The organism is Hymenobacter sp. HD11105 (genome assembly GCF_054051685.1).
Genome location: NZ_JBSWBR010000002.1, coordinates 1 through 115,343, shown reverse-complemented (window position 1 = coordinate 115,343; position 115,343 = coordinate 1). Strand labels below are relative to the sequence as shown.

97 protein-coding genes (1 of these 97 running past the window's edge) are annotated in these 115,343 nt (G+C 54.4%); 53 read left to right on the top strand and 44 right to left on the bottom strand.

Annotation, left to right across the window (positions count from 1 at the left end; genetic code table 11):
• From ACW9KT_RS06970 to ACW9KT_RS06960, 3 genes are all read left to right on the top strand, one after another.
• Positions 1-52: the 3' portion of a DUF1572 family protein gene (locus ACW9KT_RS06970; RefSeq protein ID WP_457078738.1), read on the top strand. The gene continues 530 nt to the left of window position 1, outside the view; 52 of the gene's 582 nt are visible here — the last part of the coding sequence; its start codon lies beyond the left edge, outside the window; the stop codon is at positions 50-52.
• 5 nt (positions 53-57) lie between these two features.
• The gene (locus ACW9KT_RS06965; protein WP_457078736.1) at positions 58-624 is read left to right on the top strand and encodes a 2'-5' RNA ligase family protein; all 567 of its coding nucleotides are present in this window, start codon (positions 58-60) and stop codon (positions 622-624) included.
• A gap of 112 nt (positions 625-736) precedes the next feature.
• Positions 737-1,198: a hypothetical protein gene (locus ACW9KT_RS06960; protein WP_457078734.1), complete on the top strand. Its 462-nt coding sequence runs from the start codon at positions 737-739 to the stop codon at positions 1,196-1,198.
• 78 nt (positions 1,199-1,276) lie between these two features.
• On the opposite strand, the gene ACW9KT_RS06955 is transcribed toward ACW9KT_RS06960, so the two are convergent.
• Positions 1,277-2,038, bottom strand: coding sequence for an SDR family NAD(P)-dependent oxidoreductase (locus tag ACW9KT_RS06955; RefSeq protein ID WP_457078732.1), 762 nt, complete (start codon positions 2,036-2,038; stop codon positions 1,277-1,279).
• Between the two features lie 72 nt (positions 2,039-2,110).
• Positions 2,111-2,530 (bottom strand): helix-turn-helix domain-containing protein, encoded by a 420-nt coding sequence (locus ACW9KT_RS06950; RefSeq protein WP_457078730.1) that lies wholly within the window; start codon positions 2,528-2,530, stop codon positions 2,111-2,113.
• Positions 2,531-2,663: 133 nt separating this feature from the next.
• On the opposite strand from ACW9KT_RS06950, the gene ACW9KT_RS06945 reads away from it, so the two are divergent.
• Positions 2,664-3,551 carry a DUF3667 domain-containing protein gene (locus tag ACW9KT_RS06945; protein ID WP_457078728.1) on the top strand — a complete coding sequence of 296 codons (888 nt, stop codon included), beginning with the start codon at positions 2,664-2,666 and terminating at the stop codon, positions 3,549-3,551.
• Between the two features lie 78 nt (positions 3,552-3,629).
• Here ACW9KT_RS06945 and ACW9KT_RS06940 read toward each other — a convergent pair whose 3' ends face one another.
• From ACW9KT_RS06940 to ACW9KT_RS06925, 4 genes are all read right to left on the bottom strand, one after another.
• On the bottom strand, positions 3,630-4,601 hold the full coding sequence (locus tag ACW9KT_RS06940; protein ID WP_457080173.1) for a deoxyhypusine synthase family protein: 972 nt from the start codon (positions 4,599-4,601) through the stop codon (positions 3,630-3,632).
• 136 nt (positions 4,602-4,737) lie between these two features.
• On the bottom strand, positions 4,738-5,274 hold the full coding sequence (gene hslV / locus ACW9KT_RS06935; protein WP_457078726.1) for an ATP-dependent protease subunit HslV: 537 nt from the start codon (positions 5,272-5,274) through the stop codon (positions 4,738-4,740).
• A 163-nt stretch (positions 5,275-5,437) separates the two neighbouring features.
• Positions 5,438-7,993 (bottom strand): TonB-dependent receptor, encoded by a 2,556-nt coding sequence (locus tag ACW9KT_RS06930; RefSeq protein ID WP_457078724.1) that lies wholly within the window; start codon positions 7,991-7,993, stop codon positions 5,438-5,440.
• Between the two features lie 141 nt (positions 7,994-8,134).
• On the bottom strand, positions 8,135-9,910 hold the full coding sequence (locus tag ACW9KT_RS06925; protein WP_457078722.1) for a pyruvate dehydrogenase complex dihydrolipoamide acetyltransferase: 1,776 nt from the start codon (positions 9,908-9,910) through the stop codon (positions 8,135-8,137).
• A gap of 368 nt (positions 9,911-10,278) precedes the next feature.
• Between ACW9KT_RS06925 and ACW9KT_RS06920 the strand changes: the two genes are divergently transcribed.
• The gene (locus ACW9KT_RS06920) at positions 10,279-11,262 is read left to right on the top strand and encodes a Brp/Blh family beta-carotene 15,15'-dioxygenase (protein ID WP_457078720.1); all 984 of its coding nucleotides are present in this window, start codon (positions 10,279-10,281) and stop codon (positions 11,260-11,262) included.
• A 14-nt stretch (positions 11,263-11,276) separates the two neighbouring features.
• Here ACW9KT_RS06920 and ACW9KT_RS06915 read toward each other — a convergent pair whose 3' ends face one another.
• Positions 11,277-11,891, bottom strand: coding sequence for a histidine phosphatase family protein (locus ACW9KT_RS06915; RefSeq protein WP_457078718.1), 615 nt, complete (start codon positions 11,889-11,891; stop codon positions 11,277-11,279).
• Positions 11,892-11,974: 83 nt separating this feature from the next.
• On the opposite strand from ACW9KT_RS06915, the gene ACW9KT_RS06910 reads away from it, so the two are divergent.
• The 10 genes from ACW9KT_RS06910 (at position 11,975) to ACW9KT_RS06865 (ending at position 23,396) form a co-directional block, all read left to right on the top strand.
• A complete protein-coding gene (locus tag ACW9KT_RS06910) occupies positions 11,975-12,418 on the top strand; it encodes a hotdog fold thioesterase (RefSeq protein WP_457078716.1) in 444 nt (147 codons plus the stop codon).
• Positions 12,415-13,674: a chorismate-binding protein gene (locus ACW9KT_RS06905; protein WP_457078715.1), complete on the top strand. Its 1,260-nt coding sequence runs from the start codon at positions 12,415-12,417 to the stop codon at positions 13,672-13,674. The genes ACW9KT_RS06910 and ACW9KT_RS06905 overlap by 4 nt, the downstream gene beginning before the upstream one ends.
• A gap of 101 nt (positions 13,675-13,775) precedes the next feature.
• On the top strand, positions 13,776-15,599 hold the full coding sequence (gene menD / locus ACW9KT_RS06900) for a 2-succinyl-5-enolpyruvyl-6-hydroxy-3-cyclohexene-1-carboxylic-acid synthase (RefSeq protein ID WP_457078713.1): 1,824 nt from the start codon (positions 13,776-13,778) through the stop codon (positions 15,597-15,599).
• Positions 15,600-15,611: 12 nt separating this feature from the next.
• Positions 15,612-16,430, top strand: a complete 819-nt coding sequence (gene menB, locus ACW9KT_RS06895; RefSeq protein WP_457078711.1) for a 1,4-dihydroxy-2-naphthoyl-CoA synthase — start codon at positions 15,612-15,614, stop codon at positions 16,428-16,430.
• Between the two features lie 208 nt (positions 16,431-16,638).
• Positions 16,639-17,361, top strand: a complete 723-nt coding sequence (locus ACW9KT_RS06890; RefSeq protein WP_457078709.1) for an adenylate/guanylate cyclase domain-containing protein — start codon at positions 16,639-16,641, stop codon at positions 17,359-17,361.
• A 250-nt stretch (positions 17,362-17,611) separates the two neighbouring features.
• A complete protein-coding gene (locus ACW9KT_RS06885; RefSeq protein ID WP_457078707.1) occupies positions 17,612-19,096 on the top strand; it encodes a lipase maturation factor family protein in 1,485 nt (494 codons plus the stop codon).
• 120 nt (positions 19,097-19,216) lie between these two features.
• The gene (locus ACW9KT_RS06880) at positions 19,217-19,579 is read left to right on the top strand and encodes a DUF6370 family protein (protein ID WP_457078705.1); all 363 of its coding nucleotides are present in this window, start codon (positions 19,217-19,219) and stop codon (positions 19,577-19,579) included.
• Between the two features lie 98 nt (positions 19,580-19,677).
• On the top strand, positions 19,678-20,127 hold the full coding sequence (locus ACW9KT_RS06875) for a hypothetical protein (protein ID WP_457078703.1): 450 nt from the start codon (positions 19,678-19,680) through the stop codon (positions 20,125-20,127).
• A gap of 65 nt (positions 20,128-20,192) precedes the next feature.
• Positions 20,193-21,947, top strand: coding sequence for a DUF885 domain-containing protein (locus ACW9KT_RS06870; RefSeq protein WP_457078701.1), 1,755 nt, complete (start codon positions 20,193-20,195; stop codon positions 21,945-21,947).
• Positions 21,948-22,274: 327 nt separating this feature from the next.
• Complete coding sequence (locus ACW9KT_RS06865) at positions 22,275-23,396, top strand: AMP-binding protein (protein ID WP_457078699.1); 1,122 nt, start codon at positions 22,275-22,277, stop codon at positions 23,394-23,396.
• Positions 23,397-23,401: 5 nt separating this feature from the next.
• On the opposite strand, the gene ACW9KT_RS06860 is transcribed toward ACW9KT_RS06865, so the two are convergent.
• Positions 23,402-24,097 (bottom strand): hypothetical protein, encoded by a 696-nt coding sequence (locus ACW9KT_RS06860; protein ID WP_457078697.1) that lies wholly within the window; start codon positions 24,095-24,097, stop codon positions 23,402-23,404.
• A 173-nt stretch (positions 24,098-24,270) separates the two neighbouring features.
• On the opposite strand from ACW9KT_RS06860, the gene ACW9KT_RS06855 reads away from it, so the two are divergent.
• From ACW9KT_RS06855 to ACW9KT_RS06820, 8 genes are all read left to right on the top strand, one after another.
• Positions 24,271-25,086: a PA2169 family four-helix-bundle protein gene (locus ACW9KT_RS06855; RefSeq protein ID WP_457078695.1), complete on the top strand. Its 816-nt coding sequence runs from the start codon at positions 24,271-24,273 to the stop codon at positions 25,084-25,086.
• 274 nt (positions 25,087-25,360) lie between these two features.
• Entirely contained in the window at positions 25,361-28,018 is a 2,658-nt protein-coding gene (locus ACW9KT_RS06850) for a PAS domain S-box protein (protein WP_457078693.1), read from the top strand.
• A 121-nt stretch (positions 28,019-28,139) separates the two neighbouring features.
• Positions 28,140-28,619, top strand: a complete 480-nt coding sequence (locus ACW9KT_RS06845; protein WP_457078691.1) for an ABA4-like family protein — start codon at positions 28,140-28,142, stop codon at positions 28,617-28,619.
• A 5-nt stretch (positions 28,620-28,624) separates the two neighbouring features.
• On the top strand, positions 28,625-29,491 hold the full coding sequence (locus tag ACW9KT_RS06840; protein ID WP_457078689.1) for a hypothetical protein: 867 nt from the start codon (positions 28,625-28,627) through the stop codon (positions 29,489-29,491).
• Positions 29,492-29,585: 94 nt separating this feature from the next.
• Complete coding sequence (locus ACW9KT_RS06835; protein ID WP_457078687.1) at positions 29,586-30,938, top strand: hypothetical protein; 1,353 nt, start codon at positions 29,586-29,588, stop codon at positions 30,936-30,938.
• A gap of 53 nt (positions 30,939-30,991) precedes the next feature.
• Positions 30,992-32,020: a sensor histidine kinase gene (locus ACW9KT_RS06830; protein WP_457078685.1), complete on the top strand. Its 1,029-nt coding sequence runs from the start codon at positions 30,992-30,994 to the stop codon at positions 32,018-32,020.
• A 32-nt stretch (positions 32,021-32,052) separates the two neighbouring features.
• Complete coding sequence (locus tag ACW9KT_RS06825) at positions 32,053-32,562, top strand: DoxX family protein (protein WP_457078683.1); 510 nt, start codon at positions 32,053-32,055, stop codon at positions 32,560-32,562.
• Positions 32,563-32,597: 35 nt separating this feature from the next.
• Positions 32,598-32,729, top strand: coding sequence for a hypothetical protein (locus ACW9KT_RS06820; protein ID WP_457078682.1), 132 nt, complete (start codon positions 32,598-32,600; stop codon positions 32,727-32,729).
• 19 nt (positions 32,730-32,748) lie between these two features.
• Here ACW9KT_RS06820 and ACW9KT_RS06815 read toward each other — a convergent pair whose 3' ends face one another.
• Positions 32,749-36,366 carry an ABC transporter permease/M1 family aminopeptidase gene (locus tag ACW9KT_RS06815; protein WP_457078680.1) on the bottom strand — a complete coding sequence of 1,206 codons (3,618 nt, stop codon included), beginning with the start codon at positions 36,364-36,366 and terminating at the stop codon, positions 32,749-32,751.
• Positions 36,363-37,292, bottom strand: coding sequence for an ABC transporter ATP-binding protein (locus ACW9KT_RS06810; protein ID WP_457078678.1), 930 nt, complete (start codon positions 37,290-37,292; stop codon positions 36,363-36,365). The genes ACW9KT_RS06815 and ACW9KT_RS06810 overlap by 4 nt, the downstream gene beginning before the upstream one ends.
• Positions 37,293-37,556: 264 nt before the next feature.
• On the opposite strand from ACW9KT_RS06810, the gene ACW9KT_RS06805 reads away from it, so the two are divergent.
• The 3 genes from ACW9KT_RS06805 (at position 37,557) to ACW9KT_RS06795 (ending at position 40,218) form a co-directional block, all read left to right on the top strand.
• Positions 37,557-38,591, top strand: coding sequence for a sensor histidine kinase (locus ACW9KT_RS06805; protein WP_457078676.1), 1,035 nt, complete (start codon positions 37,557-37,559; stop codon positions 38,589-38,591).
• Positions 38,560-39,285, top strand: a complete 726-nt coding sequence (locus tag ACW9KT_RS06800) for a LytR/AlgR family response regulator transcription factor (RefSeq protein WP_457078674.1) — start codon at positions 38,560-38,562, stop codon at positions 39,283-39,285. The genes ACW9KT_RS06805 and ACW9KT_RS06800 overlap by 32 nt, the downstream gene beginning before the upstream one ends.
• Positions 39,286-39,444: 159 nt before the next feature.
• Positions 39,445-40,218 (top strand): LytR/AlgR family response regulator transcription factor, encoded by a 774-nt coding sequence (locus ACW9KT_RS06795; protein WP_457078672.1) that lies wholly within the window; start codon positions 39,445-39,447, stop codon positions 40,216-40,218.
• 38 nt (positions 40,219-40,256) lie between these two features.
• Here the strand turns inward: ACW9KT_RS06795 and ACW9KT_RS06790 are convergent, their stop codons facing one another.
• The 5 genes from ACW9KT_RS06790 to ACW9KT_RS06770 all read right to left on the bottom strand — a co-directional run bounded on the left by ACW9KT_RS06790 (position 40,257) and on the right by ACW9KT_RS06770 (position 46,208).
• On the bottom strand, positions 40,257-41,057 hold the full coding sequence (locus ACW9KT_RS06790) for a LytR/AlgR family response regulator transcription factor (protein WP_457078670.1): 801 nt from the start codon (positions 41,055-41,057) through the stop codon (positions 40,257-40,259).
• Between the two features lie 151 nt (positions 41,058-41,208).
• Positions 41,209-42,252: a sensor histidine kinase gene (locus tag ACW9KT_RS06785; RefSeq protein WP_457078668.1), complete on the bottom strand. Its 1,044-nt coding sequence runs from the start codon at positions 42,250-42,252 to the stop codon at positions 41,209-41,211.
• Between the two features lie 87 nt (positions 42,253-42,339).
• Complete coding sequence (locus ACW9KT_RS06780; RefSeq protein WP_457078666.1) at positions 42,340-43,011, bottom strand: hypothetical protein; 672 nt, start codon at positions 43,009-43,011, stop codon at positions 42,340-42,342.
• Positions 43,012-43,082: 71 nt separating this feature from the next.
• Entirely contained in the window at positions 43,083-43,778 is a 696-nt protein-coding gene (locus tag ACW9KT_RS06775; RefSeq protein ID WP_457078665.1) for a hypothetical protein, read from the bottom strand.
• 186 nt (positions 43,779-43,964) lie between these two features.
• Positions 43,965-46,208 carry a TonB-dependent receptor gene (locus tag ACW9KT_RS06770; RefSeq protein WP_457078663.1) on the bottom strand — a complete coding sequence of 748 codons (2,244 nt, stop codon included), beginning with the start codon at positions 46,206-46,208 and terminating at the stop codon, positions 43,965-43,967.
• A gap of 322 nt (positions 46,209-46,530) precedes the next feature.
• On the opposite strand from ACW9KT_RS06770, the gene ACW9KT_RS06765 reads away from it, so the two are divergent.
• The 5 genes from ACW9KT_RS06765 to ACW9KT_RS06745 all read left to right on the top strand — a co-directional run bounded on the left by ACW9KT_RS06765 (position 46,531) and on the right by ACW9KT_RS06745 (position 52,327).
• Positions 46,531-47,046: a hypothetical protein gene (locus ACW9KT_RS06765; protein ID WP_457078661.1), complete on the top strand. Its 516-nt coding sequence runs from the start codon at positions 46,531-46,533 to the stop codon at positions 47,044-47,046.
• A 387-nt stretch (positions 47,047-47,433) separates the two neighbouring features.
• Positions 47,434-48,576: an SDR family oxidoreductase gene (locus tag ACW9KT_RS06760; protein WP_457078659.1), complete on the top strand. Its 1,143-nt coding sequence runs from the start codon at positions 47,434-47,436 to the stop codon at positions 48,574-48,576.
• A gap of 292 nt (positions 48,577-48,868) precedes the next feature.
• Positions 48,869-50,089 carry a Gfo/Idh/MocA family protein gene (locus ACW9KT_RS06755; protein ID WP_457078657.1) on the top strand — a complete coding sequence of 407 codons (1,221 nt, stop codon included), beginning with the start codon at positions 48,869-48,871 and terminating at the stop codon, positions 50,087-50,089.
• 274 nt (positions 50,090-50,363) lie between these two features.
• A complete protein-coding gene (locus tag ACW9KT_RS06750; RefSeq protein WP_457078655.1) occupies positions 50,364-51,806 on the top strand; it encodes an amidohydrolase family protein in 1,443 nt (480 codons plus the stop codon).
• 71 nt (positions 51,807-51,877) lie between these two features.
• The gene (locus tag ACW9KT_RS06745) at positions 51,878-52,327 is read left to right on the top strand and encodes a GNAT family N-acetyltransferase (RefSeq protein WP_457078653.1); all 450 of its coding nucleotides are present in this window, start codon (positions 51,878-51,880) and stop codon (positions 52,325-52,327) included.
• A 23-nt stretch (positions 52,328-52,350) separates the two neighbouring features.
• Here the strand turns inward: ACW9KT_RS06745 and ACW9KT_RS06740 are convergent, their stop codons facing one another.
• Together ACW9KT_RS06740 and ACW9KT_RS06735 are read right to left on the bottom strand one after the other, a co-directional pair.
• Entirely contained in the window at positions 52,351-52,782 is a 432-nt protein-coding gene (locus tag ACW9KT_RS06740; RefSeq protein ID WP_457078651.1) for an EamA family transporter, read from the bottom strand.
• A gap of 283 nt (positions 52,783-53,065) precedes the next feature.
• Positions 53,066-53,308, bottom strand: a complete 243-nt coding sequence (locus ACW9KT_RS06735; protein ID WP_457078649.1) for a hypothetical protein — start codon at positions 53,306-53,308, stop codon at positions 53,066-53,068.
• A 222-nt stretch (positions 53,309-53,530) separates the two neighbouring features.
• Here ACW9KT_RS06735 and ACW9KT_RS06730 point away from each other — a divergent pair, with 222 nt between their 5' ends.
• The 3 genes from ACW9KT_RS06730 to ACW9KT_RS06720 all read left to right on the top strand — a co-directional run bounded on the left by ACW9KT_RS06730 (position 53,531) and on the right by ACW9KT_RS06720 (position 59,670).
• Positions 53,531-54,832: a cation:proton antiporter gene (locus tag ACW9KT_RS06730; protein ID WP_457078647.1), complete on the top strand. Its 1,302-nt coding sequence runs from the start codon at positions 53,531-53,533 to the stop codon at positions 54,830-54,832.
• A 197-nt stretch (positions 54,833-55,029) separates the two neighbouring features.
• Positions 55,030-57,408 (top strand): beta-L-arabinofuranosidase domain-containing protein, encoded by a 2,379-nt coding sequence (locus ACW9KT_RS06725; protein WP_457078645.1) that lies wholly within the window; start codon positions 55,030-55,032, stop codon positions 57,406-57,408.
• A gap of 222 nt (positions 57,409-57,630) precedes the next feature.
• Entirely contained in the window at positions 57,631-59,670 is a 2,040-nt protein-coding gene (locus tag ACW9KT_RS06720; protein WP_457078643.1) for a response regulator, read from the top strand.
• On the opposite strand, the gene ACW9KT_RS06715 is transcribed toward ACW9KT_RS06720, so the two are convergent.
• Positions 59,671-60,402: a LytR/AlgR family response regulator transcription factor gene (locus ACW9KT_RS06715; RefSeq protein ID WP_457078641.1), complete on the bottom strand. Its 732-nt coding sequence runs from the start codon at positions 60,400-60,402 to the stop codon at positions 59,671-59,673.
• 453 nt (positions 60,403-60,855) lie between these two features.
• On the opposite strand from ACW9KT_RS06715, the gene ACW9KT_RS06710 reads away from it, so the two are divergent.
• From ACW9KT_RS06710 to ACW9KT_RS06700, 3 genes are all read left to right on the top strand, one after another.
• Positions 60,856-62,331, top strand: coding sequence for a L,D-transpeptidase scaffold domain-containing protein (locus ACW9KT_RS06710; RefSeq protein ID WP_457078639.1), 1,476 nt, complete (start codon positions 60,856-60,858; stop codon positions 62,329-62,331).
• A 162-nt stretch (positions 62,332-62,493) separates the two neighbouring features.
• Positions 62,494-63,834 (top strand): YfcC family protein, encoded by a 1,341-nt coding sequence (locus ACW9KT_RS06705; RefSeq protein WP_457078637.1) that lies wholly within the window; start codon positions 62,494-62,496, stop codon positions 63,832-63,834.
• 21 nt (positions 63,835-63,855) lie between these two features.
• On the top strand, positions 63,856-64,401 hold the full coding sequence (locus ACW9KT_RS06700) for an adenylate kinase (protein WP_457078635.1): 546 nt from the start codon (positions 63,856-63,858) through the stop codon (positions 64,399-64,401).
• A gap of 41 nt (positions 64,402-64,442) precedes the next feature.
• On the opposite strand, the gene ACW9KT_RS06695 is transcribed toward ACW9KT_RS06700, so the two are convergent.
• The 3 genes from ACW9KT_RS06695 to ACW9KT_RS06685 form a co-directional block, all read right to left on the bottom strand.
• Entirely contained in the window at positions 64,443-64,703 is a 261-nt protein-coding gene (locus ACW9KT_RS06695) for a hypothetical protein (RefSeq protein WP_457078633.1), read from the bottom strand.
• Between the two features lie 93 nt (positions 64,704-64,796).
• Positions 64,797-65,198 carry a DUF6960 family protein gene (locus ACW9KT_RS06690; RefSeq protein WP_457078631.1) on the bottom strand — a complete coding sequence of 134 codons (402 nt, stop codon included), beginning with the start codon at positions 65,196-65,198 and terminating at the stop codon, positions 64,797-64,799.
• A 152-nt stretch (positions 65,199-65,350) separates the two neighbouring features.
• Positions 65,351-66,013 (bottom strand): hypothetical protein, encoded by a 663-nt coding sequence (locus ACW9KT_RS06685; protein ID WP_457078630.1) that lies wholly within the window; start codon positions 66,011-66,013, stop codon positions 65,351-65,353.
• Between the two features lie 173 nt (positions 66,014-66,186).
• Between ACW9KT_RS06685 and ACW9KT_RS06680 the strand changes: the two genes are divergently transcribed.
• On the top strand, positions 66,187-67,989 hold the full coding sequence (locus ACW9KT_RS06680; RefSeq protein ID WP_457078628.1) for an alpha-amylase family glycosyl hydrolase: 1,803 nt from the start codon (positions 66,187-66,189) through the stop codon (positions 67,987-67,989).
• A gap of 136 nt (positions 67,990-68,125) precedes the next feature.
• The gene (locus ACW9KT_RS06675) at positions 68,126-69,964 is read left to right on the top strand and encodes a glycosyltransferase (protein ID WP_457078626.1); all 1,839 of its coding nucleotides are present in this window, start codon (positions 68,126-68,128) and stop codon (positions 69,962-69,964) included.
• A gap of 101 nt (positions 69,965-70,065) precedes the next feature.
• Here ACW9KT_RS06675 and ACW9KT_RS06670 read toward each other — a convergent pair whose 3' ends face one another.
• Positions 70,066-71,106, bottom strand: coding sequence for a fasciclin domain-containing protein (locus ACW9KT_RS06670; RefSeq protein WP_457078624.1), 1,041 nt, complete (start codon positions 71,104-71,106; stop codon positions 70,066-70,068).
• Between the two features lie 133 nt (positions 71,107-71,239).
• On the opposite strand from ACW9KT_RS06670, the gene ACW9KT_RS06665 reads away from it, so the two are divergent.
• From ACW9KT_RS06665 to trpS, 5 genes are all read left to right on the top strand, one after another.
• Positions 71,240-72,082, top strand: coding sequence for a DUF4198 domain-containing protein (locus ACW9KT_RS06665; protein WP_457078622.1), 843 nt, complete (start codon positions 71,240-71,242; stop codon positions 72,080-72,082).
• A 229-nt stretch (positions 72,083-72,311) separates the two neighbouring features.
• Positions 72,312-72,686: an STAS domain-containing protein gene (locus ACW9KT_RS06660; protein ID WP_084446661.1), complete on the top strand. Its 375-nt coding sequence runs from the start codon at positions 72,312-72,314 to the stop codon at positions 72,684-72,686.
• Positions 72,687-72,857: 171 nt separating this feature from the next.
• Positions 72,858-73,772: a ribonuclease Z gene (locus ACW9KT_RS06655; protein ID WP_457078620.1), complete on the top strand. Its 915-nt coding sequence runs from the start codon at positions 72,858-72,860 to the stop codon at positions 73,770-73,772.
• An 80-nt stretch (positions 73,773-73,852) separates the two neighbouring features.
• Complete coding sequence (locus tag ACW9KT_RS06650; protein WP_457078618.1) at positions 73,853-74,599, top strand: queuosine precursor transporter; 747 nt, start codon at positions 73,853-73,855, stop codon at positions 74,597-74,599.
• Between the two features lie 49 nt (positions 74,600-74,648).
• A complete protein-coding gene (gene trpS, locus ACW9KT_RS06645) occupies positions 74,649-75,632 on the top strand; it encodes a tryptophan--tRNA ligase (RefSeq protein ID WP_457078616.1) in 984 nt (327 codons plus the stop codon).
• A 128-nt stretch (positions 75,633-75,760) separates the two neighbouring features.
• On the opposite strand, the gene ACW9KT_RS06640 is transcribed toward trpS, so the two are convergent.
• Positions 75,761-76,573, bottom strand: a complete 813-nt coding sequence (locus ACW9KT_RS06640; RefSeq protein ID WP_457078614.1) for a hypothetical protein — start codon at positions 76,571-76,573, stop codon at positions 75,761-75,763.
• Between the two features lie 120 nt (positions 76,574-76,693).
• The gene (locus tag ACW9KT_RS06635) at positions 76,694-77,881 is read right to left on the bottom strand and encodes a CaiB/BaiF CoA transferase family protein (protein ID WP_457078612.1); all 1,188 of its coding nucleotides are present in this window, start codon (positions 77,879-77,881) and stop codon (positions 76,694-76,696) included.
• A gap of 312 nt (positions 77,882-78,193) precedes the next feature.
• Between ACW9KT_RS06635 and ACW9KT_RS06630 the strand changes: the two genes are divergently transcribed.
• Both ACW9KT_RS06630 and ACW9KT_RS06625 read left to right on the top strand, forming a co-directional pair.
• Positions 78,194-79,789, top strand: coding sequence for a DEAD/DEAH box helicase (locus ACW9KT_RS06630; protein ID WP_457080171.1), 1,596 nt, complete (start codon positions 78,194-78,196; stop codon positions 79,787-79,789).
• Positions 79,790-80,059: 270 nt separating this feature from the next.
• Positions 80,060-80,212 (top strand): hypothetical protein, encoded by a 153-nt coding sequence (locus ACW9KT_RS06625; RefSeq protein ID WP_457078610.1) that lies wholly within the window; start codon positions 80,060-80,062, stop codon positions 80,210-80,212.
• Positions 80,213-80,375: 163 nt separating this feature from the next.
• On the opposite strand, the gene ACW9KT_RS06620 is transcribed toward ACW9KT_RS06625, so the two are convergent.
• From ACW9KT_RS06620 to rocF, 13 genes are all read right to left on the bottom strand, one after another.
• Positions 80,376-80,768: a hypothetical protein gene (locus ACW9KT_RS06620; protein ID WP_457078608.1), complete on the bottom strand. Its 393-nt coding sequence runs from the start codon at positions 80,766-80,768 to the stop codon at positions 80,376-80,378.
• A gap of 522 nt (positions 80,769-81,290) precedes the next feature.
• Entirely contained in the window at positions 81,291-82,196 is a 906-nt protein-coding gene (locus ACW9KT_RS06615) for a glycoside hydrolase family 16 protein (RefSeq protein WP_457078607.1), read from the bottom strand.
• 34 nt (positions 82,197-82,230) lie between these two features.
• A complete protein-coding gene (locus tag ACW9KT_RS06610; RefSeq protein ID WP_457078605.1) occupies positions 82,231-83,031 on the bottom strand; it encodes a PKD domain-containing protein in 801 nt (266 codons plus the stop codon).
• A 35-nt stretch (positions 83,032-83,066) separates the two neighbouring features.
• Complete coding sequence (locus ACW9KT_RS06605; RefSeq protein ID WP_457078603.1) at positions 83,067-84,581, bottom strand: RagB/SusD family nutrient uptake outer membrane protein; 1,515 nt, start codon at positions 84,579-84,581, stop codon at positions 83,067-83,069.
• A gap of 24 nt (positions 84,582-84,605) precedes the next feature.
• Complete coding sequence (locus tag ACW9KT_RS06600; RefSeq protein WP_457078601.1) at positions 84,606-87,800, bottom strand: SusC/RagA family TonB-linked outer membrane protein; 3,195 nt, start codon at positions 87,798-87,800, stop codon at positions 84,606-84,608.
• Positions 87,801-87,885: 85 nt separating this feature from the next.
• The gene (locus ACW9KT_RS06595; protein WP_457078599.1) at positions 87,886-90,363 is read right to left on the bottom strand and encodes a beta-glucosidase; all 2,478 of its coding nucleotides are present in this window, start codon (positions 90,361-90,363) and stop codon (positions 87,886-87,888) included.
• A 477-nt stretch (positions 90,364-90,840) separates the two neighbouring features.
• Complete coding sequence (locus ACW9KT_RS06590; protein ID WP_457078597.1) at positions 90,841-92,832, bottom strand: 7TM diverse intracellular signaling domain-containing protein; 1,992 nt, start codon at positions 92,830-92,832, stop codon at positions 90,841-90,843.
• An 84-nt stretch (positions 92,833-92,916) separates the two neighbouring features.
• A complete protein-coding gene (menA, locus tag ACW9KT_RS06585) occupies positions 92,917-93,762 on the bottom strand; it encodes a 1,4-dihydroxy-2-naphthoate octaprenyltransferase (protein WP_457078595.1) in 846 nt (281 codons plus the stop codon).
• Between the two features lie 154 nt (positions 93,763-93,916).
• The gene (locus ACW9KT_RS06580; protein ID WP_457078593.1) at positions 93,917-94,423 is read right to left on the bottom strand and encodes a glutathione peroxidase; all 507 of its coding nucleotides are present in this window, start codon (positions 94,421-94,423) and stop codon (positions 93,917-93,919) included.
• Positions 94,424-94,667: 244 nt separating this feature from the next.
• Positions 94,668-95,249: an LOG family protein gene (locus ACW9KT_RS06575; protein WP_457078591.1), complete on the bottom strand. Its 582-nt coding sequence runs from the start codon at positions 95,247-95,249 to the stop codon at positions 94,668-94,670.
• A 74-nt stretch (positions 95,250-95,323) separates the two neighbouring features.
• The gene (gene argS / locus ACW9KT_RS06570; protein ID WP_457078589.1) at positions 95,324-97,114 is read right to left on the bottom strand and encodes an arginine--tRNA ligase; all 1,791 of its coding nucleotides are present in this window, start codon (positions 97,112-97,114) and stop codon (positions 95,324-95,326) included.
• An 82-nt stretch (positions 97,115-97,196) separates the two neighbouring features.
• Entirely contained in the window at positions 97,197-97,649 is a 453-nt protein-coding gene (locus ACW9KT_RS06565; protein ID WP_457078587.1) for a YbaY family lipoprotein, read from the bottom strand.
• A 184-nt stretch (positions 97,650-97,833) separates the two neighbouring features.
• Positions 97,834-98,826 carry an arginase gene (gene rocF, locus ACW9KT_RS06560; protein WP_457078585.1) on the bottom strand — a complete coding sequence of 331 codons (993 nt, stop codon included), beginning with the start codon at positions 98,824-98,826 and terminating at the stop codon, positions 97,834-97,836.
• A 250-nt stretch (positions 98,827-99,076) separates the two neighbouring features.
• Here rocF and ACW9KT_RS06555 point away from each other — a divergent pair, with 250 nt between their 5' ends.
• Both ACW9KT_RS06555 and ACW9KT_RS06550 read left to right on the top strand, forming a co-directional pair.
• Complete coding sequence (locus ACW9KT_RS06555) at positions 99,077-100,486, top strand: arginine decarboxylase (RefSeq protein WP_457078584.1); 1,410 nt, start codon at positions 99,077-99,079, stop codon at positions 100,484-100,486.
• A gap of 190 nt (positions 100,487-100,676) precedes the next feature.
• The gene (locus ACW9KT_RS06550) at positions 100,677-100,829 is read left to right on the top strand and encodes a hypothetical protein (protein WP_457078583.1); all 153 of its coding nucleotides are present in this window, start codon (positions 100,677-100,679) and stop codon (positions 100,827-100,829) included.
• Positions 100,830-100,929: 100 nt separating this feature from the next.
• Here ACW9KT_RS06550 and ACW9KT_RS06545 read toward each other — a convergent pair whose 3' ends face one another.
• Positions 100,930-101,460: a D-glycero-alpha-D-manno-heptose-1,7-bisphosphate 7-phosphatase gene (locus ACW9KT_RS06545; protein ID WP_457078582.1), complete on the bottom strand. Its 531-nt coding sequence runs from the start codon at positions 101,458-101,460 to the stop codon at positions 100,930-100,932.
• Positions 101,461-101,644: 184 nt separating this feature from the next.
• Between ACW9KT_RS06545 and hemG the strand changes: the two genes are divergently transcribed.
• Genes hemG through ACW9KT_RS06530 form a run of 3 tightly spaced genes read left to right on the top strand, consistent with a single transcriptional unit; the run spans position 101,645 to position 104,797 of the window.
• Entirely contained in the window at positions 101,645-102,979 is a 1,335-nt protein-coding gene (hemG, locus tag ACW9KT_RS06540) for a protoporphyrinogen oxidase (protein ID WP_457078581.1), read from the top strand.
• Positions 102,980-103,005: 26 nt separating this feature from the next.
• Positions 103,006-103,800, top strand: coding sequence for a polyprenol monophosphomannose synthase (locus tag ACW9KT_RS06535; protein ID WP_457078580.1), 795 nt, complete (start codon positions 103,006-103,008; stop codon positions 103,798-103,800).
• Positions 103,801-103,855: 55 nt separating this feature from the next.
• Positions 103,856-104,797 (top strand): TerC family protein, encoded by a 942-nt coding sequence (locus ACW9KT_RS06530; protein WP_457078579.1) that lies wholly within the window; start codon positions 103,856-103,858, stop codon positions 104,795-104,797.
• A 129-nt stretch (positions 104,798-104,926) separates the two neighbouring features.
• Here ACW9KT_RS06530 and ACW9KT_RS06525 read toward each other — a convergent pair whose 3' ends face one another.
• On the bottom strand, positions 104,927-107,167 hold the full coding sequence (locus ACW9KT_RS06525; protein WP_457078578.1) for a transglycosylase domain-containing protein: 2,241 nt from the start codon (positions 107,165-107,167) through the stop codon (positions 104,927-104,929).
• A 67-nt stretch (positions 107,168-107,234) separates the two neighbouring features.
• Here ACW9KT_RS06525 and purB point away from each other — a divergent pair, with 67 nt between their 5' ends.
• Both purB and ACW9KT_RS06515 read left to right on the top strand, forming a co-directional pair.
• On the top strand, positions 107,235-108,593 hold the full coding sequence (gene purB / locus ACW9KT_RS06520; RefSeq protein WP_457078577.1) for an adenylosuccinate lyase: 1,359 nt from the start codon (positions 107,235-107,237) through the stop codon (positions 108,591-108,593).
• Positions 108,594-108,689: 96 nt separating this feature from the next.
• Positions 108,690-109,805 (top strand): glycosyltransferase family 9 protein, encoded by a 1,116-nt coding sequence (locus ACW9KT_RS06515; RefSeq protein WP_457078576.1) that lies wholly within the window; start codon positions 108,690-108,692, stop codon positions 109,803-109,805.
• On the opposite strand, the gene ACW9KT_RS06510 is transcribed toward ACW9KT_RS06515, so the two are convergent.
• The 5 genes from ACW9KT_RS06510 to ACW9KT_RS06490 all read right to left on the bottom strand — a co-directional run bounded on the left by ACW9KT_RS06510 (position 109,798) and on the right by ACW9KT_RS06490 (position 115,189).
• Positions 109,798-110,922, bottom strand: a complete 1,125-nt coding sequence (locus ACW9KT_RS06510) for a glycosyltransferase (RefSeq protein WP_457078575.1) — start codon at positions 110,920-110,922, stop codon at positions 109,798-109,800. The genes ACW9KT_RS06515 and ACW9KT_RS06510 overlap by 8 nt on opposite strands.
• A 72-nt stretch (positions 110,923-110,994) precedes the next feature.
• The gene (locus ACW9KT_RS06505) at positions 110,995-111,981 is read right to left on the bottom strand and encodes a glycosyltransferase family 2 protein (protein ID WP_457078574.1); all 987 of its coding nucleotides are present in this window, start codon (positions 111,979-111,981) and stop codon (positions 110,995-110,997) included.
• The gene (locus ACW9KT_RS06500; protein ID WP_457078573.1) at positions 111,974-112,501 is read right to left on the bottom strand and encodes a DUF4199 domain-containing protein; all 528 of its coding nucleotides are present in this window, start codon (positions 112,499-112,501) and stop codon (positions 111,974-111,976) included. The genes ACW9KT_RS06505 and ACW9KT_RS06500 overlap by 8 nt, the downstream gene beginning before the upstream one ends.
• A gap of 47 nt (positions 112,502-112,548) precedes the next feature.
• Complete coding sequence (locus ACW9KT_RS06495; protein ID WP_457078572.1) at positions 112,549-113,076, bottom strand: DUF4199 domain-containing protein; 528 nt, start codon at positions 113,074-113,076, stop codon at positions 112,549-112,551.
• A gap of 61 nt (positions 113,077-113,137) precedes the next feature.
• Positions 113,138-115,189 carry a BatA domain-containing protein gene (locus ACW9KT_RS06490; RefSeq protein ID WP_457078571.1) on the bottom strand — a complete coding sequence of 684 codons (2,052 nt, stop codon included), beginning with the start codon at positions 115,187-115,189 and terminating at the stop codon, positions 113,138-113,140.
• Positions 115,190-115,343: the final 154 nt, after the last annotated feature.

The window sequence follows — 115,343 nt, the reverse complement described above, 5'->3', positions numbered from 1 at the left end:
CAACCAACAAGTGCGGCAACGGGCCAACCCTGGACCCAGTTCTGTAGTTTAGGGGCTATGCTTGCAATAACCACGCTGCTCAGCCCGCCCAATGCGGCTCGTATCAACCGCATAATCAAAGGGTTGGAACGGGAATTCGGCCTCGATGATGTTCAGGCCACGCCCGATCCGCACATTACCTACCAACTGGCGGGGGTGCGTAAGCTCTCTTCTCTGAATGCCGTATTGCGTGATGTGGCCCGCTCCACCAAGCCATTTCCGGCCTTCACTACGGGGCTAGGCGTCTTTCCGGGCCCTAATCCGGTTATCTACATTCCCGTGCTGCGCTCCGATGCGCTCAACCAGCTGCATAAGCGCATTGTAAGCGCCACGGCGCCGCTTTGCTTGCGCACCGATAAGTTCAGCGGCCCCGACTGCTGGATGCCGCATATTTCCCTAGCTCTGCACGACACGTCCCCTGACCTGCTTGGTCCCGTGCTGCAACACCTTAACGAAGAGACGTTTAACCTCCGACTCAACATCAACAACATCGCAATTTTGCGCCAAGAAGGGGAGCTGTTTGTACAGGAGAAAGTCTTTTCTTTCGAAGGCCACAAAAACGAAAAAGCTCCGCTGCTCTTTTAATTTGCGCCCTCTGGTCGGTACTGGCTACCCCGCCTAAGCGAACAATTTGCCCCCCAGCGCGGCATTTTGGTCGCCACTCCCGACCTTTGCCGCTTCACATTCACTTTTCACTATGTATCCTGCTGTACTTGCACTGCACTCCTGGTCCCGCTGGCTGGTGGTTATTTTTGGGCTGATTGCCTTGTACCGAGCCTTCGTGGGCTGGCGCAACCGTCGCCCCTACCTTGGCGCCGACAATGGCATGGCCGCCGCCTTCGTGGGTTCCTTGCACCTACAGCTCCTATTAGGTTTAATTTTATACTTCGGCCTTAGCCCCGTAGCAAAAGCGGCGACTCAGAGTATGGGAGCTGCCATGAAAAACCCTGAACTGCGGTTCTGGGGCGTAGAGCACATTACCACCATGATTCTGGCGGTTATTATCGCCCAAGTGGGCCGCTCGCTTTCCAAGAAGGCCATTAACCCGGTTTCCAAGCATAAAAAAGCGTTTATCTGGTTTGCCGTGGCGCTGGTGCTGGTGCTACTTATGATTCCGTGGGGCATTTGGAACCCCGCGCGGCCATTGTTCCGCATTTAAGTTAGTTAAGTCAAGCTGATATTTATAAAAAAGCCCCCCAGGAATACTCTGGGGGGCTTTTTTACGCGCTTTTATGACTTACAGCGAGTAGCCGCCGGAGGCTTCAATACGTTGCGCATTTACCCAGCGCGCAGCATCGGAGCACAGAAAGGCAACGACGCTGCCAATATCCTCAGGCTCGCCGATACGACCCAGGGCCGTATTAGCCGACATATACTGCTCCAGTTGCGGGTGCGCTGCGCGGGCTTTGGCCGTAAAGTCGGTTTTGATAATGCCGGGCGCCACCACATTGGCCCGGATACCGCGGCTGCCCAACTCTTTGGCCATATACTTAGTCAGGGTTTCTACGGCGCCTTTCATGGAGGCATAAGCCGCGTAGCCGGACGTGGTGAAGCGGGCCAAACCAGTCGAGAAATTCACAATACCGCCGCCATCGGCCAGGAGTGGCAGGAGCTTTTGGGTGAGGAAATACACGCCCTTGAAGTGCACATTCAGGAGGCTATCAAAGTCTTCCTCGGTCGTTTCGGCGAAGGACGATGAAGCATCGATACCGGCATTGTTGATCAGAAAATCGAAGGCGCTCCGGTTCCAGTGCTGCTGCAACTGCTGGGTCACGACCTCCACAAATGCCGGAAACGAAGCCATAATGCTGGTATCGAGTTGCAGAGCTACGGCTTTGCGGCCCAGTGCTTGTATTTGAGCTACTACTTCGTTGGCTTCCGCATCTTTACTGCGGTAAGTAATAATCAGGTCGTGGCCGGCTTGGGCGAGTTGGAGGGCGCTGTTGCGGCCGAGGCCCCGACTGCCGCCTGTTACGAGGGCTATCTTATTTGTGCTCATTGCTTTGTGTTTAAAAAATAACAACACAAAGGTTACCCGTCTTGAGGCCGCAAGTATGGTGACAGTTTCAGTTTAAATGGTGACTGTTTCCGTTTTTTCGGCGCGTTGCGCGGCCCATAATTGCTCCCGATACTGTTTGGGCGTGCAGCCCTCGAAGCGCTTAAAGAACTTGGTGAAGTTGGAGGCATCAAAAGTGAGGTCGGCGGCAATGTCGGCCACGGAACGGCTAGGGTCGCGGAGTTGCTGGCGAGCCACGTCCATGATGCGCGCCTCGAAATAGTAGCAGGGCGAGTGGCCCGTGGTCAGCTTAATGGTATTGCTCAGGTGCGTGGGGTGAATGTGCAGTTGGTCGGCAAAGTCTCGAATTTCGAGCATCTCAGTAGTTCGTCCTGCCACTACATCAGCCATATGAACATCGACTAAGCGCAGAAAGTCAGCCGTTATTTCGTGCTGACGAGCCAGGATTTTCTTAGGAATGGTTGTGGTAGCCATACAAGCAAAACAAGTAGAAGAAGTGGCGATACACTTGCGCAACAAATCAACCTAAAAAAAGTGGGGATTCTCAGGTGAACTGCATATCTTTTGTTTCAGATATTGCTTATTGCAAGCTACATACACTTCATCTATGCACTCTACCCTTACTGCTAATTCAGCTTCCGACACTCTTACTGCTACGCACCAGCACGCGGCAGCCTGTCTGAATTGTGGCCACGAGGTGCCCGACCGCTACTGTGGCCGCTGCGGGCAGGATGCGCACCATACCCATCGCCTGACGATGGCCGACATGCTCCACGATATTCCCCACTCCATATGGCATGTTGATAAGGGCATTCTATTCACGCTCAAAACAATGATCTCGCGGCCTGGTCCCACCATTAGGGCCTACTTGGCTGGCAAGCGCGTCGACCATTTTCGGCCGCTGTCGCTGCTGCTAATCGTGACCAGCTTTTATGCATTGGTATCGTCGGTGCTGCATATCCAGATGTTGCCGCCTAAAGACCCTTCCATTCCGGATGCTGTGTGGCAGATGCAGCAGGCATCCACTGGCTTTTTGATGAAGTATCTGAGTTGGTGCTATATAGCCATGGTGCCAGTGTGGGCACTGTTTGCGCGTTGGTTTTTGCGGCGTGGCGGCTACAATTACGCCGAGTGCCTCATCATTGTGGCGTTTATCACGGCTATCATTAACTTTTTTGCCGTGCTGTACCTGCCGGTTCTATACGCGTACAGCGGTACGCCTCAAATTGGCACGGTTAGCCTAGTGTTCATGCTGCCAGTCTTTGGATACGCCACCTGGGCCTACGGCAGTTTGCTGGCCCACACCGGCCTGAGCCTGGCTGGCCGCCTCTGGCGCGGCTTCATGACTTATTTGCTGGGCTATCTGACCTGCATCGTGGTTATGGTGTCTCTCACTTATGCCTTAAACTGGTCTACGTTTAAAGAGGCCATGAAACAGGAAATGCAAAAGCAAGCTAGCGCTTCTAAGCCGTCCGCTACACTACAGACCCGCTAAGGATGGGGTTATCATCAGCACACAAAAAGCCCCCCACTGAATCCAATGGGGGGCTTTTCTTTTAAAGGGTAATGCAAATTATTGCCCCAGCACCATGGCAAACACTAGCGGCGCTACAATCGTAGCATCCGACTCGATGATGAACTTAGGCGTGTCTTGGCCCAGCTTACCCCACGTGATTTTCTCGTTAGGCACAGCGCCGGAGTAGGAACCGTATGAGGTCGTAGAGTCTGAAATCTGGCAGAAGTAGCCCCACAGCGGCACGCTAGTGCGGCCTAAGTCTTGGTGCAGCATAGGCACCACACAGATTGGGAAGTCGCCGGCAATACCGCCGCCAATCTGGAAGAAGCCTACCTTGCTTTCCTCCGTAGCCTGCTTGGTGTACCACTCAGCTAGGTAAATCATGTATTCGATGCCCGTGCGCACGGTGTGTACGTTCTGGATATCACCGCTGATGACGTGGCCAGCGAAGATGTTGCCCAACGTAGAATCTTCCCAACCGGGGCAGATAATCGGGAGGTTTTTCTCAGCAGCAGCCAGCATCCAGGAGTCTTTGGGGTCAATCTGGTAATACTGCTCCAGCTCGCCCGACTTCAGGATTTGGTAGAAGAACTCGTGAGGGAAATACCGCTCACCAGCTTTATCGGCCTGCTCCCAAAACTTCAGTACTGAGTGCTCGAGGCGGCGCATGGCTTCCTCTTCCGGAATACAAGTATCGGTTACGCGATTCATGTGGCGCTCCAGCAGGGCCTGCTCGTCGGCCGCCGTTAGATCGCGATAGTTAGGTACCCGCTCGTAGAAATCGTGGGCCACCAAGTTGAAGATATCCTCTTCCAGGTTAGCACCGGTGCAGCTGATGATTTGCACCTTATCCTGGCGAATCAGCTCGGCCAGTTGGATGCCCATTTCGGCCGTGCTCATAGCGCCAGCCAGCGTAATCATCATTTTGCCACCATCCGCGAGGTGCTTGTTGTAGCCTTCAGCGGCATCAATCAGGGCAGCAGCGTTGAAGTGGCGGTAGTGGTGCTTAAGGAAGTTCGTTACGTTCATCGAATCGTGTTGTTCTGTGTAGTAGTGGGTCGTGGTGTACAATCAATTAGCAGCCCGGAATCGTTCAATAGGAGCCCTGCATTGCAAAGAATATTAGCAGCGCCCAACCCGACCTGGGTTGCTTACAAAATCAGCCTTATTTCAACTCCTCAATCATGAGGTTATGATTGGTGTAGATGCAGATATCAGCCGCAATGTGCAGAGCGTCTTCTACCATTTGGCGGGCCGTAAGGTGAGGCGCGTGCTTCTTCAGAGCTAGCGCGGCAGCTTGGGCAAACATGGCACCCGAGCCAATGGCAGCTACGTCGGAGTCAGGCTCCAGCACGTCGCCGGTGCCGGCCACGATGAGCAGTTCGTCTTTGTCGGCGACCACCATCATGGCTTCCAGCTTGCGCAGATATTGGTCTTTGCGCCATTCTTTGGCAAGCTCAATGGCGGCGCGGCGCAGCTGCCCATTGTAGCTACCTAGCTTCTCCTCAAACTTATCTAGCAGCATAAAGGCGTCGGCCGTGGAGCCGGCAAACCCAGTTACGATTTTGCCATCGTGCAGCTTACGGATTTTACGCACGTTGCTTTTAGCCACGTGCTTATCCATAGTGGCTTGCCCGTCGGCGCCCACGGCAATCTGCCCATTGTGGCGCACGCCGAGGACAGTAGTTGATCTTATTTTCATACTTAGGTGAGAATTAGTAATTGGCAGCTGTCAGAAAAACACTTGTCATCCTGACGAAGGAAGGACCTACCCACATTTGAATAAGTCATTAGTTTGACTCATGTTCAAATAGGGCAGGTCCTTCCTTCGTCAGGATGACAGCTGACTTTTAACTGGCACCTGCTTAGAAACGGGCCTGCAATTTAGCAAAGTAAAACCGGCCGTTCGAACCCATCTGTACCGGGTCCCAAGCGCCCCCGGTTTCGGTTACCTGCGGATTGAAGCGGTTGGGGTATACGTTAAACAGGTTAGAGCTGCCCACCGAGAGCTGCAAATGGTCGGTGAGGGCGTAACTCAAGGAAAGGTCGGTGGTAGTGCGCGGCTCGTACACTTGCACATTATCGTCGTAATCAATCAGCTCGATCTGGGCAAAGCGCACGAAGCGCAGCAGCGCCCCAAAGCGCCCAAGTTGATAATCGAAGGTAAGGTTGATTTTGGAAGGCGGCGCCGACGCTTTCACGAATGCCTGCTCTCGCGGTCCGAAAAATTCATCCTCACGCCCAGCCAGCCGGCCCGAAGTCGTTACCCGGTCGATGCGTAGGCGGTTGAAGTTTGCGGCCAGCGTGGAGTTCAGGCGGCTGCCGCTCAGTGTGAGTGTGTGGCTAAGTACCGCATCGAGGCCTAGCGAAGAGGTAGAGGCGGCATTGGCGAAAAACTGCGCTTGACCAACGTTCAAAGCCTGCAAATCATCTCCAATGACCGGATCATCGGCGGAAAACTGGCTGGTAAGCACCACCCGGTCATTTACTTTAATGTAGTAACCATCCAGAGTCAGGCTTAGCGATGAGCCCAGCCGGCTGGTTAAGCCTAAGCTGGCGTTGGTGGAAGTTTCCTGCTTGAGTCTCGGGATGCCTAGCTTCTGGGTGACGGGGCTGTTGTTGCGGGCCAGTAGTACTTCCACGGCTTGTCCGCCAATGAAGTTGGTGAACGTGGAGTTGAAGTTGATTTGAGCCAGCGAAGGCGCCCGGAAGCCCGTGCTGAACGTACCGCGCAAAGTCAGAAACTCCGTCAGGTTGTAGCGAGTGGCGCCTTTGTAGTTGAGGGTGCTGCCGAAGTCGCTGTAGTTCTCGTAGCGCAGAGCGGCGGCCAGCAGCCAGCGCTGGGTCACATTCAGCTCGGCATCAACATACACGCCCACGTTGTCGCGGTCGGCCTTGATGGCGTCGCTGGGCTGGTAGCCGGGAAAGCCCTGCGAGCCGCCCGCTATGTTGGAGCCGGGCGCATAGTTGCGGTAAGAAGCTTCTTCGCCGGCAAAGAGCGAATACCACTCGCGCCGGTACTCGGCGCCGGCTGCTAGGTTGAAGCCTTGCAGCACCGTTTTGTAGTTGCGCGTGGCGCTCAAGCCAACGACGTTTTGCTGAAGCTGAAAGCCCCCCGCATCAAAAGCCGTAGGTGAACTCTCGCCTAATGTAGCGTTGAGTGTGTTGCGCAAGCCGTACTCAAACCGGTTGGAGCCAAAGTTATTGCTCAAATCCAGGTCCCACTCGCCAACCAGCACCCGTGCCCCTATTACCGCCGAGCCATCTACGATGTCGCTGGTGATAATTGGGTCGAAGCCATTGGGATAGATGGCGGGCACGTTGCGGTCATCGTCGGGGAAGCGCGTCCAGGCGTAGGCGTCGCCTTTGCGCTTGTTCATGCCGCCAAACGTGTAGATATGGGCTTTGTCGCTGAGCGGGAACTTGGCGTTGAGGTAAGCGGCTGCATTTGATACTTCCGGGTCGCCGTACTCGCGGCGGGCTATGCCATCGGGCGAGGGTACATTGGCGCGTTGGGTGTGCTCGCGCTTGTTGTAGTCGAGCGTGGCGTTCACGAAACCGCCCTTGCTCCCCACTCCGATACCGTAGTTAGCGTTGACGTTGAAGTTGCCGCCATCAAACTTCTCATTATCGAAACGGTATTTCGCGTCGTAAGCGCCGTAGTTAGCACTTACCGTCAGTTCATCCACGCTGTTTTTCAATACAATATTGATCACACCGGCAATAGCATCAGAGCCATACTGCGCCGCTGCGCCATCACGCAGAATCTCGATTCGCTGAATGGAAGCGGCCGGAATGACATTAAGATCGGTGCCGGTATTGCCGCGACCGCGCGAGCCAAACAGGTTGACTAGCGCCGACTGGTGTTGACGCTTGCCGTTCACCAGCACTAGGGTCTGGTCGGGGCCGAGGCCGCGCAAAGATGCCGGATCTACGTGGTCGGCGCCATCGGAGCCCGTCTGGCGGTTGGAGTTGAAGGAAGGCGCCACAAATTGCAGCAGTTGATTAACGTCAAGCTGTCCGGTTTTGGCGGTTACTTCCCTTATGTCAATTATATCAACTGGCGAGGGCGAATCGGTGACAGAGCGGTTCTGGCTGCGCGACCCAACTACCTGCACCGCATCCAGGCTGGTAGTGGATTCCGCTAATCGCACGTTTATGGGTCCGGCGCCCGCACTTACCTCCTGGGGGGCAAAACCGATGGAACTGATGACCAGCGTGGGCGACTGGGAGCGGGCACGCAGCGAGAATCGGCCGCTGCCATCGGTACCAGTACCGTTATTGGTGCCTTTTTCCAGTACCGTAGCTCCTACTACCGGTCGGCCCGCCACGTCCAGCACTTGCCCCGTCAGGTTTTGATCTTGCCCCATTGCCATGACACTTGTTAGGCACATGATGGTAATTGGTACTAGCTGTTTCATTGCTTTAAAAGAAAAGTGAATGGATGTTCGGAGCTAGGTGGAGCGGGACAGGAACATATATTGATTTCACAATTAAGCGAATAAATAAAAAAGCCAGCCCTTGCAGGCTGGCTTTTCAAAGCTCAAGTAGTAACTCGACAGTTAAATCAGCATACGCATGGGGTCTTCGAGCAGGCCTTTCAGCGTCTGCAGGAAGGCAGCGCCAGAAGCGCCATCTACTACGCGGTGGTCGCAGCTCAGAGTTACTTTCATGATGTTGCCCACAGCTAGCTGACCGTCTTTTACTACTGCCGTCTGCTTAATGCCCCCCACAGCCAGGATGCAGGCATCGGGTGGGTTGATGATGGCCGTGAATTCATCGATGCCAAACATGCCCAGATTCGAGATGGTGAAGGTGCTACCCTCCCACTCGGCGGGCTGCAGCTTCTTGCTCTTGGCTTTGCCAGCAAGCTCTTTTACCTCAGTAGCAATGGTAGACAGGCCTTTGCCATCAGCGTTGCGCACTACGGGTACCAGCAGGCCTTCGTCTACAGCAACAGCCACGCCGATGTTCACCATGTGGTTCTGACGAATTTTGTCGCCGAGCCACGAGGAGTTGATAGTTGGGTGCTGCTTCAGTGCCACGGCCGCCGCTTTGATTACCAAGTCGTTGAACGACAGCTTCACCGGCGAAAGCGCGTTGAGCTGGGTCCGAACTTCCATAGCGCGGTCCATCGTGATTTCCATCGTCAGATAGAAATGCGGGGCCGAGAACTTGCTTTCCGCGAGGCGGCGCGCAATAACGCGGCGCATCTGCGAAACGGGCGTATCGGTGTAGGTGCCTTCGGGCTGGGCGCTGGTGGGCGCAGCCGCGGGCTTGGGAGCCGGAGCGCTGGCGGGCGCAGCGGGTGCGGCTTTGGGCGCTTCGGCGGCCGGCGCGATGTATTCGGGTAGCGGTGCAGCAGCGGGCTTAGAGGCAGGAGCAGCCGTAGCAGCGCCGGGCTGGAAGTTCTCCACGTCACGCTGTACAATGCGGCCATTGTCGCCGGAGCCTCTTACCTGGCTGATATCGATGCCTTTTTCCTGGGCTATGCGCTTGGCCAGCGGTGAGGCCAGCACGCGGCCCCCACTCGGAGCGGTAGCTTCGGCGGGTGCCGAGGTAGTTGCTGATGTAGAGGCAGCCGCAGCTGGGGCAGCCGGGGCTTCGGCAGGAGCAGCCGCTGCAGGAGCCGCAGCAGCGCCGCCAGATTTGCCCCCCAGCAGAGCTTCAATGTCGGCACCTTCTTCCCCGATGATAGCTAACACACCATCAACAGCTACGGACTCACCATCCTTCGGGCCGATATAAAGCAGGGTGCCGTCTTCGTAATTCTCTAGTTCCATAGTGGCTTTGTCAGTTTCCACTTCAGCCAGTACATCACCTGATTTTACTTTGTCGCCTACCTTCTTGAGCCAGCCAGCAATGACGCCTTCGGTCATCGTGTCGCTCATTTTGGGCATACGCACCACAGTTGCTTTTTTGCCATTACCAGCAGCGGCGGCGGGTGCGGGCGTTGGGGCCGGCGCAGCCTTAGGTTCTTCTTTAGGAGCCTCAGCGGCTTTGGGAGCTTCAGCAGCCGGAGCAGCTTCCGTTTTGGGCGCGGCCGCAGCAGCACCGTTGCCGCCTTGGATTTCAGCTAGCAGAGCCGAAATATCTTCGCCCTCTGCGCCGATAATAGCCAGTACGCCATCTACTTCTACTGCTTCCCCGTCTTTCGGGCCAATGTAGAGCAGCGTACCGTCGTCGTAGTTTTCCAGTTCCATAGTGGCTTTGTCAGTTTCCACTTCGGCCAGGATATCCCCGGACTTCACTTTATCGCCTACCTTTTTGAGCCAAGCCGCAATGACCCCTTCGGTCATCGTGTCGCTCATTTTGGGCATTTTTATGATTTCGGCCATCTGCTTCTTGGGCTTGGTTGTGAAGGGTCAAAATTAGCCTGAAATTCTGCCCTGGCAAATGTAACCGCTACTATACGTGCCAAGACTGGCTAAAATCCATTTATGCAATCGACAGGATGGCTCTATTAACAGGGCAAACTATCCTATCTTCTACAGGTTGATATCGACGAGCTAGGATACAAAGCAAGTCATCAGAAGAGCATTGATTTCAAGTCAGCTTACTATACTAGTTATTGATCTGTAATTCAATAGATTAATTCGTAGCAAAAAGGCCTTTCGATGATAAGTTAGTGGAGAGAAATAAACACGTTTTTAATCCTCTGTGCGCTCATCTCGTATTTCTGTAAATACACCAACCATTTTTCACTGTGCAGCTTCGCTCCGCCAGCTATTCTTATGCTATTGTGGCCGGCGCGGCCCTGCTGGGAATGTTGTTCCCGGCAGCCGCACCCACGGTGCTGGGAATGCCGCTGGTGCTGGGCCTCGTGCTGTTTGGCATTGCGCACGGCGCCTGCGACCATTGGGTAGTACCCGCTGCCCGGCCCCAGAGCCGGCCCACAGGCTACATGATTCGGTTTTTGGTCGGCTACCTCGGCTTGGCAGCGCTGGCCATCGTGCTTTGGAACGTGTATCCGGCTGCGATGGTGGCGTTGTTCTTTATTCTCACCGTGTGGCACTGGGGCTCAGCTGATGCCCCTGAGCCTAGCAGCAGTAAGGAGCGGGGTCAGTGGCTACTGCATAGTGTGCTGCGTGGGGGGCTAATTTTTGCCATTCCGGCCTTATGCTGGCCTCTCGAAACTCGTCAGATAGTAAATGGCTTGCTGGAGTTTGTGGGCGCTGAGCTGATTACAGAGCAGGCTTTCACCTGGGCCGCTCGTTCCCTGGGTGGGGCAGTTGCGCTTGGGCACATAGCGCTGGTGGGCATTTTTATCAAACAAAAGCAATGGAGTCTGCTGGGCACGGAGCTACTGGAACTGAGCTTGCTCGGCGCCCTATTTGCAGCCCTGCCTCCTATTTTGTCGAGTGGGGTATATTTTGTGTTCTGGCATAGCCTGCGCCACGTGTTGCGCATGAACCGGTTGATGGGTTACAACGGTGCCCCGGCCGGATGGCGGCAACTCCTGCGCGAAACCCAGTTTTTCACTTTGCGCTCCTTGCCTCTGCTGCTGGTAAGCCTTGCCGCCCTGGGCGCGCTTTGCTGGTACCTAGCCCCGCGCTTGCCCGATGGCTTAGCGCTGCTTAGCTTAGGCTTGGTGGTTGCCGCCGTCGTGACGCTGCCCCACGCACTGCTGGTAACAGTCGTAATGGACGCCGATAAGTGGCAGTTGTCGAAGTCGAAAGCGGGGGTATGATTTTAAACTACTGCTTACTCCAAATGAGCGGTATCCAGGAAATTACGCACCGAAAACATGGAGCCCGTGTAGTGCAGCTTGTAGAGGCACAGGTTGCGGTGCTCAAAGGCATCCATGTAGCTTAGTGGATACTGCAACAGCTGGCAGAGCAGCACGCGCATGGCGCGGCCGTGCATACATACCAAAATCGTTTCTTCCTCGGGACGACTAAGCATCAGCTCGATAAATTGCCGCTGGCGAGTTGCCACTTCGTCGGGGCTTTCACCGCCGCTGAGGCGGGCGTGGGTTTCGCCCCGCTCCCACTGTTGCAGTACGCCCTTATATTCGGCGTCTTCTTCGGCCGTGATGCGAGTGCCTTCGCGCAGGCCCCAGCTAATCTCGTTCAGGCCAGGGTGCGACTCGTGGGGCAGACCCAGATCAATAAAGCCTTGTACCGACTGCCGCGTGCGGTGCAGTGTAGAGGTGTAGACTTTATCGAAGCGCAGGTGTTTATAAGCAGCGAAGAAGCGGGCCGCCTGCTCGTAGCCAGTCGTGTTCAGCGACGAATCGACTCCGCTGCCTTGCACGATGCCTTGCACGTTGAAATCGGTTTGTCCGTGCCGAATGAGGTATATTTTTTTGACGCTCACTTTCCCCCTAGCTTTGTTGTAACGGTGTCAAAATTACTGGTTTTTAAGGCCGTTAACCCTGCTTTTTTTCATTTTAACTTTCTATGATACCACCCGCCCCAACCCTTGAGCAACTCAACGCCTGGTGCCGCAATACTATGGGCGAACACCTTGGCATGGAGCTACTCGAAATTGGCGATAGGCTGTTGGTAGGTCGCATGCCCGTTGACCACCGCACCCACCAGCCCATGGGCCTCCTGCACGGCGGTGCTTCGGTAGCCTTGGCCGAAACGCTAGGCAGCATTGGAGCCGCCTTACAGGTTGATAGAACCAAGAAAGCTTGCGTAGGGCTTGAAATTAACGCCAATCATTTGAAAGGCGTGCGCTCAGGTTTTGTGGTGGGCCGCGCCACTGCTGTGCACGTGGGCCGCACCACGCAAGTGTGGGAAATCCGCATCACCCACGAGGAAACGGACGCGCTGGTTTGCCTCAGCCGTATTACGATGGCCGTCATTGATTTGCCTCCCAACGCGGGCACCACAGCATGAGTCAGCGTCCCCGGCCCGCACTGGTACCTTTCCCCGGCGGTGAGGAGCTAGCACCCACGGCGCAGCTCCGACGACTGGTGGCATTTGCCCTCCAGGCGGGCCTGCCAGTGGCGCTGTGGCGGATACCGGGCGCAGCTCACGCCCAGCTGTGCCTGAGCTTTTCGTGGGAGGAAGCATTGACGGGTTTGCCCCCCAACCTAGAGCCCAGCGCTCCGGCGGGCTTCGCCTTCTTTCCCTTCCGCGACTCCGACCACAACCCGGCTTTATTCATGCCGGCCAACGTCTACTTTGACACCAAGCAACCGGGCAGCTTTTGGGTGAATAAAACCGGCACCGCCGACTTCCGGCTGTCGGAGCTGCGCGAGTTTCTGCAAGCTGCTCCCGCCACGGATGCGGAGCCTCTGCGCTGGCACCAAAGCCCGCAGCCGGCGCCAGCCACGGCCTCGCTGGACGATTATACCGCGTTGGTGCAGCGTGGTATTGAAGCCATTGAGCAGGGAGAAGTGCAAAAAGTGGTATCGTCGCGGGCCATGCGCCAGCCGCTGCCGCCCGGCTTCGATGCTTTGGTGGCTTTCGACGATTTGCAGCAGTGGTATCCGCAGGCGTTTGTGTCGCTGGTGAGTGCGCCGGGAGCGGGCACTTGGCTGGGCGCTACGCCCGAGGTGTTGGCCGAGGTCACACCGGAAGGCACATTTAGGACGATGGCGCTGGCGGGCACTCAGCCGCTCACGCCCGGCCTGACACCGCAGAAGGCTATTTGGCGGCAGAAGGAAATTGAGGAGCAGGCGTTGGTGGCCCGCTATATCGTGAACTGCTTCAAGCAATTACGGCTACGGGAGTACGATGAGATTGGCCCCCGCACCGTGGTAGCCGGCGAGCTGCTGCACCTGCGCACCGACTTTGCCGTTCATTTGCGCCAAGTGCCGTTTCCCTCCTTGGGCACCGATATGCTGCGCCTGCTTCACCCTACATCAGCCGTGGGCGGCATGCCCCGGCAGGCGGCGCTCGAGTTTATCCAGCAGCACGAGGGCTACGACCGAGCTTACTACAGTGGATTTTTAGGGCCTGTCAATCTGCCGCAGGCGGGCGTGGCGCGGTTGTTTGTTAATCTGCGCTGTTTGCAACTACGCCCCACCGAAGCCGTGCTCTACGCTGGTACTGGCCTTACTATCGACTCTGACCCCGAGCGGGAGTGGCAGGAAACCGAGCTAAAACTACAAACCGTAGGAGCAGTCCTAGCTGCATTTGACAATTAACCTTTATCATTCAACAGTCTGGTTTTCATCCCTTACCTCCTATTAAGCTGCGCTTTGCGCACAACAATTGTTAAATGTTAATTGATAACTGTTAAATGAAAATGCAGGCAGTTTATAACATCGCGGAAATTTGCGCCCGCCACGGCATTACGGACGTGGTGTTGTCACCGGGCTCGCGGTGTGCGCCCCTCACGATTGCCTTTGCCCGCCACCCTGAAATTCGAGTGCGCACGGTGCCCGATGAGCGAGCTGCTGCTTTTATTGGTCTGGGCTTGGCGCAAAGTCAGCGGCGGGCAGTGGCGCTGGTGTGCACTTCCGGCACGGCTGGCCTGAACTACGCGCCGGCCGTGGCCGAGGCTTATTTCCAACAGATTCCGCTCGTCATTTTCACCGCCGACCGCTCCCCAGAGTGGATTGATCAGCTCGACGGCCAAACCATTCGGCAAACCGATCTTTATGGCGCGCACGCCAAAGGCTCCTTCACCTTCCCCGCCGATACCAGCCACCCCGATGCCAAGTGGCACTCGGAACGGCTGGTGAATGAGGCTATAAATCTGGCTCAGCAGTTTCCGGCCGGCCCGGTGCAGGTAAATATTCCGCTGCGCGAGCCGTTTTACCCAAAAGCCGGTGAAACGCTTCAGTTTGAAGAAGTCAAAATCATCCGGGAGCAGGTGGGAGCGCCACATTTGCCCCCCAGCGAGCTGGCAGCGCTGGCCCAGGAGCTTCGCCAGACGCCGCGGGTACTGGTAGTAGCTGGTCAGCATCACGCCGACGCCGAGCTGCAACACAGCTTGCTGGAGTTTACTACCAGATATGCGGCCTCCGTAGTCGGCGACACGATTGCTAATCTGCCGGCCCTGCCTGCACCCATCAGTCATCACGACGTGTTTCTGGCCGTGCCTAATCCGGACCTGAAGGAATCGTTGCGCCCAGAGCTACTGGTGACGTTTGGGCAGTCCCTTATTTCGAAAGCCCTGAAGCTGTATCTGCGCGAATTTGCCCCCCAGCAGCATTGGCACATCCAGGCGAGTGGCCCCGTAGCCGACACATTCAAGACGCTGACGCGTGTGATTCGGATGGAGCCGGCGGCGTTTTTTTCCGCGTTGCGCCCCGCCGCCACCGAAAAGCAGTTCGTCACGATTGCGCAGGCAGCCGTGGGCAGTCCGCGCCGGGAGGGCGAGAAAATTCCCGCCGTGCGCCTGCCTTGGCCGCCCAGCCGAACCGTGGAGCCGGAAGCGCCACAACAGGCGCCATACCAAGCTGCGTGGCAACAGGGCGAGAAATGGGCCAGCGCATTTTTACACGATTTCTTCGCTGCTCCCGGCCAGTCTTTCACTGAGTTTGAGGCCTTTCACCGCACGCTTCAGCATATTCCTGAGCATACGGCTTTGCACCTGGCTAATAGCATGGCCGTGCGCTACGCCAACATTCTGGGCCTGCCCGCAAATCATAATATCGAAGTATTTGCCAACCGCGGCACCAGCGGCATCGATGGCTGCACCAGTACGGCCGTGGGTACGGCGCTGGCTCAGCCAAATCGGCCCGTGGTGCTGCTCACCGGTGACGTGGCGTTCTTCTACGACCGCAACGCGCTCTGGCACAACTACCCGCTGCCCAATCTGCGCATTGTGTTGTTCAATAACCACGCGGGGGGCATTTTTCGGCTGATTGATGGGCCACGCCAGCAGCCGGAGTTGGAGGAGTTTTTCGAAACCCACCAAGCCCTTACAGCCGAGAACACAGCGCGGGATTTTGGGTTACGCTATTTTCCGGTTTCCACCTTCGCCGAACTAGAATCGGCTTTACCGGTTTTCTTTGCACCGGAAGGCGGCGCGGCCCTGCTGGAAATCACCACCGACAGTGCCACCAACGCTGCCTTCTTCGAACACTACCGCACAGCAGTGCGCACATCCTTTATTTCATAACTCAGCGTTCATATGGCCATTACTTGGACTCCCATCAAGGAATTCCGCGAGATTCTCTTCTCTTTTCACGAGGGCATCGCCAAAATCAGCATCAACCGCCCGCAGGTGCACAATGCCTTCACGCCGCTCACGGTGCAGGAGATGATTGAGGCCATGGATATCTGCCGCAACCGCACAGATATTGGCGTAGTTATCCTCACCGGCGAGGGTGGCAAGGCCTTTTGCTCAGGTGGCGACCAGAGCGTGCGTGGCCACGGCGGCTATGTGGGCGAAGACACCGTGCCCCGCCTCAACGTGCTCGATTTGCAGAAGCAAATTCGCTCTATTCCCAAGCCTGTTATCGCCATGGTAGCCGGCTGGGCTATTGGTGGTGGCCACGTGCTCCACGTTGTCTGCGACCTAACTATTGCCGCCGAAAACGCCCGCTTCGGCCAGACTGGCCCCAAAGTAGGCTCCTTCGATGGTGGCTTTGGCGCGAGCTACTTAGCTCGCGTAGTAGGCCAGAAAAAAGCTCGCGAAATCTGGTTTCTCTGCGACCAATACGATGCCCAAGAAGCTCTTGATATGGGCCTCGTAAACAAAGTGGTTCCGCTGGAGCAACTCGAAGAAACAACCGTTGCTTGGTGCCGCAAAATTCTCGAAAAAAGCCCCCTAGCCCTACGTATGCTCAAATCCAGCTTCAACGCTGAACTCGATGGGCAGGCTGGCATTCAGGAGCTGGCCGGCAACGCCACGCTGCTTTATTATTTGAGCGAAGAAGCCAAAGAAGGCCGCAACGCCTTCGTCGAGAAGCGCAAGCCCGACTTCGACAAGTTTCCCAAGTTTCCATAACGGCTCACCAGTTTAATAATAAAGGCCTGTACCGCGTGGTGCAGGCCTTTTTTGTGAGAACTGATTATCTAATTTAAGCATGGAAAGCGGGTGCGGGCTATTGGCTTACGTTATTAACGAGCAAGCAAAATATTATTAGAAACGTGTAAATATTAGCTGATATAATTCTATATTAATCTTGAAGCTTACAAGGGACTACAAGGGTGACATGAAAGAGACACAAATTTGCCAGGGCTGCTGGGAACATATGCATATGCCGACTGCCATACGCGGCCCTTTCTCGGCTTTCTTCAGAACTTTTGGTATCAAAAGGAGCAAGATGCACCCCAATATGTGCACCTTCTGCGAGAGCAATTTTGCCAAAATAATGAAGCACAAACAGGTACCTGTTTCCACCACCATTCTCTTCGCGGATATTCGAGGGTACACGGACTTGTCGCAGCAGATAGAAGCTGAAAAACTAAATGAGCTGCTACACCATTTTTACGACCGGTGCTCGGCAGCAGTCTGGGAGAAGGATGGGATTGTCAACAAGTTCATCGGCGACGCGGTGCTTGCCATTTTCAATTTCCCACTAATTAGGAAAGACCATGTGCAAAATGCAGTCAGCGCCGCGGTTCAACTGCAAAAAGATTGTCAGCACATGAAAGAGGAAATTGGCTTAAGTGACATCCAAACCCTAGGTGTAGGCATAGGAATTCATACAGGGGAGGCTTATGTGGGGGAAGTGGGAACCACTTACAAAGATTTTACCGCCATAGGTCCGGTGGTTAATCTGACCTCGAGGCTTCAGGGCGCTGCCGGCATAGGTGAAATCATGGTCACGGAAGAAGTTTTCACGGAAGTGAAAGGCCAGTTTCCCGATGCACAAAAGAAACTCCTTACTCTGAAGGGCATCAGCAATCCCGTAAATGGCTATGTGCTTGCCTAGGAGGCAAAATGCAGATAGCTAGGTTTCTGAGGAATAAGCTTAACAGAGGATGATAAACAGACCTGTTACCAACCTAGGGGGCAAATATTTGTAAGCATTTATAACCCGTCGCTAGCCACCAAACGCCAAACAGCAGCCGTATTAAGCTTCCATCAGCAACAAACGAACGGAAGTGAACAACATGGCTGGCGAATCTCAACGTGCTACGCGTGCTCTAGACAGACCTCCCTCTTATTGGCTTACCCGCTTTGTGCTGCTGCGTTTGCTAGGGGCGCTTTATGCCGTGGCCTTTCTCGTAGCGATTAACCAAATTATTCCACTGATTGGCTCTAACGGACTACTACCTGTCGGTCTGTATTTGGAGCGGGTGAGTGAGGCGCTTGGGTCAGATGTAGCGGGCTTCCTGCGGCTGCCGTCGTTGTTTTGGCTCTGGCATTCGGATGCAGCCCTGCTGACGGTGGCCTGGATTGGGTTTGTGCTTTCCTGCGTCGTGGTGGCTGGTTACGCCAATGCCCTGCTGCTAACGGTGCTCTGGTTTCTCTATATGTCCATCGTGCACGTTGGGCAGGAGTGGTATGGGTACGGTTGGGAAATTCAGCTTACCGAAACTGGTTTTCTGGCTATCTTCCTCTGCCCCTTGCTCGACCTGCGCCCTTTCCCTCGGTACGCGCCGCCTACGCCCATTATCGTTTTGTTCCGGTGGCTGGCCTTCCGCATCATGCTCGGGGCCGGCTTGATTAAGCTGCGTGGAGACGAAATATGGCGTGACAGCACTGCCCTTTACTATCATTTCGAAACCCAGCCTATTCCGGGGCCGCTGAGTCGGTGGTTTCATTTTATGCCGCGCATTGCACTGCACGTTGGGGTGTGGTTTAATTGGCTGGCCGAGATTGTTGCGCCCTTCTTCGTGTTCGGTCCCAGGCTTGCCCGCCACATTGCCGGAGTTGTGATTATTGTATTCCAGCTCAGCATCATTGTTAGCGGCAACCTTTCGTTTTTGAACTGGCTGACAATCGTGCCGGCACTGGCTTGTTTGGATGATGGCTTCTGGGCTAAGGTTCTTCCCCGCGTGCTCGTGCAGAAAGCGGAAGCCGCTGCCGCCCGCGCCGAAGTATCCAAATCTATGCTCACCACGGCTTGGGTTGTGACGGCTGTTGTTGCTGTTTTAAGCATTCAGCCTGCTCTGAACATCGTGTCGCCGGGGCAAATCATGAACACTTCCTTCGATCCGCTGGGGCTCGTGAATACCTATGGAGCATTTGGGACGGTGGGGCGAGAACGGTTTAATGTGGTGTTTGAAGGAACCATGGACGAGGACTCCAGCGACCAAGCCAACTGGAAACCCTATATCTACAAAGGCCTGCCGGTGGCTCTGGACCAGCGTCCGCCACAAATTGCCCCCTACCAGCTGCGGCTGGACTGGCAGATGTGGTTTGCCGCTATGTCCTCTCCCGCTGAGTATCCGTGGACGGTAAATTTAATCTGGAAACTCCTGCACAACGACCCTAATGCAGTGAGTCTGTTTGCCAGAAACCCTTTTCCTGACCAGCCGCCGCGCTATATTCGGGCCGTGCTGTACCGGTACAGGTTTGCCGAGCCCGGCAATGAGCAGGGACTTTATTGGAATCGTGACCGGGTTGGTATCTGGCTTCGGGCTATGTCTGCCGACGATCCGGAGCTGATTCAGGTTCTGCAAAGTGCTGGCTGGGTTCCTTTAGATTCATACCCGAAATAACCGGGCTCAGTAGCAGATTTTATCTGTTACAAACTGCCTTGTTGATGCCAGAGCAGGCAGTTTTTTCGTTATTTACACCTGACAACTTTATTGTCGGCTCATCAACTAACCAGCAGCTCCGTGAAATTTTTGTTAATGCTACTTGCCTGCGGCTTTTTTGCAGCCTCCTCGGCTACTGCCCAAACTACCAAAGTGGCGGCCACGGTAGCTACCCCCGACAAAACCAAAGAAGTGAAACTAGTAGAAGCTTCGTGCGGGCAGTGCAAACTGGGGCTGCCTGGCAAGGAGTGCGACCTGGCCATTCGCATGGATGGCAAGGCATATTTCGTGGATGGAACAACTATCGACTCGCACGGTGATGCGCATGCTAAAGATGGCTTCTGTAGCGCCATCCGTCGGGCAGAAGTGCAAGGCGAAGTAGTAGACAACCGTTTCGTGGCAACCTATTTTAAGCTGTTGCCGGAACCTGACAAAATGAAATAACCAAAGCCGACTGACAACAGTTAGCTACCATTCGGGCTTGCGCAGCATTGCTAAGCCAACGCTATATCCCGGTAGAGGCTTGCTACGTAGCCGAAGGCATGGCAGATCCCACGTACGAAGAATCTATCCGACGCATTCGGCGCTTGCACTGGCTGCACTATCCGGCACAGGCCGCCGTGATGGCCACGCTAGTGCTGGTCGCAGGCCGCCGCACTGCGGGGTTGGGCGCCACCAACCCTGCCTTAGCTACCTGGCCGGCTCTGCTGCTGCTGGGGGGCTTATTGGTGCTAGTGGGCGTACTTGTCTACCTGGTTTCTTCCCAAATTAAGCCAAACCTGCGGCGGCCGGAAGCAGAAAATTTGCGACTGTACAAGAGCCGTATTTTCTTGCGCAACAGCTTGCTGGGTCTGCTGGGCCTGCCACCTTTGGGCACTTACACCATTACCAAAAGCCCCGTCGATTTGCTTTTTTTCGGGTGCCTGATGCTCACGCTCTGCGTGGTGTTGGCGCCCTCAGCCAAGACGTATCAGCGGTGGCTAATTGGGTAGCTCTCCTCTACATTCACGACTATCACCTGCAGTGGGCATCAAGGCTCACCCCTAACACTTTATTTATGCGAGTTTCGGTACTCTTCACTTTCTCCCTGCTGCTTGTCGCGGGCGGGCTTCAAGCCCAACAAAAGCCTGTTCAGAAGGATATCGCTGCTGCCTTGACGGCAATCAAGGAGTATGAGAAGCAAGCGTGGAAGCGCGACAGCAGCAGCAATCATGTATTGCGCTCCCGAACCGAAAGCAGCTTTGTAGCCAAAGGGCTTTTCTACAAAAAAATCGATGCGCAACTAAAGGCGATTAACAAGAAATCATTGTCTTTCGATGACCAGATAAACCTGGAATTGTTAGACCACGATGTGCAGGATGAATTAGCCGAATACCAATTCAAATCTTATCTAAACCCTATCCAAACGGATGCTGGTTTTCACGCCTCCTTGGCCTCTAGAGGAAACAGAACTATCACCTCTAAAAAAGACGCTGAGCAGTACATTATTTTACTAAAAGACATTCCGCGCTTTGTTGATGAGAACTTGCAATTGATGCGACAGGGCATTGCTCAGGGCATTACGCAGCCACGAGAAGTGCTCAATGGTTATGAAATCAGCTATACCCAGCACATAGTGCAAACGGCTGAGCAATCGGTATTTTGGAAGCCCTTCACTAAAAAACCAGCCAACATTTCCGAGGCCGATTGGGCCGCGTTACAAACCTCTGCCAAGGGCGTTATTACCAAGGATGTAGTTGGCAGTTACCAAAAAATAAAGACGTTTTTTGATCAGGAATATTTACCTAAAGCCCGCCCTACGCTGGGCGCCTCAGGGTTTCCTAATGGCCGCGCCTATTACGAAGATCGGGTACGGCATTTCACTACCACCAATCTTACCTCGGAAGAGGTGTATCAGCTTGGCTTAAAGGAGGTAGCGCGAATCAGAAGTGAAATGGATAATGTTATTCGCGACGTAAAATTTAAAGGCAACTTTAAAGAGTTCGTTTCCTTTCTACGCACTGATCCGCAGTTTCAGCCGAAAACAGCGGATGCCTTATTGAAGGATGCTGCCTTTATTGCGAAAACCGTGGAGGGCAAATTGCCTTCGCTTTTCGGCAAGCTACCCCGGCAGCCATTTACGGTAGTGCCCGTACCGGAACATTTGGCCCCTAATTATACCGCAGGACGGTATTCGGGTGCACCTATCAGCAGCACCCGGGCCGGAGAGTATTGGGTAAACACGTCTAATCTGCCGAACCGCACGCTGTATACCCTGGAGTCGTTGACCTTGCACGAAGCAGTACCAGGCCACCATTTACAGAATGCTTTAACGCAGGAGTTAACCACTTTGCCTGAGTTTCGGCGGAATAACTACATCAACGCTTTTGGCGAAGGATGGGGATTATACAGCGAGTATCTGGGCCATGAAATGGGTTTCTACAAAGATCCTTACAGCCTATTTGGCCGGCTGACCTATGAAATGTGGCGGGCATGCCGCCTGGTGATTGATGTAGGTATTCACTCAAAAGGCTGGACGCGGGATCAGGCCGTGGCATATTTAGCGGATAACACGGCGCTTTCCCTGCACGAAGTAAACACGGAAGTCAACCGCTACATTTTATGGCCTGGGCAAGCGCTAGCCTACAAAATGGGCGAGTTAAAAATCAAGGAAATGCGCCAAAAGGCCGAAGTGGCTTTGAAAGAAGATTTTGACGTTCGCGCTTTTCACGACATGGTGCTTTCCAACGGCACGGTTACGCTATCCATTCTTGAAAAGATGACGGACCGATTTATTCAACAGCAGCAGGAGAAAACTAAAAAGAAGGGTTAAGAACGAGTTGCGCTATAGTCGCGGCTGTGCCGAGTGATGCTTGTACCTAAGCAGTTGTGCAGTGAATCCGTCTGCCAATTTTTATAATCCCCCAATTACCCAGCTGGCCCTTACTAACGCGAGCTTGTAGCTCGTGTCTACCACGATGACTGCCTTGCAGCCAGTCTGCTGCAACGAGGCAAGCGGTGCTGCGCCCGTTGTAGTGGTTACAAAGTATGAGCTAGGAAGCCCACCAGCTAGTATGCATGAGCTTCAAGCTCGCGCCAGTAAGAAATCTGCGTATATGCGTATACAGGTTACATATTTTTATCGCCCTCTGCTCTATCCATGCCTGCCTCCTCCCTCCTCCCTGATTCTCTCCTGCTCAACGGCCGCGAATTTCGCTACGCCGATATCAAGCAATACCCCGCCGATAGCACTGTTGACTTAAATGGCTACGAAGCCAAAGTGCTGGACTTCTGTCGGCAGTGGCTGAATGGCGCGTTGGAATTTGGCCTCCAAACTTCTGGCTCTACGGGTGAGCCTCAGCGGATACAACTGCGGCGGCAGCAGCTCGCAGCCAGCGCCCGACGCACCGGCGACTATTTTGACCTGGGCCCCGGCGACCGGATGCTGGTATGCTTGAACTGCGAATATGTGGGCGGGCTGATGATGCTGGTGCGCGGCTTGGAGCTGAATCTGCACCTGACTATCGTGGAGCCTCACGCCGACCCGCTGGCGTTGGTGCAGGATGAGGCAGCGTTTGACTTTGCTTCTTTTGTGCCTTTGCAGCTGCGTACAGTGCTGGAGAATGGGCACGCGGCGCGGCTTAACAAGATGAAAGCCATTTTGGTAGGTGGCGCAGTCGTGGAAAGTGGCTTGGAGCGAGCCGTAGAATCGTTGACGGTGCCGATATATCATACGTATGGCATGACCGAAACGGCCTCTCATATTGCTCTGCGCCGCCTCAATGGCCCCGAAGTAAAGCCTTATTACAAAGTGCTGCCCGGCATTCATGTAGATCAAGACGAGCGCGGCTGCCTCACTGTCCGGGCCGACGTAACCAACGACCAGCTTATCGTCACGAACGATCAGGTGCGACTGCTGCCCGAAGAGCACGCATTCGAATGGCTGGGCCGCGCTGATTTTGTGATCAACTCTGGCGGCGTGAAAGTCCAGGCTGAAAAGGTGGAGCTGGTGCTGGAAGTAGCCTTGGCTGAGTTGGGCTTGCCTTCCAGGCGCGCCTTTGTAGCGGCCCGGCCCGATGAGCGTCTGGGCGAGCAGGTAACGGCTTTTCTGGAAGGAGAAGCGTTGTCTGGGGGGCAAAGTGAACAGTTAATGACGTTGCTGGCCGAGCGCTTGAGTCGCTACGAACGACCGCGGGAGTTAATCTATGTGCCGCAGTTCAAGACTACGGCTTCCGGCAAGCTGGACCGGCGCGGCACAGTGAAGACGCTTAACGAGGGTTGAGGCAGCTACTTCTGCCAGTCTGCTGAGCGCAGGCCCTCCTGCGAAAACAACTTTTGCCGGCCCCGCGCTATCTTGTACAAATCGCCCAAAAACAGCTTTACGCGACCGTAAAAGATGGCGCCGCTGAGCTCATCCTCCAGCTTGTCGTTGATAAACATCATCTGCCGGTAGCCGGCGCCCGCCCCCAGGCCCAACCAGTGAAATACCCGGTAGTGGCTGGCTATGGATGGCTCCAGGATATAAATCTGGTCTTTGGCGGAGCGGCGCACCCCGCCGCCATTAGGGAGCTGGTAGCGGGAGTAAAACTTGCCGACGCCTATCTGGACGGGCGCGCTTACTTCCCAGCGCGGATTGCCGATAAGCACATACTCTCCGTAGCCTACTAGGTAGCGGAACCGCAGCTCGTCGCGGGTATTGGGGGGCAAATCGGGGGGCAAAGGCGCGTCGGTGGGCACGCCGCCGCTGAGCAGGTACACGCCCAGGCCGGCCCGCAGGCGGCCATTCCACTCGATACCGCCTTTGAGGCCATTGATGCCTACTACTTTCCCATTCAATAAGGAAAACCGCTGGTCAACCTGAAATACTGGCCGCCGGTGTTGCTGCCGCACGAAGGCGCTGTCGGGAACGGCTCCCGGTTCAGCGCCGTGCGTTAGGGCTGGGCAGCCCAGCAGCACTCCAAGCAGTGGTATACATTTATTCACAGGCTTAAAATACGTGACTGCCAGGTAAAAATCCCCAACAAAGCGTACGAACGGCGCGCGCCTTCGGTAGCGCCACCGGGCAACTCTATTGTAACCTTCCCGCAGGCTTTCGCGAATGTGATACCTACCAGTTGCTGTATTAGCCTGGCATTCATCCTATTCGCACTTCCCCTATGAGTCATCCCAATAGCCCTCGCGTTAGCCCCGATTCAGCGGCTGCCATGGCCCTTTCCAACGCTGGTAGAGAAAGAGAGCATCCATCTGGCTCTGATGCCTCAAGCGCCGCCAACGACTCTGCCGACAGCTCCACTTCTTCCTCGGCTGGCGACACAAACACCTTACTCTCCCAAGCCCAGGGCTGGCTCCGGGATAGCGGCCTGCAGAATACCGTAACGGAGCTACCTGAGCCGCTACAGCGCCTAGCTAGCCGAGCAGCCAAGGGTTGGCGCCAGCTGTCTACTCCGCAAAAAATATTGAGTGGCGCCGTGCTTGCCACAGGTTGGTTCCTGCTCAGCCGGGGCAACAAAGCTGGAGTTAGCCGCGACCGTACTCGGAGCGCTCAAGCGGCCACCCTGCACGAGCTGCTGCTTTTCGTAAACGACCGGATTGAAGGCTACCAGCGGGCCGCCAGCGAAAGCAAGGACACGGCGCTTCGTGGCTATTATCATCAGCTGGCGGGTCAGAGCCAGCAATTTGCCAACAAGCTCAATACCTACCTGCGCGACAAAGACAGCACCACTGAATCGGGTACCACTCTGAAAGGCAAGCTCTACCGCGCCTGGATGGAAACGAAAGCAGCTCTTACCGGCTACGACGAAAAAGCCATTTTGGGCTCCAATGTCTACGGCGAGGAGTGGGCTATTAAAGCCTACGAAGATGCTCTGAACGATAAAAACATAATTGGCGCGCTTCGCAAGGAGATACAGCGTCAGTATGCGCAGTCAAAGCACACTTACTACCGCCTCCTCCGCCTGCAGCACGAGCACTAACCATCTGCGTACCTTTTGCGAAGCCCCACAGAGTCTGGCGCCTAGGGCGGCGGTTCTCGGTGGGGCTTATTGCGTAGAGCCATTTCGCAGCTATAGAGGAAAACCATCACATGAAGTAAGCCGAGCTGCGGAAAATGCCCCCCGCATTCAGTTCAACTGCTTCATTGTGGCAGTAGCGCCCCAAATCCGCAGATTTTTCCCCAAAGCAGCTTAGCCGACTAGGTTAAATAGTGCTACCTTCCGGTTTCTTGCCTTCTTCAAACTGGCGCATTCCGTGATAAATACTGTGGATTTCAGAACGGCTTTTGAGGCCATGCCTGGCAGCTTTATGCTTATAGAGCCAAATGCCCCCCAGTTCACGATTTTGGGTGTCAGTAATGACCTGCTGAACATTACCGCCAAAGAAAGACATGAGGTTGTGGGCAACCCAGTTTTTGAGGTATTTCCGGAAAATCCAGCGGCCCTAGCCGCCACTGGTCCCGCCAATCTGCGCGCTTCGCTGCGAGCTGTTTTACTCACTAAGCAGCCGGATCAGATGCCCGTGGGGCGGTACGATGTGCTTAATACGGCCGGAGAATTTGAAGCGCGCTACTGGTCGTTTCACAACAAGCCCGTCCTGAATCCCGCTGGGGAGGTGCTGTATATTATTCACACCACCCAGGATGTAACGGAGCGAGTGCAGGCGGAAACAAGTCGGCAGGCAAAGGGAGAAATCGAGAAAAAGTTTGGGCTGTTCATGCAGGCACCCGTTGCGGTTAGCCTAGTTACTGGCCCGGAGAACGTGGTAGCGCTAGCCAACGACGAGATGCTCCAGCTATTAGGAGCCACGTCCGACATCGTGGGCAAATCAATAGTTGAGGCGCTGCCGTTCAACCAAGAATTGGGGCTGGTTGACGTGCTGGAACAGGTATGCAAAACGGCCCAGCCGTACTATCGCACCGAGTATCCGGCTACTCTGCTTGTTAACGGCCAGTTTGAGACCCGCTACTATGATTATATTTATCAACCTTGGCACGATGACCCAGCTAACGAGGGTGTAACCGGCATTTTCACGGTGGCCTACGACGTCACGCAGCACGTAGCTACCCGGCGGCAACTAGTTGAGAGTGAACTTCGCTATCGTACTCTTATCGAAGAGGCTCCCGTTGCTACCGCGCTGTATGTAGGCCCCGAGCTGCGTATACAATACGCAAATGCTATTATGCTGTCGCATTGGGGTAAGGGTAAAGCAGTGCTTGGCCTACCCTTCCGCGAGGCGGTGCCCGAGTTGCAAGAACAGGGTTTTGCTGATTTGCTGGATCAAGTATACACTACTGGAGAGGCCTATATCGGGGTAAAAGAGCAAGCAGAGCTGGTGATTGATGGGAAGCCGCAGTCCTTTTACTTCAATTTTACCTTTAAGCCCCTGCGCAACAAGGAGGGTGAGGTATACGCCATTCATAATACGGCCATTGATGTAACGGAGGAAGTGCTGGCACAGCGCATCATCGAGCAGAACGAGGAGGACCTGCGGCGGTTTCAATTCATGGCTGATCAGGCCCGCGACCCGTTTATTCTGATGCGAGAAGATGGCTCGTTTGCCTATCTCAACAAAATAGCACTGGAAAACTGGGGCTACACAGAAGAAGAAGCCCGGCACATTCGCGTGCCCGATGTTGATCCAATCTATCAGGATGAGGGCTTTGCGAAGCTGTTTGTCAGTGCCCAGAATAAGCCTATTCCGCACCTTGAAACGCTTCATATGCGGAAAGACGGCTCTGTTTATCCCGTCGAAGTTAGCTTGTCTGGGTTCGAACTGGGGGGCAAACCACACCTGTTTACGGTAGCCCGAGACATCACGAAGCGCAAACAAGCAGAGGCTGCGCTAAAGGAAAGCGAAGAGCGCTTTCGCATAATGGCTGACGCGGCCCCCAACCAAGTGTGGGCCGTAAACGCCGACTCCTCCATTCGCTACATCAACCGAGCCTTTCTGGAGTTTGTGGGCGTCAGCATGGACGAGTACCTCGCCACTGGCTGGTGGCCTTACTTGCACCCCGAGGAAGCGGATCTTGCCCAAAAGACGCTCACCGATGCTATCAGCGGCGGCACGCTTTATTCGATGGAGCACCGCATGTTGCGCCACGATGGCGAGTTTCGCTGGCTGCTAGCGCAGGGGGCGCCCAGCTTTTACCCCAATGGCGACTTGTATGGCTACGTAGGTGTGGCCATTGATATCACCGAGCTAAAGCAAGCCAACGAGCAATTGGTGCGCATCAACAACGACCTGGATAACTTCGTGTACACAGCCTCTCACGATTTGAAAGCGCCAATTTCCAACATTGAAGGCCTGCTGCACGCCCTGCTCGATACGCCTCCAACCGAGAGTATGCAGTCTGAGCAGGTGCAGTACATCCTGCGGCTTATGCAGAACTCGGTAGAGCGGTTTACCAAGACCATTGCCAACCTCACCGACATTGTGAAGCTGCAAAAGGTAAACAATGAAGAGGCGATACTGGTGAACTTGGCAGAGGTTATTCATGACGTATGCTTAGACCTGGAACCGCTGCGCCAATCATTAGGCGCCCACATTACAATCGACGTAGCGGCTTGCCCGGCCATTCACTTTTCGGCCAAGAACCTGCGCTCGGCTATTTATAATCTACTTAGCAACGCGCTGAAGTATAGCTCACCGGATCGACAGGCACAGGTAACAATTCGGTGCGCAACCGCAGCCGAATACTACGTGCTTACCGTGCAGGATAATGGCCTGGGCATAGAGGCCGGGCGTATGGATCAGCTATTTACCATGTTTAGGCGCTTCCACGACCATGTGGAGGGCTCGGGCATTGGCCTGTATATGATCAAGAAGATGGTGGAGAACGTGGGGGGCAAAATAGAAGCCGAAAGCCAGGTGGGTCAAGGCTCTACATTCCGCATCTATTTTCGGCGGTAGCGCGCCTACGGTTCACACCACCCTAGCGCCGGTTCAACCAGAATAGGGGCGGCTTCAACCATTTTCTAATTTCCAAATGAGCGTTTGGCGGGTAGCTTAGTTTAAAAAAAGCCCCCCAGCCATGCTCACGCCCGCTAGTTTATTCTCAGTTGCCAACACCGTAGCTATGCTGGGGTGGCTAATGCTGCTCGTGGCTCCCCGTTGGGTGGGCACGCGCCGCCTGGTGCTCAGCGGAGCGCTGCCGTTGGGTTTTGGGGTGGTATACGCCTCAGTGCTTTTAGTGCACTATATGGGCCCACAGGGTAGTGCGGGGGGATTTTCTTCTCTAGCTGATGTGGCCCTACTGTTCCAAGACCCGTGGGCGCTGCTGGCAGGCTGGGTGCACTATCTATGCTTTGATCTGGCCGTGGGCACTTGGGAAGTGCGCGACGCCCACCGCCGGGGCGTGCCCCACGGCCTGCTGATTCCCTGCCTGTTGTTTACTTTTTTGTTTGGGCCGGTTGGGCTGCTGCTTTATGCGCTGGTGCGGCGCTTTTATCCTAAAGATTTGCCCCCCAGCCCCGCTGAAACTTCGCATGCTGTTCGTTCATCTTATTATTAGTAGCTATGAAAACGCTCGCCTTCGCCTCCGGCCGCTCTACTAGTTTTGTTCCTCGCCGTCCCTTGCTCTTTTCTTCGGGGCTGCACCTGCGTGAGAAGTTGCTTATTCTGCACCGTTGCAATCCGGTTTTGTCGTGGGTCGGTTGGCTGAGTGCGGGGCTGACCCTGGTAGCGTTGGCGTTGGCTCCGTTTGATGAGCGCATAGTGACGGGCCTCAACATCTGGTTTAAGCCTCTCAAGTTTGCGCTTTCCAACCTTATCTATTTGTGGACTTTGGGCTGGCTGCTGGCCGATTTGCCGGCTCCCGCTCAGCGGTCCGTGCGCTTTATCAGCTGGGGCATAGCCATCAGCATGACCGTCGAAATTGCAGCTATTTTTCTGCAGGCAGCCCGTGGCACCACTTCACACTTCAACCAAAGCTCTCTGTTCGACGGGATGGTATTTGCCGCTATGGGCGTGTTCATTGCCATCAACACCGTGCTGCTAGTGTGGGCCTTGTATCTGATGGTGCGTCACCGGCCATTTGGGCCGGCCGCATACGTGTGGGGCATGCGCTTGGGCCTGCTGTTGTTCTTAGTGGGCAGCGCCGTAGGTGGCATCATGATTCGGCAGATGGGCCACACGGTGGGCGCCGCTGACGGCGGCCCCGGCCTACCCGTGCTGGGCTGGAGCACTTGCGCCGGCGATCTGCGGGCGGCGCACTTTCTGGGTTTGCACGCTTTGCAGGTATTGCCGCTGTTAGGTTGGGTGGTAGGCAAGTATGTACCGCGACGCAGCCTGCTCCTGCTAGGACTGGGGACTCTGGGCTACGTTGCCTTGATTATAGCTTTGTATATGCAGGCGCTGGGGGGCATTCCGCTGTGGCCTGCTTAATTAAGCGAGGCTTTTTGTAGACCGAGCTCGTCGGCATGAATTACATTACAGCTACCCACCTCACCATTTACTGCCCCAGGCTTCCGCCTTTCTGATGAAAAAACTTCTACTCCGCGTGTTGCTGGCCATTGTGGTGATGCCTGTCCTGTTGCTCGTGCTGGGCGGCGTGGGCTACGCGGCCTACGCCTGGGTTGCGCTGGGGCAGCCCGATACGGCAACAGTGGCGTATCTGCGAGCACATCAGCGGGTAGCTCCTACAGAAACGACCGCCGATTTCCCCGACTTCGAGGCTGATTTTTATGAGAATCAATTGTTTTTGCTGGGCGAGTCGCACGGCAGCGCCCAGCCCCAGACACTGGATTTTGCTTTGTTGCGCCACTTAAATCAAAAAACCGGGCTGCGCAATTATGTGGCAGAGATTGACCCTAGTCAGGCCTACTTTTTCAATCGGTATCTGACGACTGGTAATGAGGCTGATTTACAAACCGTGTTCGGCGTTTGGGACGGCACGGCACAGTGGGGCAACCAGGATTTCTACGACAAGGTGCGCCGTATCCGGGCCCTGAACCAGACGCTACCCGCTGCGGCCCACATCCGCTTTATCGGCATCGACCGCCTCCAGGATGTGAGTTTGGTCTGCAAGCATTTGCGCGCTGTATTGGCTCAAGAAGCTTACGTAGCCGGCACCAATACCGTGCTGGACACCTTACAACGCCTAAGCACCGTGCCCCCCACGGAGCAAGCATTCGCCCAGCTAGCCCACCGGTTACTGCCCACCTTCGCCACCGATTCGGCGGCCTCAGGCTTGTCGGCGGCGGGTCGCACGCAGGTAGCGCAGGTGCTGCGCAACGCGGCTTATCTACACGCCCCACACATTCGCCGCGACAGTGTTATGCTGCTCAACTTGCAGACGGAATACGCCCGCTTGCAGCTCGGGGAAGAGAAAATGTACGGTCTGTGGGGCTTTCACCATATTCTCCAATCGGCAGTGAACAAAAGTCGGCCACTTGCGGCGCTGGTTCGCTCCTCGTCCCTACCTTTTCGCAACCGGGTAGTGTCGCTCGCCATTTTCTCGACGGACAGCGAAACGATGATTCCTGCTGGCAGCATTCCACCCGCCATGCGCCCCGCTGAGCGTACTGTATCCGTCGGCTGGCTGAACTCCGCGGGCCCGGTGGTGCTTGTGCCCGGTGTGTCGGATCTGCTGGAAGCGGCGCCTGCCAGCGCCCCGGCTACCCTATTCCGGCTCGATGCACCCGGTGCGCCCTATCGGCAGTCATTAAAGCTAACCAATGTGCGAGCGCCCCTGATGGGCCAAACCATGGAAGCTACCCGCGCTGGTTCCGCCACCACTGACTACTTTCAGTACGCTATCCTCCTCCGCCACTCGGCAGCCGTAAAGCCCTTAGCCACAACGTTACCCGTGGTTACGAGCACCGCGCAGTAACACAAGTGGATCAGTTAGCTAGGCACCTGCAGGCCGCATTATTTGTGACTACTATGAACGACCGTCGGTTGCTGCTGTTTGGAATTCCGATGGTAAGCGTGCTCATGTTGCTACCCAACTCTCCGCACGCTTTTCGCTCCATCCCCTATTTTCTAGTTAGCTGGGCCATCTCGCTTAGCTATACGCTTACCATCTGGCTGGGCACCCGCGCCATCTGGCAGCGGCTTTGCCACCAATTTCCCCTCGTAGATCAAACCGCCAAGCGCCTGTGGTGGCTAACGGCGACCTGCCTGGTTTACACTAGCTTAGCCACGATTAGCATTACGGTGTTGCTCACGCTTCTGCTGCCTGTACAGACGTTTGGAGTGCTAAGCGTAGAGCGGCTTTTTTTTCAGGTTGTGGTCGATCTGGTGCCTACCAGCGTGGTGATGCTGGTGTACGAAAGCCAGCATTTTTTTCAGCAGTGGGCAGCAAATGTGCGGCGGGCCGAACAGCTCACGCGAGCTGGCGTGCAAAGTCAGCTCGAGGCACTCCAGAGTCAGCTCGATCCACATTTTCTGTTTAACTCCCTCAACACGCTTGCCGCTCTCATCGAGCCCAGCAATAAACCCGCCCAAGAGTTTGTTGAGCAGCTGGCCGATGTGTATCGTTATGTGCTGCTCAGCCGCGACAAAACCACCGTGCCCCTGGCCGAGGAGCTGGCCTTCGTTGACACCTATGTAGCTCTCCAAAAAGCTCGTTTTCGGGAGAATATCAGGGTAGAGCAGCGTATTCCGCCCGAAGCCCTCGAGTGGCACGTGGCCCCGCTCAGCGTGCAGCTATTGGTAGAAAATGCGCTCAAGCACAATGTAGCCTCACGCGAAAATCCTTTGGAGCTGCGCCTCACCGCCGACCCAGCTACCGGCTATTTCACCGTAGAAAACGTGCTACAGCCGCGCCTGGCAGGCCTTGCTCCGGGCACGGGCACCGGCTTGCGCAATGTGCAGCACCGCTACGAGCTCCTAAATGCCCCCCAGCCGGTAGAAATCAGCACTACAGATCAGTGGTTTCGGGTGCAGCTTCCGCTGCTTGGGCCCCGCTAAGAACTGCTTTTTCCTCTGTCTTACTTATTGCCATGAAACCCTTACTTGTATTGCTTGGCGTATTTGGGCTGCTGGCGGCGGCCACGTATATCTGGCAGGGCCACGTTAACTATGTGCTTGCCGGCAACGGTGCCATGGCTGCCATGCTGTTGTTTACGGGCATGGCGCACTTCGTTTTTACCAAGGGCATGATGGGTATGTTGCCCGAATTTTTGCCAGCTAAAAAGGCCTGGATACTCGCCACTGGTGTGCTAGAAATAGTAGCGGCCGTAGGGCTGCTCATTCCTGCCTTGCGCTGGCATACAGGCAGGCTGCTGATAGCCTTTTTCGTCCTGATTTTGCCTGGCAATATTATCGCAGCTCGCCGGCACCTGAACTATCAGACCGGCACCTTCGATGGACCGGGGCCGCGTTACCTCTGGTTTCGAATTCCGCTCCAGCTGTTGTTCATTGCCTGGACGTGGTATTTCGCCCTTATCTTGCCCTTCTATCTCGCTTTATTTCCTCAGGAGACATACTTCATCCCCTATCCATTCGATTAACTAATCCGCTGATTGCCACTAGCTCCGATTTCTCTATGACCGTTTTAGCACTAGAAGATGAGCACCCAACTGCTGAGCAGTTGGGTGCCGCTGCTGGGGGCCCGATAGCATTTCCTAACTACTTTGCCCACCTTCCAAGCCGGTCATATGCTGCCCAAATGCCCTAGAGGTTTTGGACAAGCTCGCTTACTGAGGCTTCACCTTTTGGGCGTTGTCTTCTAATTTTAACTCTATCAGCAGGTGTCGTGGGTCGATGCCGGCCCGAGCGGGCTGGCTAGGCACCGTTACCTGAATTGTTTGCTTGCCGGCGCCGATGCGGTGCTTTGCTAAGTAGAGCGGCTTGCCTACCTCCTTTCCCTCCTTAGCAGGTCCGAAAACTCCGATTTCCACCCAATCCTTCATCGGTAGGTTCGTTTCGATGCCGGCGCTATCCACCACCTGCTTACTGGCCTGCAAGGTGAGCGTCACCTGCCAAGCACCTCCTTTGATCTGTTTGGCGGTGGCTGTTTCTGTCGCCAGCTCCCAAAAGGTGTTGGCTTTGAATAAGTCGTGCAGGAGCGGTTGGAGCGAGTCCGGCGTTACCGTCTGCAGCTCCTGGTAAAGGTCCAGCGAAGTTGGATGGGGAAGCTTCCCGGGGCGGTGGTTCGCCAGCAACTGCCGCAGCGCTCCATTTAACTGGTCCCGACCTATGTATTGGCTTAGCGCGTACAGGGCGAAGGGACCTTTGCGGTAGTTATGGTAAAAGTCGTTGGCTTGCAGCAGCGGCAAGGCGGCCCGGGTGCGCGGCGCTTCGTTCTCTTCCCGTAGGAAACTCAGCAGCCGCTGAAGGTGCTCAGCCCCGTATTCATCCTCCATCACACCCATAGCTGAGTACCACGCCAGGCTCTCAGTAATCAGGCCGGCTCCCTCTACATAGGCCTGCTTGAGTTGGTTGCCCCACCACTGGTGCGCTACCTCGTGCGCCACCACGGCCGTCACTAAATCAAAGCCTCGCTTGTCCGCCTTCGGGTTTAGGAGGAAAAATCCCTCCTCCGCCGTGATGTTGATCGGCGCTGCGTGGTTGCCGAAGGCGTAGCTGGCATGAGTCACAAAGCGGAGTTGTCGGTGCGGGTAAGGTCCGAACTGCTGGGTGTAATGATCCAGCGATGCCTGGGCACTCCGGACCATCCGCGCCGGGTTCTCTGTCATCCCCGGGGGATAGTAAATCTCAATGGCAACTGCCTGCTCTGGGCCGGCTGATGGGTTTTGCCATTTTCCTTCCTGCACCGCGTAGTTGGCCGAGAAAAAGGAATATTCATTGCGGATAGGCGCATCTGTGGCATAATGGAAGTAACGTCGGCCAGCTTTGGTCCATGTCCGGCGCAGGGTACCTGGCGCCACCACCATCTGGTTGGCATCTGTACCCACAATGGCCTCCAAGTGGATTTGCTCGGGAAACGGGGCGTACCGGCGGGCTGCTACGTCATAAAGCGAGTAGGTGGCGGGCCGGGGAACCAGGCCATAGGCTTTGCGGTCGCCAGCCTCATCCAGCTCCCGGTAGGGCTGGTATCCTAGCACCGGCAGCCACTCCATATTCTGAAAGCTGGTGCCGTTGGCAAGTACCTGCGCATCGGCCCCGTTGTTGGAAAAGCCCTGCGCTTTATGCTTCACCTGGAAGCGCAGGCGCAGCGAGTCGCCGGGTTGCAGGGGGCGGGCTAGGGCGTACATATGGTAGCCATGCTCCTCGTCCCGGTGAACCTGTTTGAAGGGCTGGTCGAAGTTTACAGCAGCGGTTTCAACGCCGGCCCCGGTTGCCAGATGAATGGAGTCGATGGGTGCCGGGCTGTTGTTCACCAGCAGGTACGTACCCTGTATTGCCACCGTCCGCTGTTGCGGATAGATTTCCACTTGCAGGTTTACGCCGGTCAGCAGAGGTTGGGGGGCATTATGGTACCGGCGGTAGCGGTGCTCGTAGGCGGCGCGCTGCGCCGTGGCTGCTGAGGAGTTCAGGTAGCCATTTAACACATTGGTGTTGTAAAAGATGAACCCGCCTAAAGTAAAAATGCCCCCCACGGCCACCGCCGAAACAAGTAAGCAGGAACGCGTGAGGCGCCGGCTGGCCAACTGGACCCGGGCGGCAACACTTATGTCTCGGTCCCGCACTAAGAACAGCACCGCCAGTACCGCCAGCAACAGCGCCCACGCTGCCCAGTAGCCTTTGAACCACAGCCAGGGCGCCAGCGTCGGCCCAAAGCCGGCCATATCGGTATAGGTCCAGAGCGGACTGGCGCCAAAGATGAGCAGCTTGTGCTCGATGCCCAGCGTAGGCGCAAAGGACATGAACCCGTAGACCAGCAGCGCCACCAGATGCCCCACAAACTTCTGATTCACCAGCACATGCACGGTGAGGGCCAGTAGGGCAAAAAGCAGACAGTCGATTAGCTGCAGCCCGAATAGTGCCCGCACGTACAGTCCAATTTCGGGTGAAGCACCACCTATGGCCGCCTGTGCCACCAGGCTAGCCGTCATTAAGAAAGCCAGCCACACCACTAACACCAAGGCCAGCGCCAGAAATCGGCTTAGGAAAAGTACCCACTCGCGTACTGGCGCCGCGTTAGCAACCTCACTCAGCCCGGTTTCCCGTTCCCGCCACACCAGCTCGCCGGCATAGAAAATAATGAGCAACGCAATGAGGACCCAGAAAGCTGCCGGCCCCGCTAAGGGAGCGGTCAGGTACTCCAGAACAAAGTCGGTGCGGGGCAGCAAGGGCACACCTCGGCCCTTCAGGTTGCCGGATATGGTGGCCCCCACTAGCAGGGCGAAGACGGCCAGCAGAGGTAGCCCGGCCTTGCTTTTGGCCAGTTGCAGAAAAGATTCCCAGGTGATGAGGCGCAACTGGCGCAGTTGGGTGGCCCAGTCATACGTTCCCCTGGCCTGCGGCAACGCTTCCCCGGTTCCCCAGTTCAGCTTCTCCCAGGCTGCCACCGCTGCGGGTAGCGGTTTACCCAACGGCTGCTTTTGGCCGGTTCCGGGCAACACAAACTGAAACCGGAAGTAGGTAAACGCGAGCAGGCCCAGCGAAATGCCGAACCACAGGAGGCGGTTGGCGAGAAATGAGCCCTCCAGCAGCAGAAAGCGCGTGTTTTTCTCCTGTGGGCTCCAGTCAATGGACAGATGGCTCAGCACCGGGCCAAAACTCATCGGATCAGCCAGATTTCCCCAATCTCCCCCTTTTTCCAGCAGCGGCCATATCGTGTAGGACGCCGCGAACAAGGTCGCTCCGACCAGATAACTGGCCAAGGCCCGGCGGCTGAGCGCCGCCGCAGAAAATTGCATGGCCGTTGCGAAAAAGGCGTTTGGCAACGCGATAAAGCAAAAGGTAGTCAGGTAGGGTGCCACCCGGAATGGACCTAGAATCTCGGCTTCTACCCCGGCAAAGTGCATGGCCAGCAGCATACCCGCCGGGATGGCGAGCAACTGGAGCGCACTCAGGGCAAAGGCGGCCAGGTAACGCCCGCCTAGGTAGGCAGCTTTGCTGGCGGGGGCCGCGTAGGTAAGCAAATGCATGCGGGTCTGCACATCGCGTGCCGCCGCCTCGCCCGCCACGGAGGCGCCTATCACCAGCCAAAACACGCAGCAGATAACCGTGACGGCTGCCATGACGATGGGCGCATTCAGTAAAATGTACCCGTCCCGCGCATCAGAGGCATAGTTGGCAATGACAACCAGAAAAGTGATGAGTAATATGACCCCGAAGTAGAGCCAGGTAGCGGCCCGACGAAGCTGGTAGCTGAATTCCAGCGCAAAAATCCGTTGGAATTTCATAGCGTTATCCCCTCCGCTTTCGGTTGCTGACTAACCATGCCAAAGCAGCCCGTCATAGCACTGAAATAGACATCTTCCAGGTCCGGCTCCACCGGCTCAAACCCATTGCCGGGCCTTTCCGGGCTGTACACATGCACCATGGTACGCCCGCTCAAGAGCTTGGCCGAAATGACCTGGTGCTCCTGCTCCAGCGCCGGCAAAGTGTGTTTGTCGGTCAGTTTGCGCCAGATCTGGCCATTCAGGGCGGCCACGGCCTGTAGGGGCTGCACCTCTAGCAAAATATGGCCCTGGTTGATGATGGCCATGTGCGTGCAGAGTTCCGAGACGTCCTCCACGATGTGGGTGGAGAGGATGACCACGCTGTTCTCGCCTAATTCGCTCAGCAGGTTGAGGAAGCGCACGCGCTCGGTCGGGTCAAGGCCCGCCGTGGGCTCGTCGACAATGAGCAGCCGGGGGTTGCCCAGCAGGGCCACCGCCACGCCAAAGCGCTGCTTCATGCCCCCGGAAAAGCCCCCCAGCTTCTGCTTGCGCTTGTCCCAAAGGTTGGTTTGTTTGAGTAGGGCCTCGGTGGTTTCCCGGCGCACTGCCCGGTTGGTAATTCCTTTCAGCACCGCGAAGTAGTCGAGCAGTTCCTCGGCACTGGCTTTGGGGTACACGCCGAACTCTTGGGGCAGGTAGCCCAGCGTCTCACGCACCGCTTCTTTCTGGTTTACTACATCGAGGTCGCCTAAAAATATTTGCCCCCCATCGGGCTCTTGCAGCGTGGCGAGCGTGCGCATAAGAGTGGATTTACCCGCGCCGTTCGGGCCGAGCAGCCCATACATGCCCGGCGGAATATCTAGCGACACATTGTGCAATGCCTGCACGCCATTCGCATATTTTTTGGAGACATTGCGGATGGTCAGGCCGAACGGGTGATTTTTCATGTTATCGGGTTTGCTTCGGTTCATCTTTCAATCGGAGGCAAGGGAAGCCCTTTGATTGGTGCTTTCCGTCTCTATTTCAGTTCAAAGCAATTCTTGCCGAATCGGATAGCGAAATGCGATATGCTGATGCGCTGAAGTACTCGACCAAGTTGGGCTTTGCGTCCGCCAACGCACTGGCAGGCTCCTTTGCCTCTTCTATAGATTAGGCTTCGCAACTGGTCGAGCAGTGACTCGGGCAACCGCAGGAAAACCCACCTTTGTGCTATGGAGCGTGTCAAAAGAATCTTCTGGCTGATTCACCTAGTCGTCTGGGTCTTGTTCACCTTGCTGGCCGTCTTGCAGCTGAGCAGTGACACCGATGTGCATTGGCGTAGCACCACGGCGGGATTCATTGCTACCTGTCTGTATGTTTTTTACCTCAATTTCTACCTGCTGACTCAGTATAGCGGTCAGCGGAAAGGCAGAAGCTATTGGCTGCGGCTAGCGGCAATCGTGCTGACCGGGCCGGTTCCGTTTTTGGTTTTTCACCAAAAGCCGTTCGATTTCATGCATTACTTCGGGTATTACATGATGCACCAGCTTACGGTGGGCATCTTTCTCTTCCTGAGTTGGTTGGCCCGAGTTACCGAAAATCTGGTACTGAACACGATCCGGAAAGAGCAACTGGAGAAGCAAGCCGTGGAGGCCGAATTGGTTAATCTGAAATCACAGATTAACCCGCACTTCCTGTTTAATACCCTCAACAACATCCACACGCTGGTGTATAAGCAAGCACCGGCCGCACCGGAGGCGGTCATGCACCTGGCCTCGTTGATGCGCTACATGATTTATGAGTCCAACGCGGCCACGGTTCCGCTGACCAGGGAAATGGACTATTTGCGGGACTACGTGAGCTTGCAGCAACTCCGCTACAAGAACAGCCCAGTGGTAGACCTACAGATAGAGGGAGAAACTGAATCCTGTTACATTGCCCCGTTGCTGTTTATTCACTTGCTAGAAAACGCATACAAACACAGCCCTGCCCGATTGGAGCCCGGCGACTTGAAGGTGAGGGTTGAGGTAAAGGAGGGCGCCCTAGCCTTCAGCGTGCAAAACCCAATAGCAAAAAAAATGACTACTGCGCTCGAAGAACCGGGCGGCATCGGCTTACCTAATGTTCGAAAAAGGCTGGCTTTGTTGTATCCTAATCAGCATACGCTGACCATTCAGAACACCGGCGAAACCTTCACAGTCGCGCTTACCATCCACGGTCTTCACATACAGGCACATGAAAGACAAGCTCACCTGCTACATCATTGAGGACGAGCATCTGGCCCAAGAAATACTGGAAGAATACATCCGGAAAGTCTCTTTTCTAGAGTTGAAAGGGACCTTCATGAGCCCCTTGGAGGCCGCCTCTCATTTGGCGGAAGATAAACCCGACTTGCTGTTTCTGGACATCAACATGCCGGACCTGGATGGGCTCAGCTTCATCCCGATGCTGAACCCTAAGCCCATGATTATCCTCACCACCGCCTACGACCAGTATGCGCTGAAGGCCTATGACTTGGAGGTGAAGGACTACCTGTTAAAACCCTTCACGTTTGAACGGTTTTATAAAGGCGTTCTACGTCTGTACCAGGAAAAAAGCCCCCCACACTCCTTAGAGAAGAAGGGAGAAAAAGCGGAAGCGAAGTCGGAGCAGGAGTATATTTTTCTTAAAGTCGGGCACCGCATTCAGAAAGTAGCGACCCACGATATACTCTTTGTGGAGGGCATGAAGGACTATTTACGGATTCATACCACCGAGGAGAGAATTATGACCCTCTTGAACTTTGCTAAACTCGAAGAACTACTACCCGCCCAGGATTTTGCCCGCGTACACCGGTCTTTTCTGGTCGCACTAGACAAAATTGACCACATCGAGAAAAACCGGATTCGCATTGCCGACCAATTAATCCCCATTAGCGATACTTACGCTGAGGCTTTTTTCAAAAGGCTGAAAGGAATTTAATAGTGGTCTTTTCGAGCCTACCTTCAGGGCAAGACAAGCAACGATAGCAACCGCTAGAGAAGCTCTGCTTACCTGATTTGGGCATGCAAAGCACTCGCTTTTTGTTGCTGGAGACCAACTTACGTTTACCGATACCTGCTGACACTAGTTAAATCTCGCATGACCGTTCTGATACTGGAAGATGAGTATCCGGCCGCCGAGCGGGTGCAGCGCCTCTTGCTCCAGGCAGCGCCCGATGCCCAAGTGGTGGCCGTGCTGGATAGTGTGACGGCCGGGTTGGCTTGGCTTCAGTCAAATTTGCCCCCCGACCTTATTCTGGCCGATATTCACCTAGCCGATGGCTTGAGTCTGGAGCTGTTTGAGCGCACCGTGGTGCATAGTCCGGTCATCTTCACTACGGCCTATGACGCCTACGCCATTCGGGCCTTCAAAGCCAACAGTGTTGACTATTTGCTCAAGCCCATTAAGCTGGTGGAGCTATCGGCGGCCATTACCAAGCTCCAGCAGTGGCGTGCCCCGGCTACCCGGGCACCCACCGATTCCAGCCAGCGCCTAGAGCGCCTCCTCGACAGCCTGCCCCGCCCCGATCAGCACTACAAATCGCGCTTTCTGGTGCGCAGCGGCGAGCAGTTGTTGCCCTTGCCAACTGAGCAAATCGCCTGGTTTCAAAGCCGCCACGAAGTCACCACGCTGGCCGCTCTCGACGGTCGCCGCTTCGTGGTAGACTACACGCTGGAGCAGCTGGAAAGCCTGCTCGACCCGCGGCAGTTCTTTCGGCTTAATCGACAGTATGTGGCACATTTGCAGGCCGTGCAGCGCCTGCATCCTTATTTTAATGGCAAGCTGAAGCTGGATTTGGCCCCCAGCCCTGCCGATGAAGTGGTGGTGAGCCGGGAGAAAGCCAGCGCGTTTAAACAGTGGCTGGAAGGCTAAACAACACGCACATATTTAAAGATTCGCGCCGCCTTATTCTATCTATCTAGCCAGGCCTTGAAGGCCGGCACCCGTTCCCGACTTACCAGCACGGGACCTTCGGGGCAATGCTGGAGCACGGTTTGGAGGCGGGAGTTGGTATAGTGAATAATGTCCTGAATGGCGCTGGCCTGGGCTAAGTACGTGCGGTTGAGGCGGAAGAATTGGCGCGGATCGAGCAAGCTTTCCAGCTGTTCCAGCGTGTAGTCTACTACGAAGCGGCGGTTCTCGCGGGTCTGGAGCAGGGTAGCTTTTTCGAGGCTAAAAAAGTAAGCAATTTGGTCGGTGGCAATGGCCTTCAAGTGCTCGCCCACGCGCACCACAAACTGCTCTTTGTAGGTGGGGCGGGCCTGCATCTGCTGCAATATCTGGGCAAGCAACGTAGCGTCGAAGGCCGCAGCGGGAGTCGCGAGCTGGGTGGAACTGCGCCGCTCGCGCAGCTTCTGCACGGCGCTCTGCAGCTCAGCAGCATCTATAGGTTTCAGCAAATAATCGACGCTATTTACCTTGAAGGCCCGGATAGCATATTGATCGTAGGCCGTGGTAAAAATAACCGGGCAGGGCACTACGGTGCGCTCAAACAGCTCAAAGCTCAGCCCATCGGCCAGGTGAATATCCAGAAACAGCACGTCGGGCGCCGACTGCAGGGTATTGAGCAGCACCACGGCCGCAGCCACTGACTCGGCGGTGGCTACTACTTCCACGGCGGGCTGCTGGCGCCGCAGCAGGTCGGTCAGGCGCCGGGCCGCTAGTGGTTCATCTTCGATGAGAAGGGCACGGAGCGGAGCGGGAGTTGACATGAGTATTAGTTGTAGTTCTTCTTGCCTAGGGGGCTTTTTTCGCCAAATGTAGAGACGTGTATTTACCTTTCAATCACCCAGGTCGTGGGGTAGTAAGTGTGGCTTCCTATCGTCCAATGATTAGATGCGTATTAGCGTCTCTACGCTCCGATTATCCCAGCTCCAGCAGTGGTAGCGTCACGACAAACTCAGTGTCAGTTGGCTGAATAAGGAGGGGCTGAGAAGTCAGAAAAGCGTAGCGGGCTTTCAGGTTGCGCAGGCCCAAACCGCTGGCCTCCTCGGGGCTGAGGCGCCGTGGGCGCAGGGTATTGCGCACGGTAAGTTGGCGGGCGGCCACATTCAGCCCGACGCTGATGTGCAGGGGCTGCTGCTGCAAGGCGATGTTGTGCTTGAGCGCATTTTCGAGCAGCAGCTGCAAGCTCAAAGGCGGCACCATAAGGTGGGAGGGCACGCTGTTAGGGTCGGGCAAATTAGCCTGTAGCGCCTCACCGTAGCGGATGCGCTGCAAGAACAGGTAGGCCTGAGCAAACTCCAGCTCATCGGCCAACGGCACCACTTCCCGGCCCTGGGCATCGAGCACGTAGCGGTACACCTGGGAAAGCTGCCGGATAAAGCGTACGGCCAGCTGAGGCTCCTCCTCTACCAGGGAGGTCAAGGCGTTCAGGGCATTGAACATGAAGTGCGGATCGAGCTGCTGGCGCAGGGTTTGTGCTTCGGCCTGAGCCATTTCTTTCTGGAGCCGCTCGGTTTGCACCACGGCTTCGCGCCAACCCAGCAGGAAAGACCGGCTGTGCATGAACATGGAAATTAGCGCCGTGATAACCAACGGAAACAGGTAGCCATCAATGTACTGGGGCGAAAACAACAAGGCCGGATTTTGCCCCCGATAAAGAATATAACCTAGGCGCACGATCAGAATCACCACCAAAGACCCCCCCAGCGACACCAGCAGGGTAAGGGCGAAGCGCTTAGCTGGGGCCTGCTTCCATCTTACGTATCGATCAAGCCAATCAACGGAGTATCCATTGGCTAGCCACAGCCCTGTGGTGTAGATGCTGGTCAGCACGAAATTCACTACCATCTCCCGCGGATTATCCAGGCACTTCAGGCAGGTGAGCAAGCTGATGACGCTGGAAAGCAGCAGTAGCGTCAGAATCACACGTAGCCAGGCCCGGGTGGCTTGTCTGGGGGGCATTGTGGGGGCGTGAGTAGACATAGAGCCAGCCTGGACAACAGGCACAAGCGTGGGAGTGCTGGCAAGATACGGGCGAGAAGTCATGGGTCAGGCGGAACTGCTATTCGTTAATAAATCGGGCTGACCGGCAGCCCCACGCAGCGCATAATACAGCCCAAAGCCCAGCACCAGCAGCACACCTACCACCGACGGCCCAAACTGACTATAAGGCTTATACTGCGGCAGCACCGTACCCGTAAAAGCCGATACCAACGCGAAATAAGCACTAATCATCTTCCAAAGATGGTCGTAGCGCCACAGCGTGCGGCGCCACGCGGCCACGAAGCGAAAGCGCGCCAAATCGTAGAGCGTCATCACAACCAAAGCACCCAGCGTGGAATAAATAATGCCCGGCGTCCAGACCAGCTCAATGGCTTTGAGACACAATACGAGCACTACGCTACTTACCAGCGCCCCAATCGCCACCCAGCCATCTAGCCGCGCTGGGCCCGTGGCGCGAGTGCGCACCGCCCTATAGCCCGACCACGCCTGGTACACACTCAGCAGAACAATTCCCACCAGATACCCGCGAAAATTGAACACCGCCAGCCCCAGCACTGCCGTAATCAGTACGCCCGCCGTGGCAACCAGAAACCAGCGCCCGAAACGGCGGTGCCCGGTGCCACCTTTCGGGCCGAGCATCGGCACCAAGCCCAGCAGCATGGCGAGCGTGCCGCACAGGATATGCAAGCCGATATTGAGGTGATGCAGCAGGTCCATGATGGCAAAAGTTACGGAGAGAAAACAAAGGCATCGGGCACTGCTGAGAGCCGCGCCCGATGCCTACTAGGCTACTTGGCTGCTTGAGCTGCCGCCGTTTGCTCGTATGATTTTAATCGGCCTAACACCTGCCGCTCGCCCCAGCTGGGCGCCAAGGGGCTGTTGGGCTGCGAGGCGGCAAATCGAGCTTTGGCTTCCTCGAATAGTGGCTTAGCAGCCTCGGGGCCGCCACCCAGCATCTTCGGCGTAAAGTAAATGTTGTTGCCCAACACCAGATAAACGCGCGGGTTGGCGGGGTTTATTCCCTTGGCTTGGCTTACAACTTCGCTCACCATGCGCGAGTATTTAGCCGAGCGCACCATGGGCGAAATTCCCAACCGGGCCTGATAAATATAGCCTTGCAGCACCAGTAGCTCTGATTCGTCGCCGCGCAGCTTGCGGGCCTGGGTTAGCGCAACCTCCGCCTGATCGAGGTATTTATCCTTGGTGTCGCCATCTTCTTTGCTTTGGAAGGAAGTAATCAAGTAGCTGTAGGCCTGATAGTAGGCGGGCAGCCAATCGGTGGGTACAGCAGTAGCGGCGCGCTCAAACTTACTGGCGATTTGCTTGAGCTGCGCAGGGTCGCCAGTGCTGTTTAACTCCTTGATGGTGGCGGCCATCATTTCGGTGTAGCCAGCCGGCGCGGCGCTTGCTGGCGTGGCCGTTTGCTGAGCGAAGGTTGAGAAGGAAGCGGCAACGAGGGCCAGTAGAAGGATGAGCTTTTTCATGATTTTCAGGATATTGAGAAGTGAGGAAAAACGCGCTGCGGAACAACTGCGTCAAAGGTGGACTTACTCTGAGGCTGAGAAAATTTTCTGTTACTGAAGTGTCGGATGAGGCGGATGAAGCGGCGGATGCAGTGGATGAGAAGCTTCACTCTCGGCCCATTCAACGAGGGCCTCACCCCACGGCCCTTACTCCGGAGCCGTATTGATATCAGCTGGCTGCTTTTTATTGATGGATATAAGCAAAGCCACGAACACCATACGTGGGGCCGAAGGCCGCACGGCCATGCGCGAATACTGCCCACTGGCGTCGGGTGTAGGGGCGTAGCGGTAACCAAACACGTTCTCGCGGCCCAGCACATTGGTGCACGACACATGCACGATGGTCAGGTTTTTCCAGAGCGTGGTGAGGTAGCTGGCATTCACGCTGAAATCCTGGAAGCTGGGCAAGCGGCCCTGGTTGTAGCCAGCGGCTTCGTTGGGGTTGTGGTAAGCGCGGGGGCTGTTGTAAGTGTAAGTAGCGCCTACCTGCGTGTGCAGCTTGGAAATCCAGTATTTGCCTACCACCGACAGGTTGTGGCGCGCCGCGAAGGTGGGCACGGCTAGCACCGGGTCGAGGCGCTGCTGGCGGCGCGTGTCTACTAGCCCGTAGCTCACCCAGTAATCCGCATTCTTGATGGATTTGCGGTCGCGCCAGAGTACATCCACGCCGCGGGCGTAGCCCTGACCGGTACTGCGGTACGTTGCGGGGTCGAAGGGCGTTAGCGGGTTCTGGGGGGCAGTTTCATCGTAGCGCACTAGTTGGCCGTAGGTTTTGGAGTAGGCTTCCACCCGCAGGGTGCGGTCGTGGTAGCTGCGCAGGTAGGTGAGCTGGAAGTGCTGAGCCCGCTCGAAGCGAAGGGCCTGCACCTGCGCGGCTCGCAGCAGCAGATCGGAAGCTGGGGTTTGGTAGAAGTAGCCCCAAGCACCCGAGAGCTGCGTTTTCTCATCTACTTGATACGCCAGCGCCAGGCGGGGAGCCGCGTTCCAGCGGTTCAGTATCCCCGAGTATTCGGCCCGGCCACCTACACGGCCCACGAGCTTATTGCTGAAGGCAATGTCAGACTCTACAAATCCAGCCAGCCGACGCTCCGAAAAGCGGAAGGAAGTGTCCTGGGGGGCAAATTCGTAGCGTTGCTCGTTGCCTTGCACCAAGCCTTCAACTCCAAGTTTCAAATTGAAGCTGGCACTAACCGAATCATTTGTGAGCATCACTCGGCTCACCAGCGACTGCTCCATCTCGTGCCGGGCCTGGTCGCGCACTGCTTGGGTTTGAGTGTCGCGAACGGCAATGCTAGCCGTCTGCACATCCCGCGTGCCGGCAGCACCCGCCTGCACCGACCAGCCTTTGCTTAGTGGACTCCGAAACGTGGTATTCAGGTACACGTTGTTGGCCTCCAACTCCACGGGGCGGCCTCCCTCCCATTCCGCGTCGGGCTGGCGTACGCCGATGCGCTGCTGGTTGAACGCGCCGTACGCCTTTATCATGCCCGCCTCGCCGGTCCGCTGACGCAAGGCCACCGAGCCCCCTGACGATTGAAAAGCCGTGAGCAACTGCTGGGGCACCAGCCCGAAATAAGGGCGCATGTTCATATAATCGCCCGTCACGGCCACCGACGACCGCTCGTAGCGCTGCTGGTGCGATAGGCTCAGGGCGCCTAGTGACAAGAGCGAAATGCCCGTCTGGGTTTCGGGGGCCAAATCTTCGGATTGCAAGGCCACGATAGCCGACAGCGCCTGCCCGTACTCGGCCGAGTAGCCGCCCGTGCTAAAGGCCATACCCTTGAACAGCATCGGCGAAAAACGCCCCCTGGCCGGCACCCCTGATACGCTCGCGTTATAAGGGCTTTGCAAAGGCACGCCATCCAGGTACTGCCGGGTTTCGCCAGCAGCCCCGCCGCGCACAAACAGACGGCCTTCTTCCCCGTTGCGGGTGGTGCCGGGCATGGTGTTGAGTGCGCCGGCCACGTCGGCGGAGGCCCCGGCGGTAGTCACTACATCGCGTGAGGAAAAAACGGTGTTACGCTTGTCGCCGCCGGCCTCAAACGTGCCGGAGGTAATGGTTACGGTTCCCAGTTGGTTGCGCGCTTCTTTCAAGGAGAAAGCAAAGCGCTGGGTGGTACCGTCGAGCACAACCGCTTGCTCCTGGGCCTGATAGCCAAGCAGCGTTACTACCAGCGGCAGTGTGCCCGTCTGCCGGGTGCTGAAGCGAAAGCGGCCCAGCGAATCGGTGGTGGCGCCATCAAAGGTGGTTTTCAAGAAAACGTTAACGCCGGGCAGCGCGTGGCCGCTTTGGTCGCGGACGGTGCCGCTGAGCGTGGTAGTAGCGGTTTGGGCAAGCAGTGAGCCGGCCATAGTCAGGAGCAGAAGCAGCGGAAGTAGCAGTCGTTTCATTGGAGTAGTGGCGAAGTGATGACCAAAAGTGGCCGACTGCCTGCCCCGATGAAAAGAAAGGTTACTGAAGTGTATGATAAGGCGGATGAAGCGTTTGAAAAGCCCGCGCGAACCCGCTGCACTTAATTGGAGGCTTGCGCTTTAGCGCAATTTTGACTAACTCAATCAGAATATCGCGGCGGGAAATCCTCTTGTTTGTGTTTCGCAGCCGCTTCGCTTTCGCCCTAACCTAGACCAGGCAATCGTCGTTGAAAAAAGCCCCCAAGGTTTCATTCTGGCTTCGCTCCTTTCCATTCATCTTTCCCTAACGCCCACAACTGCTATGACACACACTGTAATCGGTGTCTTCGAAAACGCCAACACCGCCAATAATGCCGTGCACGAGCTCAACAGTCTCGGTATCAGCCGCAAACAGATCGACGTAACCACGGCCGACGTCACGCAGGATAATCCTACGGGCGAGTTTCCCGAAAACGACGCCTTCCACAACTTCTTCCGGGCTGTATTTACCGGTCACGAGCACGATGTGCGCGACCACGCCGCCGCTGCCCGCTGTGGCACAACGCTCACCGTGCATGTGCCCTCGCGTGAGGATGCCGTGCGGGTACAACAGGTCCTCGACCACCACGGCGCTGTAAACGCCAACGAATATGCTCGCCGCTACGTGAAGCAGCACGGCGGGGTACCGCTTTCTGCCCACGGCCCCGCGCCGGGTCATGAGCCTGATACTACCGTTCAACCCGCCGCTGAGACCCAGCCGGTAGCCACCAATACCGTTATGCACGGCCGCAGCCGCATCATCGACCGGCCCATCGCCGACGATCAGCGTTTGCGCTAGAAGGTCTGTCAAGAATTAGGAGCGGCAACTGATGCGTCAGTTGCCGCTTTTTTATTGCCTTGTTTCGTGGCTTTGCACTATACTCTAGCATAGGTCATGACCTTGGCCTTGTGGGGGGCTTTTTGCGCCAATACAGCGAAGCTTATAATGCTCAGTTTAGGGACTTTTTATAAAACTCAGCTATAACACCCCGGCCTTCGTGCCGTAACTCCTAGTAGTGCAATAGTTACCATTAGCAATACGCAAGACTATATTGTTCAGCTTGTTAAGTTAAGAACCACTCACCCCCCACTTTCTATTTCTGGCGTCAGCTGCTCTGGTCGGCGGTTTGTAAAGGGTAACTGTGCACGCTCGTTTCCCGCAACCTCATTTCACTTTATTTTCATTATGAATCTTACGTTAAAACCTCTCAATCAACAAGTGATTGTCATCACCGGCGCTTCCAGCGGTATTGGCCTAGCTACGGCGCGTATGGCGGCCAAAAAGGGCGCAAAAGTGGTGCTGGCCTCACGCAATGCAGCCGCCATTCGGGAATTAGCCGAAGAAATCAACAGCCAGGGCGGACAAGCGCTGGCTGTCCCGACCGATGTAGGTAGCGAGGAAGATATGTTTCGGCTGGCCGCAGCGGCCGTGGCCGAGTTCGGTGGCTTTGATACCTGGGTGAACAACGCGGGCGTATCCATCTTTGGCCACTGCGATGAGGTATCAATACCGGATATGAAGCGCATGTTTGACACCAACTTTTGGGGCACTGTGTACGGCTCACGCCTGGCTGTGCAGCACTATAAGCAGCGGGGTCAGCCAGGTGCTGTTATCAATGTGGGCAGCCTGTTCGGCGACTACCCCACGCCAGTACAGACGACGTATGCGGCCTCGAAACACGCACTGCATGGCTGGTCGAATGCGCTGCGTATGGAGTTGGAAGCGGAAAAGGCGCCCGTGTCGGTGACGGTAATAAAGCCCGGCCGCATCGATACGCCTTACAACGAACACGCGCAGAGCTACTTCCCCCAACAGCCCGCCCACCGGGGCATGGTGTACCCGCCCGAGGCCGTAGCCGATGCCATTCTGTTTGCCGCCGCTCATCCCAAGCGGGAGATGTACGTGGGTTTTCAGGCAAAGCTTTTCACGATGATAGCGCGCCTCGCTCCCAGCCTGCTGGACAAAGTATTGGAGAAGTATATGTACCCCACTCAGCTTGACCCCAAGCGGCCGGCTATCAACCCCAAAACCAGCGCTTTGCACAAAGCCGGCTATGGTTTGCAGGAGAATGGGTCGCACGAAGGCTGGTTCCGCTCAGGCAGCGTGTACGTGCAGCTCGAGAAGCGCCCACTGCTTGCCACGGCTGCTATAGCCGGCCTCGGCGCGGCCGCTTGGATGCTGCTCAACTCCCGCAATGGCAAAGCCCAGAATAGCCAACCAGATACGCCGGCTCCCGCTGAGAATGATGTACCGGCGGTCAGTGCAGCTAGGGTGATTGAAATTGACAACCCTCGGGGCGAAGTCAAGCTCACTGAGATTATTTCTTAGCAGTTACTTAGCCTCTGGCTTTTGGTAAATACTGCGACTTATCATTACACTGAAACCGAAAAGACCGGACGGGCTTCTGCCAGCAAAATGCCGGCAGAAGCCCGTCCGGTCTTTGGGCTTTTCTAAGGCCAATTTTGACACAGATGCGTGCTTACGTTGATGGGTGCTTCTCCAGCTAACGAGACCGACAAGTAGCCCTGATTCTTGCTGCTTCAGTTACCTGCCCGCTACCCAACGCAACCTCCAGCTACTTAGCACGGTATTGCTACCATACTCTTTCGCCGCTTGCTCTATGAAAACCTCCGACGATAATTCTTTCGCTATTGTAAACGCCCACACATCGCGCCGCGACTTTATTCGTCATGCTTCGCTCGGTCTGGGGGGCATTTTTCTGGGCACTTCGGGCTTGGCCGGCTCGCTGAGCGGATTGGGAAACCCCAGCTTTGGGCCGGCTAGTCTGGAAGCGTGGCAGGCGGGCAAGCAGTTGAATGTGGCTTTGGTAGGCTTGGGCAAATACAGCACGGGCCAGTTGGCGCCTGCCTTGCAGGAAACCAAGCTGTGCCGCTTGGCCGGCATCGTGACGGGCTCGCCGGAGAAGGTGCCACAGTGGAAATCCAAGTATAATATCCCCGACAAAAACGTCTACGACTACAAGTCTTTCGACCGTATTGCCGACAATCCCGACATTGATATTGTGTATATCGTGCTGCCCATTGCTATGCACGCCGAGTATACTATTCGGGCACTGCAGGCGGGCAAGCACGTCATCTGCGAGAAGCCCATGGCCATGACGCCCGACGAGTGTCGTCGCATGATTGAGGCCGCTAAAAAGGCCAACAAGAAATTCAGCATTGGCTACCGTTTGCACTTCGAGCCCCACCACCACGAGATGATGCGCCTTGGCCAAAAGCAAGTGCACGGCCCCATCAAACGCCTTGTGGCCGATAATGGCTACGTGTTCAGCAACGACACGCCCTGGCGCGTAGATAAAGAACTGGCCGGCGGCGGTCCGCTTGTGGACTTAGGTATTTATTGCGTGCAAGGCGTGGTGTATACCAAAGGCCAGATTCCGGCTTCCGTGACAGCCAAGTTTGCGCCCAAACCCACTAACAACAACTACTTCAAAGAGGTCGAAGCCGGCGTAGACTGGCAGTTCCAATTTGCCGACGGCTCGGTGGCTGACTGCCGCACTAGTTACGCGCAAAGTCTGCCCAATCGCCTGCAAGTGGAAGCGGCCAACGGTAAGTTTGGGCTAGAGCCGGCGTTCGGCTATGGCGGCATCAAAGGCAGCACTAGCAAAGGCCCGATGAACATCCAAAACGTAAATCAGCAGGCCCTACAAATGGATGATTTTGCCGACTGTATTCTAAACAACAAACCCACCCGCGTACCCGGCGAAATGGGTCTGCGCGACGTGCAACTCATGGCCGCCATTTACCGCGCCGCCGAAACCGGCCAGAAGGTATCCACTAAAGACGTGCAGAATATTATCGACCGCACAAATAGCCGGTAGAGGTTGGGTAAGCAGTTAGGTTAACAAACGCATACTTTGTTATGCCATCATGCAGCGCAGAGCCTCATTCATGCTGATGTTGGATTACTAATTAATCAAAGAGAACGTCATGCAGAGCACAGCGAAGCATCTCGCGTGTTTAGCTGGATTGGTAACCCAACATCAGCACGCGAGATGCTTCGCTGTGCTCTGCATGACGTTCTTTAAAGACCCTGGGGGGCAAATTCTGCTACCTTCGTGCTCGAACCCTCGCCTTCTCCTCGCTTCCATTTGTATGCAAATACACCGCCTCGCTACGCTGTTTTTCCTTGCTGTATTACTGACAGATTGCGCCTCGACAACGACCGACACAAAGGATAAAGCAGACCTAGTAATTACTCATGTCAATGTGATTGATGTGGTAGCGGGCACGGTGCAAACGGACCAAGATGTAGTCATCAGCAACGGCCTAATTCAGCGAATTGAGCGGACCAAAAATGCCCCCCAGAATGCTACTACACGCATTGATGGCAAGGGTAAGTATTTGCTGCCGGGCTTGTGGGATATGCACGTACATTTTCGCGGCGGCGACACGCTAACCGAAGAAAATAAAAACCTTTTACCGCTCTTTTTGGCGCACGGAATTACCACCGTCCGCGACGCGGGCGGCGACCTCACTCCGGCTGTATATACCTGGCGCGAACAAATAAATTCCGGCCAACTAGCTGGCCCCCGGATCTTTACTTCAGGGCCAAAAATCGACGGGCCTAAAGGTACGTGGCCTGGTTCGCTGCCCGTAGAAACGCCCGCCCAGGTTTCAGCCGCGCTCGACTCCCTGCAAAAGCTGCGGGTTGACTATGTCAAGATTTACGAAAGCACTATCTCCGGCGACGCGTTTCTGAACACCATTTCGGAAGCCGAAAAACGCGGCCTCAAAACCACGGGCCACATGCCCTACAGTGTCACGCTACGTGAAGCTTCGGAGCGCGGCCTCGATGCTACCGAGCATCTGTACTACGTTTTCAAAGCCTGCTCCTCCCGCGAAGACAGCATCACGACAGCTGTGCGCAACAGCTTGCTTACCAATAAGCCGCTCGGCTTATTTGCGGTGTTGCCGAGAGTATATAACACTTATGATCCGGCGGCCGCCGCAGCCATATTTAAGACGATGGCCACGCGCAAAACGGCCGTGGTGCCCACGCTATTTATTCAGAAAACGCTGGCCGAAATAACTGAGAACGACCACGCCCGCGACAGCATGCTGGCTTATATCAGTCCGAAGATTCAGGCCACCTATATGCGCCGCTATAACAGCGCCAAGCAGCAGTCCAAATCGGGTGTTGAATTCGGCAAAAAGCTCTCGGCTAAATTCATGACGATGATGCCGCAAATGCAGGCCGCCGGCGTCACTATTCTGGCGGGTTCTGATAGCGGGCCATTCAACTCGTTTGTGTATCCAGGCTCATCGTTGCAGGGCGAGTTGGCGCTGCTTGTGAAGGCCGGACTTACGCCCGCCCAAGCTTTGCGCACGGCTACCATCAACGGCGCCACATTTATGGGCGTGGCTGACCAATCCGGCAGCATCGCGACGGGCAAACACGCCGACTTGGTCTTGCTCACGCAGAACCCATTGGCCGACATCAGCAACATCAAAAAAATTGATGCGGTAATCACGCGGGGCAAGGTGCACTCGGCGCAGGAATTGGCCCAGATGCTACAGAAAATAAAGCGCCAGTAAGTACCAGAATTAAGTGGTGCCAGGACCAACTAAAAAGTCATGGCGCCCCACGAACCAAAACTCCGCTCCCCATGACTTTAACTTGGACCAGCAAGAAGTTCAACAACCTAGCCCTAACAGAATTGTACGATTTGCTACAGCTGCGCAGCGAGGTGTTTGTGGTGGAGCAAACCTGTGCCTTCCAGGATATTGATGGGCAGGATGAGGCGGCGTATCACTTGCTGGGCTATGCACCGGGCGGCCGATTGGCGGCATATGCGCGGCTTTTTGAACCAGGAGTGGCCTATGCGGAAGTAAGCATCGGGCGTGTGGTAGTGTCGCCAGACTTTCGGCGCTACGGCCTGGGTAAGGAACTGATGCGCCAGGCCATCGGGCACTGCGAAACGTATTTTGCCCCCCAGCCCATCAAGATTGGGGCCCAGCAGTACTTAGAGAAATTTTACCAGGAATTTGGCTTTGTGCAGTGCGGCGAAATGTACTTGGAAGACGGCATTCCGCACATTCCTATGCGGCGCGCTTAAGCGGCCGCCAGCTGCGCCAATTACTAGTTGGTCGAGGGCTTGGAAAAGGCAATAAACAGCGCACCCGCCAGCATAAGCACAGCCCCCACGATTACCTGCCAGTTGATTTTTTCCTTTAGAAATACAACGGCCAGAATAATGGAAAACACCAGCGACACTTTGTCGAGAGGCGAGGCGCGCGAGGCGTCGCCGAGCTTCAGCGCTTGAAACGAGAGCAGCGACGAGACACAGGTGATAATGCCGGCAATCACCAGAAAGATCAGGCTACGCCGGTCGATGCGCGACACATCGGGTAAGTTGCCCTGATACGCTACCACGCTCCAGGCCACCAATACAATCAGCACTGACTGCACGGCGAAGGCCAGGCTGGAATCAACGTTTTTGATGCCCGCTTTGGAAAGGGTAACGACCACGGCAGCCGACACGGCCGCTAACAACGAAAAGACAATCCACATACACTTTGGCGGCTACATCAACGACCCTGGCCCTCTCACCGACTACCTAGCCGCGGCTGCCCTAATGGGTGCTCATCAGTACGGCAGGTGGGGGGCAAAGTTATTGGCTTAAAGGCTTTTGTTGCGGTCTCTAGGCCAGCTGGCAGTTAAAAAATGATCACCAGTATCACACTCAACGCTGACTTCGCATTTCTATTACGAAAGCCTCAGTAAATGAACGCTGGGGCTCTTAGCTGACCTATGTCAAGCCATGGTTCGCACGTTTCTTTAAGTGAAGAATTGCTTATACCTCCGGCAGCCGAATTTTGTCGAGGTAAGCGGCTAGGCCCGCCGGGTGCTGAAATAAGTGAATAAACAGAATGCGCTCCTCGCCTTGTACGCGCCAAATTTCGGCGTAAAAATCACCGAGAGCGTAGAGCTGCAAGCAAAAGCTATCCTGCTTACGTTCGGCCAAAAAATGCCCCCCCTGCCGCAGCAGCGTGGCCTGACGGCCCATCGGTAGTTGTTTGAAATCGGTAAGATGCATAAAGGTGTAGGCCCTCAAACGGCAGAGGCCATCGTGTCGGTTCCGCGCCAAGCACTCAGCTCGGCAGTTACAAAGTACTAGTGAGAGTTTTACCCCTAGGTTAAAAATAGCCCGACCTGGGCCACAACTATACCTACCGTACGGCACGTACAGCCCGCACCGGGTGTTCTGCCCGGACCGCGGAAAGGCTTCTGAGCCAGTTTCGGGCCATTAACTGTTCGCATGGTAACTCCTGTACTCATTATTTTTATTGGGTTCCTGATTTTTTTCGGCCATTATCTAGCTGAGTTTTTTGACCGAACCCGTATTCCCGACGTGGTGGGCCTCTTGCTGGTGGGCATACTACTAGGGCCTGTTTTCCACCTCATCGACCCAACTTCATTTGGGCAGGCGGGCAGCGTATTTACCAATGTCGTGCTGGTGTTTATTCTGTTTGAGAGCGGCCTGGAGGTACGCTTCGAGCAGCTCAAATCCTCGCTACGCGGCACCTTTACGCTTACCACGCTCAACTTTATCGTCACAACGCTGCTGGTAGCCGCCATGGCCCAGCTCTTTGCCGACCTCGACTTTCTGAGCTCCATTATTCTGGGCAGCATTCTGGGGGGCACTTCGTCGGCCGTGGTTACTACCCTGGCCCGCAAAGTGGATATTCAGGAGCAAACCTCCACGACCTTGGTTATGGAGTCGGCCTTCAGCGACGTGTATACGCTGGCCATTCCTATCTCGCTCATCAGCTTTTATACCGGCTCCTCATTTAGTCTGGGGGGAATGTTTGGGCAGATTTTTCTTTCCTTGTTCCTGGCTGTGCTGGCCGGTATCGGAGGAGGATACCTGTGGTCGATATTGCTCAACAAGGTTCCAACGCTGCTCAAAACACGGTTTTCTACCCCAGCCTTCGTCTTTATCGTGTATGGTCTGGTTGAGCTGCTAAACTTCAGCGGGCCCATTGCGGTGCTGTTTTTCAGCATTACGCTGGGCAACGTTACCCTGCTGCGTCCACGGCCGCTCAACCGCTATTTGCCCACTCGTCACGTGGAGCTGACGGCGGTTGAGAAAGACTTTTTCTCCGAAATAGTCTTTTTGCTTCGCACCTTCTTTTTTGTGTACGTAGGCATGTCAATCGTGCTCGATAATGCCTATCTCATTGGGCTAGGAGTCTGCATCACGTTTCTGCTATTTCTGGTGCGCATTCCGGTGGTAATGGCTTCTACCGAGTCCAAGACGCCCCTGTTCGACGCATCCTTCATGAGTATCATGATTCCAAAAGGGCTAGGCGCCGCCGTGCTGGCTACCCTGCCCACTCAGCGGGGATTGCCCACCGGACCAGCCATTCAAACCATCACGTTTGCGGTCATATTTTTCACCACCGTCTTCTGCACCCTCTTGTTCTTCGTGCTGGAGAAACGCAAGCTGCTGGGCTTCTATCGGCTCTTTTTTGGCGGCCACCGGCCTCTGGATGCCGCTACTGCTGCGGCCTTAGTACCCCCGGAACCAGTAGCAGCCGGCGGCCGACAGGATATATAATCGCCTCGACAACAAGGCTTCTATTCATTGAAGCAAATCGTAAATAAAGAGCATTTGGCACTTATTAGGTGGCTATCCTGTACTAGCTTTATTCTTCACAATCGTTTGTGTAAATTGACAGCCAATAGCAGGCAAAATGCTAGGGGCCGTTCAGTAGATGAGGGCGGCTTGAGCTAACTGGTTTTATGAAAAGAGCAATGAGAAAAAGCTTTCTAACCGCGTGTATAGTTTTAGCAGCTTCCACCTTCGGGGTAAGCCAAACGCAACCTCTGGAAAGCTTTCCGTTGTCGGCCGTCCAGCTGGCTGAAAGTCCGTTTCAGCAGGCCCAGCAGACAGATTTACGCTATATTCTGGCCCTCGACACCGAGCGACTTTTGGCCCCGTACCGTCGCGAGGCCGGTATTGCTACCCAGGCGCAGCCCTACGGCAACTGGGAAAACACCGGCCTCGATGGGCATATTGGGGGGCATTATTTGTCGGCCCTGGCGTACATGGTCGCCGCCACCGGCAACGAGGAAGCCAAGCGGCGCCTCACTTATATGATTGACCAATTAGCGCTTTGCCAGCAAAAAAACGGCAACGGCTACTTGGGCGGTACGCCTGGGGGGCAAAAAATGTGGCAAGACATCAAGGCCGGCAACATCGACGCGGGCAGCTTCTCGCTGAACCAGAAGTGGGTGCCTTGGTACAACATTCACAAAACGTACGCCGGTCTGCGCGATGCGTATTTATTTGCGGGCAATGCCAAGGCCAAAGACATGCTGGTGCAGCTTACCAACTGGGCCGTCGATTTGACCAGTTCCCTCTCCGATGCCCAAGTTCAGGATATGCTGCGCAGCGAGCACGGCGGCATGAACGAGGTATTCGCCGACGTGGCCGCCATCACCGGCGACACTACCTACCTGACCTTAGCCCGTCGGTTTTCGCATCGGTCCATCTTGGAGCCGCTGCTGGGGGGCAAAGATGAGCTGAACGGCTTGCACGCCAACACCCAAATTCCGAAGGTGATTGGCTACAAACGCGTGGCCGAGGTATCGGGCGGCGATGAGGCGTGGGCCAAGGCGGCGGGCTTCTTCTGGCAAACCGTCGTTGACAACCGGACCGTTTCGATTGGGGGCAACAGCGTGAGTGAGCACTTTCATCCGGCCAAAAGCTTCACCTCCATGCTGGAAAGCAAGGAAGGGCCCGAGACCTGCAACACCTACAACATGCTGAAGCTCACCAAGCAGTTGTACCTCTCCAGCGCCGCTACCAATTACATCGACTACTACGAGCGGGCCCTTTACAACCATATTCTTTCCTCGCAACACCCTGAGCAGGGAGGGTTTGTGTACTTCACGCCCATGCGGCCGCGCCACTACCGGGTGTACTCCCAGCCCCAGGAAGGCTTCTGGTGCTGCGTGGGTTCGGGCCTGGAAAACCACGGCAAGTATGGTGAGCTGATTTACGCCCACAACAAGCAGGATGTGTTCGTCAATCTGTTCATTCCCTCGCGCCTGAACTGGGCTGAGAACGGCCTTGCCCTTACTCAAACTACCCAGTTTCCCTACGCCGAAACCTCTATCCTGACGCTCCAGCTCAAGAAAGCGCGCCGCTTCGGGCTGCATATCCGCCAACCTAATTGGGTTAAACCCGGCACTCAGAAAATACTCGTCAATGGCAAAGCCGTGGAGGCCACGGCAACGCAGCCAGGCTACTTTACGATTAACCGCAAGTGGAAATCGGGCGACGTAGTTACCACGACGCTGCCCATGGAAACCAAGGCCGAGTACTTGCCCGACCGCTCACCCTGGGTATCATTTGTGCACGGCCCCATCGTGCTGGCCGCTATCACCGACACGACCGATATGCCCGGCTTACGCGCCGACGGCAGCCGCATGGGCCACATTGCCAACGGCCCAATGTATCCGCTTGATCAGGCCCCAGTGCTTGTTTCCTCTAACCCCACCGACGTAGCAGCCGGCATCAAGCCCGTGACCGGCAAGCCGCTGACCTTCAGTGCTGCTAGCCTCATCGATGCCGAGCGGTACCGTCAGGTAGAGCTGGTTCCGTTTTTCCGGGTGCATGATGCCCGGTACATGATTTATTGGCCCGTTGCGAGCCCAGAAGAACTGGTGAAGCGCAAAGAGGTAATGCAGCAGCAGGAAAAAATAAAGCAAGCCCTGGAAGCGCGCACCGTCGATCAGGTGGCGCCCGGCGAGCAGCAGCCCGAGTCGGACCATGGCTTTCAGGGGGAGCGCACCGAGTCCGGGGTGTTTCAGGATCGGCATTGGCGCCACGCGAAAGGCTGGTTTAGCTACAATCTAAAGAAAAAAGGAGCCGGCCCGCGCACTCTATGCGTCACCTACTACGGGGCCGATAAGGACCGCCAATTTGCTATCATGGTCAATAACAAATTGCTCAAAAAAGAGTCGCTACAGGGTCTGGGGGGCAATTCTTTCATTGATGTAGATTACGAGATACCCGCACAGCTGCTCGCGGCCTCGCCCTCTGATGTTATCACATTGAAATTTGCCGCCGAACCAGGTTCCACCGCTGGTGGCGTTTACTACGTTCGGCTGTTGAAGGCTGAATAAGACAAGCTTTGCCTATTCGTGGCTTACGAAACAGTAACGCAACTGTGCGGTTACTGCCTAGCTTTCCGTGCCTACGCTATAATTGACAATCGGCGTTTAAGTATCTTTCAGTTAACGTTTGCTACCGCTGTAGCACGAAGTAGAAATTATTGCCCAGCTACCAACGTTAACGAGCCGCTGGTAGCACCTGCTGATATCAGCCTGATTTTGAATTTCAGACTTATGACAAATCCTATCGCTTCTGCTGATATCGATGCTGCGCTGACCCTCGAGGAAGCACGTGCCCGCAATCAGGAACTAGAGCAAGCCCTGGCTCAAGCCTTAACCGAGCGCGCGGCGGCCGAGCAGCAGCTGAGCGAGCAACGCTGGTTTTTTGAAACCATTCTGAATGCGCTGCCCGTGGAGGTGGCCGCCCTCGACACGGAGCGCAAGTATTTGTATGTTAATGCTCAAGCGGTACCCGACCCAGATGCTCGTGCCTGGATTGTAGGCCAAACGGTGGAGGCATACTGCCAACGCTACGGGTATCCGCTGGAGCTAGCCGAATCGCGGCAGCAGCTGTTCAGTCAAGCCCTAGAAAACGAGCAAACCGTTGAGTGGGACGACTTTACTCCAGGTCCTGAAAGTACCCACATTCACCACCGCGCCTTTCGCTACACTCCCGCCGTGGCCGACAAGCCAGCACTTATGCTCGGCTACGGCCTCGAAATTACGGAGCGCCTGGCCGCAGAGCGGGAAATGAAGAAAGCCAAAGAAGTGGCCGAAGCAGCAGCCCGAGCCCGCGAGAACTTTCTGGCCAATATGAGCCACGAAATTCGTACTCCCCTCAACGGGGTGCTGGGCTACGCTAACCTGTTGGCCAAAACCTCCTTGCAGCCTCAGCAGCAAGAGTTTGTGCAAGTCATCCGCTCGTCGGGTCAACACTTGCTAGGCGTGCTCAACGACGTGCTCGATATGGCCAAAATCACATCGGGTAAGATGGAGTTCGAGCAAGTAGCTTTCAACTTATGCGACTCCATGGGCCAGGCAGTGCAGCCGCTAGCCTTGCAGGCAACTCAAAAGGGATTAGCCTTTTACGGGCAGGCTCTGCGCATGACCTGCCCCGTACCGTGGGTGATAGGAGACCCGCACCGCCTCAATCAAATACTGATCAATCTGACGGCCAACGCCGTGAAGTTCACAGAACGCGGCAGCGTATCGGTGGGGGGCTTTTTGAAGTCTGAAACAGATACCCACCTCACCGTGGAGTTCCGCGTCACTGACACAGGCATCGGAATACCAGCTCACAAGCTGGCCCACATTTTCGAAGACTTCAACCAAGCTTACGCCGACACTACTCGTCGCTTTGGCGGTACAGGCCTGGGGCTAAGTATCAGTCGCGCTTTGGTAGAGCAGTTGGGGGGCTTTCTTACCGTGGAAAGCGAAGAAGGCAAAGGCAGCACCTTCGCCTTCCAGCTTACGCTGCCCCGGGCCACCCCCACGGTGGAGGCCGAACCTACAACGCCTGAATCGCCCTCAAATCAGCTGCATGGCAAACGTGTTCTGTTAGTAGAAGACAACGAAATAAACCGCGACGTGGCCCGCTTATTCTTGGAAAGCTGGGACATGGTAGTGGATGAGGCCTTCGATGGCCGAATGGCCCTCACTATGTTTGATCAGCAGCACTACGATGTCGTGCTCATGGACATTCAGATGCCAGGCATGAATGGGTTGGAAACTACTATCCACATTCGTCAACACGCTGATCAGCGCAAGGCAGCGGTACCCGTGCTGGCGCTGACTGCCAACGCTTTTCAAGCCGATAATGAGCGCTACCTAGCCGCTGGCATGAATGATTGTTTGGCCAAGCCTTTCGACGATCTGGAGCTCCAGGCTAAGCTTACCGCTTTGTTAAATGCCGTTCCCGCGCCCCCTTACGACCTGAGCAAGCTGCGAGCTTCAGCCCAGGGGAAAGAGGCTTTTGTAGTTAAAATTATCCGCTCCTTCCTGGCCAATATTCCCTCCAGCCTACAAGAGCTAAGCGAAGCCGCCGCTGCGGATCTGTGGCCCCGCGTGGCTGAGATAGTACATCATATTAAGCCCAATCTGGCTGCGCTTGGAATCGTGGAGGCAGAGCCGCTCGTGGCACAACTCGAGAACTATCGTCAGTTGTCGGGCGCTTCTCCAGCTGAGGCAGAACGAATTCGCGCTACCGTTGCCGAGTTAGTAGCCTTGCTCGAACGTGTACTACAACTACTGCCAAGCGAGCTTCCCGCTGACTAATCATAGATTACGCAGCGAGCGATAAAACTCCTCCTGATAAGAGCGACCTACGGGCACTTCGTAAGGCCCGATCTGTAAGGTATTGTCCTCAATGGCATCAATACGCTGGGTGTTTACGATGTACGAGCGGTGCACGCGCACAAAGTGCGCTAGCGGCAGCCGCTCACTTATAGCTTTGAGCGTGAGGTACACGATGTGTTTTTGGCTAGCAGTCACCAGCACCGAATAAGTCGACAGCGCCTCTATGTAGAGCACCTCATTGAAGTCGACGCGTAGCATGCGGTTATTCACTTTCACATAAATGTCTGTGTCAGTGTTGCCGTTTGTATTTGGTGACTTGGGGGGCTTATTTCCACCTGATGCTCGCCGCTCGGTTGCCAAAGCTATAGCTTGGCTGAAGCGGCCATAATCGACGGGCTTTACCAAATAGTCGGTCACCTTTAAGGAGTAAGCGTCAACTGCAAAGTCGCGATGCGTAGTCACCAGAATGACTTCGGGCGTGGGCTCTGGCAGCAGGCGAATCAGATCCAAGCCGCTGAGGTGAGGCATTTCGATATCAAGCAGTAAGATATCCACTTGCTCTTCACTACGCAGGAAATTAAGGCCTTGCACAGCATCGGGCAGTGAAGCAGCTAGCTCCAGGTCTGCCGTCATCTCAACGAAATGCTCCAGCGTGAGGCGATTAATCTCGTTGTCATCAATTATGACGCAACGCAGGCGAGTAGTAGCCATAGGCAGCAGTATGTGAGAGCTAAAGAGTCAGCGTCGGCGGACTAAACTAGATACGATGGTCAGCTTCGAATGAACAACTAAGATTAGGTAAATGCCATAATATCTACCCTTTTCTACTGGCTAAATGCCAGGTTTGGCAAGCATAAGCTGCGTTTACAGTCAATCCATTACTATTTACACAACACATTGATATAGGGGTATTTATAGCTATTGAGGTAGCGCCCAAGTAAGGTTCCGGTATGTAGAAAAATAGCTATATAACATAACTATATCCACTAAAAGTAGGACAGTTTTCGATTCCGTCATTTCATTGACACACAAAAGAAATTCATTCGCATAGAGAAACGTGCCGTTGGGCGAAAAAGGAATAATAGGGCTACAGGCAAGGGTAAGTTTACTACAGATTTAGTGCTCACCCCCTCAGGATTCGGCCTTTTTAGTTCTCTTTCGCTTATGTCACCTCGCCTTACTCTCCGTCATTATTACACCGCAGTTCTCTTGTTATTGCTGCACAGCCTTTCGCTGGTTGCTCAAGTAGCGCCAGGCTTGGTAGGCGGAACAGTAGCGTCTCAGGAAGCTGGCCAGTCTAGTGTTGAGTTTACCACTCAGCTCCAGCAGGCTTGCACAACCAAAACCGCCCTTGCCGTTGACGCCCTGACAGAGCAAGTGCAGCAGTTCTACGCCTCCGTAGACTACGCTCCGGTTTGGACCAACGAGAAAGGCCCAACTGCGAATGCTCAAGCTGGCTTAGACCTGCTTCTCAACGCCCAGCGCTATGGCCTGAAGCCTTCTGAGTACGACGCGGCCCCCCTGATGCAGCTGATGGACTCATTGCAAGCAGCTCCTGCGCAGTCGCAGCGCCGTTTGGCCCTCGAAATTCAGTTGACCAGATCTCTCATTCGTTTCTCGCAGCACCTGTACAGCGGTCGCATTGAAGACAACACTTTGCGTCCGGTACAATCTACCGAAGCAACCTCTTTCGACGCTGCAGCTCACCTAAGCCAAGCTCTGAAGAGCGACAAATTTGTAAAGCAAATCCTGGTTGCTCAGCCAACTAGCCGCAGCTATGTACGCCTGCTGTCTGCTTGGCAGAACCTGCTGAAGTCGGATACAGTAGCCGCCCGCAAAATGGCCACGCCCGTGGCTATCAACCTCGAGCGCTTGCGTTGGGAGCCCCGCGCCGACTCTATTTATTTGGTCGTTAATATTCCGGCCTACAACCTGCAAGTGGTACGTGGAACCCAGGTAGTACGTAGCCACCGCGTGGTAGTAGGCACTACCAGCACTCCTACCCCCGAGCTATACAGCAAAGTAAGCTTCTTTCAAACGGCTCCCGAGTGGCGTATGCCCTACAGCATTGCCACGAAAGAGGTTCTGCCCAAGCTCCAGCGCGACAGCGACTACCTATCTTCCAAGAATTATCGCTTGTACAATCAAGCTGGCGAGCGAGTAAATGCCTCTCGCGTAAACTGGAAGAAAGTTACTCCCGCCGACTTTGCCTACCAGATTCGGCAGGCGCCTTCCTCCCGCAACGCACTCGGAAACGTTGTATTCCGTTTCGCTAATCCTTACGAAGTTTTCCTGCACGATACCCCCACCAAGGAAGCCTTCAAAGCCGACTATCGCGCACTCAGCCACGGCTGCATCCGCGTACAACACGCTTCTGACTTGGCTCGCTTCCTGTTGATGCGTGAGGGTGGTAAGTCTTCGGAAGATAAGTTGCAGCAAATGGCGAACAGCATCGACGAAGGCGACACGAAGGCCTTCGCTCTACGGGCCGCAGTTCCCTTGGTAGTGCGCTACCAAACTTGTGAAGCCGATGGTGCTTCTTTGCGTCAGCTTCCCGATATCTATGGTCGTGACGAGGCGTTGGTGAAGGCATGGGACGGCACTTCTGTTCAGTTTGCTAGCGTTGCCGTTACCGAATAAGCAGCATCTCCTTCTAGTTTTAAGTGCCTTTAAACACCTCGCTGCTGAGCAGCGAGGTGTTTTTGTGTCTGTAAAGCACCCAGCAAGGATTTTTGGGCAGCTTACTGGATACTGCCTTTTTTCGTGGATGTTTGCAGACCAAATGCCCCTCACCTCCTCTTAATGCAGACATTTCGCTTTCCTCATCCGCTGGTACTTCTAATGGGGTTTATTGTGCTGGCCATGGCGCTGAGCTATGTGCTGCCCGCTGGCGTATTTGAACGCCGCCTCGATGCGGTTACCGGCCGCGAAGTGGTAGTACCCGGCTCTTACCATCAAGTAGCCGCTACGCCAGTAAGCCCCTTGGATGCCATTGTAAGTATTCCGCGGGGCCTACAGGAGGCAGCCAGCGTTATCTTCTTCGTATTTCTGACTGGCGGAGCCTTCACTGTCATCGATCATACCGGGGCTCTGCGCCGGGGCGTCGACTGGCTGCTGGTGCGCTTTCGGGGACGTGAGGCGCTGGTTATTCCGCTTATTTCCCTGCTTTTCGCCACCATGGGCGCTTTGGAGAACATGCAGGAGGAAATTATTCCACTAGTGCCCGTGCTGCTGGTACTCATGCGCCGCTTGGGCTACCCGGTCCTCACGGCGGCCGCGGTGAGTTTGGGCGCCGCTGCCGTGGGCGCCGCTTTCAGCCCGCTCAATCCCTTTCAAGTGGGTATTGCGCAAAAGCTGGCCCAACTCCCGCTTCTATCTGGAGCCGGATTCCGCCTAGTATTTCTGGCCGCTGCCCTCGTGCTCTGGATTGGTGGCACCATGCGCTACGCCGCCCGCCACCGCATCACCCCGGAAGCGGTGCAGCCCGAAATCGTAGCGAGCGGAGCCGGTCGGCACGGGCTGGTGCTCTTGCTGTTGCTGCTCACTTTCGCTGTGTTTGTATACGGCGTGCTCAATCTGGGCTGGGAGTTTGAGCAAATGGGCGCGCTATTTTTTGCCCTGGGCGTAGTAGCCGGCCTGGTGGGCGGACTAGGCCTCACAGGCACCGCCGAAAGCTTTATTGCCGGCTTCCGCGACCTTGCTTTTTCGGCTCTGCTGATTGGCTTTGCCCGCGCCATATTTGTGGTATTGGAGCAGGGCCAAATCGTGGATACCATCGTGCAGGGTTTGTCAGCGCCCCTAGCGGAGTTGCCGGTTACGCTGTCGGCTTTGGGCATGATGGCAGTACACTCGGCGCTGCACTTGCCCGTGCCGAGTGTGAGCGGCCAAGCCGTACTGACCATGCCTATTCTTACGCCCCTCTCCGACTTGCTTGGTTTGTCGCGCCAAGTCACAGTGCTAGCTTACCAGTACGGCGCCGGCCTCTGCGAATTGATCACGCCCACCAACGGGGCGCTCATGGCTATTGTGGCGGCCTGCGGCGTGCGGTTCGATGCGTGGTGGAAATTTGTGCTGCCGTTGTATTTGCTGCTAGTTGGCCTAGCAGGGCTGGCTATAATAGTGGGTATTGCGGTGGGGCTATAACGTCCATTGTCGAGATAGAAAATGAAACTTCACCTTTTCGGAGCAGCCGGATCTGGGGTAACCAGCTTGGGCCAATACTTGGCGCACCAAACCAGTACACCCTACTTCGACAGCGACGATTATTACTGGGAGCAGTCGGAGCCGCCTTTTACAGTTCGCAGAAACCCAGATAAGCGCAACCAATGCTTGCAGGAAGCACTGGCCAGAAGCCAGCACTGGATACTGGGTGGCTCCGTCATTAGCTGGGGAGAAGCGTGGCTATCAGCGTTTGATCTGGCCGTCTTCGTCTGGACCCCGCCCGGGGTACGACTGGCTCGGCTTCACCAAAGAGAATACGAACGCTACGGCGACGTTATTTTCAAGGACCCCGCCCGCCACCAACAGTATTTGGAGTTTATTCAGTGGGCTTCTGGCTACGATGACAACTCCGCCCGCGGCCGCACCATAGCCGCCCACGAAGCTTGGATGCAACTGCTCTCATGCCCCGTACTCGCCCTCAGAGACACCGCTTCCGTAGCCGAACGAGCAGCGGTCGTTTTAGCCGAGTTCAAGAAGCTACCTCTATAAAATAGCCCCCCAGGGGCAAGCAAACAGCTACCCCATCCAATTCAGCTGCGCATTATTTTGCCGCGCAAATCCCAATGGCTGGATGCTACCATCAAGCTGCCGGGCTGCCGCTTGATGGTGCGGGTATACCGCTCCCCAGCAATTTGCCCGTCGGGGCGGCGTTTGCCAAAAAACAAGGTCACCGGCTCGCCGTGCTCGTTCGTGAGAAAGGTAATATCGTAACCCTTAAACACATCGTCGATGCGGGCTGAGGGCTCGTAGATTTTGTTGAGTTTCTGGTCGAGAAGGCGGTGCAGGGGCATAGCAGGCAAATTTGTCTGCACCATTACGCGATGTTTCCATTGTTGTTATGGCTCAGGTTGGCCTCTTCTGAGCCTAGCGCTTAGCTTTAGGAGCTACACGCCGCGCAGTTCTTCGAGCTCAAATATGCGTTTCACCTTGCGCTTTTTCTCCACAATCTGAAAGCGGGGCCGGTCGCGGCTTTCGTCCCAGTATACGTCGGAGATGAGGCCGCGGCGGGGCGCTTGGCCGGGCTCGGGGTTTACTTCTTCAACCAAATCGCCGAAGCTAAACTTGGGCTTTTCGCTCAGCTCCGTAAATAATTCACCGCTGACTTTGAACTGCTGCTCATCGTAGCGGAGCAGAATCCAGTCTTCGGTTTCATCAATTTTCTCAAATAGTTTGCCCATCGGCTCCAGCCACTCAAAAGTGCGGCGGTTGGCCGGATGGATATAGCGAAGGCCGTACTCCGGCGTCCAGGAGTACAGGCCGTACCGAACAGGTTTTGGTCGAGCCATGAAAGCGAAATAGGTATAAAAATCAAACAACCAGCCGTGCCTCGATTGGTTGGGCAAGGCTGGGGGGCAAATTTTTAGAACACAAATGCGCTGCAATTTATTCCGGCGCGCTATCTGCTTCCCACATTTTCTTTTGGGCTGCCAGCAAGTGGCTACTTGCCCAAAGCTTGCCGCGCGTGGGCGATCAGCTGGTCGCGGTGCGCCGGGCCGTTGTGCAGTTTGGCGAATGAGACAAGCTTCGTAGTACCGTCTTTTAAGTGCACTTCCACATCGGCTGCGCCACTGGGCTCCACAGACGCTACGTCGGACCAGAGAAAGCTAAAACGGGGGCGCAACAAGTGCACGCGGCCTTCAAACCCGGCTTCGTGCAACCGTAAATGGCGCCGCTCCACCAATCGCGGCAGCCAGAAAGCCATGCTGGCGTAAAGAGTAGCCAAAGCGAAATACAGCCACGGCAACAGGTGCAGACGATGCGGCGCACCCGCAGCTTCGGCCAGGTGGTGGCGATGCATAATATGGTAGCCCTCCAGAGCTAAAATACCGGCCGCTGCCAACTCAAGCCAAGCCACCCGCCCCGGGTGCAGATGGCCACGCCCCAGATGGCGAAGCTCCAGCACGAGCAGGATAATATAGGTTAATCCTACCCCCAACTCAATAATAACCAGCGGCGAAAACGGCTCCTTACCGCTGAGTACGCCCAGCATACCGGTAAGCAGCACGACCGCGGGCGTCAAGTGCATGAGCCCTTTGGCGCGCTGACGCCGCGCGTGCTGACGTTGGTACAGGGTAATAGTGTTACTAGCAGCAGGATTCATACTTTCTAAGCACGGCAAATTTTAGGGCCGGTGCAAAGTAAGAAGAATTGTGGCTGCTCGGGGGCAAATTGACGGTCAGTCAAGTCCAGACAACTAAACAACGACCTCCACAGTAGAACACCTGCTACCGTCCAGCTTTTACCGGAACGGTCCTATATTTTCTGTTCTTCTTCATGCCCCACTCTACCACCCCCACCCCTACCCTGCAAGAGGGTATGGGCGCTATTCCACACCCAGTTGGCACCACCTTTCGCGTATGGGCGCCCCACGCCGAGGAAGTAACCATCGTTGGCACGTTCAACAAGTGGAACCCGAAAAGTCACCCCCTACAGCTGGAAACAGATGGGTATTGGGCCACCGATGTACCCGGCGCCAAACCCGGCGATGAGTACCGCTTTCTGCTGTGCAACAACGGCCAGGAGCTAAGCAAAAACGACCCCTACGCCCGCGAGGTCACGCATTCAGCTGGTAATTCCGTGGTGCCTACCCACGATTTCGACTGGGAAGATGACCATTTCGAGATGCCCGCCTGGAATACGCTCGTCATTTATGAACTGCACGTAGGCACCTTCAACGCCCCCGACCCTACCAAACCCGGCACTTTCCACGACGTGATTGCGAAGCTCCCCTATTTGCGGGACTTAGGCATTAATGCCCTCGAAATAATGCCCCCCACAGAGTTTCCGGGCAGCCGCAGTTGGGGCTACAATCCGTCGCATCCCTTCGCCATCGAAACGGACTACGGCGGGCCACAGGCGTTCAAGGAGTTGGTAAAACAAGCTCACCGCCACGGTATGGCCGTTATTCTGGATGTGGTGTACAACCACTTTGGCCCCGGCGACCTCGACCTATGGCAATTTGACGGCTGGCAGGAAAACGACGGCGGCGGTATCTATTTCTACAACGACTGGCGGGCCGAGACGCCCTGGGGCCACAACCGCCCCGACTACAGTCGCCCCGAAGTGCGCCAGTATATCCGCGACAATGCGCTGATGTGGCTGGAGGAGTTTCGGGTGGATGGGCTGCGGGCCGACTCCATTTCCCACATCCGCAATGTGCACGGCAGCGGCGACCCTGATACCGACCTGCCCGAAGGCTGGACCCTAATGGCCTGGATCAACGAAGAAATTCAAGCTCGCACGCCATGGAAAATCACTATCGCGGAAGATTTGCTGGGCAACGAGTACATCACGCGCCCCATTGATCAGGACGGGCAAGGCTTCTCCACCCAATGGGATGTGGCTTTTTCGTATGCCATTCGCGAAGCCCTCACGGCTCCCCACGACGCCGACCGCGACATGGAGGCCGTGGCCAATTCTTTGCGTCATGCTTACAACGACGATGCTTTCCAGCGGGTCATCTACACCGAGTCGCACGATGAGGTAGCCAGCAAGGCGCGCGTGCCGGAGGAAATCATGCCGGGCGAGGCCCACAACTGGTACCCCAAAAAGCGGGCTACGCTCGGCACTGCTTTGGTACTTACGGCGCCGGGTATTCCTATGCTCTTCCAAGGCCAGGCCATGCTAACCGACGGCTTTTTCTCCGACGACCAACCCCTGAACTGGGAGCGGGCCGAAGAGTACAGCGGCCTGGTGCATCTCCACCGCGACCTGATAGCGCTGCGCCGCAACCTGCACGGCACCACGCGCGGCCTCACCGGCCAGCACACGGAAGTATTTCACGTAAACAACGACGCCAAGATTATTGCCTTTCGGCGCTGGGACCAAGGTGGCCCCGGCGACGACACCATCATTATCGCCAATTTCTCTGATGCGGTGCACGAGGCCTACTGCATTGGGCTGCCCTCGGCTGGGCAGTGGCAGGTGCGCTTTAACAGCGACTGGGAGGGCTACGACCAGGATTTTGGCAACTTCGAAAGCTTTGGCGCAGAGGCCGCTGAGGAAGAGTACGATGGCTTAGCGTACAGCGCGTGCTTTGGGCTGGCGCCGTATTCAATCGTGGTTATTTCGCAGTAGCAGTCAACGAATTACATGCGTAAAGAGGACGTAGGGCACTAAGTGGCTCTGCGTCCTTTGCGTTTTCATCCGTATTTATCTGCAATAAATCCGTCAGGCCGTCTATCTTGCCAGACCTACTAAAACCTTTCCGCACATGCAAGCACCACCAGCCGCCCCCGAATCCATTGCTCCCGATGCATTGCTCGTTGAAGTCGCATGGGAAGTCTGCAATCAGGTGGGGGGCATTTATACCGTCATTCGCTCTAAAGTTCCAGCTACTGTGCAGGGCTGGGACGACCGGTACTGTCTGCTTGGCCCTTACTTCCCGCAGCAAGCACAAGGCGAGTTTGAGCCCATCGAAGACTATCAGCTAGCACGGTTGACTGATCCCTTTGCCACAGCAGTGCGTCAAATGCGCCAAATGGGCTACGATGTGCAGTACGGCACCTGGCTCGTGACGGGCCGCCCACGGGTAGTCCTCATGAATCCGTTTCAGGTCTACGACCGGTTGGGCAGCATCAAGGCCGACCTCTGGCAGCACCACGGCATCCCGACGCCCGACTACGACGATCTGCTGCACCAAGTGGAAGCCTTTGGTCATCTAGCTACCATCTTCCTGCAAATACTAACCGCTGAAGTGGTGCCGCCCCAGCGCGTAGTGGCCCATTTTCATGAGTGGATGACGGGCGTGGCTATTCCGGTGATGCGCCGCGAGCAGGTACCGGCCCACATCGTATTTACCACCCACGCTACCCTGCTCGGCCGCTATCTGGCCATGAACGATCCCAACTTCTACGACCACCTCATGCAGGTGGACTGGTTGGCGGAGGCGCGCAACTTCAACATCGAGACGGCCGTGCGCATTGAGCGTGCCGCCGCCCACGGGGCGCACGTATTTACCACGGTCAGCGAGTTAACCGTGCGGGAGTGTATTTATCTGCTTGATCGAATTCCGGATGCGGTATTGCCTAACGGACTCAATATTGAGCGCTTCGTAGCCCTGCACGAATTCCAGAACCTCCACCAGCAGTACAAGGCCAAAATCCATGATTTCGTGATGGCTCACTTTTTCCAGAGCTATTCCTTTGACCTGGATAATACTCTGTACTTTTTCACCTCAGGCCGCTACGAGTACCATAACAAAGGCTTCGACCTTACGCTAGAAGCGCTGGCACGTCTGAATTATCGACTACAGCAAAGTGGCCTGGAGGGCAATGTGGTCATGTTCTTTATTACCAAGCGCCCCTTCACTAGTATTAACCCACTTGTTCTGCAAAGTCGGGCTATATTGGATGAAGTGCGCGAAACCTGCGCTGCCATTGAGCAGCAGGTGGGAGAACGCCTCGTGTACGCGGCCGCTTCCAGCACTGACCACCGCCTACCCAACTTGTCGGATATGGTGGACGACTACTGGCGCCTGCGCTACCGCCGAACGTTGCAAAGCTGGAAAACCACGGCTTTGCCTTCCGTTATCACGCATAATCTGGTAGACGATGCCAACGATGACATCCTAAATTTTGTGCGGCGCTCGGGCTTGATCAATCACCAGCACGACCGCGTGAAAATCGTGTACCACCCCGATTTCGTTTCGCCCACTTCTCCCTTGTTCGGCATGGAGTATGGCCAGTTCGTGCGCGGCTGTCATTTGGGTATTTTTCCTTCCTATTATGAACCTTGGGGCTACACGCCCTTGGAGTGCGTAGCGCGTGGCGTGCCTGCGATTACCAGCGATTTGTCAGGTTTTGGCGACTATGTAATGCAAAACGTACCCGACCACGAAGACAAAGGCATATATGTGGTACAGCGCCAGGAGCAAAGCTTCGACGAAGCAGCCGAAGAGCTGACCAATATGCTCTGGAATTTCCTGCTTCTAAATCGGCGCGAGCGCATCATGCAGCGCAATAAAGTGGAAAGCTCGTCGGAGCTATTCGACTGGAAAAACCTGCGGCAATACTATGACCGGGCTTATGCTTTAGCACTCGAAAAAAAATAGAGAAGGCTAGCAGCTTGGTGATAGAAGTATGCCGTTTTACTAAAAAAGCCCCCCAGAGTTGATCTGGGGGGCTTTTTTAATGAATGCGTTTACGCTTAACGTTATGGCAGCAGCACTTGGTCGATGACGTGCACTACGCCGTTGGTGGCCAGAATATTAGCGGCCGTGATGTTGGCAGCAGCACCAGAGCCGCCGCGCACGGTAAAGCCATTGCCAGCGGCCGCAACGGTCACGTTACCATTCAAAGTAGCCACGTTACCCGGCACCAAATCAGATGAGAACACTCGGCCCGAACCGACAATATGCTTTTGCAGAATGCTCACTAGTGTAGCATCCTGTATCTGACTTACGTTTTGCAGATTCAGTGCTGTCAAGGCTGCCTGAAAAGCTGCATCAGTAGGCGCGAATACGGTGATGTTGGAATTATTAGCAACTGCAGTCGTCAGCAGGGCCTGCGCCGCGGGCCGCGAGAGGGCCTGCAACAGCAGGGTAAACTGGGCTGGAGTAGCCGAAGCACTGCTTTGCACGATACCAGCAATGGTCTGGCTTGGGGGCAGCAGCACGTTATCAATAGCGTGAATAGTGCCGTTGCTGGCCATGATATCGGCCGATATGACCCTGGTGCCGCCGTTTATAAAGACGTTGGTGCCGGCTTTGGTCAAGTAAATAGAGTTGTCGTTGACGCCCGAGGCGCTGGCTGACCGCGCTGTGGTGCTGGTGCTAGCACCGGCAGCAATATCGCCGGCCCTTACATTGGCGCCGAGCACGTGGTAAAGCAATACGCCACGTAGGGCGGCTATCTGGGCAGCATCCGTTACGGCATTAATTTTGGCTGCCGAGCTAAATGCGTCCAGGGGGCCGCCAGCTAGTTTGGCAAATGCTGCATTGTTGGGAGCAAACACAGTGAAGGGTCCGGTGCCGCTGAGCGTAGTAGCCAGATCCGCCTTGGTGACGGCAGCAACCAGAACACTGAAATCGGGATTACCTTGGGCCACTTGCACAATATTTTGCTGGGTAACTGGGGGCACAACTACTTCATCGTCGTCGCAGCTAGTGGCACCCAGCCCAAGGAGTACACCGACGGCGAGCAATCGCAAGGCGCGGAATGAGGGAAGCGCCTGAAATAAAGTGTTCGTTCTCATTTGTTAAAGTTTTAATAGTAAAAAGTTAAACAAACATTGAGATACTAACACCGACGAATTGAAAAATTGTTTGTATTAATTTTTCATTAAAGCCTATTAATCAAGTATATCCAAAGCTTTACTTCATTATCCAGTGCGCTTATCTCGTAAATTTCTATTGGTCCTGACCTTAATATTATGGGCGGCGGCTGGTTGGGCCAGTGAGCTCTGGCTTTTGCCCCCGCGCTTCTTTGTGGCAGTTGGCAGCAGGCATAACCTGCACATTTTTGTGGGCGACGATTTTATCGGCGAGCGGTGGTCGGGCAAAAGCAGCCGTCTTGTCAGCCTCCAGCAATACACCGCCTCTGACTCAATTGACCTCACTGCCGCAGCTACCAGCACCGATACCATTCATACCGCCATTGCTTTTCAAAAGCCGGGTTTGCACCTGCTGGCACTTACAACCACCAATGTATTCGCGGAAATGGCCAGCGACAAGTTCACGGCTTATCTGCAAGAAGCAGGTCTGGACTACGCTCTAGCCCTGCGCCGACAGCGCGGCGAAATCGCAAAACCCGGCCGGGAATTATATCGGCGGTGTGCCAAAACTTTAATAGTAGCTGGCCTAGTATCAACCACCGATAGCACATTTGCTCGCGCCACTGGGCAGCCGTTGGAATTGATTCCAGAGCAAAACCCCTATACCATGAAGGCGGGCGCGGCTCTCACAGTGCGCTTGTTAGCCAACGGAAAGCCTGTGAGTCGAGCATTGGTACAGGTATGGCAGCGTGGCGCCCCGGGCCAGAAAAATACGCGTCGCACCAAATTATATACTAACCAAAGCGGCCGAGTCCTGTTTCAACTGTCGGCGCCGGGCAGCTATATGGTGAGCGCTGTGTGCATGGTGCCCACTACCAATCGGCAAACGGCTGATTGGCAAAGCACCTGGACTACGCTTACATTTGGATTTGTCTCCCAGGCCGCCTTGAAGAAATAAGGGATTACTACTGAATTTTAATCAGTATTTTTCCTAGTTTAGAGTGCTTTTTTTAGTAAATGAATGCATGAAATGGGGTACTTATATCGCTAAGTAGAGCCCAATTAATTCATTCTGTAGTCTTATTTTTGTGCTTCTGCTAGTATTCCTTAGTGGAGACTGGCTGATTTCACGCGAACTGATTTTTTCCTACCTTCGCAATTCCCATTAACTCGTCCCCTACGTCCGTATGAAGTACTCCATCGATAAAAAGGAAACTTACACCATCATCACTATTGATGAGAAGAAGCTGGACACCACGGTGGCCCCGGACCTGAAATCGGAGTTTGTTAAATTGAACGCGGAAGGCATCAACAATCTAATTCTGGACTTGGGTAACGTTAAGTATACTGACTCCTCCGGTCTGAGTTCTATTCTGATTGCTAACCGTTTGTGCAACTCCACGGGTGGTCTGTTAGTGCTCACGGGCCTGCAAGATCATGTGATGAAACTCATCACTATCAGCAAACTCGAGTCCGTACTGCACATTTTGCCCACTGTGGAAGAAGGTATTGACCGCGTATTTTTGCACGCCATCGAGCGCGACCTGACCAGCAAAGAGTAGTTTTCTTAATTATCAGCTGTTGGTTGTCCGTTGTCAGGCTAAAAAAGCTGACATTGGACAACCAATTTTTTTTAGTGCAGCTTGAAGAGTGCGGAATGAAGGATTAGCTGACGACTTGAATTCTTCACTCCGCACTCTTCATTCCTCATTATGCGAAGCGTTGATTAGTACATGGAGTTTGAGCTAAAAATCCTGGGGAGCGCTTCGGCCACACCTTTTCTCAACCGGCATCATACTGCCCAGGTGCTCACGGTCGATGGCAATTCCTACCTAATTGATTGTGGCGAAGGCACCCAGCGCCGCCTCATGGAGTATAAGGTGCGGCATCAACGACTGGGGGCCATTTTTATCTCTCATCTTCACGGCGACCACTTTTTTGGGCTGTTCGGACTGCTCTCTACCATGCATTTGCACGGGCGCACCGAGCCGCTGCGTCTCTTCGGCCCGGCTGGCCTCGACGACATTCTTACCACCCAGTTTCGGTATTCCCATACCCAGCTTGCCTTCGAGCTCAACTTCACTCCCGTCGATACAACTCAGCACACGCTAATCTACGAGGATAAGTACTTGACAGTGCACAGCCTGCCCATGCGGCACCGCATTCCGTGCTGTGGCTATCTGTTTCGCGAACATCCGAAGCGCCGGCACCTCGTCAAAACCCGGCTTCCCGCCGATCTTACTCCGGCCCAGCTCAGTCGCTTAGCTCAAGGTGAGGATGTGCTCGACGACGCTGGCAACGTGCTAGTTGCCAACGCCGACGTTACGACCGACCCCAGCCCATCGCGGAGCTATGCTTACTGCGCCGACACCCTGTACACGCCTGCTCTGGCCGATCTGGTGCGCGATGTGGACCTGCTCTACCACGAGGCTACCTTCATGGACGATATGCGCGAGCGAGCCACGCTTACTCATCATTCTACAGCTCGACAAGCGGCCCACTTTGCTCGTCGGGCCAACGCCCACCGTCTGCTCATCGGTCACTTCTCTTCGCGCTATCGCGAGTTGGAGCCCTTGCTGGAAGAGGCGAAAGCCGTATTCGATTGGGTGGAGCTAGCGACGGAAGGCAAAACCGTGAGCTTAGCTTAATGATGCGCGCGCTGCATACAGCAATGCTTATCTTTTCAATTGCTTCCTAACTGAAAGACCGTAGCGCGGTCTTACAACGTATGACGCCATTCGCTCGCAAAAAACAACAGCTTTACCTCGTGCTCAGCGGCATTTTCATCGTAAATGCGTTGCTAGCGGAAATTATTGGTGTTAAAATTTTCTCGGTCGATGCCCTGCTCGGCTTGCCTGGTAACCTGACGGCCGGCGTACTTATCTGGCCAGTGGTATTTGTGACCACGGATATTATCAATGAGTACTTCGGCAAGGAAGGCGTGCTGCGCATCAGCTACCTCACCGTAGGCCTGATTTTGTACGCCTTCGTTGTCATTCTTGCCACCACCCATTTGCCCCCCGCCGCCTTCTGGCTCGATGTCAACAAGGTAGATTCGGAAGGGCGACCGTTCAACGTTGATTTTGCTTACCAAAGCATCTTTCGCCAGGGTCTCGGTATTATCGCCGGATCCATTACGGCCTTCTTAATTGGTCAGGTGCTCGACGCGACCGTGTTCCAGGCGATTCGGCGCCTTACGGGTGGTCGTTACGTGTGGCTGCGCGCCACTGGCTCCACGCTTATCTCTCAACTCGTAGATAGCTTTGTGGTGCTGTACGTAGCGTTCTATGTATTCGGCAACTGGTCTTTTGATCAAGTATTGAGTGTGGCTAACACTAATTACTGGTATAAATTCGCGGCGGCAATCCTGCTGACGCCGGTTATTTATCTGGCTCATTTTCTCATTGATCGATATTTGGGAGAAGAGAAAACAGAGTTGCTTCAGCAGCAGGCTGCAGCTGATATAAGCGTGTAAATAATCTCTTGAATTTCACGCTCCCCGTACGATTCTAAAACACCCTTTCATGTCCCGAATTCTTACCGGCATCCAAAGCACTGGCCGACCTCATCTTGGTAATTTACTGGGGGCCATTTTGCCCGCTATCGAGTTGTCGAAAAGCGCCCAAAACGACTCGCTGTATTTCATTGCTGATCTACATTCGCTCACCACGGTGCGCGACGCGCAAGTGTTGCGTCAAAATACCTATGCTGTAGCAGCGGCTTGGCTGGCGTGCGGCTTTGACACGGAGAAAAACCTGTTTTACCGCCAATCCGACGTTCCCCAGGTGACGGAGCTGACCTGGTATCTGAGCTGCTTTACGCCGTATCCGATGCTGGCAAATGCACACTCTTTCAAGGATAAATCGGACCGGCTGTCGGATGTGAATGCGGGCTTGTTTACGTACCCAGTGCTCATGGCAGCGGACATATTGCTCTACGACGCCGACATCGTGCCCGTGGGCAAAGACCAGATTCAGCACCTGGAAATCACCCGTGATATTGCCACTACGTTCAATAGCCGCTACGGCGAAACCTTCGTGCTGCCCCAGGCGCGCGTCGATCAGCAACTGATGACCATTCCAGGTACCGATGGGCAGAAAATGAGCAAGAGCTACGGCAATATCATCGACATATTTGCGCCCGAAAAAGAGCTGCTTAAAACCATCAAAACTATCGTCACTGACAGCCGTGGCCTCGATGACCCCAAGGACCCCGAAAACGACACAATTTTCAAGCTGTATTCCCTACTCGCTACACCCGCCGACACTGAGCAAATGCGCACTAAATATCTAGCTGGCGGTTACGGTTATGGCCATGCTAAGCAGGCATTATTTGAGCTAATCATGCAGCGGTTCACCACCGAGCGGGAGCAGTTTACTTTCTACATGCAGAATCTTCCAGAGCTTGATGCTCGTCTGGCCGAAGGCGCCCGCAAAGCACAGGCGTACGGTCGTGAAGTATTGAATCGAGTGCGCGCAAAAGTGGGATATAACCAGCCCGCGAACTAGGCTGGCTCTAGCACATTCTTTCCTACAAAGTAGACTATCATATCAAGCAATAAAAAGCACCCCATACTAGTCTGGGGGGCTTTTTATTGCTTGTAAGTTTATACGAAGTGGTGCGAATTTATAGGCCTTTACTCCGGATGATTTTGCTGGTTGCTAAAGCTAAATCCGAGCTTACTGCCGCGGCTTACTTGCTGGTTTTCCACTTTTTGCTTAACCGTAATTTTCTGAATTTCTTGCAGCGGCGGTGCAATCAAATCGTTGTTTACGGCGGCAATCATGGCGCTTTCCACAAACACTTTGAGCGCATCGGCAGTGAGCAGGTTGTCGGCCATATTTTTATCGGGCAATTCCAGCTGCTGCACGCCTTCGATGAAGTAGTGATTCTCGATATTAATGAGCAGCCGACCTACTAAATAGCCAGGATCATTTAGACGCTGATATTTTATGCTGTCGGCCATGAAATTGTAGGCCATAATATGGCCGAAAAAGCGCCGCCGAAAATCCTCTTCCACATACTTGCTGGGCATAGGGCCGTAGTCGTCGGGGAAGGTAATGATGTTAGAGTGCATCACAAACATGAGCAGGTCGCCGGAGAAGCGAATGTGAAACTCCATATCATTCACCGGCCGGTACTCGATAATCACGTTGGAATCGACGGAGGTAATGCGCCGACTTAGCTCCAGTGTCAGTTCCAGCGATACTTGGCGCAGTAAGTCAAACGCCGCGCTGGTATTGCGAAATATGGCCTGCTTGGCTGTAGCTTTTTGCTTGAGACCTTCCGAGATAAGAGCTAAACGTTCAGTGGCTACCTCTGCCGTTACTTCTTCGGCAGCAGCCATCGATTCTTCGCGGGCCTGAGTAACTTTCTCCTCCTTTTGGGGGATATTTTCAACGGCTTCTTTTGGTTCGGAAGCTTCTTTTTTTGGAGTTCTTTTCGCCATAAGTGCGGGGGTAACATGGCCGGTTTTAGAGTCCGGCAACGGAAGTCATGAGGAAGAATTTACGCGGCTTGAGCAGGTAAGTTAATTTATTGAAGCTCATCCGTTCGGTCTAGTCCCAGATTAAGCCTCCTTATCAGCTCCACCAAAACACTCGTTTTCTATCTGGTGCTCACCCAAATGTGGTGGCCCCGACAATACCGGCGCTGCTGCCCAAGTGCTGCTTTGAAAAGCCACTGTGCGCAGCCCAGCATGCGAAAAATTGGCGCTGGGGGGCAAAATCATCGCCTCGGCCGGCTTGCTGCTCAGCACCTGTCTCACCGTGCGCACCGCGCCGGCCGGCACCGCAAGGCGTTCCAGCGTCAGTAGCAACTCCTCCCCCGCCACTTCCCCGATGCGGGCCCGCAGCAGCGCCTCCAGCACGGTGCGATGCGCTACGCGGGCAGCGTTGGTTTTAAAACGTGGGTCAGTAGCCCAATCGGCTCGCTGCAAGGAGTTGCACAGCAGCTCAAATTGCCGGTCACTGCCGACTGCCAGCACCAACTGGCGGCCATCGACCGCTCGATATACGGTGCCGTAGGGCACGATGCTAGGATGGCCGGAGCCCAAAGGCTGCGGGTCGTGGCCGGTTACGAGCCAGGTAGCGGCCTGATTGGCCAGGGCAGCTATAGCACTATCGAACAGTGACACCTGCACCAATGCACCCCGACCAGTGACGGTTCGTTGGTAAAGTGCCGTAAGCAGGCCTTGCTTGAGCTGATGAGCGGCCAGCAGATCCATGAGGGCGACGGGCATCTTCATAGGCTCAGCGCCGGGCACTCCGTTCAGATGCATAAAACCTGCTTCTCCTTGAAGCACGGCGTCGTAGCCGGCGCGGTTGGTGGCAGGGCCATAGCCCGTAAGGTGGCCATAAATAAGTCGCGTGTTTTTAGCCGAAAGAGTAGCATAATCAGCGCCTAGCTTTTCGGCGTCGCCGGGTTTGTAGCTGGCCAGCACGATATCGGCGCCGGCAGCCAAGCGGCGAAGGTCAGCTTGGCCGGCTGATGTGGTCAGGTCCAGCACCACTGACTTCTTGCCCCAATTGGAGGCAGAGAAATAAGCCGAAATATCCGTGTCGGCAGTCTCGGCGGCGGTTTTCCAGGTGCGGGTTACGTCGCCGGCAGGGGCCTCTATTTTCAGCACCTTAGCGCCCAGCTCGGCAAAGAACTGCCCGACCTGCGGACCAGCCAATACGGAAGCCAGTTCGAGAACCAGCAAGTCGGCAAAGGGCTGGGGAGCATTTTCAGCGGATTGAATAGGGGAAGATGACATAAGGCTATGTATGGTAGTGGGCGGCGGGTGCGCAAGATATACCTGCTTTTCCACCGGTTACCCTAACGACAAGGCCGCCTATTTTGAACTGCCAAGTACAGCACGCTGTCTTCTATATAACACCGCAACTTCGCTGAGCTATAGGCATTTCAGGCCGTAACGGCCGCGCTTCAAAATGGCGTATATTTGCACTAAATCAAGCGGTTCGCTGACCGGACAAACAAGGTCAGCCATCTATTCACTTTACGTAGCTGTACCTTGAAATTTACCGAGTTTAATCTCCACGACGACCTATTGGCCGGCGTGGATGCCATGAATTATCAGAACGCCACGCCCATTCAAGAGCAGGCAATTCCTAAAATTATTGAAGGTAAAGACCTCATTGCCTGTGCCCAAACCGGCACCGGCAAAACGGCCGCTTACCTCCTCCCCCTCCTCGACCGCATCTCCCACGCCAAGCACGGCCACACTTCTACCCTTATCCTGGTGCCCACCCGCGAGCTGGCTACTCAGATTGATGAGCAGGTAACGGGCTTTGGCTACTTCGTAGAAGCAAGTAGCATTGCCATTTATGGCGGGGGCAAAAGTGAAGGTTGGGAGCAGCAGAAGCGCGCCCTCACTAGCGGCGCCGATATTATTATTGCCACGCCTGGCCGCCTCATTGCCCACCTGCAAATGGGCTATGTGAAGTTCGACCAGATCAAGTATTTGGTGCTGGATGAGGCCGATAAGATGATGGACATGGGCTTCTCCGACGATATTCTCAATATCGTGCGACAGTTGCCTAAGCAGCGGCAGACGCTGCTGTTCTCGGCTACCATGCCCAACAAAATCCGCGACTTCTCGAAGCAGATTCTCAACGAGCCCGAGGAGATTCGCCTAGCTGTGTCCAAGCCCGCTGCCGGCATCGACCAGCAGCTGTACATGGCGTTTGACCGGCAGAAGATTTATATCCTGGAGCACATTCTCAAAACCCAGAATGTGCAGAGCATGGTGTTGTTTACCTCGCAGAAAGCAGCCGTAGGCAGCATTGTGCGGGCTATCAACAAGCTCGGCTACGTGGCCCAAGGCATCAGCTCCGACCGCACTCAGGAAGAGCGCGAGCAGATCATGCGTGACTTCAAGAACAAGCAGTTCCCTATTCTGGTAGCCACTGACGTATTGAGCCGCGGCATCGACATTGACAGCCTTAGCCACGTGGTGAACTACGATATTCCGCGCGCCGCCGAAGATTACGTTCACCGCATCGGCCGTACGGCCCGCGCCGCCACTACCGGCACGGCTATCACCTTCATCGCCGATCAGGACCAGGACCGCGTGCTGAAAATTGAAAAGCTAATTGAGCGCGAGCTGGAAAAGAAGAATATCACCGAAGAGTTGGGCTTAGGCCCTGCCCCGGAGTTTGACCCCAAGCGCTTTAGCGGGCTGGGGGGCAAAATTGGTGGTCGCCCAGCACGCAATGGTCATTCAAGTGGTAGTGGCGGCTCACGCGACGGCGGTGGTCGTGGCCCTCGGCGCGAAGGCCCGCGTGACGGCAGCCGCCCGCCTCGCCGCGACGCAGATGCCAACGACCCAGTGCAGAAAGAGCGTATTGCTAAGGCCAACGCAGCCTTGGCGGCCCTCGATGCGGGTGGAGCTCCGGCCCAACCTTACCAGCGTCCGCCCCGCGCCCCGCGGCCGGAAGGTGAAGTACGCGAGCCTCGCGCCCCACGCCCACCACAGGCAGAAGGCGAAGCAACGAATGGTCAAACGCGCGCTCCCCGCGAGCCCCGGGCGGAAGGCGAAGCCGGCGAAGGCCAGCGTCGTCGTAAGCGTGGCGGTCGCAACCGCAGTGGCCGCGGCCCGCGCCCCGAGGGCGGCAGCGCCGAAGCTACACAAGCCGCGCCGCCGGTAGCAGATAAAGAATAGAGTAATAACTGAATTCAAGAAAAAAAGCCCCCAGCAATGCTGGGGGCTTTTTTGTGAACAGTCCATAAGGTAAATGAGGCGACTTTGCTTCCCAATCACTTACTAAAAATCAACTTTAAAGTGATTCCTACTTGAAAAGCGCGGAGGTGAGTTGAAAGGCAAAACCATTAGGAGAGGTTTGGATAAAAAGTACTTACGTCCGCTAATCCAACAACGTGGCGTATCTTTCTGGAGAACTCTACCGTTGAGAGATACTTAAATACTTCCCATATGAAGCCTACCAAATCAAAAAAGGTGGAAGAGCTGAAGGATGCAGCTCCCGCCACGCGCCAAGAAGAAACACCTTTAGAGGCGCTGCACCGCCGGGTTAAGCAGACCCAACAGCGTCGTATTCAAAAACGCAAGCGCATTCACGCCCACTAAGCTGACTGTGCAGTTTCATAAAAAAGCCCCCCAGCAGTGCTGGGGGGCTTTTTTATGAAACTGCACGTTGACTAATAATCTTCAAACACTACCGCCTGGTACTGTGCTGCCAGTGCTTATGAGCCTGGTCTCCAGGGCCGGAACGCATAACGTTCAGCGGCCCTTACGAATGCTTAATTGAATTAAAGACGCCTTTCAAGAACTGATACCCGCCGAAGATTACAGGACCCCAGGTCATCACGTAGGAGCCGCCCTCGGAGGCCATGGCGTAGGTTCCGCCCGTTACCAGCAGGCCGCCACCGCACCACAGTGCTCCGTGGAGCATGTCTTTGCGGGCCGCTTCGCGGTTTACTTCTTTGAACTGACCCCGTAGATCAGCTATAATACTGTCGGCCATGTCGTTGCTGAAGCCATTATTTAGCAGTAAGCCTTGAATCTGCTTGTCAGATTTACCAGCAACCATAGACTGAGCGGCCTCGTCGTAGGCGCTCTGCAACACTTGCTCCTCGTCTTGTACAATTTCCTGCGTGACTGTTTGTGTAAGGGTGTTTTCCATACTGTTCGGTTTGCGATTAATTCGCGGTTTAAATGCTACTTGGATGCACAGGCCGAGCCACGCATTCTAAAGCAGCGGAGGTAGAATAAAACTTATAAACAAAAGGGCAATCTATGAACTCTACTAAACTACAGAGCAACTATTGAGTAAGCATAATTGAACATTAGCGCACCCTTATGCTTCTTATTGCAAAGGGTTTGCCATATTATTCACACAAGTCATCACGATAAAATAATATTATTACATTAATTAAGAAGGCCGATTGCAGCCTTTGTTATTAATGATAATCGCGAGAAACAAAGTGCCCGCATAATCAAAGGGCCGGACCGCACCCCAAACGTGACGATACCGGCCCCGGCACTTGCCACCGATTTGGATTGAGCAGTTCGGCGCAGGTACATTCGATCATTTATAAAGCGGCGGGCTCAAAGAATGTCCCCAGATGCCACAGCCCAGCTTGATTTTCGCATCTGGGGGGCATTTTTCAAGTATACTGCTCCTTATTCCACCTCGCTTTTGGGTTTACTTGTACTGATAATAACGCACGTAGTCCACCTGCATTTGCTTGGGAAAAGTAGTGCTAGCGTCGGGGTCACCATCAAAATCGCCCCCCACGGCTACGTTCAGAATCATGTAGAACTTGTTGTCGAAGGGATAAGGCGATACACTGGACGGCGTGATAGTAAAGTAAGGCGTTGCCTGCCCATCCAGATACCAGCGTAGTTGGCCTTTGCTACGCACGAGGCTGAAGATGTGATAGTCATCAGCAAAGTCACCACTGGGCAAGGTAACCTCGGTTCCTTTTTGCTTGCGCTGGTCAGCGCTAGGGCCATAGTGCACGGTGCTGATATTAGTAGCGGGCTTGCTGCCGCGCAGCTCCATTATATCAATCTCGCCACAGGCTGGCCAGGGCGCCTGACTATCGTTGGAGCCCAGCATCCAGATAGCCGGCCAAATGCCTTTGCCCTTCGGCAACTTAGCTCGCACATCGATGCGGCCAAAGGCAAAGTCCTGCTTGCCCTTGGTAATGATGCGGGCCGAGGTATACTGGCGGTTGCGCAGCTGCTCTTTCTTGGCTTGAATAATCAGGTTGCCGCCGCTCTGAAACAGGTTCTCGCGGCTATTGGTGGTGGCTTGCAACTCATTGTTGTACCAAACATCCTGAACCTCATAGGTCCACTTAGCCTGGTCCAGCGCGCCCGTATCAAATTCGTCGCTCCACACCAGCTCCGTATACTGGTTGAAGTCGCGGGGCTCGGCGTTGGTTTCGGTAGCGGCGGGTGGCGTGGGCGTTGGAGCCGGCGCGGGAGCTGGGATCGGAGCCGGAATATTCTTCTCTTGCTTCTCGGTGCAGGAGGTCAGGGCCAGGGCTAGCACCAATCCAGCCCCGGCCCACCTACCACGCGTAATTGCAAAGAAGTTATCCATCCTGTTCCTGCCCTTCATAAGTCCGTGCTTCACCTTAGGGTTTGGCTACAAACTTCATCTGAAACACGACGCCGCTAGTCGACTTACCAGCGCGCAGTACCATCGTCCGATCTGTGATATCAATAATGCGGTAGGTCAGGTCGGGCGCGTCTGTCACGCCGATAAATGTACCGGCGGTTTTAAACTCGATCATGGCGAACCCCTCACCTACCGACGGACCATACGTAAACTCCGAAGTGCCCGAGCGCGGTGCGGCGCAGCCTACGCCGCCCGCCACGTAAGTTTGCGCTTTGGCGTTATAGGTGAATACATTGGTTGAAGAAAACGTGTATTCATCGTCGGACTGGCAAGCGGGCAATTCACCAGCTTTTACTCCGGGGAAATACTCGCCCGGATTCCCCTCTGTACCCACGATAATTGGAGCGTTAACTGTGTTGTCGAGCAACCAGGTTTTGGATCCGGTACCCGTTAGCAGCTGCCGCACAATGTTGAGGGGCGACGCCACCACAATATCAGTTGTTTGGGAAAAGCCCGTTCCCCCACGACCGGCCGTAATCAGCTGCGCCTTAAATGTGCCCCCACTTTTGTAGGTGTGCGTTACGGTCTGGCCCGTACCGGTAGAGCCATCGCCGAACTCCCACTGGTAAAGGAAAGCATCGGGTGCGGTCGCCGTGAAGGTTACTTCCGTGGCTAGCCCTACCGTGCGGGAGGTAGTGGTAAAGGTGCCCTGAGGCACGGGACCTTCCAGCTCTCCCGTATCTTCTTTATCGCAGGAGGCAAGCAGCAACGAGCTACTGAGCAGCACGCACCACGCCTTATTCCAAGTATTTTTCATATTCGATCGAGTTGAAATCGTGGGTGGAAAGTGGCTTAGTAGCCAGGGTTCTGAATTAGCGCCGGGTTGGCATCAATTTCTGCCTGCGGAATGGGCAGCACTAAGTTGATAGCCGTGGGCACGCCGCGCTGAATCCCAAGTGTCCGCAAGAAAGCAGCGTGCTCCGTCATGCGCGCGATGAACTTACCTGTGCGCTTCAGATCAAACCAGCGGTCCATCTCGAAAGCCAATTCGTAGAGGCGCTCCCGTAACACGGCATCCGTGAAGTTGGGCGTAGCCGTCGTCAGGTCGCGGTTTGAGGGCGTATTGATGGGCAAGCCAAATGCGCGGCGACGCACTTTGTTGATCGCCTCCACGCCTTCCGCAGTTGGTCCCACGGCCTCGGCCAAAATCAGATACACTTCGGCCAAGCGCATCACCTTCATATTCAGGGGCGAATCCCATATGTTGGTGTTTACCTTGCCGATAAACCACTTCTTGGAGCTGTAGCCAAAAGGCGAGCCCGGCAGGCTATTTGGGTTGACACCGCCACCGGGCCACGCGTCACCGGGCGAGAAGATGCTGACGGCTTTGCGCGTGTCGCCGGCCTCGTAGCCATTCACGAAGTCGGGCTCCGGAATATTAAAGCCATAGCCGTCGCCTACGGGCGTGAGGCCACCACCGCGGGGGGCAAAAAACTGGTTGGCAGCGGAGCCGACATTGTTCCGGTCGTACTGGTTGCGGCCATTTTGAAACTGCACCTCAAACAGCGACTCCTGGCCGTTGTCGTTTTCTACCTTGAAGTTATCAGCATAGTTGGCGTACAGGGTTTTGCCGGAGCCAGCAATGACTTCGCGGGCCCGTTGGGCGGCTTCAGCCTTCTTGTTTTGAGTGATATATACCTTGGCCAGCAGCCCCGTAGCCGCCCACTTCGTCGCCCGGCCGATGTCCTCACCGCTGTAGGAAGCGGGTAGATTATCAATGGCGGCAATCAAATCCTTCTCGATTTGCGCGTACACTTGGTCGGCAGGCGTACGCGGAATATTGACCTCAGCCACGGTAACCGGCGGCGCGGTGTACAAAGGCACGTCGCCGTAGGCCCGTACTAAGTCGAAGTAGTATTTAGCCCGCAGAAACTGCGCCTCACCGAGGCAGCGCTTCTGAATAGCCGGATCAATATTCGTAATCAGGGGCACCTTTTGCAGCACAATATTAGCCCGCTGAAGACCAATATAGGACCCGCCCCAGAGGCGGTTCGCAATGATATTGGTAGTAGGAATATTGTAGTTGTCGAGCTGCTGGTACTCGATACCATCGCCACCACCACCACCACCGGTCGTAGAGACGTCGGCCATGATATCCATGGCCCATAGCGCTGCGTTGTACTGGCCTTCCTTGGTTAGCTCGCTGTAGGCGGCCGTTACAGCCTGAATAGCGTCGGTCTGAGTTTTGTAGAAATTGGCGTCTGTTACTTGGTCGGTGGGGGCTTCCTCCAGAAATTTCTCACCGCAGCTGGTCAGTAAGCCCAGCGTGAGCAGAAAAGCGCCGCACGTATATTTTGAGATAGTCATTGTCGTATGGGAATTTAGAAAGGTTTAAAACCCAATGTTTAAGCCAGCCATGAATACACGTGCCTGCGGATAAATACCCAGGTCGACGCCACTGGCGCTCACCTCAGGATCAAAGCCGCTGTACTTGGTCAGCGTAACCAGGTTCTGGGCCGTGACATACAGGCGCAGTTGGGTGGCCGAAATCCGACTCATCAGGCTTGATGGCAGCGTGTAGCCGAGGGTTAGGTTTTTGATGCGAGCGTAGGAGCCATCCTCAACGAAGTAAGTAGACACACGCAGGTTGGTATTCGGGTCGCCACTGACCGCGCGGGGCACATCATTACTGGTGTTGGGGCCGGTCCAGCGATTCAGGATGCGGGTAGTACCATTAGTAGTGCCATACAGGGCGCCTTCCGTGATATAGCGGTTCAGGTTGTATACATCATTGCCCTGCGAACCCTGAATAAAGAAGCTCAAATCAAAACCCTTGAAGGTCAGATTGTTGGTGATACCGTACGTAAAATCAGGGTTAGGATTACCAATGAACGTACGGTCAGCAGCGGTAATAGCACCGTCACCGTTCACGTCTTTGAACTTGATGTCACCAGGAGCTGTACCCGAGGTTTGGTAAAAGTCAGCTGCTGCGCTGCCTGCCTTTGCTGACGCGTTTAAGGCCGTTAGCTCCTCTTGCGTCTGAATTAGGCCCTCGGCTATATAACCGAAGAAGGAGCCAAAGGCATACCCTTCATCATAGCGCACAATAGTACCGGCCAGAGCGCCCAAACCGTTGTAGGGCAAGCCTTGACCCAATGACTCCAGCTCCGTTTTAAAGGCGGAGAAGTTCAGGTTAGTAGTCCAGTTGAACCCTTGGCCTGAGCTCTGCACATTACGAGAGGTGAAGCTGAGGTCAATACCGCGGTTGTAAGCGGAGGCCGCGTTCCGATTGACTGGCTCAAAAGTACCCGACGCGATAAGCGGCGGCACTGGGGCAATCAGATTGGGCGAGCTACGGTTGTAGAGGTCGATGCTGGCCTCGAAGCGATTGTCTAGGAAGCCCATGTCCAAGCCAATGTTCGCCTGATTGTTGGTTTCCCAGCGCAGCTCAGGGTTAGACAGGCGTGTGGGCGCACCGCCCGTATTGATCGTGCCATCTGGGCCGAACGGATAGGTGATACCGAAGTTAATGGCGTAGAGATAAGCAAAGCGCCCGGCGTTCAGTGGGTTACCCACTTTGCCGTAGCCAGCCCGCAACTTTAGGTTGCTGATGGTGGTGTTGCCCTTCAAGAAATCTTCCTCAGAGATGCGCCAGCCGGCGGATACGCCAGGGAAGAAGCCAAATTTATCGCCGGGAGGGAACACAGAAGAACCGTCGTAGCGGGCTACCGCTGAGAACAAGTACTTGCCACCAAACTCGTAATTAACTCGACCAAAGTAGCTGGCCAAGCGCTGGGGGGCATTTATGGTACCCGCATTGGATAGCAGCGTGTTAATGGGTCCCGCGTTGATTACCTGCAGGTCATTGCGCAGGTAATTTGTGCGGTAGGCCTCTACGTTGCTGTAATTAAACTCCTGAGCCGACTGACCAAGCAGGAATGTCACCTGGTGCTTATCAGCGAAAAGGTGGTCGTAAGTAACCGTGTTCTCAATCAGGTAGGTAGGCGCGTAGCCCGAAGTAGCCGTGGCGCCTGCTACTGTATAACGAGAGGTATATCCCTCCAATACTGGGGCGGAAGGGGCGAATGAGTTGAAGTTGTTGAAGACAAAGTCGCCACCTACGTTGGTGCGGAAGCGCAAGCCCTTCAGAGGCTCTAACTCAGCGTATAAGCTAATCAGGGCCCGGTTGCTAGTGAACTTCTGGTTGTTGCGCAGAGCGCTGGCTAGGGGATTTTCCTCAATGAAATTATCGACGCTACCACTCGGCTCGTACCAATAGCCATCGGGCCGGTAGGGCTGGACAGTAGCCGGAATACGCAGCAAGTGCTGTACAACCCCGTACTCCGTATTACCTCTAGATCCGTCGGCGTTTATGCCGCCGTTGGTTGTAACCTGCCGATCTTCCAGATGAGTAAGCTGAATGCTATTACCCAGCTTCAGCATTCTGCCAACCTGCACATCGCCATTGGCCCGCAGGGTAAAGCGCTCAAAGTTGGTGCCGACGACAATACCATCTTGCTGAAAATAAGTACCTGATAAGGCGTAGCGAGCGTTTTCGCTACCGCCAGTAGCCGAGAGCGAATAATTTTGAATCTGAGCCTGCCGGAATACCAGATCTTGCCAGTCGGTGCCTTCGCCCAGCGCCGCTGGGTTACGCAGCTTGTCAACCACAATAGGCAGACCGGCTGCTATGCGGTTCTCGTTGTTGATAACGGCATATTCCTGGGCATTCAGCATGTCCAGCTTACGGGCTACATTCTGGATACCCCGATATGCATCGAAGTTAATGTTGGTTTTACCTGCCTTACCCCGCTTGGTCGTAATGATTACTACCCCGTTGGCGGCCCGTACTCCATAGATAGCCGTAGCCGAGGCATCCTTCAGAATATCAATGGTTTCGATATCATTAGGGCTGATGGCATTAAGTTGGTTTTCCTGATTGTTTGAAGGTAGTGGAAACCCATCTACGACATACAGGGGGGCATTATTACCGGCCGAAGTTATACCCCGAATCCGCACTGAGGTACCAGCTGCTCCACCGGGAGCGCCGCCGTTAGACACGATTGTTACACCCGAAACCTTGCCTTGAATTGCTTGGGTAACGTCAGCTACCGGCTGGCGCACTATTTCTGCATTGGCCACCGATGAGATAGCGCCGGTTACACTGCCCCGCTCCTGGGTACCGTAGCCCACTACCACTACTTCGCTTAGCGACTTTGTATCGCTCTCCAGTGTCACATTAAGGCTGGTAGTCGCCCCCGTTACGGGTAACTCACGGCTGGTAAAGCCAATGGAGCTGAACACCAAGGTGCTACCCTCCGGTACAGTAAGCGAAAAGGTGCCGTCGCTGTTGGTTGAAGCTCCTACAGAGGTGCCCTTTACGAGCACCGTTACACCCGGCAGGCCTTCGCCATTAGACTGTGTTACGCGCCCCGATACGGGCACATCGGCCGTAGCATGGAGGGCGACAATGGGACTGGGGGGCAAATTTGGCCCGCCCACGGCGGGAGCTACCACGGCTGGCAGCCCGCAGGCCGTCAGCAGGATAACCCGCCGAAAGAAAGATGGGTAAGGATTTAGGGTCATGTGGGTAGGAGTAAGTAAGCTTGAAAGCAAACGTGGGAAAACACCGCAACAGCACTACCTAGTGGGAAGTGTTGCTGCGCTGCGGTTATTGAGTTGAACTCTTGGTTGCTCCTGTTGCCCGCCCGGGTTGCGTGGATAGTTGAGCAGTGGCTCCCGTATAGCGGAAACGTTTTAGCTGATCGCCAACGCGAAGGGTGAAATAGCCATCTTCCAGTTGGCGGCGCCCTTCGCTATCGGGGTAGGTAAGGTCGCGCTGGGGCTGAACTTCAAAGGCGAACTCGCGGCTTTCGCCCGGCTTGAACTCGGCCTTTTCAAAATGCTTGAGCAAGCGTACCGGCCTAGTAATGCGACCGACTTCATCGGTCAGAAACCACAGTACGGCTTCTTTGCCGGCTCGAGCACCAGTGTTGGTTACCCGTACGGTTGCCCGCAGAGTGCCATTGCCAGTTAGTAGCGAGTCGGTGAGGCGCAGGTCGGTGTAAGCGAAGGAGGTGTAGCTCAGACCCTGGCCAAACTCGGTAAGCATAGCACTCTTGTATTTTGCCCCCCGGTTCTCGAAGCCAGCACCGAAGTCACTCAGCTCCAGGCTATTCTCGTTGTTGTCGTGATGATAAGGCGAAAAGTGCCCCGCAAACTGTGGGTAAGTAAAGGACAGCTTGCCGCTTGGGTTCACCTTGCCACTAATAATCTCCGCCACGGCTTGCCCACCGCCAAATCCCGGCAGTCCACCCCACAAAATGCCCCCAGAACCGTCGGCAACCGCCCGAATAATACTGGGCCGCCCTCCTATCACCACCACTATGGAGGGCTTGCCCACGGCCTGCACTGCCCGCGCCAGTTGCAGCTGGTCCTCGGGCAGGGTTAGGTCGCTGGTGTTGCCTAGGCCTTCCGTGTAGGGCCGCTCACCGAGGGCCATTACGATGGCATCGGCGCGGCGAGCTGCGGCCGTAACGCGGGGTAGCGTCAATGCACCGGCGGCATCGCGGTAAGCTACAGTTTCGACCTGGGCATTGGAATACTCTTTCTTTAAGGCCGCATAAATGGTCAAGACTTCCCGCGGATACTCAGCCTCCGGGCGGCCCTGCCAGGCCAGCGTCCAGCCACCAGCCAGGTTAGCCCGTGAGTCGGCCGAGGGACCTACTACTAGTAAGCGCTTTACTTTAGAGGCGCTGAGGGGCAGCGTGTTATTAGTGTTTTTAAGCAGCACAATAGACTCGCGGGCGGCCTGCACAGCCTGCTCTTTCAGGGCTGGGTCGCCGATGCGGCTGAGGCGGTCGGTGCGGGGCATCGGGTTCTCAAACAACCCAATATCCTCCTTCATCTGCAGAATCCGGCCCGCTGATAGATTGATGCGTTCTTCGGTCAGGCGTCCCTCCTTCACCAGCTCCTTTACCAAGGTGCAGAAGGTGGTGGTGTAAGGCGTCATGGCCATATCCACGCCGGCGTCGATTGCCATGAATGTGGCTTCCTTCTCGTTGGCCGCAACTTTCTGGATTCGCACCAACCGAATAATATCTTCCCAGTCGGTGACAGCTACGCCCTGAAAGCCCATTTTGGTGCGCAGCAAATCGGTAAGAATATGGCGCGAGGCGTGCACCGGTTCCCCGTTAATTTGCCCACTGTTGATCATAATGCTCTTCAGCCCTGAATCGATTGCGGACTGGAAGGAAGGACGAAAAAACTCTTCGATGCGCTGGTCGGAAATCTCGGCCACCGTGCGGTCCCATCCGGTGCGTGGGTCAGAGTAGCCCAGGAAGTGCTTGCCGCAGGCAGCCACCTTATAGGGGGCAATTTCGGTGTTCTCTTGCAGCTCGCGCACAAAGGCAGCCCCCATTACCGACGCTACCAGCGGATCTTCGCCGTAGGTTTCGTATAGGCGCGGCCATTGCGCATTTACTCCCAAGTCCAGCACCGGCGCAAACACCCAATGATGGCCCAGATCAGCAGACTCAAGCACGGTAGCGCGGGCGGCTTGGCGGGCAAAAATTGGGTTAAAAGTGGCCCCCAAATTCAGATTATGCGGGAAAATAGCAGCGCCACTTACGTAGCTGGCCCCGTGCATATGGTCGATGCCGTAGATAATAGGAATGTGCAGGCGTGACTCCCGCATGGCAATCCGCTGCAAATCAGCTGAGTACTTAGCCCATTGCGCTGGGGGTACTGCTTCTCCATTTAGAAAAGAGCCTACATGGAAATCACGAATAAAGGGCACCAACTTAGCCGAGTCCAGCGTCACGTCTTTTTGCTGGCCTGTATGATTAATAGTGGTGTTGGCAAGTTGGGTCATCTGCCCAATCTTCTCTTCCAGCGTCATCTGCGCCAGCAGCGTGCGCACCCGCTCACTTAGGGGGGCTGGCTTGTAGCCACTAGGCGCTTGTGTAGAAGATGCGGTTGTAGAAGATGGAGTAATGCCGGCGGACGTACCAGCTCGTTGGCAGTTGGCTCCCATACCCAGCAGCACACCCACGGCGAGACCTTTCTGAGCTAGGCGGCGCAGGCGTCGGGCGGCTGAAGTGTGAGGAGTGGTAAAGGAAGTCCGTAAAAAAGAATAATTCTTGTTCATAAGGACGAGTGAGGTTTACCAAATATATCCGTCCTTGTTTTGAAAATGCAACGCAAAAAAGCCCCATACGGGCTAAAAAAGGCGTTTTTTATCGAACTTGATTTACTAGTTATACACTTAGTGCACACGCGAATCACCCTCTTTTAAGGGCTACCGACTCTGTATTGAACTTCGGCCGTTATTTGGGCACAACGCCTAAAAAACAATGAAAAAATGTGACGTTGGCCCGAAGTTTTTTCAACAAAAAATGTCAACTGCCCTATTTCATCAGAGTTATCACTCTTCAAGCTGATATAAAGCCTGATACTCTCAAATTGAAGACTTCTATTAAGCTCAACAATAACAAAAGCGCCCCGACCGGTGAGTCTTCCGGTCGGGGCGCTAAAGTCAGCCTGGTCCAGGCTCGTATTGCTAATTGTGAGTCATGCCTTTTGAATAGCTGCTAAAGGAAATGGCCGTTAGTATGACGCGAATAACTTATGCTTGGGAGGCAGACACAACTGTGATTTCATCTGCTTCCTCTGGCTCGGCAGTGGCATCGAGGAGGATATGCGTCCAGCTTTCATTTGCATCGTAATCAGGAGCTTGGCGGCGGCGGCGCATGGCCTCCACTACTTTCTGACTGAAGCTCCAACATGTGCCCTGCCGTAAATCTAGGAGGCGTGATAGTTCTTGTGAGGAGTAGTTTCCTTGGTGGGTATTAATTAGAAAAACCGCGTACAACGCTTTGACGATGGAGAACTTACACTTTTGCAGCATGGTGTATGCCGTAGCCGACTCTACGTAGCGGCAGCGGGTGCAACGCCGGGCATGGGGCTCGCGACCCGCGCAATACTTCTCGTAGCCACACTTGCGGCACTGGTACCCATGGGCCCACTTAAGGTCGGCGAGGTAACTTAAGCACGCGTCTTTGTCGGGGTAAATTTGGCTGAACTCACCAAAATCGACCTCTTTAGCTAGTACGCGCGCCGTTTGAGCCTGCTGTAAGTCGTGTTGCAGGGTAGCGTTAAGCTTCTCAATTGCAGCTGATTGCAAACCCAGCAGCCCATTGGCGCGCAATAACTCCCGGTTCTGGGCGGCAATGGTTTCACTCTGCTCGCGTAGCTCCTGAGTCCGAAGCGCTACTTGAGCTTCCAATTCTGAGTTAAGTTGATCTTTGAGCTGCTGATTTTGCTGGAGTTGCTCCACCAAACGGTCTTGAGCAAGGTGTTTTTTACGCAGCTGCTTTACTAAGCGGGCTTGTACTGCGAGGCGAGCATCCTTAATGCCCTTGATCTTTTCCCCAAGTGCATAAGATAAAATACTGACTTCCAACACGAAAGCCGCATTCATACTGTACACCGTGAAGTGGTTGTTGAAGAATTCAATACCAAGCTTGCGGGTAATAAGAAATAGGAGACTAACGGCCACTAGTGCATGGGCCAACAGAAAGTATCGAGCAGTTTGCAAGCCCTGCTGGTATACTTTCATGGCCGCATAATACAGTAGGCCATAAGGCAAGAGGTAAAGCCAAAAGCTGAAGCCCGAGTGGATAAACAACACATCCAGCAACAACAGCAGCCCACTGAGCGCGCCAATGACGCGCATCCACCAATCAAGTTGGGGTACACGCTGGGCGGTATCGAGGAAGCCGCGCGCATAATGCATAAAGGTGAAAAGCAGCAGGAGTGGTGCCCCATCATTGATCACCCGATTGAGACCCGGTAGCGTCGGCCAAATGTATTCGAACCCAAGACCGTCCTCCGACAAAAAGAGCAAGCTACAGCTCAGCACATACAGCACGTAGCGGAGGTAAGTAAGCTCCCCAATAAAAAGGTAAATGCACAGATTGTACACCACCATGATGAAGAGGATGCCATAAAAGCCCCCCAGCAAACCATATTGTGTTTGAAAATGCGAAAGCAAGGTCGGCTCGCTGCGCAACATCGCTCGGAAGCTGGTCTTCGAATTAGACTTTAGCCGCAGGTAGTAGGTTTCCGTCTGGCCGGGCGCCACGCGCAGGTCAAATAGAAAGTCCTTATAGGGGTGCATACGACTGGCAAAGGGCCGGTCGGCACCGGTTAGAAACCGTTGGTAGCCAGTGGGGGTAGGCTGAAAAAACTGTAGGTCATTGGTATGGGAATCAAACAGATCCAAGTACCAATGCGTACCGGAGTGGTCGGCATTGTGCACGGTAAAGCGCAGCCAGTAAGCCGAAGCTGTATTCGTAATATTAGGAGCGCCCGTGCAAGTGGCAAATTGGCGGGCCAGTGCCGGCTGCGATACATCGTGCAGTGTTAGTTGCCCGGTCGAGTCTTCCAACACGCTGTAGTAAGGAAGGTCGATAAAGAAGTCGGAGTTGGCAGGTTGAATTACCAACGTGTCCTCTGCGGCAGCACAGACAGAAGTCGGAGCTAAGAACCCAAAAAGACAGATCCATAGCCAGATCAGCGAACTAGACGATAACGAGGGTGGGGATAGCGTACGCATAGTGTTGGCTAATGTACGCATTGCCCCCAGAAATCTCCAGCTCCGCTAAAGTCCAACTACTGGCCTTTTGAAGCAGTAGTTTTATTAGAGTAGCTGCCCTATGCCGAACAGCAGCACAAAAACTAAAGTACTCAGAGCCATTTGCTTCAATAGCGGATCTAGCTGCTTAGAGTCTTGCCGGGCCCACACCTGTCGGCCATTGAACAATAGTAGCGGTGCCGAGAGCACAAATAGCCACTGCCAGGGCGAATGATAGGTAAGCGCTACGTAAATGGCAGCACTGCCTAAGCCCAGTACCAAGAGCAGCCAGTGGTAACGCCGCGCCGATTTGCCCCCCAGACGTACCGGAATCGTGATTTTGCCGGCCAGCTCGTCGGAGCGCAGGTCGCGGATGTTGTTCACGTTGAGCACGGCCGTGGCAAAACAGCCTAAGCTAACGGCCGGCAGCAGCACGGCCAGGGGCAGCGTCTGGGTTTGCAGAAAATAGGTACCGCCTACGCCCACCAAGCCAAAAAAGATAAAAACCGACACGTCGCCCAGACCGGCGTAACCATAGGGCTTGCTGCCAGCCGTGTAGTTAATAGCGGCCCAAATGGCGGCCAAGCCCAATAGCAGAAACGTGAGCAGAATCCACATGCCGGCCGCACCCAGCGCTACCCACAGCAAGGCCAACCCCGAAACAAAGGCCGCCGCCCCAAACACGGCCATGGCTTGCTTCATGCGCGCGGCCGTGATGTAGCCAGCCTGCACGGCCCGCAACGGACCTTCGCGGTGCACGCTGTCGGCACCGTTTTGGGAATCGCCGTAGTCGTTGGCGAGGTTGCTCAGAATTTGCAGCAGGATAGTGGTAAGAGCTGCTAAGCCGACGACGAGGCCATTAAATTGCCCCCCAGCGGCCGCCAAAAAGCCCCCGGTGAGGATGCTAGCCAACGCAAGCGGTAGCGTGCGCGGCCGGAAAGCCGAAACCCAAGCCTGTACAGGGCTTGGGCTTGGAGAAGTTGAGGAGTTCACTAGATGCGTCGCGCTTGAACTAAAAGCATGGTTTATTTGAATTTGACCGAACAATGCACGGGCATTCTTAGCCCTACTTCAAAATAGCCGCCAGCAACTCGTCGCTCATGGGCTTTACTTTGGACGGGTAGAAGCCAACTACGTGGCCTTGCTCATCGACGAGGTATTTGCAGAAGTTCCAGGTTGGCGCGTCGCTGATAGCGCCGTTTTTCGTTTTATCGGCTAAAAACTCATAGAGCGGCGCGGTATCGTCGCCCTTCACCGACACTTTCTCGAACATGGGGAAGGTAACGCCGAAGTTTTTCTCGCAGAAAGTGGCAATCTGCTCGTTGGTACCCGGCTCCTGCCCGCCAAAGTTGTTGGCCGGAAAGCCCAAGACCGTCACTTTGTCGCCGTGCTTTTTGTGCAGCTCTTCCAACTCTTTGTATTGAGGCGTGTAACCACACTCAGAAGCCACGTTTACGATAAGCAGCTTTTTACCCTTGAACTGGCTGAGCTGCACGTCTTTACCATCAATGGTTTTTACAGAGTAGTCGTACACAGTGCCGGCAGTGGCAGTTTCGGGGGCAGAAGTGGTCATAGAAGTAGAGGCATTTGGAGATTGAGAGGAAGAACCGCAGGAGGCCAGAAGCGCCAGCAGTAATACGACTTGAACTTGCATTGGGGGGCTTTTTTATCTACTAAAGTGGGCAGCCGATATTATGCGACATCGGCCAAACCATTGAAAATGGACCAATGTTTCATTATGGATCGAGTTGAGTAGGTACGTGTAAACAGCTAGTGGCTGGTGACTGCGTTAGATGCACAGCCACTAGCTCATTGGCTCAGGTAGTGGGCGGAGTAAGCCATTTTTCTACTATTACCGGCTCAAAGCGCAGCATTTTCTTTAGCAGGCCGGCAGGCGTTTCATCCTGCAAAAGCTGCTCACGATTCTCCCGCCGGAGCAGCCCCTCCCCTGACATCGTATCTAGTAGCGCCAACAGCTGATCGTAGTAGCCGCCCACGTTGAGTACCGCTACAGGCTTGCGGTGTAAGCCAAGCTGGGCCCAAGTCAACACCTCGAATAACTCCTCTAACGTGCCGTAGCCGCCGGGCATAGCTACAAAGCCTTCGGCCAAATCGGCCATGAGCAGCTTGCGCTCGTGCATGGACTTCACGACGTGCAGCTTTGTGAGGCCCAAGTGTGCTAGCTCTTTTGCCGCCAGGAAGTCGGGAATAACCCCGATAACCTGGCCGCCGTGGCGCAAGGTGCTATCGGCCACGGCACCCATGAGGCCGACCCGGCCGCCCCCGTACACCAGCGTCATGTTGCTCTCAGCTAATACTTGGCCCATCGCCTCAGCTTGCTGACGGTATATCTCATTGTGGCCGGCACTAGAGCCGCAGTATACTGCTACACTTTTCATAGAATGTATTAAATAAGACGCGCTAGTGCGTTTAGTCTTTGTTTTCGTAGCAAAGCGGAGTGCTACGCTGAGAACTACATCCGCTCAGGTACCGTGATGCCGAGTAAGCCCATAGCAGCTTTGATAGTCCGGCCCGTTTGAGCTGACAGAGCCACCCGCATGCGACGTTTTGTTTCGTCGGGCTCGCCAAATACGGGGACTTCGGTATAGAAGCGGTTGTAGGCTTTGGCCACTTCGTACACGTACTGCACCAGCACCGATGGAGCCATGAGGCGGGCCGCTTCGGCCACGACGCCGGGGTAGCCGGCTAGCAGCTGCACAGCGTCGCGCTCGGTTTCGTGCAGCGTGTCAATGCTGTGCATTTGCCCCCCAGTCATCCCTAGCTCAGTTGCTTTGCGCATAATGGCTGCGATACGGGCGTGAGTGTACTGTACAAAAGGACCAGTGTTGCCTTGGAAGTTGATGCTTTCCTCTGGGTTGAACAGCATTCTTTTCTTCGGGTCTACCTTCAACAGAAAGTATTTCAGCGCGCCCAAGGCCAGCGTATGATAAAGCTGCTCGGCCTCCTCGGGGCTGAGGCCTTCGATCTTGCCCAGCTCCTGGGTGGTACGGCGGGCCGTGTCCACCATTTCCTGCACCAGTTCGTCGGCGTCAACTACGGTGCCTTCACGGGATTTCATCCGGCCGGAGGGCAAATCTACCATGCCGTAGCTCAGGTGATGAATAGCCGCCGCATATGGCTTACCTAGCTTCTTAAGCACGGCTTGCAGCACCTGCATGTGGTAGTTCTGCTCATCAGCAATCACGTAGACCGACGAATCATAATTGAAATCTTGATACTTCAGCTCAGCCGTGCCTAAGTCCTGGGTGATGTACACGCTGGTGCCGTCGCCGCGGAGCAGGAGCTTCTCATCGAGGCCTTCTTCCTTCAAATCAACCCAAACTGAGCCGTCGTCCTTGCGAAAGAAAACGCCTTTTTCCAGACCTTCTTCTACACGCTCTTTGCCCAGCAAGTAGGTTTCAGATTCGTAGTAAAACTTATCAAAGTCAACGCCGATGGTGCGGTAGGTTTCGTCGAAGCCCTGGTACACCCAGCCGTTCATTTGCTTCCAGAGGCTGAGCACTTCCTGGTCGCCTTGCTCCCACTGCTGCAACATTTGCTGCGCATAGGTCATAAGCGGGGCTTGGCGCTTAGCTACATCGGGCGCTACGCCTTCCGCTTCGAGCTGACGAATTTCTTCGCGATAGTGCCGCTCGAACAGCACATAATATTTCCCGATCAGATGGTCACCTTTGATACCCGCGCTTTCCGGGGTTTCACCGTGCCCAAAACGCTGATAAGCCAGCATCGACTTACAGATGTGAATGCCCCGATCATTGATCAGGTTGGCTTTGGTAACAGTAGCGCCAGTCGCTTTGATAATCTCGGCTACCGAATAGCCCAGAAAGTTATTTCGCAAGTGCCCCAGGTGCAGAGGCTTATTAGTATTGGGCGATGAATACTCGACTACCACGCGCTGGGGGCCATTTGTAGGCACTGGTGCGTTGTCGGGCCGCTCCAGCATTTCGGCAAACAGACGTAACCATTCGCTATCGGCTATTTCCAGGTTTAGAAAGCCTTTAACCACATTAAAACCGCTCACCCGAGGCTCGTTGGTAGCGAGCCACTCGCCCAGAGCCTGCCCAATCTGCTCTGGCCCTTTGCCAAGGCTCTTGGTCAGCGAGAAAGTAACCAAGGTAAAGGTGCCCGCAAATTCTTTGCGCGTGGGCTGTATCACTAGCTGCTCAGCCGCAACCGTAGCGCCAAATACTTGCTGAATGGCCGCGCTTAGCGCCGCTTTGATGTCTTGTTCGAGTTGTTGCACGGGGTGCGGATAATTAGGGGGTTAAGCAGCACAAAAGTAGCGCAAGCTACGGCTTACGCTAATAAGAATGCCCCCCAGCTACTTATTTGTCCCCGACGCGCTGCAGCATAATGTTCACGTCGAGGGGGTTGCCGCGGGTAATGACCGGATGTGCTTCGGTGCTGGTAAATAGCGGCTTGCCATCTACAATGATGCTGGCCCGCACGGCGTATGTATTGCGAGCATCTATCTGAACCGGGTCGTAGCGCAGCAGAAACGGATACGGCACTTGCTGCCCTGCCGTAGGGCGTAAGGTAATGGAGTCGAGGACCGTGGCCGCCACATCAGCGAAGCTCACATCCAGAAGCTGCACCTTCACTACAGCCGTAGGCGGCAGGGCCATCCGCTCACGATAAGATACCGTGCCGGTCACGGCAGCACTCACGGTTTGGCCGGGCACATCGGCCTCTCTCCCGCGTTGCTGAGGCGTAGCGGTACATGCGCCCAATGCAATAGCCACTACTCCAATTGCCATCCGCACGCTCCTGAGCATCATATCGCTTGGGGTTTAGCTTGATTTCAGGCTGAATATAGTATAAAGAAGCAATGTCAGCTTTAACAGGAGCTGCTACCGACGTGCTGCTACCAAGCCAGAGTTGCTACCTTCAAACACAGCCGAGGCTCTTGTCTGAAGATAAGCATGCAGAGTGGAAACTATGCGTAATCTGCCGCTATAACGTTTACGTTGTAGCGCGGCTTTGGCGCGAAGTGGCCTCCGCTAGCTGCAGGCGACTTTGGATGGTGTCGGTGGCGGCTTCCAGAATATCGAAGGCGTTTCTGGCCATCGTATTTTCTGAGTCGAGTGTGGGGTTAATCTCTACCATTTCAAAGCATACCACCCGCTCATTATCCAGCAAAGCTTGGCATAAGGAAATAGCCTCTTCTACATTGAGCCCCTCTTTTACGGGTGTGCCCGTGCCTTTGCTGAAGCGCGAGTCCAGCGAGTCAACATCAAAGGAAACGTACACCAAGTCGCAGAAGCGCAACCGTTCGTAGATCTCGCGCGACACCTGCTTAGGACCTTTTTCTTTGAACTCGGCCAAGCCAAAGTTTTTGATGTTGTGGCGCTTGATTACTTCATTTTCCTCATGCTCGGTGTCGCGCACCACCACATACACCAGATGATTAGGCGTCATTTTGGGGCCGGGTTCCCCTAGGTTTTTGAGGCGTTGCCAAAAAAATTCGGTTTCTGGCTCCGGCTCGTTGCGCTGGCATTCTAGGTTGTCCTCGTTCAGCGACATGGCGATGGGCATGCCATGCATATTGCCCGAAGGGGTAGTATAGGGTGAATGAATATCGGCGTGGGCGTCAATCCACACCACACCCAAAGTTTTGTGCGGGTAGGCCGTTTTGATGCCGGCTATGGTACCGGCAGCGTTGGAGTGGTCGCCGGCTAGCACTAGCGGAAACTCTCCGAGGCGTAATGTTTGTTCTACCGTGTTGGCAATATTTTTTTGGACGGTATAAACTGAGTCGATGTGCTTGGCGTAAGGAAAATGGTTTTTATCAAACAGCACATGATTCAGGTCCGGCACAACCACGGCGTTAAAGCGGCGGAAATAATCAGAACCCTTGTTTAAACAGGCAATCCGTAGCGCGTCTACGCCCAGACTGGCCCCGCGAGTACCGGCTCCCAGCTCGGAGCGGACTTCGATGAGCTTAATACGTTTCATAAAAGAACGATGCGCCGGCAGCGACGAGCGGCTAAGGGCCTTGGCCGAATACCAGAGAGCAGGACCACGTCTCACCGCTCTCGCCCTGGGCACTCGCATCGGAGTACCCACCTACCGCCTATCTTTGCTGGCCTACAAAGGTGCGGAAAAGCCAGCACAAAGGCCAACTGGACTTTGTTACTGGATACAAGCTGTCTAGCAGCACTTCACCAACTCCCCCTCAAACTCTACACTCGCCATACCTCTCTTAATGGATACCTACCACGACCTGATTTCCCAAACCTTCGATTTTCCTACCGCCGACTTTACCATTCACGACAATGAGTTGCGTTTCCATGATATTCCCCTCATGGATATCGTGCGTAAGCACGGCACGCCGCTGCGCCTCACTTACCTGCCCAAAATCAGCTCCCAGATTCATCGAGCCAAAACATGGTTTGCCGACGCTATAGAGAAAATAGGCTACAACGGCACTTATACATACAGCTACTGCACGAAGTCGTCGCACTTCAGCTTTATCGTGGAAGAGGCGTTGAAAAACGATATTCATATTGAAACTTCGTCGTGGTTTGATATCGATATCGTGCGAGCAATGCATGCTAAGGGCAGGCTCAATAAGGAGACGTACGTCATCTGCAATGGTTATAAGCGCGAGGAATACAAGCGCGACATTGCTGACCTTATCAACGATGGGTTTGTGAACTGCGTGCCTATTCTCGATAACCTGGGCGAAATAGATTACTACCATGATCATGTGCGCGAGAAGTGTACCGTAGGTATGCGCCTGGCCTCCGATGAAGAGCCGCGCTTCCAATTCTACACCTCACGCCTGGGCATTCGCTACGCCGACGCCATTCCATTGTATGAGCAGAAGATCAAGGAAGACCCGCGCTTCGAGCTCAAAATGCTGCATTACTTCATCAATACCGGCATCAAAGACACCAGCTACTACTGGTCGGAGCTGAGCCGCTTTGTGCACAAGTATTGTGAGTTGCGTAAGGTGTGCCCTACTCTAACCACCATTGACATCGGTGGCGGCTTGCCTATTCAAACCAGCATTCAGCCTGAGTACGACTACCAGTATATGGTGGAAGAAATTCTGCGCACCATTCAGCGTATCTGTGCTGAGGAAGGCGTGCCAGAACCAGACATTTTCACCGAGTTCGGTATTTTTACGGTAGGTGAAAGTGGTATTACGCTCTACTCTATTTTGGGCGAGAAGCTACAGAATGACAAAGAGTTGTGGTATATGATTGATGGCTCTTTTATCACGAACCTACCCGATACCTGGGCCCTAAACCAGCGCTTCATTATGCTAGCCCTGAATGGCTGGGAGAAGCGTTATAACAGGGTTCAGTTGGGTGGCCTCACTTGCGACTCTCAGGACTACTACAACGCTGAAAAGCACATTTACCAGGTGTTCCTGCCCGAGTTACGCACCAAGAACCAGGAAACAGTGGAGCCGCAGTACGTAGGCTTCTTTCATACTGGCGCTTACCAGGAAAGCCTCTCCGGCTACGGAGGCATCAAGCACTGCCTGATTCCAGCACCGAAGCACGTCATCCTCGACCGCGATACTGACGGCACGTTGCTGGATTGGGAATTTGCTCCGGAGCAAAACGGCGACAGCATGATGCGGATTTTGGGGTATAAAGAATAGGGTAACGCCTTTGTTAATAACACTTAGAAGTAAAAAAAGCCTCCTATCAAAACCTAGGGGGCTTTTTGCTCCTTACTCTAAATATTTCGCAGGCTCCAGGATAATTTAAATAGGTGCACAACGTTATCGGGCATAACATTTGAGGAATAACAGAACAGCGCCCGAATCTCCTCATAATTTGCATTTTAACATGAAAAAACTGCTTCTAGTAGCCGTTGTCGGACTGGCCGGCTTGGGCTCTTGCCGTACTAAGTGCCCGGCATATTCTACTACAAAGCCTGCTACGCAGGTTTCGGCTCCTATTACGGCTAGCACTGAGCAGGCTCCTGCTATTCGGCAGTAATCTGAGAAGAGTATTTTACTAAGAATAAAAAGCCGGCTCTCCTGGAGGAAAGCCGGCTTTTATGCGTAGTAGAAGTGGAGAAAGCTCGCAACGATAGCTATTAAACAGCAGTATCTGCGTTTAAAATAATGTTTGTAGCCTCTGTCAAATCGGGGGCGTGCAGCAGGTTGGGCTGCGCTTCGGTGCTCCCTACCAGAATACCGCGTACTCCGGCTCTGGTGCCGGCTTCCAGGTCGCGGAGCCTGTCTCCCACAATCCAGCATTGGGTCGGATCGAGGTTGAAGCGGGCCAATCCTTTTTCTATCATTAACGAGTCAGGCTTACGCGACAGCGACTCGCTGACGGAAGGGTGCCCTGGAGCAAAATAAAATGCATCAATAACGTTAGCGCAGGCCGCCTGTAACTTAGCATGACAGGCGGCTACATCGGCGGGCGTGTACAAGCCTTTGGCAATGCCTGCTTGGTTGGTAACCACAACTAAGTAATATCCGGCCGCTTTGAGCCGCGCTAAGCTTTCGGGAACGCCCGGCAGCAACACAAAGTCTGCCGGCTTCCACACATAGTCGCCTATTTCCTCATTCAGTACCCCGTCGCGGTCTAAAAAAACGGCTTTCCCGCGGGATGAAGTCATGGCTTTTTGGTTATTCATTGGCACAAAGCTAGTCATTCTGGCTGGGGGGCAATTTGCTCTCTTACCTTTGCCGTAGTTGCTGGTTGGGGCATTTATTAGGCAGTGCGTGTGTTCGAATAGTGTGGTTTTGCCACGACAGTGTTTGGGGCGCAAAGCCTAGCCTGCATTTACTTTTTTGTTGACAATGAAAGTCGCTATTCTGGGAGGAGGGATTTCGGGCCTTACGCTCGCGTTTTATTTGCAAAAAGCAGGCGTAGCGTACGACTTGTTTGAGGCAAATGAAGCGCTGGGGGGCAATTTGCGCACCGAGCAGCGCGACGGTTATCTTCTCGAAACCGGCCCTAATTCCTTGCAGCTTAGCGATGAGCTACGCGACTTGCTTGCCGAGCTTCACCTCACCAGCGAAATTCAGGACACTGCCGCTGTTAGTGCCAATCGCTATGTGCTGCGCGCTGGGCGTTACCATCGCCTACCGGCTTCGCCTCCTGCTCTGCTCACCAACGGTTTTTTCAGCTTGAAGGGCAAGTTTAATATGCTCCGAGAGCTGGCGCGTCCCATTGCTACTCCCAATGCACAGGAAACCGTGGGGGGCTTTTTTCGTCGTCGCTTCGGCCCTGAGGTCGTGGATTACGCTGTCAACCCCTTTATCTCAGGCATTTACGCCGGCGACCCCGAGCAACTGCTTCTGCATAAAACGTTTCCTAAACTGGCCGCCTTAGAGCAAACCCACGGCTCCGTACTGAAAGGATTGGCTAAGTCGGGTGGCGCGGCCGGCGGGCGCCGGCGCATTTTTTCGTTGCGTGGCGGCCTGCAAACACTGGCTTTAGCCCTGACCGCCCATCTCAGTCACCGTCACCCCGGACAGATCATCACGGGCCTCACTCGTACCACTGCGGGCCGCTATCAGGTTCAAACATCCGGGGGAGAGTTTGCGGGTAATGAGTACGACGTAGTAGCCTTAGCGCTGCCTACTTATGCCGCTGCTCCTTTGCTGGCGTCCCTTTTTCCAGAGGCGGCTACTGCGTTGGCGGCTGTGTATTACCCATCTATGGCGGCTATATATTCAGCCTACCGTCGTGCCGATGTAGCTCACCCGCTTGATGGCTTTGGGGCTCTGCATCCGAAAGTGGAGCAACCCTACGCGGCGGGCAGCATCTGGACTAGTTCCATCTTCCCCGGCCGTTGCCCCGCCGATCAGGTGCTGTTCACCACATTTGTGGGAGGCAGCCAGTACGCAGCCCAAGCTGGTGAGTCCGCAGAAGAACAAAAAGCGGCCGTTCACGCCGAGTTGAGTCGTTTGTATGGCATCAAGGGCTCGCCCGTGTGGCAACACCAGTATTATTGGAGTAAAGCCATCCCTCAGTTCGACAACAAAATTGTGGCGGCTCATGAGGCCGCTGATACCTTGAGTGCTCATTGTATTGAGTCCGTGGCCAATTGGCGAGCGGGCGTCGGCGTACCCGATTGTGTACGCTATGCCCGTCAAACGGCAGAAAAAATAGCTGATAGTGCAGCTTGAGTGCCTATATTTCTATCTTTGGTGCAATGAACGATGGGCTAGTCCTAATTCCTACTTACAATGAGAGTGAAAATGCGGAGTTGATTATCCGTAAGGTATTCTCGTTGCCCAAAGCTTTCGACATACTCGTCATCGACGACGGCTCGCCCGATGGTACCGCCCAAATCGTGCGGACGCTGCAAAGTGAGTTTCCGAACCGGTTGTTCTTGGAAGAGCGGCGCGGAAAGCTGGGGCTTGGCACTGCCTATATTTTCGGCTTCCGTTGGGCCCTACAGCGTGGCTACAGCTACGTGTTTGAGATGGACGCCGATTTTTCTCATAACCCTGACGACCTTCAGCGCCTCTACGAAGCCTGCACTGTGGAAGGCTACGACATGGCAATTGGTAGTCGCTACTGCCAGGGCGTAAACGTTGTCAATTGGCCCATGGATCGGGTACTGATGTCGTGGTTTGCCTCGGCTTACGTGCGCTTTATTACCGGTATGCCCATCGCCGATGCTACGGCGGGCTTCAAATGCTATTCAGCGCAGGTATTACGCACTATCCAGCTCGACCGAATCCGCTTCGTTGGTTACGCTTTCCAGATTGAGATGAAGTGGCTAGCGTACAAATACGGATTTCGTATCAAAGAAGTGCCAATTATCTTCACCGACCGAACTCGAGGCTCTTCCAAAATGTCGAAGGGTATCTTTAAAGAGGCCTTCTTCGGCGTGGTGCAGATGAAGGTAGCTAGTTGGTTTCGTCGTTTTGAACGGGCAACGCCCAGCAGCACCGACGCTATTTCACTCCCAACCGCAACCCCGGCTCCCCAAACCCGGTAAGGCATCTACGGCGGATCCAAACGCCGGCCAGCGGTATTGTATCTAGTAACAACGAATGGAAAATACTCCCGCCTTTTGGGTCGGCTTCAACGTCTTTGTATTAGCCATGCTAATGCTGGACCTGCTTGTATTCAACCGCAAGGCACACGTGGTAAAAATGCGCGAGGCCTTGGGCTGGAGCGCCTTCTGGATTGTCCTCTCGCTTACCTTCAACTACCTCGTGTATCGCACCATGGGGAAGCAAGCCGGCCTGGAGTTTCTCACCGGTTACCTGATCGAGAAGTCATTGAGCGTGGACAACTTATTCGTGTTCCTGCTCATCTTCAGCTACTTCAAAGTACCACAGCAATACCAGCATAAGATTTTATTCTGGGGCATTATTGGAGCTTTGGTTCTGCGAGCAGTCTTTATTCTAGTTGGCGCGGCTTTGCTGGCTAAGTTCCACTTCCTACTGTATGTGCTGGGACTCTTTCTGGTGTACACCGGCGTCAAAATGGCCACCAGCGGCAGCGAGCCCGAAATTGACCCGGACAACAATCCGGTGGTTAAGTTTTTGAGCCGTTACATGCCCATTACCAGCAAGATAGAAGACGGCCGCTTCTTCATACGCAAAGACAATCTGCTGTTTGCCACGCCCTTGTTTGTGGTTTTGGTGATGGTAGAAACCACCGACGTAGTATTTGCCGCCGACTCTATTCCCGCTATTCTGGCCGTCTCCCGCGATACGTTTATCGTGTACACGTCCAACGTGTTTGCGTTGCTGGGCTTACGTGCTTTGTATTTCGCTTTGGAAGGCCTTATGCGCCTCTTTCACTACCTACACTACGGCCTGTCGCTTATACTGATTTTTATTGGTTTCAAGCTCCTCGTTACCGATTATCTGCATATACCTATGGCAATATCCTTGGGCGTGGTCGGCTTCATTCTGGCGCTTTCCATTATTATGTCGCTTATTCTGCCCAAGAAAGAAGAAGACTCCCTACCACTACCGAAGTAAAAATTACTAGCCACAAAAAAGCCCCCCAATGCTAGCATTGGGGGGCTTTTTTGTGGCTAGTAATTTCTAAACTCCGTAACTGATGATGAGTACAGCAAGAAGCCAAGAGCAGCTCGTAATGTAGCCCTTTTATGGTTTTTGCGGAGTAGGAATGGGTTTATTGCCACCTTCTTCGGTAGGTGTATTCGTGTTTACGCCCGCATCCGGAGTAGTATTTCCACCCAGCAAATCGATCAAATTAAGCGGCTCAAATTGCGTCGAATCGGCGGGAGCAAAAGCACGCACGGTATCTACGGCCGTCACGATGTATTTTCGGGCCGGGCCGTTTAGGGCTACACCCAGTGAGAGGTCGTCGTAGGCCTGCTGCGAAATCATGCCTCGTTTGGCCATAATGCCCGCAATAAGCCGGTAGAAATAGCGAGTGCTGCCCCTCAGGTTACCGTAGCTATCAAATGAATAGCGGTAAAACTTTGGTTTGGGTACAATGCTAGCCAGGTACAGACTCTCGGATAGGTTCAGTTCCGACGGCTCCTTAGCAAAATAGAAGCGCGCTGCATCAGTCACGCCGTATATTTTTGGGCCCCACTCAATGATGTTGAGGTAAACCTCAAACATGCGCTCCTTCGTAGCCAAGCGCGTGTTCTCAATAATCCACACGATCAGGGTTTCCTCAGCTTTACGGGCCACCGTTTTCTTGCGCGTTAGAAACACGTTTTTAACTAGCTGCATGGAAATAGTGCTTCCCCCGCGAGCAAAACGCCGCTCCTTGATATTCTGAATAGCCGATTTTACAAACGCTCTTTCCATAAACCCTTTGTGGGTGAAGAAGCGTGGGTCCTCAGCCGTCAGAATGGCATTCTTGAGGTGATTGGAAATCTGATTGTAAGGCGTAAAGTCCCGATTTTTGGGCCCAACCGCAAAGGTGCGAATGGAGTCGCCCTTGTCATTGTAAGCCGTGTAGGCAAAGGCCTCGTTGAGCTTATTTAAATCCTCGTTACCAAAGCGCGTGATTCGGAAGTTCTTGCTGCGTAAGGTAGAGTTGAAGACCAGACTATCCACCTGGTTCATATCTAGAGCAGCCTTGAGGCTATACTTTAATGTGCCCTCGCCCTGAGTACCTTCCAAGGTTTCGAACATTCCCTCAGGCAGCGAAGCGAAAAAATCATTGGCCGCTGTCTCTGTCGACTCAATGTTGGCGTTGAACTGCAAGCCCGCGAGCAGGTCATTGCGGGAGGTCAGCCCATTCAGTTTCTTACCAATCCGCCGCTGCTGAACTGGTAACTTGCGGATGCTGATGGCCGGATAAAACACCATCCTGTTAAGTGTAGCCTTCGTGCCCTTATCGAGCGAAAAGGCAGCCTTACCCAGCGTAGCCACAAAATCCATGCTCCCGCTACGCACTACAATGTCACGGTCAGACAATTTGGCCTGGTAGACCGCAAAATTGCTGGCGGCCGCCGTACCGCGCACGGTCAGCTTTTCATTATCCAGGTCTTTATCGGTCAGGCTAAAGCGTAGGGTGTCGAACTGCACACGTGCTTTATAGCGCTGTTGTACATATGGAAACAGTACTGGGCGTTTGTCTAGGCCATAAATCTCAGCCTGTCCTATATAATTGCGCGGCTCAACGTGCCCACTTATTCCAACCTTATTTTCGACTGAGTCGAATACGGCCGTCAGCTGCCCGTTAATGTCTCCGTCCTCAATAGTAAGGCGGGGCATGGTAATAGTTGCTTGGTGGGCGGGGCTACGATAGGTAACGAGAAAGTCCTGAAAATCGGCATCAGCGGGCAGATTGTTGAAGCCGGCTTCTATCAATTGATTTAATAGCAACCCATAATTCGCGCCCTGAGTAGTATCGCGCACAACTACCGGCTTCCGCTTCGATTTGTAGAGAAACGAGAAGTTATCCGCGGTAGCCGATTTGTTAGCCGTAAGGCGGGCGTTAGCTATTTGCAGATTGCTAAACACCGGGCGCCCCGCAAACAGCGAACGGGCGCTGAGCGAAGCATCTATTCTGCGGGCACGCAACAATGTATCGCCGCTTGTAGGAACCAAGGCTACCCCATCAATGCGCACCGAATTAAAGTCGGTGAACTGGGCGGGACCTAGGGTGAGTTGCACGGGATACTTACGCTCTACCCGGATTTTCACCTCCTTCAGAGCGTAGTCCAGCAGTTGTTGGCGCTTCAGCAGAAATATGCCGATGGCGCTAGCTAATAGCACCACAAGGATGCCGAAGCCGATGGCTATTTTTTTCTTGGTAGCAGGAGTCACGCGAACAATCAGGGAGAAGATATCGCGACCAGGCTCTGCGAATTTCGCGCCGAACCCACGGCCGCACGACACACAAAGGTAGCGAAAACCCACACGTAGCGGTTACGCTCGCGCGGACGCATTTGCTACCTTTGGCGCTTCTGCTTCTTGTATGCTCCCCATGTCTGCTTCTGCCAACATCCTTTCTCCCCTCACGGCCCTTTCGCCCTTGGATGGCCGCTATCATCGCCAAACGACGCCATTGGCACTTTATTTCTCCGAGCTGGCGCTTATTCGCTACCGCGTTCGGGTAGAAGTAGAGTACTTTATTGCTCTCTGCGAGTTGCCTCTGCCCCAACTGACAGGCGTAGATTCGGCTGTATTTGCGTCGCTGCGTGCTATTTATGAGGCGTTTACAGTTGAGGATGCTCAGGCCGTAAAAGCTCACGAGCAGATAACAAACCACGATGTAAAAGCCGTAGAGTATTTCCTGCGCGACCGATTCACAGCGTTAGGCCTAGGCAACTACCTAGAGTTTATTCACTTCGGGCTTACTTCCCAGGATATCAACAACACCGCTATTCCGCTTAGCTTGAAAGAGGCTCTGGCGGAGGTGCTGTTACCCCAGTACTACAGCCTCCAGCAGCATCTACAGGAGCTAGCTCAGGCCTGGGGGGCAATTACAATGCTTGCACGCACGCATGGGCAACCGGCCTCTCCTACCCGCTTAGGCAAAGAAATCGAAGTGTTTTCCGCCCGACTCACGGCACAATTGAAGCTACTGGCTCAAGTACCGTACGGAGCTAAATTTGGGGGAGCAACGGGTAATTTCAACGCCCACCACGTAGCGTATCCAGCTATTGATTGGAAGGCGTTTGCCGATACGTTTGTGAACACCAGCCTGGGCTTACACCGCAGTCACCCAACCACCCAGATTGAGCACTACGATCATTTGGCTGCTACCTGCGATGGGCTAAAGCGCCTCAACAACATTCTCATCGATTTCGCCCGCGACGTGTGGCAGTACATCTCTCTAGGCTATTTTCGCCAAACCATCAAGGCTGGTGAGGTTGGATCCTCCGCTATGCCCCATAAGGTGAACCCCATTGATTTTGAGAATGCTGAAGGCAACTTAGGCGTTGCTAACGCTCTGCTCGAGCACTTAGCCGCTAAACTGCCCATCTCCCGCCTCCAGCGCGACCTTACTGATTCTACGGTGCTCCGCAACCTTGGTGTGCCTCTTGGGCATGCCTTATTAGCGCTTAACTCTCTGCAGCGAGGCCTCGGCAAACTAGCACTTGATGAAGAAGCCCTGCGCCGCGACCTTGACGCTAATTGGCCTGTTGTAGCTGAAGCTATTCAAACCATTTTGCGCCGCGAGAACTATCCCGACCCTTACAATGCGCTCAAAGCTCTAACGCGTACTCACGGCCCTATTGATGAGCACACCATTCGAGAGTTTATCGATACTCTGGCAGTAAGCGAAGATATCAAAGCAGAGCTGCGGGCTATATCTCCTATGAATTATGTAGGCGTATAAGTACTGGCATCAGCTCACTGCCTTCCTCATCCATCCGAAGAGTAGGCTTAGCTCGATTCTAAGCCTAAAAGAATTACGTTTCTAAGTTAAAGCTCCATGCCCGAACTCAACGGCATCCTCGTTCATCCTGATTGCCGCCATTTCCGTGGCGACCTTCCTTGTCAGCCTAATAAAGAGTACGGCTACCAGTGTGCCACTTGTCCGGTATATACGCCTACGCAGGAGCGCATTCTTATTATCAAGCTAGGTGCCATTGGCGATGTTATTCGAACGACGCCCTTGTTACGCCGGCTTCGGCAGGAGTATCCCAAAGCCAAAATAACCTGGCTTACGCATACGCCCGCTATTTTGCCCCCCGGCGCCGTCGATGAGATCTTGAAGCTCGACTTGCCCTCAGTGCTTCACCTGCAAGCCCGTGAGTTCGACCTGCTCTTTAATCTGGATAAGGACAAAGAAGCCTGTGCCCTGCATGACACCATTCGGGCAACCCAAAAGTTTGGCTACACGCTGCTGCCTAATGGCGTAGCTTGGCCCGGCAATGCGCTGGCTAATCATAAGTTTCTGACGGGTGTGTTCGACGAGCTAAGCCTGCAAAATCAGAAGCCTTATGTACAGGAAATCTTTGAGCTCTGTGGCTTTGATTTCCGAGGTGAGGAGTACGTTTTCGACAACCATGAAAGTAAGGGCTACCGTTGGGACGCGCTGCCAGCCGGCCGGCCCCGTATCGGCCTGAATACGGGTTGCGGCGACCGGTGGACCACCCGCCTATGGTCCGATACGCACTGGATTGAGTTGATTAACCATCTCCAGCAGGCCGGCTACGCGCCCGTACTGCTAGGCGGCACAGCCGAAGACGAACGCAACCAGCGCCTACACGCGGCTACTGGTGCTGCTTATCCAGGTACATTCCCACTCGAGCAATTCATTAACCTGATGCAACAGATGGACCTGATTGTGACCCAAGTTACGATGGCCATGCACATCAGCATTGCGTTGGGTAAGCCCACTGTGCTGATGAACAATATCTTTAATCCCTACGAATTTGACCTGTACGGCCGGGGCCAGATCGTGCAGCCTGACCGGCAATGTGTCTGTTTTTATCGTGGCACCTGCCGCTTAGGAACTAGCTGCATGGAAGATTTGCCCCCCACAAAGATTTTTGCGGCGGTACAGGCGAGTTTGCCCCATAGCGCGGCGGTAGCGGCTAGGTAGCTACTGCCTTTAGCGCTGCTACCATTTCGCTCCAGGAAAACTGCTTTTTACGCTCTCGCACGCCTATTGTAAACTGTTCTTCCCGGTTGTTCTGGTAGAAATCAACCAAGGCATCTGCAATGGCTTTGGGCTGCGCTTTCGTCACGTAGCCTACTTCTCCATCAGGAATCAGTTCAGCCAAGCCGCCCACATCTGTTACCAGCATGGGGCGCTCAAAATGATAAGCAATCTGCGATACGCCGCTTTGCGTCGCATTTTTATACGGCTGAACGATTAAGTTGGCAGCGCAGAAATAATCAGCAACACGCTCATTCGGAATAAAATCGGTTGCCCGGACCAAGCGGTTTTCCAACTCATAAAGTTGAATTAGAGCTTCGTAGGGCGCCGCTGGTTCATAGAACTCGCCGGCAATAATAAGCTTTAGGGGTAACGCGGCCAGCCGTTTATCGGCGAAAGCTTCTAGTAACAGGTCGAGGCCTTTATAGGCTCGAATGAAGCCAAAGAACAAGATATACTGCGAATCAGCGCTGAGGCCGAGTGCTTGTAAAGCCCCCGCTTTGGGCTTGAAAGGACCGAAATTATCGTAGAGAGGATGAGGTTGGTAGCGCGCGGGCTGCCGAAAGTGCAAGCGCCGCAAATCCGCTAATACTGAGCGTGACATCGTAACGAACCCGTGGCAGGCCGACAAGAAATATCGGGTCAGAGGCCGGTCGCCGGGGCGCTTTTCGTGCGGAATCACATTATCGGTAATGGCAACCACTCGTGTGTGCCGATTGCGCGTTATTATCCGAGCTATAGTGCCTAGGGCTGGCCCCATAAACGGTAGCCAAAAGCGGAAAACAACCAAATCCGGTTTCTCGCGGCGCAACCGATTCCCTACCTGCCACCACGATACGGGGTTTACCGAATTAATACTAACCTCAATCTGGAGATCTTGGGGGGCATTTTCGGTACTAAACTGCGTCTGTCCCGGAAACAGAAATCCCGGGTACTGCAAGCTAAAGGTAACAAGACGCACTTCATCGCCGGCCTCACGGAAAGCTCGGGCTAGCCGTTCATTGTAGGTGGCCAAGCCACCCCGCAACGGATACGCTGGCCCGATAATGACGACGCGCATAGATAAAGTTTAGGGTAAATAAGAACTCTGTTCCCGTGATTTACTATCGGTGGCTCAGATGACTTTCCGCAACTAACTGATGTTCAGTTTTTCTCGAATCAAATAGTCGTTGCGGCGCGAGCCACTTAGCGAAATCATTTCGGCTAGGAACCCCGCTAAAAATAACTGTACACCTACAATGACTGCAACCAGCGCCAGAAAAAACAGGGGCTGGTCGGTCACATTGCGAGCCTTGAGATTATTTAATGCCAAATACACTTTTTCGCCCCCCAGCCATAGCGTAATGATCATTCCTAACAGAAATGATAAAGTACCCATTGTCCCAAAGAAATGCATGGGGCGTCGCCGAAACCGACTTACAAAGGTGATACTCAATAAATCTAGAAAGCCGTATACAAAGCGCTCTAGGCCAAATTTAGTAACACCATACTTGCGCTCCTGATGTTGCACAGGCTTTTCGCCAATGCGCGCAAAACCGTTCCACTTGGCAATGACAGGAATGTAACGGTGCATCTCGCCGTACACTTCTATACCTTTTACTACGCGCTGATCATAGGCTTTAAGACCGCAATTAAAGTCGTGCAGCTTTATACCCGAAATCCAGCGCGTAACGCCATTAAAGAGTTTGGTAGGGATGGTTTTGCTTAGCGGATCGTAACGCTTTTTTTTCCAACCGCTCACTAAGTCGTAGCGCTCTTCCACAATCATGCGGTAGAGTTCGGGTAGCTCCTCTGGGGAATCTTGCAAGTCGGCGTCCATGGTGCAGACCACGCGCCCTACTGCCACCCGAAACCCAGAGTTGAGAGCGGCGGATTTGCCATAATTTCGATTAAAGCGAATGCCTCGCAGGTGGGTATCCGTCTGCGCTAGCTCTTCTATTACTTCCCATGAAGTATCAGTGCTACCGTCGTCAATCAGGATTACTTCATATGTAAGTCCGTGTTGAGCCAGCACACGATGAATCCAGCGCGTCAGTTCTGGTAACGACTCTGCTTCATTAAGCAGCGGAATAACCACCGATAGCTCGACGGGGAAATGCTGCGACAAACGCTTACTCAAATTCGGGGCGGTTATGTTTGGTGATAGCCGCGATAATTAGGCTAAGCAGAAAGCCCACAATGACCGACATAATTATACCAAATACGACACCCATGGGACCACTTGAGAAACGCTGGGACATCTGTATAGCCTGATCAATTTGCGCATCACTCATCGTGCCTGCTTCCTCTAGCTTAGCTCGCGCTTGATCTATGGCGCGCTGGGCAGCAGATGGATCAATGAAGCTCATATACACATAGCGAAAAATGCTCCCTAGGAGGCCGGCAATTAAGCTAACAAGTGTTCCAATACCTAGCCCCTGCCCATAGGACATAAAGCCGCCATTACTATCCTTGTAATTTTTGTGTGCCAAAAAAATACCACCTATCAAAATGATCAGACTAAGCAGCGACAACGCTGTATTCTGCTCCAAGTTAGCAGCCAGCAGAATGAAGGCATAGATCACTGAGACCACACCTGTCAGCAAGCCGTAACGTACAGCGACTGATGTGGTAGAAACCGGAGTAGGGGTACTTTCCATGAGCGCTAGTAAAGTTCGGAGTAGAGCATTAGATGACAAGAACGCAGTTATTTTCGAAAGAAAACACCACCTGGAAGGCTCAATAACAAACCAAATATCAGTTTCTTTTCAAAATCATCACCAGCTAATGCCTGTGGGGTACTAGCAAGGCTTGCACGGGCCCTTTCATACTGTGCCTCACCACCTGCTTGCTTCACAAATTCTGCCTTGCTAGCTTCAAGTAGCGCTCTCATTTCTACCAAATGCCGTTTAATGGGAGCCTGCCCTGTTATTCGAGCGAAGCCATAAACGCCAATTGCTGATGTAACCGCGGCAAGTATGGCGGTTAAAATCCCCGTTATCAGCACGCGACGCAAACCTGGGCCAGCTTGTAAGAACACTTTGCGCACCGCCCATTGACTAGCAACTGCTGCCAACGGTGGCACAAAAACGCTTAGCAAACGTTTTGGGCCGTAAGGATTATTGTCTGATATATAAAGTGCTATTACCCACACCAGACATAGCACACCCGCTCCCACGCCATAGCGAAGAGCATAACCTACAATAACGCGATTTGAAGAAACAGCCGGATTCACTTAGTTAAGAAATAGTACAGCAAGATAAGGTGCGTGAACCAAACTCTTACTGGGGGGCAATTTAAGCGGCTGCCATCACTGGCTCAGCTGTTTTCTGGCTTCTCATGAAGCGCAGTAAAAGTACCTCAGCTAATAGACACGCTAGTGCAGCCCATAAGCAGTACTGCCATAAGGGCGTACCAACTCGTTCAGCCTGATACTGAGCTGCTACGGTTTTTCCAGCAGACGCCTCGTACACTTGTACGTTAGGATGGCTCGTACCTATCAAACTGCGCAGTTCATCAGCTGAGTAGCGTGCCAGTTCTGATTCCCGCTTGTCAATGTTGAAAGCTAATGTCTTAACAACTCGACCATTTTGAGTAAGCTGATAAAATCCCGGGCTATGCATCCCTGGGGGCACATCAAAACGCAACTCCTCTGCTTGTAAACGCTGAGCTGGAATAAAAGTCAGACTATCTTTTGTAAGCTTAAAGACTTGGTCTCCTTTATTTGCATCCTGAGGCACATTCACTACCACTGTGCGTTGATTGAGCCTATAAGCAAGCTGCTGGTCATTGCGGAAACTTTGCATCGCCAAGCGATACATCACCGGCACAAATAAGGCGTGATTTGTAAAGTCAGAATATCTCTCGTCAAATGGTGCCGAAAACAGATATACAGTCCCCCGGCCACTGTTAAAGCTCGCCAGATACCCATCACCATCTTGCATCCGTAATATGTCCGTTCCAGAACGTGACCACCGCAATATAGGTGAAGCTTTCGGCATTACCGTCTGCCTATTCTGAGTTACAAAGACTTCTCGGAAGAATGGGTTTTGTGGGCTGGGAGCAGCAACATCACGTAGGCTAGGAGCACCATTAGTAAGTGGCTCCCACTGTACTGATCCAATTCCTAATTCTTGAAATAACTGCGAATAGGACGCGCGTCCTGCAGCGTTGATTGGTGGTATTATTACTACTGCTCCACCTCGTCCAACTAACCTCTTTATATTTTCCCTTAAAGCCGCATCTACTTGCGGCTGCTGCAAGACAACAAGATTTGCGCTCTCTAGCAAGCTGTAGTTCACAGCTTGAGGGTTGCTCTTGGTATATGAAAACAATGTCTCGTTGGCGTACATCCTCTGTGTAGCTGGTTCACTTGCAGCTACATCAACAATTCGAATTTGTGGTGAAGGCAATAAATTAAAGTAATAGCTATTATCAAACGTTACAGGAAAATCTTCTATTTCAACCCGACAGCGCTGAAGCTCATTACTTGCAAGCCTAACCTGCACAGCAGTTGTAACTGTGTTATTGGCTTCTATATCTGTTCGATACGATGCTGCTTGTCTTTCACCGACAAATACTTTCACTTGACAGTTAGTAGCTGGTACAGTACCGCCATTACGTAGCCGTATCTGCAAGGTGATATCTACCCCCTGCCGCACAAAAGCATCATTTAAACCAATACTGTCAACAAATACATTCTGTGTGTTTTCTCCCGCAATGGGAATCAAGTATACTTGATTAGTTGAATCAACTTTGGATAGCAACTCACGGCCGAAATCATTCTTTTGAAAGTCAGAGAATATGAAGGTTTGACCGCCCCCTGATTTGGTGGATGACTGTGTCCTTGTTAATGCATTGCCTAGGGCGCTAGTCTGCGCCGATATAGATAAGCCCTCCGCCGCAGACTGGAAAGCAGACTTGGTTAGTAAGTTGGGTACACTAGCTAGCTGAAATTGAGTAGTAGCTGGATAAATATCTGCAAGAGCGCTGGCTTCTCGTGTGGCACGCTCAAATATGGACTGTTCGTTACTACTTAAGGCTTGCATGCTTGGCGAGGTATCAACGATCATTGATACTTTGTCTCCCATCTCTTCTCCCTGTTTGGGAGCAGGTAGAAAAGGCTGACAGAACATTAACACCAAAAAAAGTAAGAACCCAATTCGAGCAAATAGTATTAGGAGATGTTTCAGCTTTCGTTGGCGAGCTGTAACTAGTTTGACTTCCCTTATGAAGCTAACATTGGTAAATAACATTAGCTGAGGCCTACGTAACTCAAAGAAATGAATAGCAATAGGTATTGCTACTGTTACTAAGCTGAATAGAAATAAAGGATATACTAAAGCCATTTCGAAATGTACAACCTACTCATCAACGGTTCCCTTAACTAAACGTGAATGTACTTTGGTAAGTATATAGTTAATCAGTTTAGCTGGCTAATAAGGATCAAGATTAGCCTTTATCTGGTGTGGGAGGCTGCTGACTTCCCCTTATGGGGTAGTA

Coding starts and splice junctions, on each gene's coding strand:
- hslV (WP_457078726.1), bottom strand. CDS start 5,274: ATGAAAATAAGATCAACTACTGTCCTCGGCGTGCGCCACAATGGGCAG.
- ACW9KT_RS06740 (WP_457078651.1), bottom strand. CDS start 52,782: ATGTGGATTGTCTTTTCGTTGTTAGCGGCCGTGTCGGCTGCCGTGGTC.
- ACW9KT_RS06750 (WP_457078655.1), top strand. CDS start 50,364: ATGCAAATACACCGCCTCGCTACGCTGTTTTTCCTTGCTGTATTACTG.
- ACW9KT_RS06745 (WP_457078653.1), top strand. CDS start 51,878: ATGACTTTAACTTGGACCAGCAAGAAGTTCAACAACCTAGCCCTAACA.
- ACW9KT_RS06910 (WP_457078716.1), top strand. CDS start 11,975: ATGATACCACCCGCCCCAACCCTTGAGCAACTCAACGCCTGGTGCCGC.
- ACW9KT_RS06545 (WP_457078582.1), bottom strand. CDS start 101,460: ATGACTTCATCCCGCGGGAAAGCCGTTTTTTTAGACCGCGACGGGGTA.
- ACW9KT_RS06580 (WP_457078593.1), bottom strand. CDS start 94,423: ATGACCACTTCTGCCCCCGAAACTGCCACTGCCGGCACTGTGTACGAC.
- ACW9KT_RS06690 (WP_457078631.1), bottom strand. CDS start 65,198: ATGGCTCGACCAAAACCTGTTCGGTACGGCCTGTACTCCTGGACGCCG.
- ACW9KT_RS06510 (WP_457078575.1), bottom strand. CDS start 110,922: ATGCGCGTCGTCATTATCGGGCCAGCGTATCCGTTGCGGGGTGGCTTG.
- ACW9KT_RS06770 (WP_457078663.1), bottom strand. CDS start 46,208: ATGAAACGACTGCTACTTCCGCTGCTTCTGCTCCTGACTATGGCCGGC.
- ACW9KT_RS06965 (WP_457078736.1), top strand. CDS start 58: ATGCTTGCAATAACCACGCTGCTCAGCCCGCCCAATGCGGCTCGTATC.
- ACW9KT_RS06650 (WP_457078618.1), top strand. CDS start 73,853: ATGACGCCATTCGCTCGCAAAAAACAACAGCTTTACCTCGTGCTCAGC.
- ACW9KT_RS06600 (WP_457078601.1), bottom strand. CDS start 87,800: ATGACCCTAAATCCTTACCCATCTTTCTTTCGGCGGGTTATCCTGCTG.
- ACW9KT_RS06785 (WP_457078668.1), bottom strand. CDS start 42,252: ATGCCCCCCAGACAAGCCACCCGGGCCTGGCTACGTGTGATTCTGACG.
- ACW9KT_RS06625 (WP_457078610.1), top strand. CDS start 80,060: ATGAAGCCTACCAAATCAAAAAAGGTGGAAGAGCTGAAGGATGCAGCT.
- ACW9KT_RS06805 (WP_457078676.1), top strand. CDS start 37,557: ATGGAGCGTGTCAAAAGAATCTTCTGGCTGATTCACCTAGTCGTCTGG.
- ACW9KT_RS06655 (WP_457078620.1), top strand. CDS start 72,858: ATGGAGTTTGAGCTAAAAATCCTGGGGAGCGCTTCGGCCACACCTTTT.
- ACW9KT_RS06795 (WP_457078672.1), top strand. CDS start 39,445: ATGACCGTTCTGATACTGGAAGATGAGTATCCGGCCGCCGAGCGGGTG.
- ACW9KT_RS06725 (WP_457078645.1), top strand. CDS start 55,030: ATGAGAAAAAGCTTTCTAACCGCGTGTATAGTTTTAGCAGCTTCCACC.
- ACW9KT_RS06875 (WP_457078703.1), top strand. CDS start 19,678: ATGGCAGATCCCACGTACGAAGAATCTATCCGACGCATTCGGCGCTTG.
- ACW9KT_RS06840 (WP_457078689.1), top strand. CDS start 28,625: ATGAAAACGCTCGCCTTCGCCTCCGGCCGCTCTACTAGTTTTGTTCCT.
- ACW9KT_RS06670 (WP_457078624.1), bottom strand. CDS start 71,106: ATGAGAACGAACACTTTATTTCAGGCGCTTCCCTCATTCCGCGCCTTG.
- ACW9KT_RS06535 (WP_457078580.1), top strand. CDS start 103,006: ATGAACGATGGGCTAGTCCTAATTCCTACTTACAATGAGAGTGAAAAT.
- purB (WP_457078577.1), top strand. CDS start 107,235: ATGTCTGCTTCTGCCAACATCCTTTCTCCCCTCACGGCCCTTTCGCCC.
- ACW9KT_RS06710 (WP_457078639.1), top strand. CDS start 60,856: ATGTCACCTCGCCTTACTCTCCGTCATTATTACACCGCAGTTCTCTTG.
- ACW9KT_RS06945 (WP_457078728.1), top strand. CDS start 2,664: ATGCACTCTACCCTTACTGCTAATTCAGCTTCCGACACTCTTACTGCT.
- ACW9KT_RS06735 (WP_457078649.1), bottom strand. CDS start 53,308: ATGCATCTTACCGATTTCAAACAACTACCGATGGGCCGTCAGGCCACG.
- ACW9KT_RS06950 (WP_457078730.1), bottom strand. CDS start 2,530: ATGGCTACCACAACCATTCCTAAGAAAATCCTGGCTCGTCAGCACGAA.
- ACW9KT_RS06515 (WP_457078576.1), top strand. CDS start 108,690: ATGCCCGAACTCAACGGCATCCTCGTTCATCCTGATTGCCGCCATTTC.
- ACW9KT_RS06815 (WP_457078680.1), bottom strand. CDS start 36,366: ATGAAATTCCAACGGATTTTTGCGCTGGAATTCAGCTACCAGCTTCGT.
- ACW9KT_RS06760 (WP_457078659.1), top strand. CDS start 47,434: ATGAATCTTACGTTAAAACCTCTCAATCAACAAGTGATTGTCATCACC.
- ACW9KT_RS06700 (WP_457078635.1), top strand. CDS start 63,856: ATGAAACTTCACCTTTTCGGAGCAGCCGGATCTGGGGTAACCAGCTTG.
- ACW9KT_RS06615 (WP_457078607.1), bottom strand. CDS start 82,196: ATGGATAACTTCTTTGCAATTACGCGTGGTAGGTGGGCCGGGGCTGGA.
- ACW9KT_RS06530 (WP_457078579.1), top strand. CDS start 103,856: ATGGAAAATACTCCCGCCTTTTGGGTCGGCTTCAACGTCTTTGTATTA.
- ACW9KT_RS06800 (WP_457078674.1), top strand. CDS start 38,560: ATGAAAGACAAGCTCACCTGCTACATCATTGAGGACGAGCATCTGGCC.
- ACW9KT_RS06555 (WP_457078584.1), top strand. CDS start 99,077: ATGGATACCTACCACGACCTGATTTCCCAAACCTTCGATTTTCCTACC.
- trpS (WP_457078616.1), top strand. CDS start 74,649: ATGTCCCGAATTCTTACCGGCATCCAAAGCACTGGCCGACCTCATCTT.
- ACW9KT_RS06730 (WP_457078647.1), top strand. CDS start 53,531: ATGGTAACTCCTGTACTCATTATTTTTATTGGGTTCCTGATTTTTTTC.
- ACW9KT_RS06960 (WP_457078734.1), top strand. CDS start 737: ATGTATCCTGCTGTACTTGCACTGCACTCCTGGTCCCGCTGGCTGGTG.
- ACW9KT_RS06855 (WP_457078695.1), top strand. CDS start 24,271: ATGAGTCATCCCAATAGCCCTCGCGTTAGCCCCGATTCAGCGGCTGCC.
- ACW9KT_RS06765 (WP_457078661.1), top strand. CDS start 46,531: ATGACACACACTGTAATCGGTGTCTTCGAAAACGCCAACACCGCCAAT.
- ACW9KT_RS06605 (WP_457078603.1), bottom strand. CDS start 84,581: ATGACTATCTCAAAATATACGTGCGGCGCTTTTCTGCTCACGCTGGGC.
- ACW9KT_RS06550 (WP_457078583.1), top strand. CDS start 100,677: ATGAAAAAACTGCTTCTAGTAGCCGTTGTCGGACTGGCCGGCTTGGGC.
- ACW9KT_RS06930 (WP_457078724.1), bottom strand. CDS start 7,993: ATGAAACAGCTAGTACCAATTACCATCATGTGCCTAACAAGTGTCATG.
- ACW9KT_RS06620 (WP_457078608.1), bottom strand. CDS start 80,768: ATGGAAAACACCCTTACACAAACAGTCACGCAGGAAATTGTACAAGAC.
- menB (WP_457078711.1), top strand. CDS start 15,612: ATGGCCATTACTTGGACTCCCATCAAGGAATTCCGCGAGATTCTCTTC.
- menD (WP_457078713.1), top strand. CDS start 13,776: ATGCAGGCAGTTTATAACATCGCGGAAATTTGCGCCCGCCACGGCATT.
- ACW9KT_RS06705 (WP_457078637.1), top strand. CDS start 62,494: ATGCAGACATTTCGCTTTCCTCATCCGCTGGTACTTCTAATGGGGTTT.
- ACW9KT_RS06830 (WP_457078685.1), top strand. CDS start 30,992: ATGAACGACCGTCGGTTGCTGCTGTTTGGAATTCCGATGGTAAGCGTG.
- ACW9KT_RS06660 (WP_084446661.1), top strand. CDS start 72,312: ATGAAGTACTCCATCGATAAAAAGGAAACTTACACCATCATCACTATT.
- ACW9KT_RS06715 (WP_457078641.1), bottom strand. CDS start 60,402: ATGGCTACTACTCGCCTGCGTTGCGTCATAATTGATGACAACGAGATT.
- rocF (WP_457078585.1), bottom strand. CDS start 98,826: ATGAAACGTATTAAGCTCATCGAAGTCCGCTCCGAGCTGGGAGCCGGT.
- ACW9KT_RS06685 (WP_457078630.1), bottom strand. CDS start 66,013: ATGAATCCTGCTGCTAGTAACACTATTACCCTGTACCAACGTCAGCAC.
- ACW9KT_RS06565 (WP_457078587.1), bottom strand. CDS start 97,649: ATGATGCTCAGGAGCGTGCGGATGGCAATTGGAGTAGTGGCTATTGCA.
- ACW9KT_RS06635 (WP_457078612.1), bottom strand. CDS start 77,881: ATGTCATCTTCCCCTATTCAATCCGCTGAAAATGCTCCCCAGCCCTTT.
- ACW9KT_RS06820 (WP_457078682.1), top strand. CDS start 32,598: ATGACCGTTTTAGCACTAGAAGATGAGCACCCAACTGCTGAGCAGTTG.
- ACW9KT_RS06575 (WP_457078591.1), bottom strand. CDS start 95,249: ATGAAAAGTGTAGCAGTATACTGCGGCTCTAGTGCCGGCCACAATGAG.
- ACW9KT_RS06825 (WP_457078683.1), top strand. CDS start 32,053: ATGAAACCCTTACTTGTATTGCTTGGCGTATTTGGGCTGCTGGCGGCG.
- ACW9KT_RS06500 (WP_457078573.1), bottom strand. CDS start 112,501: ATGGAAAGTACCCCTACTCCGGTTTCTACCACATCAGTCGCTGTACGT.
- ACW9KT_RS06955 (WP_457078732.1), bottom strand. CDS start 2,038: ATGAGCACAAATAAGATAGCCCTCGTAACAGGCGGCAGTCGGGGCCTC.
- ACW9KT_RS06845 (WP_457078691.1), top strand. CDS start 28,140: ATGCTCACGCCCGCTAGTTTATTCTCAGTTGCCAACACCGTAGCTATG.
- ACW9KT_RS06925 (WP_457078722.1), bottom strand. CDS start 9,910: ATGGCCGAAATCATAAAAATGCCCAAAATGAGCGACACGATGACCGAA.
- ACW9KT_RS06695 (WP_457078633.1), bottom strand. CDS start 64,703: ATGCCCCTGCACCGCCTTCTCGACCAGAAACTCAACAAAATCTACGAG.
- ACW9KT_RS06490 (WP_457078571.1), bottom strand. CDS start 115,189: ATGGCTTTAGTATATCCTTTATTTCTATTCAGCTTAGTAACAGTAGCA.
- ACW9KT_RS06630 (WP_457080171.1), top strand. CDS start 78,194: ATGAATTATCAGAACGCCACGCCCATTCAAGAGCAGGCAATTCCTAAA.
- ACW9KT_RS06595 (WP_457078599.1), bottom strand. CDS start 90,363: ATGAACAAGAATTATTCTTTTTTACGGACTTCCTTTACCACTCCTCAC.
- ACW9KT_RS06610 (WP_457078605.1), bottom strand. CDS start 83,031: ATGAAAAATACTTGGAATAAGGCGTGGTGCGTGCTGCTCAGTAGCTCG.
- ACW9KT_RS06790 (WP_457078670.1), bottom strand. CDS start 41,057: ATGTCAACTCCCGCTCCGCTCCGTGCCCTTCTCATCGAAGATGAACCA.
- ACW9KT_RS06755 (WP_457078657.1), top strand. CDS start 48,869: ATGAAAACCTCCGACGATAATTCTTTCGCTATTGTAAACGCCCACACA.
- ACW9KT_RS06870 (WP_457078701.1), top strand. CDS start 20,193: ATGCGAGTTTCGGTACTCTTCACTTTCTCCCTGCTGCTTGTCGCGGGC.
- hemG (WP_457078581.1), top strand. CDS start 101,645: ATGAAAGTCGCTATTCTGGGAGGAGGGATTTCGGGCCTTACGCTCGCG.
- ACW9KT_RS06675 (WP_457078626.1), top strand. CDS start 68,126: ATGCAAGCACCACCAGCCGCCCCCGAATCCATTGCTCCCGATGCATTG.
- ACW9KT_RS06835 (WP_457078687.1), top strand. CDS start 29,586: ATGAAAAAACTTCTACTCCGCGTGTTGCTGGCCATTGTGGTGATGCCT.
- ACW9KT_RS06810 (WP_457078678.1), bottom strand. CDS start 37,292: ATGAAAAATCACCCGTTCGGCCTGACCATCCGCAATGTCTCCAAAAAA.
- ACW9KT_RS06865 (WP_457078699.1), top strand. CDS start 22,275: ATGCCTGCCTCCTCCCTCCTCCCTGATTCTCTCCTGCTCAACGGCCGC.
- ACW9KT_RS06940 (WP_457080173.1), bottom strand. CDS start 4,601: ATGAACGTAACGAACTTCCTTAAGCACCACTACCGCCACTTCAACGCT.
- ACW9KT_RS06890 (WP_457078709.1), top strand. CDS start 16,639: ATGAAAGAGACACAAATTTGCCAGGGCTGCTGGGAACATATGCATATG.
- ACW9KT_RS06775 (WP_457078665.1), bottom strand. CDS start 43,778: ATGAAAAAGCTCATCCTTCTACTGGCCCTCGTTGCCGCTTCCTTCTCA.
- ACW9KT_RS06680 (WP_457078628.1), top strand. CDS start 66,187: ATGCCCCACTCTACCACCCCCACCCCTACCCTGCAAGAGGGTATGGGC.
- ACW9KT_RS06640 (WP_457078614.1), bottom strand. CDS start 76,573: ATGGCGAAAAGAACTCCAAAAAAAGAAGCTTCCGAACCAAAAGAAGCC.
- ACW9KT_RS06720 (WP_457078643.1), top strand. CDS start 57,631: ATGACAAATCCTATCGCTTCTGCTGATATCGATGCTGCGCTGACCCTC.
- ACW9KT_RS06905 (WP_457078715.1), top strand. CDS start 12,415: ATGAGTCAGCGTCCCCGGCCCGCACTGGTACCTTTCCCCGGCGGTGAG.
- ACW9KT_RS06590 (WP_457078597.1), bottom strand. CDS start 92,832: ATGCGTACGCTATCCCCACCCTCGTTATCGTCTAGTTCGCTGATCTGG.
- ACW9KT_RS06780 (WP_457078666.1), bottom strand. CDS start 43,011: ATGGACCTGCTGCATCACCTCAATATCGGCTTGCATATCCTGTGCGGC.